Raw genomic sequence first — 115,343 nt, forward strand, 5'->3', positions numbered from 1 at the left:
TTACTCGAAATTTTTTCAATGCAATCTAACTTAAATTCTAAACTATACTTTGATAATCCCATAAATAAAAATGCCCCTAAAAAGTGTCTAACTTTTTGGGGGCAGTCCAAAATTGAACGAGTTTTTAATTAATTTATATGATTGTCCGTTATTTGTCATAATTGGAAAAATCTTTGAGTTCTTTGCTGAGTTAAACGCCCTTGCGAACTTAAAAACAGTTAGTATATAAAGAATCTTTGCGAGTCCTTTGCGTTAAAAAACAGTATGATTAATAGCGGATAATCAATTAATTTATTATTTCTTCAAACATTTCTCTAGAAACTGATCCTGTTCCCAAAGCAAATGAAGAATATTTTCTTTCGCGGCATATCCGTGAGCTTCTTTTGGCAGAAGAACCATTTTTACAGGAGCGCCGAGGTTTTTAAGCGCCTGAAAATATCTTTCCGTCTGCAAAGTGAACGTTCCGGGATTATTGTCTGCATCTCCATGAACCAATAACAGCGGCGTTTTCATTTTATCTGCATTCATGAAAGGTGACATCGTGTTATAAATTTCCGGAACATCCCAGTAATTTCTCTGTTCGCTCTGAAAACCAAAAGGCGTCAAAGTTCTGTTGTAAGCCCCGCTTCTTGCGATTCCGCATGCGAAAAGCTTGGAATGGGTTAAAAGATTTGCCGTCATAAACGCTCCATAAGAATGTCCTCCCACAGCAACTTTTTTCTTATCAATATAGCCTAACTGATCCACTGCGTTGATTGCCGCTTCTGCATTGGCAACCAATTGAGGAATAAATGTATCATTCGGTTCTGTTTTTCCTTCTCCGATAATCGGGAATGCGGCATCATCCAAAACAGCATATCCTTTCGTTGTCCAATATACAAAAGAACCGTAGTAAGGGAAAGTGAAATCGTTTGGATTCTGCGTATTCTGTCCTGCCGTGTTTTTATCTTTATATTCGGTAGGATAAGCCCAGATCAACAACGGTAATTTTTCAGTTTTTGCCTTTCTGTCGTAATTGGCAGGAAGATAAAGTGTTCCTGTAAGTGTAACGCCGTCGTTTCTTTTATACGTAATTACTTCTTTGTAGACATCTTTAATACTTTCAAAAGGATTCGCGAAATTGGTTACCGCTTCTGTCTTACTGGATTTAATGCTCTTTTTAAAATAATTCGGGTACTGACTGGAAGACTGCTGAATCGTAAGAACTTCTCCTTTGGCAGGATTTAAAATATCAATAATTTCTTCCTTGGAATCTTTAAGATTGGAAGTATACAGTCTTTTCTTTTTCATGGTTTTCACATCCATCTCATCAATGAAAGGATGTTGTCCGTCTTTCGTGAATCCGGCTCCGATGAGATAAGACTTTCCTCCTTTCATGTCGACAACGTATCTTCCGTACTGGTTTTTTGTGGTATTGAAATTTCCGGGATCGCTGTACACATCCTGATAATTTCTGTCGTCAATCACTTTAGATTCTCCGTTATTTAAATCAACCAGAAAAGATTTTGTATTTCTTGTATCGTACCACCCTTCGGAAACAATGGCGTAATGATCATTCGTCCAGCTTACATCAGAATATCTCTGCTTTGTTTTAAAGAAAGATTTCGGAGCATTGCTGAAAGGAGCTTCCCATGTGAAAATTTCATCTCTGAATTCTGCATTTTTATATTGATCTCCTCCGTCCAGAGCTTCTGCATATACCAAAGTTGCAGGCATATCGCTTCTCCATCCCATATCTCTTTTTCCGGTTCTTACGGAAGAGAATCCTTTAGGCATAATTTCGTTCAGAGGCGTTTCATTTACAACTTTTACTACATTTCCGTTCATGTCATACACCGTGGTTGTCATCGGAAATCTGCTTAGTGGAACAATGTAAGAAAACGGTTTTTTAATAGTTGTCGCCATCAGATAATTTCCGTCCGGCGAAAAGCTCAATCCGGAATACATATCCTGATCTTTTACTTTCTTTAAAGTTCCGTTCAGATCAACATTATAAATTTCTGCAGCGGTTAAGACTTCAAAATTCTTTTCATCCTGCGGATTTTTCAGAAGATCCTGATACGTTCTGTTCTGCGAAACTTTTCCATCTGCCGTAGAAACAATGGGACCTGTCGGAAGGTCTTTGCTTGAATCGATTAAAGCAGGTCTGTTTTGCGGAAGGGTTTTAATTAATAAATTCTGAGAATCTTTGTACCAGATATAAGGACTTCCCAAATTTGCATTTAAATTGTCTGAAGTTATTTTCTTTGCGGTAGCGGTTTCAAGGTCTATAATCCAAAGTTCTACTCCTTTATTGGTAGTATTGGTAAACGCCAGTTTTTTTTCGTCCGGAGAAAATGATGTATTGGCGATTTTTGGATTGGAAGGTAAATTTTTAACCTGAACTTCCGTTTTATCGTTCATTTTTCTCACTTTCAGGTTATTGGCATACGTTGCTGAACTGGAAATATTGGTTACCGGATTTATTCTTAATCCTCCGAGTTTCATTTCCTGCTGACTTAAATCTTCCAGTGTTTTGTAAGTAGGGCGATACGTGAAAACAATCCAATCTTTTTTACTGTTCATCAAAACACTTGGCGGTCTTTCATAATCAGCCAGTTTCAGTATTTCCGGTGACGGCTTTTGGTAGGTAATATTTTCCTGCGCTTCATAAAAATTAAGGAATGCAAGAAGGCATATGGTCAGTTTTATCTTCATAATAATTTCAATTTCCACGAAATTAATGAAAATTAGAGAATATACAATTCTATATTAAAACACTTTTATGGGATTTAATAAAATAATATTATCTTTAGTATTCATCAAATTCAGAATTATTATGAAAAATCTAAGAAAATTAGAGCGAAGAGAACTTCGCGCCATGAATGGCGGAAATGCGCCGCAATGTCCTTCAGGATACAAACCCTGCATGAAAATCGATGAAACGAGTGAACTTCCTAAATGGAGCTGCATCCCGTTCAACCTTCCCTGTAATCCTTAGAAACAAAAAAGAGCGATTGAAAACAACTGCTCTTTTTAATTTATATTGTAAAAATCATTACCAATCATTGGCTCTTTTCCTTTTCTCAATCATGTAATCGACTGAAAATTTTCCGACTCCGAAAACCATCAGTAAGAGATACACGGAAAGATAGATAAGACTCATTTCCCGCTTTTCAAAAGGATCTGCTCCATGAACAACGAAACCCGCAATAATCATGGCAAACATCAGAAATCCTAATGAAATTCTTGAAAATAGTCCTAAAATAAGGAGAATTGAACAGGCAAATTCTGCAAAAACCGTTAAACCTAAAGTTATCTGTGATCCTAATCCTAAAAAATCAAAAAAATCTGACTTACCTTCTAAAAGCATCTGAAGCTTCGGAAAACCGTGAGAGAGCATGGCAAAGCCAATGAAAACCCGCACAATTAGCAGCGCAATATCTTTTAAAACAGAATCTGAATTTGTTGTGTTCGAATAGTTCATTAAAAGCAATTTACATTTAAAGATAGTGAAAATTCTCTTAATAGAACGGCTTTTAGGTGGTTTTTAGTCTATCTGTACCCGAAATTTTTCAAATCTCTGTCGTTTTTTCTCCAGTCTTTTTTAACTTTAACAAAGAGATTCAGGTGAATTTTTTTATTGAAGAATTTTTCAAGATCCAGTCTGGATTCTGTCCCTACTTTTTTGATCGCTTCTCCTTTATGCCCGATGATAATTCCTTTCTGGGTATCTCTTTCCACGTAAATAATAGAATCGATGAAGATAATTCCTTCCTTTTCCTTGAACTGCTCCGTAACCACTTCCACAGAATATGGAATTTCTTTTTCGTAATTTAAAAGGATTTTCTCACGGATTGCTTCATTTACAAAGAATCTTTCAGGCTTGTCCGTATACTGATCTTTATCGTAGTAAGGCGGATTTTCCGGCAGTAAAGATTTAAGCTTTGGTAAAATAATGTCTGTATTAAAAGCATTTAATGCAGAAATAGGCAGAATCTCCGCTTTCGGGATTCTCTCATGCCATGTTTCTACCAGTTTTTCCAGACCTTCCTGATTGGTCTGGTCTACTTTATTCAGCAAAAGCAAAACAGGCACAGGAATTTTGTTCAGCTTATCAATCAGAAATTCCGAAGGTTCAGCTTTGTCGGTAACATCCACAATGAAAAGGAAAACATCGGCATCCTGCAAAGAATCCTTTACAAAATCCATCATTTTTTCCTGTAAACCGTATTTCGGATCCAGAACTCCGGGAGTATCTGAAAATACGATCTGTAAGTCTTCTTCGTTATAAATTCCGAAAATTCTGTGTCGTGTTGTCTGAGCCTTTTGGGTTACAATCGCCAGTTTCTCTCCCATCAGTTGATTCAACAAGGTAGATTTTCCGGCATTGGGCTTTCCGACTATATTTACAAATCCTGCTTTGTGCATAAAAATTATATTAGGATTTGCAAAGTTACTAAACTTAATCGGTCTTTGGAATTAATTGGAAACTTTTACCGATAAAAAAAGACTTTTCCGGTCTGAAAAAGTCTTTAATTTTTATTAGAATTTTGATTCTTTAAATTTTTGAAATTCGGAGTAACTGTAATCCGGACACGCCCCTGATTTTGAAGTGATAAATGCTCCTAAAGCAATTCCTTCCTTTATAATTTCTTCAGGCTCCTGATTCTGAATTCTTTTGGAAATAAAACCGGCAAGAAAAGAATCGCCGCTTCCCACTGTATCTGCAATGGTGATGGGAACGGCAGGAAAACTATAATTTTGATCTCCTACAAAATAACCCGCGCCTTTGCTTCCTTTGGTTAAAATAATTTCATTAACCTTAAATTCTTTCTGAATGAATAGAACACTTTCTTCTTCGTTTGTATATTCTTCACCCATAAATTCAAGGATCTTCTTCATTTCCGCTTTGTTCATCTTTATAATATCGGCTTTATTCAACAATATTTTAATGAATTCAAAATCAATGAAAGGCGGTCTGAAATTTACATCAAAAATTTTCAGTTTTGCCAATTCAAGCAGTTGAAGCAAGGTTTCTCTGGTCTTTTCATTTCTGGCAGAAAGACTTCCGAAGACAAAAGCTTCCGCATTGGCAACCAAATCCTGATGTTCAGGAAGAAAATCTATAAAATCCCATGCTACATTTTCAACGATTTCGTAGCTCGCTTCATTGTGTTCATCTATTTTAGCGATCACCGTACTCGTAGGATGAACTTCATCTACCTGAATAAAATCTGTGGTAATTCCCCAGCTTTTAATTTTTTCCGTTAATTTTTCTCCCAGTTCATCCTTGCCAATTTTGCTGAGCATTTTTACGTCAACGCCTATTTTATGAACATTATAGGCAACATTGAAAGGTGCACCTCCTGCTCTGGAACCTTCCGGGAAAATATCCCACAAAACTTCACCGAAACATACAATATAAGGCTTTTTTTCTGTCGTCATTACATCTTCTGTCATTATCATTTTTTATTATTTTACGGAGCTTCTTTCCATAAATTTAGCATGGAAGGTTACTCTTTTTCCGTTTGTTGTGTAATTATTAATCTGATTGTCTAGAAGTTTCACCGATTCTCTTGCCATATCATACAATGGCTGCTGTACAAATGAAACTTCCGTCGGGAAAAGATAATAGGCTTCGGTTTCATCGAACGCAACCAATGAAACCTGTTCCGGAACACTGATGTTATGATCGATCAGATATCTGAGACCTGCAATTCCCAGTTTATTACTTGAAAAATAAATGGCCGTTTTTTTGGAAAGATCCAGATTTTCCTGCATTTTCTGATGCACTTCTTCCGTAATATTATGAATTCCGATTAAAATTCTTTTCGCAGAAATATCAGATTTTGAAATTCTCTGGTCAAAACCATCCTGTCTGTCCAGCAAATGCGGTAGCTCTGTATCGTAACCTACATAAATAATTTCATCAAAGTCTTTTTTTACCAGATGATCGCAAATATGTTCTGAAATTTCTGAATTGTTGATCATTACGCCCGGAAGACTTACATTTTTAAGATAGCGGTCGATGGTTACAATCGGATATTCTTCCTGAATGAGTTTATTGATGGCTTCATCCGAATCCACAACCGGAGCGATAATCATTCCGTCGACCTGCTGTTCTGAGAAAAGCTCCGTTAATTTTTTAAATTTTTCAGGATTTTCATCACAGCTTCCGATCAGAAGTGTGTACCCCAACTTCATCGCTTCATCTTCAATATTTCTTGCAATGTTGGAATAAAAGTCATTCGAAATATCCGCAACAATAAGTCCGATAAGCTTGGTCTTATTCATTTTCAGACTTTTGGCAATTTTATTCGGGGTATAATTGATGCTTTTTGCTACGTCAAGAATTCTGGTTTTGGTCGCTTCACTAATTCTGCTTCCTTCTTTTTTATTGAGAACATAGGAAACCGTAGCTACAGAAACCTCTGCAATTCTCGCAATGTCTTTAATAGAAGCTCTTTTCATAATCTCTGACTTTTGTGCAAAAATATTTCATAACAAACATAAAAAACAATAGACGAATTTTTTGGCCATTTTGAAAATAATTGTAGATTGGCAGTTTTTCGAAACCGAAATAAGACAAAATTCAATACACTAAAAATCAACCAGTTAAAACTAATTTCAAATTTAAATTATTGGTATATTAATTCAATATTAATCAACTAAGACTTTCCGACTCCCGTTTTGGTTAAACGTTTTACCTTCTAAATTTAATTAATTTTTAATTTAAATCAAAACAGTGGAGAATAATTTTCTTGTTTTCTGTTGCTAAAACCAATATTTTAGACAAATTATCCAAGACTTATGGAAATTGATCAGATTCTCGACCGCATTTACTTACTTCCCGAAATCTCAAAAATAAAACTGAAACAATACATTACAGAAGTTTCTTATCCTAAGAATTTCTGTCTGATGGAAGCTGAAAGGGTAATTCCTTATATCTATTTGTTGAAAAAAGGAATTGTTCGTGCGTATGCATCTACAGAAGACAGAGACATCACATTCTGGTTCGGAATTGAAGGCGAACCTGTGGTTTCCATGAAAAGTTATGTGGAAAACAATCCCGGATACGAAAATATTGAACTGTTGGAAAACTGCGAATTCTATAAACTGGAAACAGAGAATCTTAAAAAATTATTCAACGAGGATATTCATATAGCGAATTGGGGAAGAAAATTTGCGGAAAGAGAACTTGTAAAAACTGAGGAGCTCATTATCTCAAGACAGTATAAAACGGCTCTTGAAAGATATAAAGATTTGGTAAAAAACAAACCTGACCTAATCAGAAGGGTTCAGCTTGGTCATATTGCTTCTTACTTAGGGATTTCACAAGTGAGCTTAAGTAGAATAAGAGCGGAGATTAAGCTGTAGTGTTTTTAGGGTTGGAGTGTTTGAGAATTTTAGCGTTTGTGAGTGTGAGGGTTGTAGGGTTGTAGGGTTTGGATAGATGAGAGATCTAATCTTTACGATAGATTTTTTAACAATTGTAAAATTTTATTCTTACCAAATTACCGAACTTTGCAGTTGAAAATGACAAAAAAATGAATTGGATCATCTTGATTATTGCAGGACTATTTGAAGTTGCTTTCGCTTCATGTCTGGGAAAAGTAAAGGAAACAAGCGGAACTACAATGTATTTTTGGTTTGCAGGTTTTCTGATCTCTTTAACAATAAGCATGCTTTTACTGATTAAAGCCACCCAAACCTTACCTATCGGAACCGCTTATGCAGTCTGGACAGGAATTGGAGCGGTAGGAACTGTTTTAATGGGAATTTTTTTCTTTAAAGATCCTGTAAGTTTCTGGAGAATTTTCTTTATTGTTACTTTAATTGGATCTGTGGTTGGACTAAAGGCTGTTTCCGCACATTAAAGATAAACTCATATTTAATAATCTTGTTAAATGCTTTATAGCAAAGCCGTTTTCATAATTTGGAAGCGGCTTTTTAATAAAGAAATGCTATCTTTGAGAAAATTTAAACCATGAAAAAAACTTTACTTCTTTTGTGTTGCGGCGGTCTTTTATTGGCTCAAAACACTTCCCAACTGTTCAATACCAACTGGTACATTTCCCAAATGATTATAGGAGGACAGACCATTGTTACTCCTACGATGGATCAGTCGCTAAATCCATCTTTATTTTTTGGTACACCTACCACTACTAATGGCAATTTTGCATCAAAATATTTTAATAGCATCGCATTGCCGCTTACATTCTCTACTGTAGATAATTCATTTACAAAGAATAGTTCTGCATGTACATTATTAGATTATTGGGGAGGAAATATGACCGCTGTACAAGGCTACGATCAGAATAACTGTGACTTTTATGGATATCCTCCTAATGGAAGTGTTTTTAACTATCAGATTGTTCCTAATGGTTCGGGAAAGACTCTCATCATTACGAATCCTTCTAATGGAAATAAAATTTATTATAACAGTTTCATTTTATCAACGAAAGAGAATAATCTTAAAACTACCATTTCTTTTCAAAATCCTGTAAAGGATAATTTAATTGTAATAAATCTGGAAAATGATCTTCCTGTAAAGATTTTCAATATGCTTGGACAAATGATGTATGAAGGTAAAACGTCTGACAAAAAAGTTAAAATTGACACTCAAAATTTTGAAAAAGGACAATATATTTTAATGATTGAAGGACAAAAACCTTTGAAGTTTATTAAAGAATAAATTGTTTGTTATCATTAATACAGCAAAAACGTCTTCGCAATGAAGACGTTTTTGTTATTTTTTATACACCAAAGGCAGAATTTCATTTTCTCTGAGTCCGTATTTTTTTATTTCCTCTTCGGTAAACTGTTTAGAATAGAAATTAATATCCGTTTCAAATCCAGCTTTTTGCAGTCGGTCAAAATAGTCCATTCCGTACCAGCGAACGTGATCATACTGTCCGAAATGCTTCTGACGTTCTTTCGGATCTTTGATCGTAAAATCTTCATACGTTTTTTCCAAAGAATTTTTCATCGGAACCTGAAGAATTCCCCAACCTCCCGGTCTTAAAACACGGTACAGTTCACTCATCGCTTTGGCATCATCTTCAATGTGTTCCAAAACGTGGTTGCAAAAAACAATATCAAAACTTTCATTCTCAAAAGGAAGATCGAGAATGTCTGCTTTTACATCTACAATCGGCGAAAAAAGATCGGCTGAAATGTAGTTTAAGTTTTTCATTCTCTTAAATTTTCTCAAGAATTCCTGTTCCGGAGCAATATGCAGAACTTTATAATTTTTAATGAAAAAATCGGTCTCATTTTGCAGATACAACCACATCTGGCGATGTCTTTCCAGACTTAAAGTTCCCGGCGACAAAGCGTTTTCGCGCTGACTTCCGTATCCGTAAGGAAGAAATTTCCGGTAAGATCTTCCGTCAATCGGATCAAAAAACGTATCGCCTTTAAAGAACTGATAGATAAGAGGTCGTGCCCAAATGCTCATTTTGATCAGCATCGGACGCGGAATTTTATTCAGTAAAAGTTTAGTGACTTTTTTCATTAAAAATCCAATTGGAACGCTTTTTCTTCATCGCTTACGATTCCTAAAGCGTCATAAATATACTGGAATGTTGAAAGCAACACCGGTTTTCCGTTAATTACCGCAACATCGTGTTCGAAGTGAGCAGAAGGCTGATTGTCTAACGTTGTCACCGTCCATCCATCATTATGAAACTTCACTTTTTCAGTTCCCAGATTAATCATCGGTTCGATTGCAATCGTTAATCCGTCTTTAATTACTTTTCCGCTTCCTTGTCTTCCATAATTCGGAACCTGTGGATCTTCATGCATTTGTCTTCCGACACCATGACCAACAAGTTCTCTTACAACACCATATCCTTCTTTTTCGCAGTGCGCCTGAATAGCGTGAGAAATATCTCCGATTCTTTTTCCTCGTACACACTGCTCAATTCCTTTATAAAGAGATTCTTTGGCTATTTTCAAAAGTTTTTTGGTCTCAGGCTTTACTTCTCCAATTTCAAAAGTATAGGCATGATCACCCACGAAACCGTTCAGAACAGCACCACAGTCTACAGAAAGTACGTCTCCTTCTTTAATTTCTTCTTTGCTTGGAAAACCGTGAACCACCTGTTCATTTGGAGAAATACATAAAGAGTACGGAAAACCTCCATATCCTAAAAATGCAGGTTCAGCACCGTGATCCTTTATGAAATCATGCGCTAGTTTATCCAAATATAAAGTGGTAATCCCTGGTTTGATTTCTTTCGCCAACATTCCTAATGTTCTTGAAACCAGACGGGCACTTTCTTTCATAAGACGTAGTTCGTCTATTGTCTTTAATTGAATCATTGTTTTAATTTACCAATGTATTAGTATATCCAATGTAACAATATCAATAATTGGTAAATTGCTACACCGTTAAATCGTTACATTTTAATTATTCTACCAGAATAATCCTTTTTTCTTTTCTTTTTTTAATTTTGAATAGGCTAAAACCTCTTTTCCTTCTACACGGAATTCTATTCTTTCCTGAATAATATTATAAATTTCGCCCCATCCCGGAAATCCTCCCAGATTCCTGTCGTCTATGAACCAGTCTGCATCCAATTTTCTGGATTGTGTTTCAGGATCGAAAACTTCTCCTTCAAAACTTGAATTGACTGCATAAAACTCAACGCCGTTTTCTTTGCAGAATTCTACTGCCTCGTCCAGTGTTTTTCCGTGTCTGTATGTCCACAGAATCAATCTGAAACCTTCCGCCTGAAGTCTTTTAAGTGTTTCGAAAGCAAAAATTTTCGCCTTGCCGATTCCCGGATATGCATCGTCCACAATGGTTCCATCGAAATCAACAGCAATTTTTTTATTATTCATCATTATATTTAAGATTTAGAATTGCAAAGATACAAAATAAAAAGAGTGCCAAAAATACTTAGCACTCTTACTTTATAATTTATCCAATTATAGAACTAACTTTTTACCCAACTGAACTGAAACTGAAGATCCGGCGTTGAAATTCTGTCTGTAATTTTCTGCAGCCTTGCAGGAAGTTTCATTAAATATTCCTGTGCTTTTTCAGCTTTTTCGTTTAGACCTTTTACGTGTTCAATCTTCCATTCATCCAGAAGGTCTTTCAGGATATTGATGTAATCCTGTCCTGTATATACCATGCATCTCTGTGCAGCATCCGAAAAATGTCCCCAAAGTTCTCCTGCTTTTTGTCCGGACTGTCTCATCATGTGAGCAGGCATTACGATTTTCTTACGCATCATATCTTCAAAAGCAAGAATCATTTCCGAAGGATCAATTTCTAAAATTTTTGCTACGAAATGTTTGTATGCTTTCGCGTGTCTCGCTTCATCTGCAGCAATTACACCGCACATTTTAGCCAATTTTCCGTTTCCGGACTGTTTTGCTAACGTTCCTACTCTTCTGTGGGAAATATTGGTTGCTGTTTCCTGAAAACTTGTGTATACGAAGTTTCTGTAAGGATCCATACTTGTTCCCAAATCGAAACCGTCATTAATAAGATATTGAGTAGTAACCTCAACTTCTCTCATGTTTACTCTTCCGCACAAATAAAGATATTTACTTAAAAGATCTCCGTGTCTGTTTTCTTCAGCAGTCCAGGCTCTCACCCAGTTTGCCCATCCGATTTCTTTCTGCTCCTGATCTACTCCTTCTACTCCCATTAACCAGGATTCGTATGAAGGCAAAGCTTCTTCTGTGATGCAGTCACCAATCAGGGTTACGAAAAGATCATAAGGCATTTCACGTGCAAAAGTCTGAATTTCGTCTAAATCATGTTTAAAATCTTCGCTCGAGGGATCCGGAAGATAATCAGAGGGTTGCCAGATTTTTTCAATTGGCGTTAAAAATTTATTCAGAAAAGAACCTACTTCCTTTTCCAAAATTCCCATTACTTCTTTCCTTACAAGCTTTTGATACATTTTTAGAATTTAGATTAAATTACAAATTTAAAGTTTTATTTATTATTTAGGACATAATATTTTGTTAATTATTTCTGATATTAATCATAAAAAATGCCGCTATATAAATAATAACGGCAATTTATCTTTAATATTTTTAAAACTTAAATAATATTTAAGAAACTAATGATCTCTGATATTTTAATGAAACCTCCAGTATTTATTCTAGTTCACTAAAATATCTCCGGTCATTACTTCAGGAATTTCTACTCCCATTACTTTCAGGATTGTAGGGGCAACGTCGCCTAGTTTTCCCGATTTAAGATTCCACGTATGGTCTTTATCCATCACAATAAAAGGAACCAGATTGGTAGAATGCTGTGTATTCGGCGTTCCGTCCGGATTAATCATCACGTCAGAATTTCCGTGGTCTGCTAAAATGAATACCGCATAACCATGCTCGTAAGCTGTGGTTGCTACTTTTTCAATGCATTTATCTACCGTTTCAGCTGCTTTTACCGCTGCTGAAAAAACTCCGGTGTGTCCTACCATATCTGTATTGGCAAAATTCAGACAGATAAAATCTGCAGTTTCATTTTCCAGCTCGGGAACGATCGCATTGGTGATGTCGAACGCTGACATTTCCGGTTTTAAATCGTAGGTAGGAACATCTTTAGGGCTTGGACAAAGCAGTCTTTTTTCGCCTGTAAATTCGGCTTCTCTTCCTCCTGAAAAGAAAAATGTAACGTGAGGATATTTTTCTGTTTCTGCGATTCGGATCTGTGTTTTATGGTTTCTTTCTAAAATTTCACCCATCGTTTCGTGTAACACTTCTTCGTCGAAAACAACATGAACGTTCTGGAAAGTTTTGTCATAATTCGTTAAAGTCACATAATAAAGCGGCAGTTTTCTCATGAAAAACTCCGGGAAATCTTTCTGAGAAAGTACTTCCGTAATTTCACGGCCTCTGTCTGTACGGAAATTGAAGCAGATGACCACATCATTATCAACAATTTTAGCAATAGGAACCACATTTCCTGTCTGTGTGGAATCGATCATGATAATAGGCTTGATAAATTCATCCGTTACACTATTATCATACGATTTCTGAATTGAAGCTAAAGCATCTGTAGATTGTTCTCCCACTCCTTCTACCATCGCATCATAAGCCAGTTTTACGCGCTCCCATCTTTTATCACGATCCATTGCGTAATATCTTCCGACCACGGTTGCCAGTTTTCCCACTGTTTTTTCCATGTGATCCTGAAGTTCTTCGATAAATCCTTTTCCTGAAAGCGGATCGCAGTCGCGTCCGTCTGTAAAGGCATGAACGAAAACATTTTCATTCAGTCCGAATTCGTGGGCTGCCGTTAAAAGACCTTTTAAGTGGTTGATATGTGAATGTACTCCCCCGTTGGAAACCAAACCGATGAAATGTACTTTTTTATTTTCTTTTTTAGCATAATCAAAAGCATCCTGAATCACTTTCTGCTGTCCTAAAGATCCGTTCTCAACCGCCATATTCAGTTTAACTAGATTCTGGTAAACCACTCTTCCAGCTCCCAGATTCATGTGTCCTACTTCAGAATTTCCCATCTGTCCTGCGGGAAGTCCAACAGCTAAACCACTCGCTTCGAGTGTTGTATGCGGAAAATTTTTAAGGCAGTTATCAATAAAAGGTGTGTTTGCTTTATCTATGGCTGAAACGTCAGGATTCATCCCCAGTCCCCATCCGTCAAGGATCGCTAATATTGCTTTTTTCGACATTTTGTATAAACTTTTGTATTACAAATTTATTTATTTTGAAATGAAATCAACAATTGACGGACTTAAATTTTGTTTAAAATATAATAAATACTGAAATCTTACAAAATTTTTTCTCTCGCGGATTTTTTAGATTTTTTTAAACGCAAAGGTTCACCAAGATTATTTTTGACTGCTATTCTTTAAAATAGAAAACTATAAACTTCCATCATCAAGTTTCACACTCCCAGCTTCTTAATTTTTAAACCAATTGTTTATTTTATATGATATTTTTTTTGATTTTGGCTTATCTAAAATAATATTGCTTCCTTTTTCAAAACCTTTTACATCGGCTTCCTGATCCCAAGTTCCTTTTGTAAATTTCAACTGCGCAGGGAAGTATAATTTTAACGTGAGTGTACGTTCGAAATCACTTTTTCTATTCATTTTTACGGATGAAGCGTTCCAGTTTCCTAATTCTTTCTGATTTCCAACAATATAGACCTCATCATTTTTATCGGGAACATTTACCGTAAAAGTAATTTCGGAAGGTTCTCCAGAAAATTCACTGAAAAAATCTTCATATTTTAAATTCTTTTCTTTTGCATATTGCTGAATGTAGGAATCCAGAAAACCACTTTCTTTTAAAAACAAAAGAGGATCCTCAATATTTAAAATGTCATGTACAGCTTTATGCTTGTCTGTCTGCTTATTAAAATACGCTTCACAAATTCTGTATCCAATCCAATATCCTAAATCATTAGGTCTGTCATCTTTTTTGGTAATTCCGTAAAACCAATCGTCGAAATCATTACTTTTATAGCGTGTCACAAATTCTTTACAGAGTTGATCCAGATGTGCTTCTCCATATTCAAAAGGTATGGTATTCATCTTTTCTCCTGAAACAAACTCTCCTATAAAATCCGCTCCACCTTCCGTAACTGCCTGTTTCAAAAGATTATTTCCTCCTTTATTATTTTGTTGAAAATGAATCATTTCATGAACGATAAGCGCAACAACACCATTCAGATTTTTGAATAATTCTGTTCCAATGGAAATTCCATCTGGTGAAGAGTTTCCTCCGGTTGTCATTCTTCCGTACACAAAATATACAGTCTGGAATTTCGCTTCCGGATACCAATATTTTAAAGCACTGTATGATGATTTTAACTTTTTATCAATTGAATTAATTGCTTTTAATGTATTTCTCGTCTGTAAATATTGTTCTTTATTTTTTTTCACTGTTGCATACAGAGAATCGGCGTTAATGATGCGGTATTTAATAAAGGATTGTACTCCGGGTGAACCTTTGTCGATATATTCTGTAAAAGGATTGGTTTTGGAAGTTTCCATTTTATCGAAAGCTTCCCAGAAGTTTTGAGCGTCTTTTATTTCTATGACAGCTTTCAGAGGATCTTCCGTTAGTTGAGCATTTGCGGTTCCGAAAACAAGTAAAAAAGTTGCAATAAAGTGCCTGGCTAATAGTTTCATATTTGGTGCAAATAAAATATTTTTTGTTATTAACGATCAAAAATAAAAAAATGTTGTCAATGATTTTATTTTTTGTTTATAAATCACAAATACATGAATTTTTTAAATATCTTCTAATTATGTTTTTAACATGCAATATTTTGATTTTTATAAAGTTTGGAGCTTTAAAAATATACTGAAATCGTTTAGTTTGTGATTTATAAATAGAAAAAGTAAATATTTTATTAATTTTGCTTTATGGATTTAAGAGATCAACTGAAAAACCTTTTTCCTGATCATGAAGAACAGGATTTTGAGATGCCTGAAGAACAGTTCAAGCAAAAAGAACCTTTGGTTTGCAAATTTGAAAAAAAAGGAAGAAACGGAAAGCCTGTAACAATTGTTGAAGGTTGGGAAGGAAGTGAGGAAGACCTGAAAAAAATCTCAAAAAAGATAAAAACTACACTGGGAATCGGCGGTTCTGAAAAGGATGGAACGATCATCATTCAAGGAGATAACCGTGATAAAATTATGGACATCCTTAAAGAAATGGGGTATAAAACGAAAAGAGTTGGCGGATAGCTTTTAATTTTAAATTCTTCAAACGCTATGACCGCGAAAGTTTTCTAATCTTACCTGAAAATATTTTCGTTCGCAATGGCGTTTCACTCAGCAAATGATAGCTGAGGCATTGCAAATTTTTACATTAGAATAATTTTTATTTTTTTTAAATAAATCTGTGTTTGTGGCATCATAGCTTTTAGCTTTTCAATGGTTGCTTTTTCCATTGGATGTCCTGTTAATATTAACGTTTTAAGATTTTTCAGTTGAGGAATGTTAATTAAATGAATTTTATGTTAAGTCGGAACTTATAACAACAAAAAAAGCCATATAAAATATATGACTTTTAATTGTATTCAATTGGGTTAGGTTTTTAAGACAGACTGTACCATTTTTTGAAAAGGCTGTCGTAATCTTTCTGGTCAGATTTTGTCTTAATCAACGCAGCAAGCTGTGACATCTGTGTTTCTGCATCTGCTTTTCGCTTGTTGTAAATTAAAAAGTCGCAGTAGTTCCACATATTGGTATAGTATGGTTTTATACTGATGCTTTTCTGATAATTTGCTTCCGCTGCTACAATATCTTTATTCATAAAATGACATGATGCTAACTGATCGTACAGAAAAGCTTCATCCTGCTGATCCCAGCTTTGGCTGAGCGCTTCATTATAAACATCAATCGCTTTCTGATATTCTCCTTTCATTAAAAATTTCCCGCCGCGGTTGATAAATTCATTGGTTCTGTTGCTGATATCCGGTCCGGAATTATCATCACTGTAAACAACACCAATTTCACCCGACATTGCAGCTTTTTTCAAAAACTCCGCCAGTTTCTCATCAGATTCTGTATTTTCAAAGAAATCATTGATTGGTTTCAGCAGATACTCCTCAATCTGAATCGTTCCCGTAGCTTCATTCAGTCGCTTGTATAATTTAGCGGTTAATTTATCGGCTTTAACGTTCATCTCGTTTAAAATTTCTGTTAAAAGATCTAAAACAGCTAACACATGAGTTCTGTATTCTAGGGTTACTTTATCTCCGAATGGAAGAACAAATGCCTCTCTTAATTCTTTTAAAGCGGCATTGTAATCGCCGTTAGTATAGAGTTTTCTGGCATTGATTAATCTTCCGGGAGCATTTTTTAAACTTTTACGGCTGGAAATTACCGTGTAAATAATAAGCACAGCAAGAATCGCTGCAAAAATGATAACGTACTTCATAAATTTAAGTTTTTAAGGTAAATAGTTTATAATCGTATTATTTTTAGCCTGAATAATCTGCTCTGCTATACAGATATTGATAAGACTAATTTTTATACTTTTTATATTATCGGCGCAATATAGTCATTTTAATAAAAGTTTACCCATAAATTTTATCAATGTGGTACTTAAACTGTTGGATATTTAATTTGTCATTATCTATTTTCTGCTTGTATCCGTAAGAGAATTTAAAAATGCAATAATCTGTTTTATTTCGGTTTGTGTTAAATTCAGCTTATCCTAAACCAGCGTCTGATTTTTCACTTGTAAGCCAAGATCTTTTCCTCCCCCCTTGTTGTAAAAATCCATAACTTCTTCCAGAGTATTAAAAGCATCGTTATGAAAATAAGGTTTCGGCAGAGCCGCATTTCCTACCGTTACTGTTTTGAAAGACTTTTCATAAATCCATGAATTTTCCTTTTTCACAGGACTGTTGATTCTTCCCTGATCTTCTGTCGAATGTTTTAAAATTTGTATTTTTTGCGAGATAATTAATTCCTTCCTTTAAAATGGCATCGGCTTTCTGAATATTATAATTTTTAAAGTAAGGATCATCATGAAGATATTTTTGCATCCCTGAAAAAGCATGAGCAGAAAAAGGATCGTAGCAAAGGGATAAAATCTCATGAAATTTTTTGCGCAAATCTATTAACAGCGCACAATTCGGACGTTACCACAATTTTAAATCTGAATTAAATAATGTTTACATCTCAGTTCGGGTATTTTTTATTAATTTTAAACCCCGAAATCAAATTCATCACTAAAAGTCAATTTCAAATATTGACATTCTAAAAATAATGATGAGGATATTGGGAGAGGATTTTTAAAGATTGGCGAAAATCAATCACAATTTTCAATTATTAAAACTATAAAAAACAAATTATGCTGAATAAACTTGCTGCTTCAGAACTTGTTCTGAACGAAGACGGAAGTGTTTATCACCTGAACCTTTTACCGGAAGATATTGCCGAAAAAATTATTCTTGTAGGCGATCCTGACCGTGTTGCAAAGGTTTCAAAATATTTTGACAAAGTAGAAGTTAAAAAGAATAAAAGAGAATTTTACACGCATACAGGAACGCTGAGAGGCGAAAGAATCACTGTAATGTCTACCGGAATCGGAACGGAGAATATTGACATTGTGATGAACGAGCTTGATGCACTGGTAAATATCGATCTTAAAAATAAAGAATTTAAAGCAGAACATTCTGCTTTACAGCTATTCAGAATGGGAACCTGCGGAAGTGTGAATCCAGAGGTTCAGGTAGACAATATGCTGGTTACACAAAATGTTGTAGGATTGGACGGCTTAATGCATTTTTATCAGGATTATGCGTTTGAAAATGAATTTTCCAGAAACTTTACAGAAAAGTTTCCTTACCCGAAAATCAAACCAATGCTTTATTTTGCAGACTGGGCGGAAGAATTGGGAGAATTATACAAAGACGCAAAATATCATGGGAATACCGCTACATTCCCCGGCTTCTATGCTCCACAGGGAAGACAATTACGTCTGAAAGCTGTTGATGATAGATTTCTAGAAACTCTGAACGATCTGGGTGTAACAAACTTCGAAATGGAAACTTCTGCGATTTATGCATTGTCTAAACTTTTAGGACATAAAGCCATTACTGTAAATAACGTGATTGCCAACAGAAGACGCGGAGAATTTTCTGCAGATCATCATGCTTCCGAGAAAAATCTTATCGAATGGGTATTGGAAAGAATCATTAAATAACGAAATAAATGACTCTGCTATTATAAATTTCAATACTGATAAAAGTAAAAGGATCTCGTTGATGAGATCCTTTCTTTATAACCATTAAAGAAAACTTCTGAAGATTTTTTCAATCTGTACGAAGTGACGCATTTTATTATTTAATTCTGTTAAAATTCATTAATCGTGACGTAGAAATGTGAAGAATACAAGCTTTCTGCATTTCCTGAAATATTGGTAAGATTAATTGTGATATTTGATGTGGAAGTCATTCTCGGGTTCGAAATAGAAAATGATGCATTTCCTGCAAAATCCGAAGCCGGAGTTACCACAATTGTCGCTCTGGTAGAGCTTGGAAGCATTGTCGCAGGAATAGCAATATCCATGGTTGTAGATTTTCCTGATGGCAGGTTATTAATAGAAACACTTGGCCAAACCTCAAAACTGATCTGGTTTTTGTTTACAGTTCCTTTACTTCCAAGCTTATATTGCCCGTTAACGTCTAATCTTGCTGTAGTATTCGGTGTACTTGTTCCTATTCCTACGTTTGCGCTGCTGTTTCCGATAGATATAGCGTTATACTGACTTGTTGTAGTGTTGTAACCAATTGCTGTAGAATTCTGCCCTATTGCAGAAGCTCCGGAACCTATTGCTGTGGAATTCTGTCCGTTTGTGACCGTATTGAATCCAACCGCAGTTTCACTGTTGGAATTTGTTTTCGCATTGTAACCTAATGCCACTGATTGAAATCCTGCCGCGAATGAATTGTTTCCCAATGCAGATGATTCGTTGGCTGTGGTTTTAGAGTTATATCCGATTGCCGTAGACTGAAATCCATCCGCTAAAGAATTATTCCCGATTGCTGTGGATTCGTTTTTATTGGTTTTGGCATTATAGCCGATTGCATTTGATTTGAACGCTGCTGCTGTTGCTTTGTTTCCTACTGCCAAACCGTCATTTGCCCCTACAGAAGCTTCATTTCCGATAGAAACTCCCTGATAAGCAGAACTTGAAGTTCCGATTGAAATACCATTCTGTCCGGCATTTGCCATTGGTCCTAAACTTACGGAATTGTCTACACCCAGTCTTCCCATTTTTACGGAATTAACTTTAAAAACAAGGTCATCGTAGGTATTGGTTCCTAAAGCAAGATTGGTATTTGCTCCTCCATTGTTTCCGCTGTTGGTTGCGGTATCATTCCAGCCGTCTCCTCCTCCGGGAATAATTGGATTGATCTGGCTTCCTGCAATAGAAAGCATATTCCATTTTGCATTATTCCAGTAGAAAAAGCCAGTCTCCACTAATCCGGCCTGTCCGTTATTCCATACAATAAGTCCATCAGCGGGAGAAACAATTGTGGTATTATCCGTATCGGAATTTAAGGCAACACTTGGAAATAGTACACCTTTGTTATTAGAATTAATTTCCAACATGGCAGAAGGCTTTGGTGAAGGGGTTCCTATCCCAACCTGAGCCTGTGAAAAATTAAAGCTTGCAAAAAATAAGCCTGTAAATAAGATTTTAAATTTCGAATGTCTCTGCATTTCTAGTTTTTGTTAAATAGCTATCAGTTTGATACCACAAATATAATAATTTTTAATAAAAAGCAAATATTTTTGACAATTCAGCAACTTAACACTAAATAGTGAATAATTACTACAAAAAGTGTCTTTTAATCACAGTTTATTGAAGATTAATATAGAATTTATTCTATAGAAAAAACCCTTTAAATAGTAGACAAATGAGGAATTCGATTTTTTTTGAATAGTAATTTATTTAAATATTTATCAAAAAAAAACATGTAATAATGAATAAAACATAATTTATCACTACGCATTGAAGACAAGCTTACCTAAACTTCGATGAATAAAAGGATTTATAGTATTTTTCAATGATTTCAGTTTATTATAATAGAAAATATAAATACATTTCATTCATAAAGCTAATGGTGATGATTTAGTTGAATATTAAAAAATTAATCTATATAAAATAATATGAATATCTAATATGCATTAAGTATTACTAAGTTTTTATTTATAGTATCATATTAATGACTTAAAGAACTTCATCTGAAAATGATCATATCGTATTTTCTGCACAAATTGAAGGTTAACAACAATAGCTTTTATATAAATGAAAGTTTATGAAAATTTTAACAATCAGAAAAAATTTTAGGAATGGTTCTTGTTCAATTATAATCACACAAACAAAATATCACATTATGAACAATTCGGAATACAACAAAGCAGAAAACGCAGTAGATAACACAAAAAACTCTTTAAAAGATGCTGCAGATAATGCAAAATGGAAAGTTGAAGATCTTGCAGACAGAGCAAAGGAATACATCAACGAAAAAAGAGCCAATGATGAGGAAGCAAGACATGAAGACTGGCTGGACAGAGTAAAAAATAATTTTGCTGATGCATGGGATGATGTTAAAGATAAAGCCAATGATGCATGGGAAAAAACAAAAGATGCAGCAGAAGATGTAAAAGCAGAATGGAACAAAAAAACGAATTAAAAATTTCAGTCATATAAATATTTTCAAGAAAAACGGAGTCTTTTTACAGAAGGCTCCGTTTTTTATTATGTACTAAACACAAATATTGCTACATTTGTATAATAATAAACATTAAAAAATTATGTCATACGGTTTACTTAAAGGCAAAAAGGGAATTATTTTTGGAGCCCTTAATGAACAATCGATCGCATGGAAAGTTGCAGAAAGATGTCATGAAGAAGGTGCTGAATTTATTTTGTCTAACGCTCCTATTGCTTTGAGAATGGGAGAACTTAACGGTTTAGCAGAGAAAACAGGATCTGAAGTAATTGGTGCAGATGCTACTTCTATTGAGGATCTTGAAAAACTTTTTGATGCTGCTGTTGCCAAATTCGGTAAAATCGATTTCATCCTTCACTCTATCGGAATGTCCATCAACGTAAGAAAAGGAAAGCATTATACAGAAATGAACTACGACTGGTTAGAGAAAGGCTGGGATATCTCTGCTGTTTCTTTCCACAAAGTAATGAGAGTGGCTTGGGAAAAAGACTGTATGAATGAATGGGGCAGTATTTTGGCGCTTACTTATATTGCAGCTCAGAGAACATTCCCGGATTATAATGATATGTCTGACAACAAAGCTTATCTTGAAAGCATTGCAAGAACTTTCGGAAACTACTGGGGTGAAAGAAAAGTTCGTGTAAATACAGTTTCTCAGTCTCCTACAATGACAACTGCCGGAAGCGGTGTGAAAGGTTTCGGAGGTTTTCTTGGATATGCAGAAGATATGTCTCCGCTAGGAAATGCTACAGCTCTTGAATGTGCAGATTACTGTGTAACGTTATTCTCTGATCTTACGAAAAAAGTAACGATGCAGAATCTTTTCCATGACGGAGGTTTCAGCAGTTCCGGAGTTACTCAGAGAGTGATCAGTAAATATGATGCTGAATAATCTAAAATTATTTAATCAGTATATTAAGCCGGAGCAAAATTGTTTCGGCTTTTTTATATTTTTAATTAAATATAAACATTCATAATGGATGAAACAATTGAAAAATTAAATCAATATCTATCAGTCTTAAGACCTGAATTTTATTCTCAATTGAATAATCCTCTCACGGATGAACAGATAGATACATTAGAAGATTACTATAAATTGCAAATTCCAACAGATTTGCGAATACTTTACAAATGGAAAAACGGACAAAATATGAATTGTTATGATTCTTTCGTAAACAATTCCATGTTTATTCCTTTAAATCAGGCTCTTTTTGATGCATCCGAATTAAATATGATGATCGGAACCGATTTCGAAATTGAAAACTGGTGAAATGAAAACTGGATTCCTATTTTTCAAAATGGCGGAGGAGACAGCATTTGTTATGATGTAAAAGGAATTTTTACCGGACAGAAAAATCAATTAATTGAATTCTGGCATGCTGATAATGACAGGAATATCATTTCCGGCAGCTTAGAATCTTTTCTTACTAAATTAATCGCTTTTTATGAAACTAAAGATAACATTGATTTTGATGAATTTTTTAGAATCAGAAATATTGACGGATATCCAAAAAGATTTATTGTTGAATAATATATAAAACAAAATCGGCGGCATCTTCGATGCCGCCGATTCTAAATAATAAAAATATAATATGAAGTCTATAAAATTACAGTCTGTATAGAATGTGCAGGAGCAGATAATTTTGCAGCCATACCTTCGATCCACAGATTTGTATCCATATCGTTATCCGTATCATTCATGATAACCGTTACCAACTGTCCGTTTTCATTCATGAAAGTGGTTGAAGTTAATGCAGCTCTGTTGGACGAAGTTCCGATTCTGACCGCTTTTGGTTTAATGAATTTCGAAACGTGCCCTACATAATAATATTCATAGGTATAATGAAGCTCTCCGGTTTTGGTATCTGCAATGATCGGTGCAAAACAGAAATTTCCAACATGGTTTGGTCCGCCTGTTTCATCCAGAAGAACATTCCAGTCTGTCCATAAAGCCGTTCCTTTATTGAAATCGTTGATCATATTTCTTCCGTATAATTCGCCTAAACTCACTTCATAAATTTTAGACATATCAAACTGCTCTTTGCAGCCTTCAGTAAAAGCTAAAAACTTATCCGGAAAAGCTCTTTGGGTTTCCGTCAGATTATCGAAAAGCTGGGTTTTGTTGTTCCATGTTTCATACCAGTGATAGCCGATTCCTGAAGCATATTTAGAAGTTTCAGGATCGCCGAGTGTTGTGGTTGCTCTCTGGTAAATCAAATCACGGTTATGATCCCAAATCATCACTTTTTTATCCTTGAAACCATTTTTCCAAAGAGTCGGACCTAAATTATTTTTAAGAAACTCCCCTTCTTCTTCCGCAGAATAAATACACGATTCCCACGTCTGCGTTGCCATCGGTTCATTCTGAATTGTCAGTCCCCAGACATTGATTCCTCTTTTTTCGTATTCTTTAATGAATTTAATATAATAATCTGCCCATGTCTGGTAAAATGCATTTTCCAGCCTCCCTCCTTTCAGCATACTTTTATTTGACTTCATCCAAGACGGAGGACTCCACGGTGAAAAATAAAAGGTAAAATCTTTTCCGATTGACTTTTGCGCTTCTTTAATCATCGGAATTTTATACTTTTCATCGTGCGAAACAGTAAAAGATTTCAACGAATTATCGTTGTCCTGAACATAGGTATAAGAATCGCTTGAGAAATCACACGAATTCATATTGGTACGCACAACAGTGTATCCCAAACCGTTTTTTCCGTAATAGGCTTCAATAATTTCTTTCTGCTTATCTTTCGGAAGTTTATAAAAAGTTTCTGCGGAAGCATCCGTAATTGCACCGCCGATTCCTATTAACTTCTGATATTTAAAGTCCGGATCTACAAAAATACAGGCATCCGTTTCTTTGGGCTGACCAAATTTCTCGAATTTTACCGTGCCTTTATCCACCATCTTTTCGTTGGTTTTGGAATTGGTAAGGAAAACTTTTGCCGTTTTACCTGCATTTTTCTTCCAATAGCTTTGCGCGTTGGCATTGAAAGTCAAACCGACAACCAAGCAACTTACAATTAATCTCTTCATTATTATCTTTTCTTATTTTTTATATTAAACCACCCCGTCTAAATTTTCTTTGAAAATTTATCCACCCCTCCAAAGGAGGGGAATTTTGGGTCCTATATTTTATTTATTCTGATAAATTCTTACGTAATCGATCTCATATTTCTGAGGAAAAATGGTATCATCAATTCCCTCTTTTCCACCCCAGAAACCTCCGACAGCAAGATTCAGTATGATGAAATATGGCTGATCAAAAGGCCATGCTTCATAGGTTTTTTCTTTGTTTTCATAGGTGAAAAATTTCTGATCATCAATATAAACATCAATTTTCTCCGGCGTCCAGTCTGCTTTGTATACATGAAACTTCTCACTCGCATCTTTCACAATCAAAGTATCCGTTTTTTGAGTTCCGATGATGTGGTTATACTTTTTGGTATGAACCGAAGCATGAATGTATCCCTGATTAAATCCTACATGTTCCATGATATCCAGTTCTCCGTCATCGGGCCATTTTTTCATGTTTTCGCTCATCATCCAGATCGCAGGCCATGTTCCGCGACCTTTTGGGAGTTTGGCACGAACCTCAACAGTCCCGTACTGAAAGGAAAATTTACCTCTCGTCAATAATCTTGCAGAAGTATATTTATTCTTTTCCCAGTTTTCTTTTCTGGCTTCAATGATTAAATTTCCGTTTTCAACTCTTGCATTTTCCGGACGGTTTTTTGTGTAAAACTGAGCTTCATTATTACCGTAACCGTCGCCTCCGACATCGTAATTCCATTTCGTAGAATCAGGCAATCCTTTATAATTAAATTCATCACTCCAGATTAACTTTCTGCTGGAATCTGGTTTGTTTGAAGCACAATGTACTGTTGAAAAAACGAGAGTTCCTCCGATGATGAAATGGAAAATATGTTGAAGGTTTATTTTCAAAGTTTAATGTTTTAGGTTTATATTTTAACGCAAAGATTTATTAATTACAAAATGTTCAGTGAGCAAAGATTGCGACCAATCACTGATGAAGCATTATGATAAACGTTAGCTTCATCAAATCAGCTTTGCTGATTCTTCTTTGCCTCCTTAAAATCAATAATTCGTTTTTTAATCTTTGCGTTAAAAATTCTAGATTAAGATTTAATTATTATTTAATTTATTATCAACACTTGTCATTCTGAGGAACGAGGAATCTATTTTAAATGTTGGTCATTTACCACTTTGCTTCATTCTGAATGACAACAATATGTTTAAAAGTTAATTTAATTATTTTCAAAGTTTGTCGTGCTGGAAGCATCTCTCTAAGTTATATGTAGATTCTTTCAGAATGACAAATGTTTTGTTTAATTAATATTTTTATAAAAAACGTTCATTCTTCTACCGCCAAAAGCGGGTTTTATCCCGCTCTTAGTAAGTAAAAAAGTAATATTATTTTAACCAATTAATTCTTTTTGTCTGAACATTTTTAGAATCGGTTCCCACCATGATGTCGAATTCTCCGCCTTCCCAGTCGTAATTAAGCTGGTCGTCATAAAATTTCAGATTTTCAGGAGTTAAACTGAAACTGATGGTTTTCGTTTCTCCTTTTTTAATGAAAACTTTCTGGAAGCCTTTCAGTTCCCTTACCGGTCTTACCACTTTTCCGAACAAATCTCTGATGTATAACTGCACCACTTCTTCCCCATCATAATTTCCACTGTTGGTAACATTTACGCTGATGTTTAATGTCTGATTTCCTTTAAGATTATTTGAGCTTAAATTCATATCAGAATATTTAAACTGCGTATAACTTAAACCGTAACCAAACGGAAATTTCGGATCATTATCAAGATCAATGTATGCTGAAACGTAATTTCTGTCGGTATTGTTTTTTGCAGGTCTTCCTGTATTGTAATGATTGTAGTAAACAGGAATCTGACCTTCCGTTCTCGGGAAAGTCATCGGAAGTTTTCCGCCCGGATTTACTGTTCCAAAAAGAACATCTGCAATAGAGTTTCCGGCTTCCGTTCCCAGCCACCAAGTGTACATGATTGCCGGAATATTGTCTGCTGCCCAATCAAAGACAAGAGGTCTTCCCGCGTTGATCATTAAAACAATCGGCTTTCCTGTTTTGGCAATTTCTTTCAAAAGATCTTCCTGAACTCCGGAAAAATGGATGTTGCTTCTGCTTTTTGCTTCACCGCTCATAGCATGACCTTCTCCTAAAGTCATGATCACGATATCTGCTTTTTTCGCTGTTTCCACCGCTTCCGCAAACATGGATCTATCCTGATCGTCAACATTTGCTCCTTTTGCATAAAGTAAAGTGGAATTCTTATCCAATTGATTTTTAATTCCGTCAAACTGAGTTACAATTCTTTGGTTATCATCTTTAAAAGCCACCGACCAAAATCCGTGGTTGGCAGAAGTTTCTTTTCCGAAAGGACCAATTAAAGCAACCGTTTTTACAGATCTTGAAAGAGGTAAAATGTTTTTCTCATTTTTAAGCAAAACGATGCTTTTTGAGCCAAATTCTCTTCCGAATTTTCTGTTTTCCTGATTGTTGGTCTGTTCCTGCTGTCTTTTTTCACTGCTGAACCGGTAAGGATCGTCAAACAACCCCATCTCGAATTTTTTAACCAAAATTCTTTTTGCGGCATCATCAATCAGCTTCGGATCTACTTTTCCTTCTTTAACCAGATTGGGAAGTTCTGCCATATAAGCGCGGCTTTCCATATCCATGTCGCTTCCTGCATTTATTGCTTTTTCCGCCGCTTCTTTATTGTCTTTTGCGTAACCGTGAGGAACCATTTCACCAATACTTCCCCAGTCTGAAACCACGAAACCTTTATAATTCCATTTCCCCTTTAATAAATCTCTTAAAATGTATTTGTTTGCCGTTGCCGGAATTCCGTTGATGTCATTAAAAGAGTTCATGAAAGTCGCCACTCCGGCTTCAGCCGCTGCTTTGAAAGGAGGAAGATAGGTTTCGTTCAATTGTCTCAAACTCATATCAACAGAGTTGTAATCTCTTCCGCCCACTGCTGCTCCATACGCTGCAAAATGCTTTGCACAAGCCATAATAGCATCCAGATTTCCAAGACCTTTTCCCTGAAAACCACGGATTCTGGCTAGACCGATCTGGGTTCCCAAATAGGTATCTTCCCCAGAACCTTCCATTACTCTTCCCCATCTCGGATCTCTTGCAATGTCGACCATCGGTGCAAACGTCCAGTGAATTCCATAAGCCGAAGCTTCTGTTGCTGCGATTCTTTCGGATTTTTCAATTAGTTTTAAATCCCAGCTCGCTGCCTGACCTAAATTTACAGGAAAGGTTGTTCGATATCCGTGAATGACATCCTGTCCGAATAATAAAGGAATTCTCAATCTCGATTTTAACGCTAATTCCTGAAATTTTCTGGTTTCTTCTGCTCCTGCCACATTGAGCATTGAACCTACTTTTCCCTGTTTTATTTCATTTAGAACACTTGCAGAATTGGAATTTTGCGGACCTGTTGCGTATTCAAATCCTGAATACTGAACAAGCTGTCCTACTTTTTCTTCTAACGTCATTTTCGACAAAAGTTCTGAAACTTTCTGATCAATTGTCTTTTGTGCGAATGTATTGATTCCAAATGCTGTAACTGCCAATAAGAAATAAACTCTCTTCATTTTAATCTAATTTTAATTATCTGTCCTTTTGAACTATTTTTCTTAACCTGAAGTTCAGGATAAATTTATTTAACAAAGAACAAAAAGTTTTCAATCATTACAAATTTTAACAGATATATTTGTCTTAAAAAATATAAGTCGCTGTAGAAATTCCCGGCATACTTACCGAAGCTGTCTTCTGATTATATTTTATGTTGAATGCTTTATCTGTAGAGTTGCTGTTCTGAACAATTAATACTGTTTTTCCTGCCGGAGTTTTAAAAGCTACCGTGGAAAGGTTATCTGATTGTGTAGAAGCAATTCTCTGGGAGTTTGCCGGAACAAATTTTGAAGCGTGGGCAATAATATAATAGGCAACATTTTTGTCGTAACCCGTACTTCCGTTTATGGTAATTGCCCCTTTGCATTGGGTACATCCTCCCGGTGTATGAGGTCCGAATGAAGCATCATTGGCTACATTCCATTCCAAAGCATTTTTGCTCCAGTTTCTCATGGAACCTATGATAACATTTTTCATGTGCCAGTCCAGATCTCCTGAAAAAGCACCTGTAGAACTGGTCCACTGTTCTGTAAAATAGACGTTTTTATTGGGGAATAGATTATGTACTGTTCCCAAAGCAGAAATATCTCCTGCATACAAATGGAAAGCCGATCCGTCAACATAAGGATTTGCCGCTGTATCATTTAAAACCGCTAAAGGATACGTCGGATTATCGCAATTGTGATCATAAGCAATGATCTTTGTATTAATATTGGCAGTCTGAAAAGCAGGACCTAAATTATTTTTAATAAAAGCTGCCTGATCTCCTGCCGACATATACATGCTTGGATTATTTCCCGGATGTAAAGGTTCGTTTTGCGGAGTTATGGCATCAATTTTAATTCCCTGAGTCTGCATTGCCTGGATGTATTTTACGAAATATTGCGCATACGCCGCATAATATTCAGGTTTTAAACTTCCCCCCATTGTGTTTCCGTTGTCTTTCATCCAGACAGGTGGCGACCAAGGTGTTGCTAAAATTTTAATATTCGGATTAATCATCAGAATATCTTTCAGCATCTGGATCAAAGCCTGATCTTTGGTTAAGCTGAATTGAGCAAGCGTAGGATCAGTCTGTCCGGTCGGCATATCGTCATACGAAAAAACTTCGCTGTTGAGATCCGAAGCCCCAATGCTGATTCTCAAATAACTTACCCCAATCCCTGAAGCGCTGAACAGATCATTTAACAATTCCTGTTTTTTTGTCGCACTCAGCTGATTGATTACCTGTACACTTCCTCCTGTAAGCGTATATCCGAATCCATCTATTGTCTGAAACATTTGTGAGCCGTCTACTTCAATGGTAGTTCCGGCTGCTGAAGTTCCTGAGAAATAAGAGGTTCCCTGCTGTTGTAGTTTCACGGTCTGATCTCCTTTCGTTAACCACACCTGTACCGGATCTCCGGAAGTATTTCCTCCGTTACCGCTGTTTCCGGAATTATCTGTATTATTGGATAAATCCGAAGAGGTACTGCTGCAGTTTAAAAAAGAAAGAAGCGCTACACCGCAAAGTGCAGCACTTCTAAGTACGAAACTATATGAATATTGTAATTTCATATCAATTTAATTGTGTGAAGATTATTGAATTCTGCGGAATTCAACCTTATCAATACTAAGGCTATTTACAGTGCCCCCTCCACATTTAATTTCCAAATAAACGGTTCCTGTTGTTGTAGCTGTATAAATTCCGCCATTCTTCGATCCGTTGCATCCGACAGACGAAACTTTTCCTTTGAATTTGCTTGTTCCACAACCATCCCAAGTGTTGATGTTTCTGTAAACTGTTCCCCCTACATCCTGTCCCGTCACCGGAGCCGTATTTAGAACATAAACCTCGAACCATGTATTCACTAACGGTGTATCAGAGGAAGCTACCATATCGATGGAATATTTCTGTCCTGCCACAACATTCACAGCCTGATAAATACCCTGCTGACTGCTTCCACTTGCAACAATTGTAGCTTTACCGTTAGCAAAAACCCATTGAGCCCCTGAAGCGCTGATTTTGTGAACAGACCATTTTGCAACTTCATCAGGTGTATCGAATCTTCCTCCCTGAATCATATTTCCGGAAATCGGGTCTGAAGTAGGGACAACAACAGTCTCACTGGCAGTTCCTCCGACAACTCCACCAATACCTACCGCCTGATGCTGAATAACATAAGTTCCCGCATCTGGAAGGAAAAGGTTTTCTTCTCCTTTCCCATTATTAAAACCATCGCCATCAATATCCCATCTTGAATTAATATAGTTGTTATAAATTCTTTTTAATAAATAATGGTTTTCCGATGTTTTAGTCACCTTAAAAGAAGCATCTAAAGCTCCCTGATCAATCGCATTTCCGTCAACCGTATCGGGGGTACAGCTTCCAAGAAATAAAATCGCAGAACTTACTAAAAGACTTTTATTTATATATTTAGTTATCATGTTTTTAATTGTATTTAATTAATATCCAGGATTTTGTTTAAGAATAGTTCCTGTAAGCTCTGTAAGAGGTATAGGCATGATTTCGTTTTTACCTGCTACAAAACCTTTTGAAGCTAGTTTTGCAGAAGCATCTCCCCATCTTACAAGATCAAAAAAACGATGTCCTTCTCCTGCTAATTCCCTTCTCCTTTCATCTTTAATAGCCTGTAAACTCACTGGTACCGGAGCTAACCCAACTCTTGCTCTTACAGCATCCAGTAAAGCCTGAGCTCTTGAACCTGTACCGTTAAGTGCTTCTGATTCCATTAGATAGGTATCTGCAAGTCTTATTAGAATATAATTCTGTCTGTAATTTAATTCTGAAGCACCCGGTAGATTTGTAACTTTATCTTTTGTAGGCATAAACTTATTAAAGAAATATCCTGTATCCATATATGCAGGAGAATAATCAGCTTTACTCTGTTGCTTCAGCAAGTTCATATTCAGTATTGTAGCATCTCTTCTAGGATCTGTCTGCATAAAGTTGTAAAGATCTGTTGTTATGACATTGAATGCCCATCCCGAAACAATATCAGGAGCATCCGCCGACTTTTTGTTATAAGATCTCGGTGCTGTCATAATGCAAATAGAGTTTCCTTCATCTTTTCCCTGCCCCCAAAAACTCCAATCTGAATTTGCTTTATTGGTATGCATTACTTCGATGATGGATTCTGTGCTGAATTTATAAGGATCATTAGCTTCAGTTATCGGCGCAGACTTAAATAGATCCGCATAATTCGCTACTAATTTATATCCGTACTGGCTGGTTCCGCCTGGTGTTCCGTTAACATCAGCAAACTGTGCTGCTGCTTCATTTTTTTTATTTTCGTAAAGATAAACCTTACCCAATAATGCTTTTGCAGCACCTTGGGTTAAACGTCCTTTCTGATCTCCTGAAACCGTCTTTGGCAGATTTGGAATTGCTTCAAGCAAATCTGTTTCTATTTGAGCATAAACGGCAGACGGAGCTACCTGCGGAACATTGAAAAGATCATCTGATGCTGTAAATGGTTTTAGAATTAAAGGTATATTTCTGAAAATACGTACCAGATCAAAATAGTATAACGCACGAAGAGCTTTTGCTTCTGCAATAAATCTGCTCTTTGTAGTCTCATTCATTACTGCATTCGGAGCTCTCAGAATCAGTGTATTTGCTCTTGCAATTCCCTGATAGTAATCACTCCAATAACTTGCAGGCATTGTATTCGGATTAATCTGAAAATTTGATGCCCCCTGAATTCCGGCTCCGTCTGTTGCACTCCCTCCTCCTGCGTAAAAATCATCAGAAGCTGCGTTATAGAAAGTTACCAGATTTTCAAAACCTCCTGCATATTTGCGCAAAGGATCATACGTACCTACAAGGGCGAAAAAACATTCCTGCTCATTTCTGAAAAAGTTTTCAGATAAAAATGTCCCCGGATTTGTCTTTTCTTCAAGATCAGCATCCGTACAAGATATATTCATTGCAGACAAACTTAAAAGTAAAGAAGCCGCAACAGTTATTTTTAAGAATTTATTTTTCATTATATTTTTTTTAGAAAGTTACATTAGCACCAAACATAAATGATCTTGCCTGCGGATAAAATGCTCTGTCAATTCCGAAAGAATCTCCTGCTGCGATCTCTGGATCATACCCTGTATATTTTGTAAAAGTAAAAAGATTTTCACCTGTTACATAAAGTCTTAGTTTACTAACTCCAAATTTTTGAGTTAAATCTGTAGGCAAGGTATATCCCACCTGTACAAGCTTAATACGGAAGTAATCTCCTTTCTGTAGATACCAGTTAGACATTCTTGAATAGTTTTTGTTAGGATCATCTCTTGTAACTCTTGGATTTACGTTTGTAGATCCTTCACCTGTCCATCTGTCTAAAATTTTTGTCTGATAATTGGCATCCAGCATATCAAGTCTTCTTAGTCCCTGAAATATTTTATGTCCTGCAGCTCCCTGTCCAAATACCATTAAATCCCAATTTTTATAGCTAAGATTCAATGTAGCTCCAAAATTAAATTTAGGTATTGAGCTTCCTAAATACACCTTATCATTATCATCAATTACCCCGTCTCCATTAGCATCCTGCCAGATAAAATCTCCCGGTTTTGCATTCGCCTGAAGCATTTGTCCGTTTGAATTTACATAGGAGTTAATCTGCGCCTGATTTTGAAATACTCCCAAGGTTTGGAAACCGTAGAAAGATTTATAAGGTTTACCTACAATTGTTCTTTGTACAGGACCCATCGATTGGAAGCCGCTTTCGTCTAGATATTTAGTTCCTGTTTCTAATGTAAGAACTTCATTTTCATTATATGCAAAGTTTGTATTTAATGAAAATGTAAAATCATTCCAGTTTTTCTTATATCCTAGTTCTACTTCCACACCGCGATTTTCCATATCTCCTACGTTAGCAATATAAGGAGCAGAAACTCCTACATACCCCGGAATTTTAATCGGTCGTAAAATATCAACTGTTTTTTTCTTGTAAAAATCCACCGATAAATTAAAGTTCGTAAACAATTTAAGATCAGCAGCAATATTTACCTGTCTCGTTGTTTCCCATTTAAGATCAGGATTCGCCAAAGAACCTGGCGCATAGCCTGTCATTACAGTATTATTTCCGTTGGTGTAGTTAAAGCCTGATAAAAAGAAGCTCGAAAATCTAAATGTTTCGATACCATCATTCCCCAGTGTTCCAAAACCTCCACGGAATTTTAAGCTGTTAACAACATTATTTTGTGGCCAGAAACTTTCATTATTAACGTTCCATCCCAAAGAGAAAGACGGGAAAAGACCCCAGTGATGATTTGGACCAAAAAGTGAAGAGCCATCATAACGTAATGTCCCCGTTAACAAATATCTATTATCATAATCATAAATAAGACGTCCAAAATAAGAAGCTTTATTCCATTCTACATTGTCCCATGCATTTGAAGTTCTGTTTTCTGAAGGTAAAGCAAAGTTAAATGAAGCGTCCTGATAGCTGCTTATTGGAAGATTTGTATGGGTAATTGTCTGCCCGTTTCCAATATTATAATCATAATATCCCGTTCCCAATAAAACATTAATATTATGCTTTCCGAATTTATTTTGATAGTTTAATGTGTTTTCTAAACTCCATTCAAATTTATTCTGTGAAGTGCGACTTAAGCTGTTATTTACCAGATTACTGTAAGTAGGACTCAAATAGAATAACGGAGTAAAACTCTGGCTTCCCCAATAAGCTTTTTTACCGTTTAAAGATGATTTAAATGTGAAATGATCTAAAAATCTAACTTCAGCATAAACATTTGCAATAAAATCGTCTGACCAATTAAAGTTTCCAAGTTGAGTGTATCTGAAAGCTTTCGGGTTAGACATCTCCTGATTTACATAGGGTGAAATTCCGTAAGGATTACCGTTTTCATCTCTTACAATGTACGGATTTGTATACATCGCCGGATCTACCATAGAAAAATTATTAACAACAACAGGAGTAATAGGATCAAGATTTACTGCTGAACTTAAAGGCCCGCCGAACTCACCATTAGAGTTAATCCCCTGGCTTTTCTGATGTGTATATCCAAATGTCTGTCCTAAAGTAAGCCAATCTGTAACTTTATGACTGGAATTAATTCTGGCTGTTAACCTTTTGTAGTAAGATATATCACTCATTACAATACCAGACTGATCATAATATCCAAAAGATCCGTAGAATAAAGACTTATCGTTTCCTCCCTGAACACTTACCTCATGATTTTGTCTCTCGCCTGTACTGAAAATCTGATCCTGCCAGTCTGTCCCTTTTCCAAATGCTGAAGGATTCTGAAATCTGACCTGTTTTCCGTCATTGGCAAAACCTTCATTAATAATTGTAGCATATTGTGTAGCGTCCAGAAGATCTAATTTTCTTGCAGCGTTACTTATACCGTAGAAACCATTATAAGTAAGATTCAGTCTTCCTCTTTTACCTTTTTTAGTAGAAACCAGAATTACCCCTCTTGCAGCAGAAACTCCGTAAATTGCAGAAGAAGCTCCATCTTTCAATACTTCAATACTTTCAATGTCGGACTGGTTTAGCCATCCGATTCCGTCTACCACAATCCCGTCAACAACCCAAAGCGGATCATTATTAGAGGAATAACTGGTAACCCCTCTTACTCTAATTGTTGCACTGGATCCCGGCTGGCCCGAGTTAGAAATTACATTTACACCAGCAGCTCTTCCTTGCAGAACCTGCTCCGGTTTTCCGGCTGGGATTGCCTCAATGTCGCTTGCTTTGATACTCGAGATGGCTCCCGTCACATTACTCTTTTTCTGAGTACCATAACCAATCATGACTACTTCCTCAATTTTCTGTTCTTTTGGAAGGGTGTCGTTCTTTGTGTTTTGGGCACTGAAATTTGCAGTGAAATACAGCACCGCAACCATGCCTAAACTTCTAGATATTCTTACATTCATATACAGTTAGTTTTTTAATTCTCAAATTGAGACAATAAAAATATATTTTTTTTTAATTATTTAACATTTTATTAATAACTATTTTAATATTTCCTGTATTTTTGGGCATTTGAAGGCATAAATTTTTCTTCAGAAACAGTAAAAATTTCAAAAAAACAGATAAAATCAATCCCCAAAATGACGACCAAGCTCTCGAAAATATCGCTTCCGCTTAAACTGACTTTTCTAATTTTCTCTATGGTGCTAAACTGCATGGGCATTGTAATTCTTCAGCTTTCGGAGGCAAAAATTACTTATGATAAGCTTGGCTTTTTAGAGTCTTTTAAGGATCTTCCCATTGCATTTATTTCACTTTTTGCCGTTAATTTTATCAGCAAAACCGGAACAAAAAAATCCCTGATTTCAGCTCTAACAATTGTTGGGATATGCTCTCTTATTTTGCCTTTCGTGGAAGTATTCTGGTTTTATAAATTATGGTTTGCCATCATCGGAGCTTGTTTTGCGATTGGGAAAATATGTGTATTCGGAATTATCCGGAACAATATTTCGGACGAAAAATCTTTAGCAAAAACTATGAACAGTGTAGAAGCGTCCTTCATGATCGGTGTTTTCGTTGTAAATATAGGTTTTGGATGGATTATTTCAAGCCGGTTTTCAGAATTCTGGAAATTCGGATTTTTATCCATCTCTGTATTATCGGCAATAACGATCTTTTTATTTTCAAAACTTCCTGTTTCGGAGCCTGAAAAGATGAAGAATGAAAATATTTTTAAAGAAGTTGCCGGAATTGCCAATCCTTTAATTATTATATTTTTAGGGGTAGTTTTTTCGATTGTTTTTATAGAGCAAAGCTTTAATTCGTGGCTGCCGTCTTTTTACAAGAATCATTTAAAAGTAAATTCTTTTTTTGCACTTCAGGCATCTTCGTTTTTAGCTCTGTTTTCTTATATTGGAAGAACAGTTACGGCTAATGTTATCCAGAGATTTTCTTTGACGAAATATTATATTCTGTGCTTATCATCCATTGTTATAGTGCTTTTAATCATTATCGGAATACAATTTTCAGGAATGGACGATTCTAAGATCCTGCTGTTTCTCTTCCCTGTTATCGGATTGTTTTTATCTCCGCTTTATCCTGTCATCAATTCTAAGATGATTGCCACAATCGATAAGTCGAAAGCCAATGTTTTCACCTCGCTGATTGTTATTTTTTCATCATTGGGAAGCTCTGTAAGTTCAATCATCATGTCGGTTTTATTCGGAAATCAGCTTCTGAATTACTATTCTGTGTATATTTTATCTGCTGTTATTCTGTTGTTTACAATTAGTTTAATTTATTTTAGATTTGCAGATAAAAAAATTTAGAAAATAATTTTATTTTTACTCCCATGAAAATCAAGAACGAAAAAAGCAAGGAAACACTTCAGGAACTTATTGATACAAAAGATTTTGTAGCACACGTATCTGTAGACTGCACGATATTTGGTTTTCATAACAATATCCTGAAGGTTTTACTCTTAAAATACCACGACCTCGATTTATGGTCTCTTCCCGGCGGTTTTGTCTTTAATGATGAAGATCTTCGCGAAGCGGCGGAACGTGTTTTATACGAAAGAACACATCTTCAGAATATTTTCCTGAAACAGTTTCATACTTTTGGAAGAATCGACAGGACGGAAAACAATGTTCACCAGATTTTGCTTAAAAACAAAGGCGTTGAAGTGCCTAAAGATCACTGGATCTTCCAGCGTTTTATTACAGTAGGATACTGCAGCCTGATTGACTTTTCGATGGCAAATACTTTTCCGGATGCTTTCAACGAAAGCTGCGAATGGTTTGAAGTTGATAAACTGCCCAAAATGGCATTTGACCACGACAGAATTATCGAAACCGGACTGGAATATCTCAGAATGAACATCAATACCGAAGTAGCGGCGAGTAATCTTCTTCCGGAAAAATTCACCATGAAAGATCTGCAATGTCTGTATGAAACGATTTTGGGTGAAAAATTCAGAAGAAATAATTTTCAGCGTAAAATTTTAAGTCTTAATATTTTAGACCGACTGGAAAAACTGTATGACGGTTCTGCCAATAAAGCTCCGTATTTGTACAAGTTTAAAACCAGAATCTACAATCCGACAAATCAGTACCCTATTTCCAACGAAGAAGAAAATTAAATTTTGATGTTTTGTATCTGGAATCTGCATTAAACATCTAAAAATCAACAGATAAAAGTCATTTAAAAAAAATTTCTCTGAAATAGTGAAAAGTCTTATTTTTAGGAAAATTAAAATATAATGTCATATTATTCCCTTACCAGCATTCCCGATTATTACGGGATCGATGCTTTACTTACTGAAGAACATAAACTTATCCGACAGTCTGTAAGAGACTGGGTAGAAAGTTTTGTGATGCCGCAGATTGATCATGCTGCCCAAAACCACACCGACATCCCGAATTTAATGAAGGAATTGGGACAAATCGGAGCTTTAGGACCTTATATTCCGGTTGAATACGGCGGTTCCGGACTGGATCAGATTTCTTACGGTCTGATTATGCAGGAGCTTGAAAGAGGGGATTCTGCGGTGCGTTCTGCTGCCTCTGTACAGAGTTCTCTGGTAATGTTCCCTATTAATGAATTCGGTTCAGAAGAACAGAAAAGAAAATACTTACCCAAACTAGCTGCCGGGGAAATGATCGGTTCTTTCGGTTTAACGGAGCCAAACCACGGTTCTGATCCGGGTTCTATGGAAACGCATTTTAAAGACATGGGAGATCATTATCTTCTGAATGGGGCTAAAATGTGGATCACCAACTCTCCTCTTTGCGATATTGCCGTAGTCTGGGCGAAAAATGAAGAAGGAAAAGTTCAGGGACTGATTGTTGAAAGAGGAATGGAAGGTTTTACAACACCTGAAACTCACAATAAATGGAGCTTAAGAGCTTCAAAAACAGGAGAACTGGTTTTTAATGATGTAAAAGTTCCAAAAGAAAATCTTCTTCCGGGAGTAACAGGACTAAAAGGACCTTTATCTTGTTTAAATTCAGCAAGATATGGTATTTCATGGGGGGTTATCGGAGCAGCTATTGATTGCTACTGTACTGCAGTTCAGTATTCTAAAGAAAGAAAACAGTTCGGAAAACCTATCGGATCTTACCAGTTGCAGCAGAAAAAATTAGCAGAATTTTTAACTGAAATCACTAAAGCTCAGTTGCTTTGCTTACAGTTAGGAAATCTTAAAAACGATCATAAAGCAACTCCTGCGCAGATTTCCATGGCAAAAAGAAATAATGTGAAAATGGCGATTGATATTGCCAGAGAATCCCGCCAGATTCTTGGAGGTATGGGAATTATGGGTGAATTCCCGATGATGCGCCACGCCGCAAACCTAGAATCTGTGATTACTTATGAAGGAACTCACGATGTTCATTTATTGATTACAGGTCTTGATATTACAGGAATTAACGCCTTCTAAGAGAGAAAATTTTGTAATAAATAATACACAGTCTGATCAGTTTCTGGTCAGACTTTTTTCTTTTTAAAAAAAAATGATATTCGCTGAATAATTATTGATATGATAAAATTACCGCTGTTTTATTTTAAAATTTTAATTTAAACATCAATAAAAATTGACAATAATGAAAAAATCAATTACTCTTTTTCTGGGACTTACAGCTTCCTTTTATTTTGCACAACAAGCCGGAGACGTTTTCAGTGTTGAACAAAAACTGGATCTTACGCCACAGGCGGTGGCAGGCTTTATTTCAAACAATCTTGGTGAACAGAATTCTCCGGATTTTATAAATTATCTCAACAGTTTTAATGTAGGTTTAAAAGCCTATAAAATAACGTATTATACAAAAAATGAGAAAAATAATCTTGTAAAAGCAACGGGACTTCTGATGTACCCGAAAGCGAATTACAAGCTTTCTACTGTAGTTTCGGATCACGGAACTACCGACAGCCGCCAAAATGTACCTTCTAATCTTAAAGGGGTTCTGTATGCAGGATTTGTAGTGGAGCTTTCTTATGTTCTCAACGGCTATATTTTAATGGCTCCCGATTATGTAGGGATGGGAAGCGGAGACGGAGTTCATCCGTATGTACACTATCCTACCGAAGCTTCAGCGACCATTGATTTTGTAACAGCAGCCAACAAAGTTCTTGCCCAGCAAAATGTGAAACGCTACGACGAGTATTTTTTAGCAGGTTATTCGCAGGGCGCTCATGCAGCAATGTCCACATTAAAGAAATTGAGCATTTCGAATCCTAACAATCTGAATTTCAAATATGCTTATATGGGAGACGGACCTTATGATTTTTCGGGCGTTACTTTACAGAAAGGCGTTCTGGAAAAAGATGTTTACCCCTTTACTTCTTTTATCGCCAATGTTGTTAATACCTGTAATAAAACAGGTTACCAAATGTACAACAGCAATATTTCGGAAGTAATCTCTTCAGAATATCTGGATCGCTACAATTATCATGTTATTCAGGATAATGGAGGTCTGCTTTGGGGACCTTTGGTATGGAGAACACTTTTTACCAATAATTTTGTAAATGATGTCACGAATAATCAGAATAACAAATTGAGACAATGTCTGAAATCAAATGACGTGTACGACTGGTATAACAAAACACCTATGACATTAGGACATTCTACGGTCGACCTTGCCATTCATCCGGAAAATACTTCTAAAACCATTGACGTTCAGAGAGGTTACTATTCGTGGTGGGATCTGAATAAATACAAACTGGAGGCATTTTATTGGGGACCTTTAGGACATATCGGAGGAATTGTGCCTTTTGTTCTGGCATCCAATGCCAAATTTAATACTTTAAGAAGCGGCGGACTTTTTAACGAATGGGCAATGCTGACTTCTAAACAGTCTCAAAATAGTCAATCCGGGATCAGTTCTATTTATCAATCACAGATAAAACCAGATCTTCAGAATATGGAACTTCTTGAAATCACAGATTTTAACAAAGAAAAAGCTGAACGAAAAACAGTGAGCAACAACAATTTAGCTTCCTTACAGGATGGAGTGTATTTATTAAAAGTCTCTGAAAATAATTCGGAAAAACTCATTCCGTACATTAAAAACAGTCCGGAAACTGTAGAAGAAAAGGATATTGTAAAATCTGAGATCAATAATATTCTGAATTTAAAAATCAATCAGGAAGAAATTTTGGCTGTCAATATTTTTGATGATAATAAAAATCTTATCAAGTCGGTTTCTCAGGAACAGTATATTAAAGACGGAGGAATAAATCTCAATACTATTGATTATCAAAATCTTACTTTGGAAATTATCACCCGTTTCTATAATTTACAGTTTAAAAAACAAATCAGTGAACTGAAAACGGAAGATACAGTTTCGGTTATTGCTCAGAATAATCAGATTATTGTAAAAGCTAAAAACGGTATTAAAAACATCAGTATTTACAATATTTCAGGAGATTTGATCCAGAATCAGGAAGTAAACAGTTCTCAATTCGAATCAAATACCATCAAAATGGGAGTTTATGTGGTTCAGGTAATTCAGAATGACGGAAAAACCTTCAATAAAAAAGTGAAATTATAGTAATTTTCTTCATACAATCCTTCAAAGAGTGCATCCGTTTCAGATGCACTCTTTTTATACAGAATAAGGTTTTATGTTTTCGATGAATGCAAGATCCGGATTCAGAATTTCTTCAATCAGGCTTTTAATGGATTTCATGGCATCATCAATATCTCCTTTTTCAAATTGAAGAGAAACAACGCCTTTTTTAGCTTCCGCAAAACTCCAGATTCCCGTCTCGATCGGAAGTCCCCAAAACTCGGGAAGATTTTGTACAACGTACTGATAAATGCACAACTGCAAAGCCTGTTTTCGGTCGCTGTTATGGAAATATTCGTCTACATTGGATTCGTCGATTTTTACGATAAGATTTTTGATCTTTGCCGTTTTATAATCGATAATTCTCAACGTTCCGTTCAGTCGGTCAATCCTGTCGATGAAACCGAAAAAAGAAACTTTGTCTTTTTCATCAAGATAAAAATCTACATTTTCAAAACGTTTTTCGATGTCTAAAATTTCCAGTACGTTTCCGCTTTTTATCAGCTCAAGATCATGATTCAAAATATTTTCAATCACTTTTTTAGCAATGGCTTTATGAATGAAATTCATTCCTTTTTCATAAAATTCCGGCTGATGTTTCAGCTTTTCAATAGCCACTTCTATATATTGATCTATTGCTTTAACTGATTCTTTTAAATCATTTTCTTTTAATATCTTACCTTTCAATACTTCATAAATTTCTTGAAGGGTATAATGCACCAGATTTCCGTAATTTTTTACAGACAGTTCTTCTTCGATTTCATCACTTTCGGAAGTATTTAAAATTTTGGAAAGGTAGAAATCGATCGGGTTATAAAGATAGCTTGTAAGGTGGGATGCGGAAACTTTTTCCTTCCATTTTTCCAGCCGCTGAAGAACAACTTCAGTTTTTGAAATTTCGATCGGCTGTGTAATAATCGGTTCGGAAGAATTTTCAATAATCAGATGTTCGATATTGTGAGAACTTTCCATTTCGATCTGGGTGATGAAACGGCTTTTCTCTCCCGTATTTACTCCGGAACTTAAGGCATTAAAAAGTAAATGTACATTTTTAGAATCCTGAATCAACCGGTAAAAATGATAGGCATAAATACTGTCGTTTTCCAAAAAAGTATGAAGATCAAAAAATCTTCTGATATCAAAAGGAATATAGGTATTCTGTGAATTTCCGAGCGGTAATTTCCCTTCGTTTACAGAAAGCATAATCACATTTTCGAAATTCAGGAGACGGGTTTCCAGAAGTCCCATAATCTGCAAACCTCTCAAAGGTTCCCCCTGAAAATCAATACTTTCTGAATTAATATGCTGATTAATCAAAATTTCCAGCGTTTCCATTTTAATTTCAAACTGATAAGGAGACAACTGGTTTTTGATAATTCTGAAAGCATTTTCGAAATGGGAAACGTTTTCGTACTGAATATCATCAATTTCCAGCCATTTGATCTGCTTGCAGAATTCAATTAAAGAATCTAAATAAACAGTCGTAGACTCTGCTTTTTTCAGTAAATTATAGTACGAAAGTTCATGCAACAATTCATGAAAAAGCTTTTTGGAAATGTAAACGATATTGCGTTCTTCAATTTTCGCTTTAAAATTATTGATCACCAATTCATCTTCAGCAGATTTCGGCAGCTCTTCCAGAATCGGGAAAATATCACGGTAATAATATGACGATTTGTTTTTCTCGAGTTGTTTCTGAAGATAGAAAAGCTGTTTTACGGCATTCGAAAAGGAAAGGTTTTTCAAAGGAAAACCCATGGTTATATTCAGATTAGGAACGCCGTGCATTACATCCAGACTTGCAGGAAGCAGATTTTCATCCAGCAAAACGACCGCAGTATCGGAGTATGTCTTATTTTCTATTTCTTTGAAGATTTCCGGTAAAATTTTCGTCTGGGTAATATTTCCCGAAACTTCGTAAACTTTTATGTTTTTGGGCTGATTAAAATCGTCTTCAATCCATTGAAAAAGACGGTGATCATCAAATTCTTTCCACGTTTTATGGTTTCTTAAAAACTTTCCGGCTTCCTGTCTTTCATCATCAAAATAATAATGATCTGCCTGAAAAAAACACTGTCCTTTGTCCCATTGCAGAAGACTTCTTACGAGCTTCTCTTCCGCCGGAGTAAAGGCATTGAAGCCGCAGAACACGAATTTTTCACTGGTATTTTTGGCAAATTCATCAATTTTTGCTTTTGCCGTTTCGTTGATCATCCCGGAAGTTGCCCAGTTTTTCTCCTTCAGTTTTTTCTTGAGAACCGGAAGAAAGACATTCATATTTTTCCAGAAATTAAGGAATTTTTTTCGCGGTCCTTCATCATCTTCTCCCAAATCCTGCGCCCATTCTTTAATCCGCTCTTCATCAAACATATACCGTAAAACGGCTTCATCGCTTTCTGAGAATTTCAGGATATCGTCCCAGTCTTTCTGCAAGGTAGGAAACCATTTCAGAAATTCTGCAAAATCATCATTCGGAATCAGATTTAAGCTTTTATACACATCAAAAGCGAAAAGCCAGAGTGCAATTCCCTGAATCTGCTGTTTGTCTGCAATTTTATCAATCAGTTCCTCAATCGTAAAAAAATTCGGCAGAAATCCGGAGTAATTATTTTCCTCAAGAATACGTCTGATGAAAACAATGGGACGTTTTCCGGGCAGAACAATATTAAATTCAGATAAATCGGAATTCTGGGTTAATAATTCACTGATGATTTTATTGAGGAATTTCAAGAGGTTTTATAGTTTTTGTAATTTTCCAGTTGTTCCGCAATAATACGGTTGTATTCTGCCTGCTTTTCCTCTACCATTCCGTTCCTTGTTTCGCCGTCATAAGTTTTCTGAAAATCCTGATATTCTTTAAGGATCGTATTGTAAATGGTTTTAAAATACCTGTCGAAATCGGCTCCGCTTTTAATCTTTTCCGAAACTTCTTTTCTCAGTTTTCGGGCAAAAACTTCAGCAACATCAAAATGTTTCTGCTCATGAAGCAGCACATAATCATTGATTCTTTTAACGTCTTTCCATGATTGGTATTCGTTAAAAATCGTCTGAATAGTAATTTTTACCGGAGCTTTCGGATTTGAAGATTTTACGTAGGAATACGTCCAGCCACAGTTGGTATACGCCACTACATTGTCTCCACGCTGGTTGTTGACTTGGCTTTTAAAATTGCTCCAATTCAATTTTTTTCCCTCTTCCCACTTTATTTTCTGACCGAATACAATATTGGAAATCAGAAAACAAGCTGCAAAAACTCCTTTCATTTATTTTTATTGAACTACTATTGTTTTGGTGATCCAGTTGTTGCCGCCATTCCAGAATTTAAAAGTATACGTACCAATCTGTTGCGGACTGAAATTGATCTGATTGGCAGAAGTGTACGTTTTTTCCGTACACGGTCCGTTCGTAATATATTTGTATGCCGTAACAGTTCGGGTTAAATTATCATTATGAATATAATCATACCCATAAAAACCCTGACAATGAGACGGATAAGTAGAATAAGTTTTAATACTCTGAACCGAAAAAACATCCATCGTATCGTTAACAATCCTTACACTGTCAATTTTGATTTTGTCAACAGATTCTATGGTATTATAGTCATCGTCATTGTTACAAGATGTAAAAAATAATCCTAAAACTAATGCAGAAAACCCAAAATGGAGAAACTTTTTCATAGTTACAAAATTTAGATTATTATTAAAAATATCAGAATTTATTCCTTAATGTAAAATTAAGAATTAAAATTACCTTTAGAAAGATACACTACTTTTTTTGTATCATAAAATTCTTCGTCAAAATAACTTTTCAGGCTGAAAATTTCACATTTCAGTCCGGCAAGCTCTTCAGCAAGATCCCCTCCTTTCAGATACAGAACGCCATTATGCTTTGTATTAAACTGTTCTTTCTCGAATTTACCTTTCAGCCATCTTAAAAATTCAGGCATCTGTGTTACGGCACGGCTTACTACAAAATGGAATTTTTCCTTTAATTTTTCAGCTCTTCCGTGGATTGCGGTTACGTTTTTTAATCCGGCTCCTTCTGCAACAGCATTTACCACCGTTATTTTCTTTCCGATAGAATCAATTAAAGTAAATTGAGTTTCGGGAAACAAAATTGCCAGAGGAATTCCGGGAAAACCACCACCTGTTCCAATATCCAAAACTCTTGTTCCGGGAGCAAATTCCATCACTTTTGCAATTCCCAAAGAATGTAAAATATGCTTTTCGTACAGAGATTCCATATCTTTTCTTGAGATCACATTGATTTTTTCGTTCCATTCGTGGTATAAAACCTCCAGTTTATTGAACTGATCAATCTGTGTCTCTGTAAGATCCGGAAAGTATTTTAGTAGTAACGTTGTAGACATGTAAATTATTATAAAAAGCAAAAATAAGTTTTTTATCAGCTTTATTCAAATTATCAAAACCAAGATTTATCTTTCTCAAATTTCTTTACTCTTCTTTTTCGATATAATTGTTGGTTCTTTTCTGTAATTTTGAAATTTTCTCATCCGGTTTTCCGGGATTGATGGATGACTGATTGATTCTTATTTCTACACAGATTCTGTTCATGAAGGAGCAAAACTATTTTTACTTTAAACAATTAACTGAATAAGTAATAAAACGCCAATGCAGACAAAAAAGCTGACTCCTGCTCTATTTTAACTTCTGAAGAAATACTTTTTATTATATTTGTTAAAATAGAAATAATTACATGGAGAAACTTTCAGATAGAGTACAAAGACTTGGTTACTCACAAACTTTTGTTATGTCGAATAAGGCTAGAGAAATGAAAGCCAGCGGAATAGATGTTATAAGCCTTACTTTAGGGGAACCCGATTTTGATGTTCCGGACAATATCAAACAGGCTGCTTTCGATGCCATTAACCAAAATTACAGTCACTACTCTCCTGTTCCCGGATTTTTAGAACTTCGTGAAGCAATTGCTCACAAATTAAAAAGAGATAATAATTTAGAATATAAACCAACGCAGATCTGCGTTTCCAACGGTGCAAAACAGGCGATTTTAAACGTTCTGGCTGCTCTTCTTAACGATGGAGATGAAGTAATTCTTCCGAATCCGTATTGGGTAAGTTATGATGAAATGGTAAAAATGATGGGCGGAGTTTCTGTGATGCTTCCGACTTCGTATGTAACCGATTTTAAAATTACAGCAGAACAGCTCGAAGAAGCCATTACAGATAAAACAAAGGCTGTCCTTTTCAGCTCACCGTGCAACCCTTCAGGCGGATATTACACGTATGATGAATTGAAATCTCTGGCAAAAGTGATTGCCAAATATCCTCATGTAACGGTAATTTCAGACGAAATCTACGAATTCATCAACTATGAAACGAAAACAACTTCGATTGCTCAGTTTCCAGAAGTTTATGAACAGACTGCCGTTATCAACGGAATGTCTAAAGCGTTCGCGATGACAGGATGGAGAATCGGATATTCTGCGTGTCCGGAATGGCTGGCTAAAGCGTGCGAAAAAATTCAGGGACAAATGACGAGCGGAGCAAATACAATGGCTCAGAGAGCTTCTATCACCGCTTTACAGACCGATCCTTCGGAGTATAAATATATGATTGATGCTTTCAAAAAAAGAAGGGATCTGGTTTATGATTTAATTAAAGAAATCCCAGGTTTTAAAGTGGTTTTGCCTAAAGCAGCGTTTTATTTCTTCCCGGATGTATCACATTACATCGGAAAAACATTAGACGGAACAGAAATTAAAGATTCTGATGATTTTGCGATGTTCCTTCTTGAAAATGCTCATGTAGGATGTGTTGGCGGAGTTTCTTTCGGAAGTCCTGAATGCATCAGATTTTCTTATGCTGCTTCGGAGGAAGATTTAAAAGAAGCTATGAGAAGAATTAAAGATTTACTGGATAAATTTAACTAAGAGTGATTTAAGTATTTTTTAAATAATAAGTCTGTTTAAACTTTTATTTAACCGCAAAAGCCACAAAAGATGAACTAAACTTTTATTTAAAGTTGATCATTATACATAAAAAAGTTCACAATAGTTTTAAAATCTTTGATTTTTATTCTTTTGAGCGCTTTAATTATTATAGAAATTCACTTTAACATTAGCTTTTGCGACTTTGTGGTTAATCCTGAAATAATTTAAACAATTTTAATAATCAAACATATTCCAACATCAATTAACATGAATTTTTTAAAAAGAATCACCATTGTAACCAGTATTGCAGCAGCAAGTTACTGCGGATACGCTTACGGACAGGATTTCCAGTGGAAAGAAGCACAGTCGAATGGCTACACCTATAAATATGTAACCAACGACCCTACCTCAGCAAGATATTATACGCTGAAAAACGGATTAACCGTTATTCTGAGCCCAACGAAGAAAGATCCAAGAATCCAGACTTTTATTGCAACGAAAGCAGGAAGCAAAACGGATCCGGCGGATCATACAGGTTTAGCACATTATCTGGAGCATATGCTTTTTAAAGGGACAGATCAATTCGGATCAAAAGACTGGGCAAAAGAAAAGCCGCTTCTTGACCAGATTGATGCTCTTTACGAAAAATATAATTCCACAACGGACGAAGCAAAGAGAAAGGAAATTTATAAAGAAATCGATAAAGTTTCGGGAGAAGCAGCGAAATATGCCATTGCGAACGAATACGACAAAATGATGTCGGGAATGGGCGCAGACGGAACCAACGCATTTACATCATACGAACAGACGGTTTACACGGAAGATATTCCTGCGAATGTAACGGATAAATTTCTAGCATTACAGGCAGAACGTTTCAGACAGCCGATTTTAAGACTTTTCCATACGGAGTTAGAAGCGGTTTACGAAGAAAAAAACAGAGGTCTGGATAATGACGGCAGAAAGGTTCTGGAATCTATGTTTGCCGCGATGTTCCCGAATAACAATTACGGAAAGCAAACGACCATCGGAACGATTGAACACCTGAAAAATCCTTCACTAAAAGCGATCAGAGAATACTATAACAATTATTACGTTCCGAATAATATGGGGATCATCATGTCGGGAGATTTTAATCCTGATGAAATGATTGGTAAGATCGACAAAGCTTTTTCTTATATGAAAAACAAACCGGTTCCGGCATACAATCCGGGACAGGAAAGTCCGATTATGGCTCCGATTACCCGAGAAGTTTACGGCCCGAATCCTGAAAACATCATGATCGGATTCCGTTTTCCGGGTGCTACGACAAAGGATGCTAGAATGCTGAATTTTATCGGAAGTATGCTTACCAACGGACAGGCGGGATTAATTGATCTTGATCTTGTTAAAAAGCAGAAATTACTGAGCGCTTATGCTTTTCCGTATGTTCTGAAAGATTATTCGGCGCTTTTGTTACAGGGAAATCCTACGGAAGGACAGTCTTTGGATGATGTGAAGAATTTATTGCTTCAGGAAATCGATAAGCTAAGAAAGGGAGAATTTTCTGATGATCTGATCCAGTCGATCGTGAATAATGAGAAGAAAAATGTGATCCAGAAGTATGAAAAATACAATTCCAGAGCAGAATCTCTGATGGATGAATTTACTTCCGAAGTCGATCACAAAACTCAGCTTCAGTATATTGAAGAAATTTCAAAGCTTACTAAAAAAGATATTATGGATTTCGCATCTAAATATCTTAAAGACAACAATTACATTGCGGTTTACAAAAGAAAAGGAGAAGACAAAAATATCGTAAAAGTAGACAAACCTACGATTACTCCGGTTTCCGTAAACAGAGAAGACCAGTCGCCGTTCCTGAAAAAGATCGACGAAATGCCGGAAGCTCCGATTTCTCCGGTATGGCTGAATTTTGAAAAAGATATTGCCAAAAGCAAAGTAAAATCGGTGGATGTACTTTCTGTAAAAAATACGGATAATGATCTTTTCAGATTATATTATTATTTCGATGCCGGAAAATGGAATAATAAAATTCTTCCTTTAGCAGCAGAATATCTGCAATATTTAGGAACAAAAAATAAATCTTCGGAAGACATCAGTAAAGAATTTTACAAACTGGCTTCAAGTTTCAATGTAAGCGCAGGAAATGAAGAAACCTACGTAACACTGGAAGGTCTGAATGAAAATTTTGATAAAACTGCGGCTCTGTTCGAAGATTTAATTAAAAACTGTGTGGCAGATCAGAAAGCGTTGGATTCCTATAAAGTGAGGTTGAAAAAATCAAGAGCCAATGCGAAACAGAATAAAGGCTCTATCATGAGCGGATTGAGAAGCTATGCACAGTATGGTCCGCAAAACCCATTCAATAATGTATTGAGCGATGCGGAACTGGATGCCTTAAAAGCAGAAGATTTAGTGAATGTATTGCATGATTTATTCAACTTTAAGCATAAAATTCTTCATTACGGTCCGAAATCAGCCAACGAAGTAGCTTCTTCTTTAACGCAGATCCATAAAGTTCCTGCTTCGCTGAAAGAGATGCCGAAGTCTAAAACATTTACCCAGATTCCTACGGATAAGAATAAAGTGTTGTTTGCCCATTACGATATGGTTCAGGCAGAAATTTTCTGGGTAAGAAACAGCGATCCTTACAATGTAAGCATTACTCCGACTGTAAATTTATTCAATAATTATTTCGGCGGCGGAATGGGTTCTGTGGTTTTCCAGACCATCAGAGAGTCAAAAGCTCTGGCTTATTCTACCTACTCTTACTTCGCGCTTCCGGGCAAAAAAGAGGATAAAGATATGATTATGGCTTATGTGGGAACTCAGGCAGATAAATTCAATGAATCTACCACAGCCATGAATGAGCTTCTGACAACGCTTCCGAAATCTGATCAGTTATTTGAAACGGCAAAAAGCGGACTGAAGAAAACCATTGCCTCCGAAAGAATTACGCAGGACGGAATTATCTTTACATATCTGAGAGCCCAAAAGCTTGGAAATAATACAGATATCCGAAAAAATACTTACGAGCAAGCTCCAAAACTGACGTTTGCAGACATCAACAGTTTCCACGACAAGGAAATGAAAGGTAAAAGCTACACCTACTGTCTCGTTGCTTCGCAGGATAAAGTAAGTGAAGCCGATATGCAAAAACTTGGTGAAGTGAAGAAATTGAATTTGACTGAGATTTTTGGTTATTAATAATGAAAAAGCCCTGAAATTCGGGGCTTTTTTATTGATAATCAATCCTGCGATTCAGTTCTATGGGGTTATTATTTTCCCTTATTTGCTTTTTAAGCTGTTTTGTCATCTTATTAAGATCCGTCGGGATAAGATTTCCTTTTTCATCTCCGGACTGTATTTTTATGTTTCTGGCTTTCAATTCTGCAAAAGGATCTGCATAATAATCGGATTGAATTTTCTGAAAATCTTCCCAACTTATGGTCGTTCCTTTCTTTGAGAAAAACAGATTATCCTTTTCCAGTTTTTTAATCTTTATTAAATTAAAACTATAGTTTTCCTGATCGTCCGAAATGTTGACAATAATTCCGGGAAGACCATTAAAAATATATGGACCTTCAGGAATAGGAATACTTTGCGTAAACCATGCGATCCAACTTCTTCCGCCGTACTCTACTGTTGCTTTCTGGCATTCAAAATCATCTATTTTCTTTTTGTCGGCTAAGATTTTCCAGTTCAAATTTTCATCTATTTTTATGAAATATTTGTCATTAAAAAAGCTCATGAAAATAACCTTTTGGATATTGGCTGTTTCAAGATTTTTCACAACATAAATCTGAGAATTAAAAACCGGGCTTCTGCCTAAACCAAGTCCCGTTCTTTGTATCATGGAGTCGGAAACCCTTTCGCGCTCGCAACGAAAAGCAGATTCCTTTTCAAAAACATCCAAGTAATAAGTTTCGGTAGTAAAGTCGGGTTTATTGGGATTAGGCTTAAATTTAAGATCATAAACAAAAGTCATTTTTTGAGACAGCATCATTGCTGAAAGTATGCATCCCAAAATAAGGAATACTTTTTTTATGAATAATTTTAAAATCATGGTATTTAAATTTACAGCTAAATTAAGATTTATTAAAATTTCATCTATCAGGAAATATGGCTAAATCATAAAAAACATCCTATTCAAAGTTTTTTTTCTTTCTATCAAACCAAAAATAATTATAGATTTTATTTATCAAAATCAAATTGTTCGATAGACGAAATGTTTCTATATTTGCACCAGAAAATTTAAAATAAAAAAACAGGAAAATTATGTCTTTAGTAGGAAAAAAATTCCCGAATGTAACAGTAGATGCAATGTCTGAAATGGGTGATGATCTTAGAATCAACATCTTCCAGGAAGCTACAGAAAACCAACAAAAAGTTCTTTTGTTCTGGTACCCGAAAGATTTCACTTTTGTTTGCCCGACTGAGCTTCACGCTTTTCAGGAAGCTTTACCTGAATTTGAAAAAAGAAACACTAAAGTAATCGGTGCTTCTTGCGATACCAACGAAGTACACTTCGCATGGTTAAATGTTTCAAAAGATAATGGTGGTATTGAAGGGGTTACTTACCCACTTTTAGCAGATACTCACAGACAGTTGGCTAATATTTTAGGAATTGTAGATCAGGATTTCGAATACAATGACGAAGGTGAAGAAGTTTTCACAGGTTCTAACGTTACGTACAGAGCAACTTACCTTATCGACGAGACCGGAAAAATTTTCCATGAGTCTGTAAACGATATGCCTCTTGGTAGAAACGTAAAAGAATATTTAAGATTAATCGACGCATATACGCACGTACAGAAGCACGGTGAAGTTTGCCCTGCAAACTGGGAAGAAGGAAAAGAAGCGATGAAAGCAGACAGAACTTCTACGGCGGAGTATTTAGCGAAAAACTAAGATAATGTGCTAATTTGAAAATGAGATAATTTGAAAATTGATCACATTGATTATTTAAGAATTATCTCATTTTCTATTTTTCAGCATTTTCAAATTAATAAATTTTCAAATTAAAATTATGTATACAGAATTAACAGAAGATACGCTTCAGAATATTGTAAGCGAAAATGAAAAGGTTGTAGTACAGTACGGTGCAACATGGTGCGGAAACTGCAGAATCATGAAGCCGAAATTCAAAAAACTGGCATCGGAGAACGAAAGCATTCCTTTCCTTTACGTAGATGCAGAAAAATTACCGGAAAGCAGAAAATTGGCAACAGTGGATAATCTTCCGACTTTTGCAATCTTCAGAAATGGTGAGTTGGTGAATCAGGTACAGTCTAATCAGGCAGAAAGTTTAATTAATTTATTCAACGAATTGTAATCATGAAGTTACCGATCATCAGACAGTTTTATCAGAACCAGACTCCTGAAAATCTTGAAAAAACGTTAGAAGTTTTAGAAAGCTTCACAGAATTCAGAGGAACTACCGAAGAAGATATGAACGTTGCAGGAGAATTGATTACGAATATCTGCGGAGCTCTGGAAGTTCACGCCAACGTACAGAACGGAATGAGCGAGAAAGATGCTTTAAATTCTTTTGCTCAGAAGGTTTTAGGATCGATTGACAGATAGTGTTTAAACACGAATTTCACGAATATTTTTAAAAACTGTGTCATTTGTGCTAAAATTAGTGCCGTTTGTGTTTTAGCTTAAACACGAATTTCACAAATATTCTTTCACAAATAAACACGAATATTTTTAAAAATTGTGTCACTTGTGTTTAGATCAAACCAAAAATAAAATCCCGATGAAAAGACATCAGGATTTTTTGGGTTTATAAAATTTCTCTTATTGAATTAGCTTCTTCTGCTCATTAAAATTCTCAAAATATACCAGAACAAAAGCATAATAGAAGCAAAAAGCTGTAAAGAAGCTCCAACATACTGATCTGTCGTGTAAGAATCTTTCAGTTTGCTTGTCTGATACAAAATCGTTGCAGAAGCCAGAATTACCATTCCTACCGAAAACCAAAGTCCAAGATCGAATCCGAAAATCATTCCGCCAACGATTAATCCCAGAGAAATAAATCCTCCGATTACAATAATATTTCTAAGGAAAGAAAAATCTCTTTTCGAAGTAAACGCTACAAAAGAGATCCCTGCAAACATCGCGATGGTTAACATTGCTGCCTGATAAATAATCGATCCACCAACATTCACTACTGCAATGTAGATCATCGGCATAAAAATTAACGCTTCAAGCAAAATATAAAATCCAAGTCCCATATACTGAACCGATCTGCTTTGCGAAAGAGACCATTTATTCGCTAATACAGAAGCCAGCCAGAATACTCCGATAATTAACAGCCAGGTAAATTTCCCCTGAAACATTAATCCGATAACTTCCGGCGGAACGGTTTTTAACAATACGGTTTCTACTCCAATAAAAGCAAGAATCGCCAAAGCAACGTGCAAATACGTCTTTTTATAAAATTCCGCCTTTTCCACTTCTTTGGCATGTGCCACTAAAACATCTGTCATCATAGTTTTTTATTTTTTAATATGTTATTCTAATCTTTTCATAGGTTTTATTCCTATAATTTTTCCGCTATCCTCAAAAAGAACGGTGATCATTTCTTTGGGTGGGGAAACGTCTTCTTTATATTTAAACTGAACCATCGGATATTGACTTCCATCATTTACCAACTGAAACCCCGTCATAAAAATATCAATCTGCTTATCAAAATGAATGTTTTCGGCTAAAGTTTTAAGCATATCATCCGTTGTGGAACCAGCAATTTTTTCTGAAAGTAAATCTCTTGCTCCTGCAAAATCAGAAGCTTTAAGCTTTTCAATAAATTTTAGAAATTCAATCGTATATAAACTTACCTTCTCTTTTCCTAACGCATTTCCATCATCTCCTTTTCGCTCATTTTTTACATACAATCTAATTTTATGTCCGGGAACTGTAGCCATCATTCCTTGTCTTTCATAATATTCCGAAAGATCAATATAGGCAAAGATATTTATACTGTCTTTAATCTTCCATTCATCACTTCGATGGAGTCCTTCTTTGGAATTAAGGAGATTGAGATTATTCAAATTTCCTTTCTGATGGCTTTTGCCATATTTTTTCGAAACCTCACTGATAAGCTCTTCATATTTCTTTATCATGGCTTTATTAAAGCTGATCGGTTTCTTCACATTTTCGCCTTTATCAAAATTGTAAACATCCCATTCATAAAGAATTTCCGCAATAACAGAATCGGTTTTATAGGCTTTATAAAATACACGAAGATTTGGGATTTCCTTTTCTTTTCTTTCAAAAATAACAGGCTGAAGAACGGGCTCGAAAGAAATATACTCTTCATCTGTCTTAACAATTTTGCTTCCTAACTTGTTTTCCAACTGAATAAAATCATTCAGTTTTTTCCCTTGAATATCAGTCTGAATTATATTTTGAGAATAACAAAACTGACTGATCAGGAAAATCCCTAACATTTTAATTTTCATCGTGTTTTATCAAAAATTCCCTAAATTATTTCATCATTTTATACGGTTTAATTCCCATAATCTTTCCGTCTGTTTCAAAAACTGCCGTAATCACCTCTTTCGGTTCAGCGGCTTTATCATCAGAATATTTATACTGAATCATTGGCAGACTGCTTCCGTCAATTAAGGGTTTATAACTGGCTTTTATAATCTGAAAAGTTTTGTCGGTCTTAATATCTGCGGCAAGCTTCTGGTAGACAACATCTGTTACCATGGTTTTGGCTTTTTCGGATAAAAGTTCATCCATGGCTTTTCGGTCAGAAACCTTCAGTGCAGCGATAAATTTCAGAAATTTTCCGTTGTAGAGTTCAATCTCCTCCTTGCTAAGACTTAAAGAGGGTTTTACATCGGTGGTTACATTTGTGTTTGTGTTCTTTTTTGTTTCCGGTTTCACATTTTTTGTCTTTTGTGAAAGAAAAAACGGTGCCGACAAAACGGAAAGAACTAAAAGTATTTTTTTCATTATGTTTAAACTGTTTCAATAAACAATAAACGGAATACACGATTCTGTATTGCTTATCACTTATATATTATCTGCTGTAATCCGGCATTACTCCTAAGATTTTACCGTCATTTTCAAAAACCACGGTAACCAGATCTCTTGGAGGAGAAAGCGTGTCGTCTTTATATTTATACTGAATCGTTGGATAAGTTTCATTATCCAGCAGTTTTTGGTAGCCGGATTTATACACTTCAAATGTACGTTCAAAGCTTATTCCGCCAGATAATTTCTGAATAACATTGTCTGAAACAATACTTTTCACCTTATCTGAAATCAGAGTATTGACGGCTTCTTTATCCGATTTTTTCAATGCATCCACAAATTTCAGAAAATACGGATGATAAAAGTCGATTTTATCTTTACTCAATTCCGAAGTAAGCTCTATTTTCCTGCTTTCAACAACTTTTATTTTGCTTTCCTGCGAAAAACCCGCCTGAAAAGCCAAAGCCGCAACAATCAGAAGTATTTTTTTCATAATAAAATGATTTGCAGACAGCAAGATACAAAGAATTATATTACGGATAAAAATTTCATCGTATCTACATTATCCGCATACGTATTCAACCCCGGATGTTGAGCTTCTCCTAATTTGATGGAATCCAAACCAAGCTCATCTTTCGCCACCACACACTGAATATTTTCTTCGTTTTCCGCGATAAAACTTTTCACTTCATCCAGAGAAGAATATCTGCTGAAATTGATGACAGAAAGCGGACTGAATAATTTCTCATCCTCCTTCAGCATCACAAAATTATTATCCCAGAATTTATCCTGATTTAAAAGATAAACGGCTCTGTTGTAATCATAATTATTGGCATATTTATTATGATTGATGATCTCCTGAAAATCCAGAAAACTTTCAAATAATCTGTCGAGAACAAAATCCTGAGGAATAAAAAGCCGGGTTACATTTCTGCATCCCAAACCGAAATAACGGAAAATATCTTCCGCCAGAAGTTTAAGCTCCTCTTCCGTTTCATCCCCTTTTAAAACCGCAATGGAAGTCCTGTTTTTTCTGATGATATTCAGGTGGTTTTTAAAATAATATTCAAGATATCTTGCTGTATTGTTGCTTCCTGTAGCAATTACCGCATCAAAATTCTCCAGTTTTTCTACAAACTCAAACGAGACATTTCCTTCCGAAAATTCATTCCATTTCTTTAATAAAAACGGAATCATGTATTTATCTTTTGAAGAAAGCTTAATCACCGGAATATGATTGCTCAGCACCACAGAAATTACATCGTGAAAACCCACCAAAGGAATATTTCCTGCAAGAATAAGCCCTACTCTTTTCGTAGTCTTTGAGATCTGATATTCTTTCAGCCAGTCGGTAATATTTTCTTCCGTAAGAAGATCCGTCCACTGTTTCAAAGCAAACTTCTGGTTTTCAATGGTAAACCATGGATTTTCAATTTCAGATCGTTTCAGTAACAATTCAAAGTCTGAATCGTTATCGTTATAATCCTCCTGATTTTTATTTAAAAAGTCTTTTATATATTGGCTTAGTCTCGTAAGTCCTAAAACTTGATTTTCGGTATTCATAATTGCTTTAAAATTGGGGAATATTTTGTAATTTTGTGCAAATTTAAAAAAAATTAGCGATGGCTATTAAAATAACTGATGAATGCATTAACTGCGGAGCCTGTGAACCGGAATGTCCAAACAATGCAATTTATGAAGGAGCAGTAGACTGGAAAGCTTCAGAAGGTACAGAACTGAAAGGTACCGTAACATTACCATCAGGTCTTACAGTGGATGCAGATGCACCGCAGGAACCTGTAAGTGATGATGTTTATTTCATTGTAACAGATAAATGTACGGAATGTAAAGGATTCCATGAGGAACCACAGTGTGCAGCCGTTTGTCCGGTAGACTGCTGTGTTCCGGATGAAGATCATGTAGAATCTGAAGAAGCACTGCTTAATAAGAAAGCATTCTTACACGGAGAATAAAAAACTGCCGTCTCATCAATCATGAGGCGGTTTTTTATATACAAAAATTCAGAACAATTCAATAAGAAACTATAAATGAAGCTGTAAGAAGAAATTTTTACAGGAAATCCCAAAAAATAATAATATGAGCAAAAAGCACAACTTTAGCGCAGGACCATGCATTTTACCACAGGAAGTTTTCGAAAAATCTGCACAGGCAATTTTAGATTTCAACGGAATCGGACTTTCTCTTCTTGAAATTTCGCACAGAAGCAAAGATTTCGTAGCGGTAATGGATGAAGCACGCGCTATCGTAAAAAGACTGATGAATTTAGGAGATGATTACGAAGTTCTGTATTTAGGAGGCGGTGCAAGTCTGCAGTTCGCCATGGTTCCTTACAACCTGATGAAAGTAGGCGGAAAAGCAGCTTATCTGGACACCGGAACTTGGGCGGCAGGAGCTATTAAAGAAGCTAAAAAAGTAGGAACAGTAGACGTTGTAGGATCTTCAAAAGAAGAAAATTACTCTTTCATTCCAAAAGATTACACCGTAGGTTCAGAATATGATTATTTCCACTGCACTTCCAATAATACGATCTACGGAACTCAGATGAAGTCTTTCCCTGAAGTAGATACTTTAATGGTTTGCGACATGAGTTCTGATATTTTCTCAAGACAATTAGATTTTTCAAAATTTGATTTAATCTATGCCGGAGCTCAGAAAAATATGGGACCTGCAGGAGTAACTTTGGTGGTCATTAAAAAAGAAATTTTAGGAAAAACAGGAAGAGAAAATATGTTCTCTATTCTGGATTATGCTCAGCATATTTCTAAAGAATCCATGTACAACACACCGCCGGTTTTCCCTGTTTACGCTTCTTTATTAACGTTACAGCATCTGGAAAATAATGGTGGAATTGCCGCAGCAGAAGCCAGAAACGAAGCAAAAGCAAAACTGCTATACGATGAGATCGACAGCAATCCTTTATTTGAAACATTCTGCGTAAAAGAAGACCGTTCTTTAATGAATGTATCTTTCAAAATTACAGACGAGAGCAAAAAAGAAGAATTTGATGCGGCATGGAAAGCTGCGGGAATCAGCGGACTGAACGGACACAGAAGTCTGGGAGGTTACAGAGCAAGTTTGTACAATGCTTTACCGATTGAAAGCGTACAGGTTTTAGTAGATGTTATGAAATCCATAAAATAATATAAATTATTAAATTTCAAATACTTAACAAATATTTAATGTTATTTTAAATTTTCTTAATTTGCGAGACTGTTTAAATTTTGAACCATTAAATATTTAAGTCAAAATAAAACCATGAAAGTTTTAGCCAACGACGGAATTTCGAAAGCAGGAGAACAGGCACTTAAAGATGCCGGAATTGAGGTTCTGGACAACAGAGTTGCACAGGATCACGTCATCAGTTTCATCAACGAGAATAACGTGGATGTTCTTTTGGTAAGAAGCGCTACCAAAGTAAGACAGGATCTCATTGATGCCTGTCCTAGTCTTAAAATTATCGGAAGAGGCGGAATCGGGATGGATAATATCGACGTGGAATACGCTATTGATAAAGGAATCTACATCATCAATACGCCGACTGCATCCTCAAAATCGGTTGCAGAATTGGTGTTTGCACATTTCTTTTCACTGGCAAGATTTCTACATGAATCCAACAGGTTAATGCCTTTGGAAGGAGAAACCCACTTCAACGCCATGAAAAAATCCTTCTCGAAAGCATACGAACTTTCAGGAAAAACATTGGGTGTTATCGGCTTTGGAAGTATCGGACAGGAAGTTGTAAAAATAGGAATTTCTCTGGGTATGAAAGTGAAAGTTCTTACCAGAAAGCCTAAAACCAAAGTCCTTTCACTGGAATTTTTCGACGGACAGTCTGTTAATTTCGAAATTACTTCCACCAATGATATGGATGAATTCTTAAAAGATACAGACTTCATCAGTCTCAATACGCCGAAAACAAACGAATATATCATAGACACGCCACAGTTTGAAAAAATGAAAGACGGAGTCTACATTGTAAATACTGCAAGAGGAGGTGTAATGAATGAAGTTTCCCTGATAGACTTCATTGAATCCGGAAAAGTTGCCGGAGCCGCACTGGATGTTTTTGAAAAGGAACCCACTCCGGAAGTGCTTCTGCTGATGAATCCTTCGCTTTCCCTTTCTCCGCACGTAGGCGGAAATACCGTGGATGCACAGGAAAAAATCGGACTTGAGCTTGCAGAACAGATTATTAAGATTAAAGAAACTATAAACTAAAATATGCCAATTTTTAAACCTTTTCGTGGAATAAGACCTCATAAAGACTATGAGAGCACCTTCCCTACTCATCCTCTGGACAATTTTACGCAGGAAGAGATCGCGGAAAAAGCTCAGGTGGAAGACACTTACATTAACATGATAAAACCTTATGTCGTAAGTAAATCCAAAGATATCGACAGGAATTTAAGGAAGATCCGGTCGACTTTTGAAGAATTGATGGAAGAGAAAAAACTCGTTCAGGACAATTCTGCGTACTATCTTTATGAACAGATTTATCCCAACAAACAGGTTTTCAGAGGGCTTCTCGGTTTGGCGAGCATCGAAGATTTCTGGAACGGAAAAATCAAGAGACACGAAAGTACCATTCCGCAGAAAAAGGAAAAACTGGCTCATTATCTTGAAAAAGTAAATCTTCAGGCAGAACCTGTACTTCTTACCTATCCTGCGAATTCGAAGATCGAACTGCTGATGAACCATGAGGAGAAAAACGTTCCTATTTTCAATCATGTAGATACCAAAGGAATCCGTCATAAAATCTGGAGAATCGATAACCGTTTAAAACTGCAGCAGTTTAAGGAAGTGATCGATCAGATCGATTCTTTTTACATTGCAGACGGACACCACAGAATTGGTTCCACTGCGCTGAATGCCAAACATCAGAAAGAAAAAAACAAAAGGCATAACGGGACGGAACATTACAATTTCGTGTACAGCTTTATCGTTTCCAACCAGTCGATTAAAATCCACGATTACAACAGAATCTTAACCGATCTTAACGGTCTTTCGAACGAAGAATTTTTAAAGGAACTGGAAAAATACTTCCTGATCCACGAAAAAGGAGAAACGGCATATTTTCCTTCACAGAAATTCCACATTTCGATGTATATGGACGGTAAATTTTACTCCCTTCACGTAAAGCACGACCTGCGTTCTCAGGAAATGTCTCTGGATAATCTGGATCATCATCTTTTAGACAAATACATCTTTAAAGATATTTTAAAAATTGAAGATCCCGACAGCTCGGAGAAAATTTCTTACGTAAAAGGAACATCAAGCATTGAAGGAATCAACCAGCTTAAAGAAAAAGTAGACAACGGAGAAGGTAAAGCAGGATTCGGGATCTACCCTGTAAGTTTTAATGATATGATTAAAATTTCTGATCTGAAACTCAGCATGCCTCCGAAATGCACTTTTATTGAACCTAAATTGGTTACCGCACTATTAATGTACGATATGAAACCTTAATCAGTTAACTTTATTCAATATAATTCTTTCGATGAACGCTAAGATTGCAAAGAGGTAATTAAAATTTTGAAATATATTCCGTTCGCAAAGACAATTCGTTCAGCAAATGACGCCTTTGCTGAGTTAAACGCCCTTGCGAACGGACAATTAAAGTTATACATAAAAAATCCTCGCGTTCATTGCATTAAAAATAATTAACTGCGGGTTTCTTAATCCGAATTTAGATTAAATTACTATTTTTTCCCTACTTTTATCTGCGGAAAAGAAAAGGTAAATAAAAAATGAAAAAAATATTCATTATCATTCCACTCTTTTTGGGTGGATTTTTATTTTCTCAAAAAAAACCTCTTAAAAAGCCGGTTAAGAAAACTGCTGTCGGCGAAAAATTCAATTATCATGATGAATTTAAAAAGATTTCCGATGAGATCATGACCAACGGAACGGCATACGAAAATCTGGGACAGCTTACCAAAGGCATCGGTCCGCGTTTCAGCGCAACGCCGGGTTACATGAGAGCGGTAGACTGGGCAGAAAAAAAGCTTAAGGAAATCGGGATCGATATGATCTGGAAAATGGAAGCCAAAGCTCCGGTCTGGATCAGAGGAAAAGAATCTCTGCAGATAAAAACCGCCAGTGGAGACTGGAAAAACATCAGAATGCTTTCTTTCGGAAATTCTGAAGGAACGGGCGGAAAAGATCTTACCGGAGAAATTGTCTTAATCAATTCCGCTTCAGACCTTAATGCCATGTCTGTCGGACAGCTCAAAGATAAAATCGTTTTTGTGAATCTTCCGATGGATCCGAAGATCATCAATACCAGCGATTCTTATTTAATCACTGCAAAATCCAAACTTATTTCCGCTTCTGTCATTGCTAAAACCGGAGCGAAAGCATTAATTATAAGATCATTAACCACGGCTTCAGACGATACGCCACACGCAAAAATGGTGTATTACGAACCGGATGATAAAATAAGAATTCCCGCTTTATCCATCGGAGTAAAATCGGCTGATGAACTGGAAAAATTATTAAAAAGCCAGAAAGTTACCGCTAAACTGAATATGACTGCCCAATCCAAAGGCGATACCACCAATCCAAATATCATTGCTGAAATTCAGGGTAAAAAAGATTCTAAGGTAATTGTTTTGGGTGCGCAGCTCGACTCATGGGATTTCGGAGAAGGAGCAATTGATGACGGAACCGGAGTCGCGCAGTGTATTGAAGTTTTAAGAACATTCAAAGCTTTAGGTCTTGAAAATAACCATACGATACGTGTTGTTTTCTATGCAAACAGTGAAAATGGCGGACAGGGACGAGAAATGTATGCAGCGTACGTGAAGAAGAAAGATGAAAAGCACATTTTTGCACTGGGAACTGATGCAGGAGGCTATTCTCCGAGAGGATTTTCTTTAGATATGTCTCCGCAGAGAAGAAAACAGATCTTCGAATGGAAAAATTATTTCCTTCCTTACGGCGTTTACGATTTTGACCAGACAGAAGCCATTCAGGATATTTCTCCTTTAAAGAAAATGGATATTCCTTTGGCTGAGCTTGTGGTAGATACACAAAGATATTTTGATTATCATCATTCCGAACAGGATACTTTTGATAAAGTGAACAAAAGAGAGCTTCTTCTCGGTGCGGTAGCGATGACGCAAATGATTTTTATGATTGATAAAAACTGGTAAATGAAAAAGATATTAGGAACAACTTTAACGCTTCTGGGCTTGGCGGTTTTTGGTCAGGCAAAAGAAGACTCCATACAATTTGCAAAAATTTCTACGGAAATATTAAATAAAGGAAAAGCATACAACGAACTGAGAGAATTAACCAAAAATATCGGTCATCGTCTCAGTGGTTCAGCATCCTACGAAAAAGCGGTAACATGGGCAGAACAGAAGCTTCGTGATGCAGGAGCCGACAAAGTCTGGCTTCAGGAAGTAATGGTTCCGGTGTGGGTTCGCGGAAAAGAATCTTTACACATTAAAACCTCCAACGGAAAATGGAAAAGCTTAAAAATGCTTTCTCTGGGAAATTCTGAAGGAACAGGCGGAAAAGATATTTCAGGAGAAATTATCATGGTAAGATCCATGGAAGAATATGATAAACTTTCGCCGGAGCAGGTGAAGGATAAAATTGTGTTCTTCAATTATCCTTTCAGCCAGACGTATATAGAAACTTTCAGAGGATATGGTGATGCCGCAAAATACAGATCTACCGCTGCATCATTAACAGCTAAAAAAGGTGGAAAATTTGCGATCATCCGTTCTCTTTCCTCTGCTTTTGATGATGTTCCGCATACAGGTTCCATGCGTTATCAGGATGATAAAAAAATTCCTGCTGTTGCGGTCGGAAGCACGACGGCGGATGAACTGGCAGAACTTTTAAAATCACAGAAAATTACCGCCAAACTCAACTCCAACTGCGGCATGAAGGGAGAAAAACTCTCTCACTCTGTGATCGGAGAAATTACCGGAAAGAAAGATAAAAGCGTAATTGTTGTCGGCGGACATCTGGATTCGTGGGACGTGGGTGAAGGCGCCCATGACGACGGTTCCGGAATTGTACAGAGCATTGAAGTTCTGAGGACTTTTAAAAATTTAGGCATTCAGAATAATCACACCATCCGTGTCGTTTGTTTTGCCAATGAAGAAAACGGCGTAAAAGGCGGCGTTATGTACGGTAAAACTGTGAAAGAAAACAATGAAAAGCATCTTTTTGCCATAGAAACGGATGCCGGAGGATTTACCCCGAGAGGAATTTCCCTCGATATGGATAACGAAAAAAGAAAGCAGATCCAGAGTTGGGCAGACCTGTTTTTACCTTACGGAATTTATGATTTTAAAAATACCTATTCCGGAACAGATCTTTACCCGCTTCACGATTTAGGAATTCCGACAGCGGAACTGGTTCCCGATTCTCAGCGGTATTTCGACATCCACCACACGGAAGAAGATACTTTTGAAAAAGTAAACCGAAGGGAACTTCTGCTCGGAGCAAGTACTCTGACGCAAATTATTTATATGATTGATAAGAACTGGTAAAATATCATACACAACCGCTCTTTAAAGGGCGGTTTTTTGTTTAAAATTCTGATGAAGAGACTCTTCGACAGGCTCAGAGTGACACTGCGAATACTAACTGTGTTATTTAAACAATGAAAGATTGTTTTTAGTAAAATCTTTAACGCTACATTGTCATCCTGAAAGAATTTCAACAATACATTGAAAACTTTATTCAGATGCTTTCAGCATGACATACTGTAAATAAATCATCCTCCAATTGTTCTGAAAATTATTTTTTTTGGTTTCTCGCAGATTGTGCAGATTACGCAGATTTTTTTCAATGTAAAATTGTTTGTGCTTTCTAAAATGTTTTTACAGCTTTTTTGTCATCCTGAAAGGATCTAAACAATGATTTAAAATAACAGAGATCAATAAATAAAACATTCAGAAACGAGCTCTTCGACAAGCTCAGAATGACACCGCGAATACTAACTGTATTATCTTAGCAATGAGTAATTGTTAAAGGCTATTTTAACATATAAAATTATTAACAATCCTATGTCATTCTGACGAAGGAAGAATCTGAAAATATACGGTCTTACTAAATGATGACAGAGACTCTTCGACAGGCTCAGAGTGACACTGCGAATACTAACTGTAATATCTTAACAATGAAGAATTGTTTTTAGTAAAACCTTTAACGTTACATTATCATCCTGAAAGGATCTCAACGATCTATTGAAAATTTTGTTTAAATGCTTTCAGCATGACATACCGTAAATAAATCATCCTCCAAATGTTCTAAAAGTTATTTTATTTTTTGGTTTCTCGCTGATTGAGCAGATTATGCAGATTTTTAACTTAATCATCTGTTAAATTTGCAGAATCTGCGGGAGATAATAATAATTCATACAGCTTGTCATCCTGAAAAGGATCAAACCAAATTATAACGATTGTTCAGCGATGAACAAATCCTACGAAAAAGAGACTCTTCGACAAGCTCAGAGTGACAACGCGAATACTAACTGTGTTATTTAAACAATAAAAAATTGTTTTTAGCAAACCTTTAACGCTACATTGTCATCCTAAAAGAATTTCAACAATACATTAAAAACTTTGTTTAGATGCTTTCAGCATGACATATCGTAAATAAATCATCCTCCAAATGTTCTAAAAGTTATTTTATTTTTTGGTTTCTCGCAGATTGTGCAGATTGCGCAGATTTTTTTCAATTTAAAATTGTTTATACTTTCTCCTATACATTTACATCATTTTGTCATCCTGAAAGGATCTAAACAATGATTTAAAATAACAGAGATCAATAAATAAAACATTCAGAAACGAGCTCTTCGACAAGCTCAGAGTGACAACGCGAATACTAACTGTATTATCTTAGCAATGAGTAATTGTTAAAGGCTATTTTAACGTATAAAATTATTAACAATCCTATGTCATTCTGACGAAGGAAGAATCTGAAAATATACGATCTTACTAAATGATGACAGAGACTCTTCGACAGGCTCAGAGTGACACTGCGAATACTAACTGTAATATCTTAACAATGAAGAATTGTTTTTAGTAAAACATTTAACGTTACATTGTCATCCTGAAAGGATCTCAACGATACATTAAAAACTTTGTTTAAAATGCTCTCAGCATGACAAAAAATCAATCTATATATGTACAGAATAATAACTGTTATCTGTTTTGTACAGGCATTATAAGAATTTTTATATTTTTGATAAAACTCTTTGAAAGAGAGCATGGCAAAAAAAATAAAACAGCACAGGAGAATAAAAAAAGCTGCCGGAAAGTTTACACAAAAAACACAAAATTCAGGATTGCATTATCGGAAACTTCCGAAAGTCTCATCCTCTTCGGGTTCTCTCTGTCGGAATTTCCGACGACCCGAAACTGTTTTGGTTTGTGCCGCCGGAGATCTCCGAAAGCTTACTTTGATAGTGGTTTGCCCTGCCGGAATTTCCGACGATAAGAACCTCTTACAGTTTGCCGTCGGAAATTTCTGAAGATAGAGAAAAAAAATATCCGCAGACTCAGTACGATACTGATCCTCTGTGGCAGATATAATAATAAAATATAACGCACATGAAAAAACTAATTTCGATGGATGCCACAAAACTGCATCATGCCGAATTCGGGCAGCTTATCATCCGTTTCTATGAAGATTTTGCAGCTTCTGCCCTGAATGCAGAAACAGACCCTGATTTTAAAAGAATGTACGATGCCATACAGGCACAGATTCCTACGTATAACAGCGCACTCGATCAGATACGTGCCAGTGAAGAATCTAAAAAGATCGCTGAACTGGACGATATTCGTGATGCCGACATGCAGGCGCTGAGAGATGCCATAAAACCGTACAGAAACGCTAAAACAGAAACTGAAAAGAATGCCTATGCTTTCGTAAAAATTCTTCTGGATCAGTATAAAAATGTGCAGGACGATTCTTACGAAGAAGAAACCATCCGCCTGAATACAATGCTGGAAAAGCTGCTTTCTTCAGAATACAGCGCAGCGGTTTCAGCTTTGGGGCTGGTAAAATTCATCAATCATCTGGCAGAATCCAATACAGATTTTAATGATCTTTTTTCGCACCGTTCTTTTAAAACTTTCCAGAAACAGACATATGATGTCAAGATGCTGAGACAGACGCTGACTATAGATTACAAACAGATGTGCAATTACATCGCAACGTTAGCCGATGTGAAGCAGGATATTTTTTATCAGAGTGTTCTGGCGATTATTAATAACGGAAGGAATTATTTTGCCAATATTGTTTTGGCAAGAAGACAGGGAAAAAAGAATAATGATCCTAAAACAGATTAATCTTAAAACCGCTCTTTCAAAGGGCGGTTTTTTAATGAGAACATTTTAAAACAGAAACTCTTCGACGGGTTCAGAGTGACACCGCGAATGCTATATGCAACATTTTAAAACAATGAAAAATTGTTTCGTTATTTTCTTTGGTAACATCATTAACACAAATCGTGTCATTCTGATTGAAATTTTACGAAGCATTATGGAAAGAAGAATCTTTTGAAATGATCTCCCACAGATTGTGCAGATTGCGCAGATTTTTTTTTCAATTTAAAATTGTTTGTACTTTCTAAAATGCCTTTACATCACTTTGTCATCCTGAAAGGATCTAAACAAATTATAAAAATTATTCAGCAATGAACAAATCCTACGAAAAAGAGACTCTTCGACAAGCTCAGAGTTACATCGCGAATGCTTAATGCGATATTTAAAACAATGAAAAATTGTTTAGTTATTTTCTTTGGTAACATCATTAATACAATCGTGTCATTCTGATTGAAATTTTGCGAAGCATTATGGAAAGAAGAATCTTTTTGAATGATCTCCCGCAGATTATGCAGATTACGCAGATTTTTTTTCAATGTAAAATTGTTTATACTTTCTAAAATGTCTTTACATCATTTTGTCATCCTGAAAATGATTTAAAATAACAGAGATCAATAAATAAAACATTCAGAAATAAGCTCTTCGACAAGCTCAGAGTGACAACGCGAATACTAACTGTGTTATTTAAACAATGAAAGATTGTTTTTAGCAAAACCTTTAACGCTACATTGTCATCCTAAAAGAATTTCAACAATACATTAAAAACTTTGTTCAGATGCTTTCAGCATGACATACTGTAAATAAATCATCCTCCAATTGTTCTGAAAGTTATTTTATTGTTGGGTTTCTCGCTGATTGCGCAGATTGCGCAGATTTTTAACTTAATCATCTGCTCAATTTGCAAAATCTGCGGGAGATAATCATCATTCATGCAGCTTGTCATCCTGAAAAGATCTAACCATATTATAATGATTATTCAGCGATGAACAAATCCTTAGGAAAAAGAGACTCTTCGACAAGCTCAGAGTGACATCGCGAATGCTTAATGCGATATTTAAAACAATGAAAAATCGTTTGTCCTTTCTCAAATGTCTTTACAACTTTTTGTCATCCTGAAAAGATCTGACCAAATTATAATGATTATTCAGCTATGAAAAAGTTCTTAGGAAGAATAGACTCTTCGACAGGCTCAGAGTGACACCGCGAATACTACATGCAATATTTTAAAACAATGAATAATTGTTAAACATTTTCATCCATTGAAGCAGTTTAAAATAAATTTTATTCCGTGTCTCAACTCTCAAAAAATTATCCTACTTTTAGCCCTTAAAATAATAAACATGAAGAAACTCATTTTTGCATTCTGCATGATCCTTGTATGCAGCAGCCAGATCGTAATGGCACAATCTAAAGCCAAAACAAAAGTACAGACTACGAATTCCAAGGAATCCATCTTAAAAGCAATGTATAAAGACATTTCTGAAAGCATGGTAAAAGAAGGAACTCCCAAAGAAAAGGCTGAAAAATTTGCAGACTGTCTTACTAAAGATCTTGGTGCAAAATTAACTACTGACGAGCTTAAAATGCTTGACAAGCTGAATACGATGAAAGACAAAAAAGAAAAGGAAGAACTTGCGAAAAAAGCAGAAAAAATGGGGATCAGAAAGAAAATGGAAACCGTAGGTGTTAACTGTGGATCAATCCTGAAATAGTGACAATTCCCAACAATCCATAAGATTCTTATTCACTAAAAAACAGACGGTACAAATGAATGTACCGTCTGTTTTTATATTTCACTAAGCTGATTTCTACACAAACTCATTCGTGTCGGCTTTATATTTTTTGTTGAATAAACCTGCCTGTTCCAGCTTTTTCAGATGGGCTTTCAGTCCGTTGATTCTTGTCGGATAGTGGGTGTTTCCTATCGTACACAGATTCTGGAATGCTTTTTCGTGACTGTCGGTGTCCAGCGCATAACTGATCCTGTCATACGTTCCTCTTCCCTGATGCAGAATATCGCAGATCATAAAGCATACTTTTGCAGGATAACCGTTCAGATTAAGCCTTTTGCTGTACTTTTTCATGTTTTCTTTGTACAGACTGATCGACTGTTCTACCTGTACTCTTCTGTGATTCGGGTCGTTGGTCGCCCAATGGATAAATCTTGCCGAACAGATGAGTTCCTGCTGTTCCACTTCATTAGTGGTAGGATTCAGATATTCCATCAGCTTTTGGGAGCTGCTGTCGTTCTCAAGCTGTGAGGTCGCTCCTGTATCATTTTTATAATAGATTCTGTCATCGACCAGGCGAAGTCTCGGGAAATAGTCTGAAGCATTTTCCAAAGCCAGCAACTTTCTGAAAAATCTTACAAAATCTCCGTTCGGAACGTGTGCCGCAAACTGCATAAAACCGAATGTAAAGTACGCTCTGTCATAGGTATTGAGACAGAGAAAAGAGCCCTGACTTTCCACTTTCGCGGTAGCCTCGATAAAGTATGCCCAAAAACCAAATTCGTTCACATAATCGGCGGCATTGTACACCAGATTATTAGAAACCGAAACATTGTAAAGTCCGAATCTTTCCTCATACTTCGTTTTGTATGCCACAAAAAACTCAGGTTCTGTAAGACCGGTCAGCTTTGCATAATACGCGGTTTTTCCTGTGGAAGTAACTGCTGAACGGATTTTAAAATCGTAAGCCATAGTTAAAAGTTTTAAATTTAGTGTACTGCTAAGGTAACACTTCACTTTTATTTACGGAATAGCTATTTCGGGTGATTTATTTACGGTATGTCATGCTGAAAGCATCTAAACAAAATTTTTAATGTATCGTTGAGATCCTTTCAGGATGACAATGTAGCGTTAAAGGTTTTACTAAAAACAATCTTTCATTGTTAAGATATTACAATTAGTATTCGCGGTGTCACTCTGAGCCTTTCGAAGAGTCTCTATCATCGTTTAATACAACTGTGTATTTTCAGATTCTTCCTTCGTCAGAATGACATAGGATTGTTTATAATTTTATACCTTAAAACCACCTTTATCAATTATTCATTGTTAAGATATTACAGTTAGTATTCGCGGTGTCACTCTGAGCTTGCCGAAGAGCTTCTTTCTGAATGTTTTATTTATTGATCTCTGTTCTTTTAAGTCATTATTTAGATCCTTCAGGATGACAAGCTGCATGATTATTATCTCTCGCAGATTTTGCAAATTTAGCAGATGATTAAGTAGAAAAAATCCGCAAGATCTGCACAATCTGCGGGAGATCATTCAAAAAGATTCTTCTTTCCATAATGCTTCGCAAAATTTCAATCAGAATGACAAGCGACCGTTAAAGATGTTGGCAGACAAAAGAATTGTTAACAATTATTAATTGTTTTGTCTTTCGTTTATTATTCGCGGTGTCACTCTGAGCCTGTCGAGGAGTCTTTTATAAAAAATCAGACTGTGTTTATCTGGAATTCTTCTTCAGAATGAAAGAAAACCATTCATTACTATTCTAAATCACCATTAATTTCCCTGATTAAATCTTCCATTTCACCTCTGAAATCATCCTCAAAAACCAATGGTCTGTTGTCTGACTGAATCATACTTTTTATTTTTTCGCAGATGTCTATGAGTTTTCCGATTAAAGAGTTCTTTTCGGGTGATGAGATTTTCCCCATTTTCAAAACGTTGGAGAAATAATACTGTACTCCGTCGAGAACAATACGCCGCTCTTTAGGATATCTCGTCTGATAAAGCGCACTTTCAAACAATTGTTGCAGTATTTTATAGGAATCTGGTGACAGTTTTCTTTGATATTCTAAAATTCTTTCTTCTTCGTTACCTTCCGAAAGGCGGATCGTACGTTCTGCAATTTTATAAACGATGCGGTAGTTTTCGATTCCTTTTTTTCGTTCTACAAACAGTATTCTTTCGGTATCGAAAGAGGGAATTTCCAGAAAATACAGTTCTGCACATACGTCTCCCATGAGTGCATTCATGATTTTCACAAAACTGCCGAGACTTTTATGGCTCGAACTGCTTCCGCAAGGTTCAAGATGGTTTCTTTCTAACATGGTTTTTAGATTGAGCGGAAATTGGGGAGTGAGTTTTTCATGGGGTGGTTTTTGGGAAAATAAGGAGTTTTTGCGAAATAAAAAAACCATCTAAAAAAACGGTTTTTAAAATATTACTCTTTCACTGTTCTTTTTTGAAACTCTAAAATTAATTTATTTAATCGACTAATAGCTTGTAGCTGTTCTAGTGTTTTATATTCTTTAATAAATTCTTTTGAAATTTTAATTTTTAAAGATTCTAATTTTTGTTTATCGTTTTTAATTTTTTCGTTCTGATTTTTAAGCTGAATTATTACCGCTTCATTAGTATTCAAAGTTAAATTTACTTGTAGTTCTTTTTCCATAAATTCTTTAAAAAAATTTATTGGATATAAATCTTCTATAGTAGAATTATCGGGAAGATCATTATTTAAATCTTTAATTGTAAAAACATTCGTCTCATTATAGCTATCTTTATAATTTTCAAGTATCTTTTTCTTATTATCTTTTCCTTCTTTATCAGCATCAAAAATAATTATTGGTTCTAGATTTTCATTACTTAATAAACTTGCGAAGCCTGGAACTTTACTTGCACCTCCAGCAGATTTAATTGCAAAATTTTTGTAATTATATTGATTGAAACAATAATTAAATAAAAACTTATCATCTCCACCTTCGACAATTATAATTTTTTCAGGTAATAATTCTTTATATAAATTTAATCCAAATGCATTTTTCAAAACTGAATCTTCTCTAAAATTCGTATTTTCATCAACCTGCTCAATTTTTGTTTCTCCTTGTCTCTTTGTTACCATGTAATGCCTTCGCGGAGTATTAACATCAATTAAATAAGGACTATGTGTTGAAACTAATACAATATTATTTTTTCCTATTTTTAGAAGTTCATCTCTCATATATGATATTCCGGAAGGATGTAAATGGACTTCAGGCTCGTCAATTAAAATAATATTATTTTTTAGAGTAGCTGCTTCATTTAAGGTAGACAAAGAAAGAATTAATGATATAAATTGCTTAAATCCATCACTTCTCTGATCCATTGAAAAGTATGAGTATTTTTTATCCTTATCTTCAACAAAAACATTACAAATAGTTCCATTAATAGAAATTTTAATTTTGATCTTATGTTCAATCCAAATCTTATTTATATACTTTGTAATAGCATCAGAAATTTTATCCTGAAACTCTTCTCTTTTCGCTTCTGATATTAGTATTTTTTCAATCAAATTATAAATATCATCTTTGTTTTATTTTCCATAAATACTAAATATATTTTTTAATGGAATTGATATGTCAGGATTGTTTTTAAATTCATTCAGATCTATAGGAGTGCTTATTAAATATTCAGGTTTGGATTTCCATAATTGAATTTTAGGAAATTCTTCTCCTATCTTTCTTATAATTATTCGTTTCAATACATTTTCGACATCAATTCTAGTAGATCTTCGATTGGCTACTTCTGCCGTATGTAATCTTCTAATGTTATTTTCATTAATAGGTACTCCGTTTGAATCAATATCTCTATAAGCTATGACATAATAATCGTTTAAATCAATATTCTTGATCTCAAAATCAAGCTTATCTATAATATTTAGCGCTTCTTTTCTGTTTGATGAATAAGTTTTTGAAAAGCTTTTTATTAATATATTTTTTGATAAAGGAGCATCAATATTTTTTGAATTAATTATGAATTTAGATGCTTCTTCAATATTAATATTATATTTTATTATTAGTTTTAATTCTAGATCATCATCTTGAGCTTCTTTATTACAATATTCTTCGTAATTTATTGAACTAAAAGAATCATTTATAAAATTTATAGCCTCAAGAAAAGCTGATTTTCCGCTCTCATTTAATCCAACAAAAATCCCTGTGCTACTAGAGTCAATACTAATGTTTTTAAAATCAAAAGTATAGTCTTTGATACTTTTAAAATTAATAATTCTAATAGAATCTATTTCTAACATATTATTTTTTTATTATAAAGCTATAAATATAATATTCCAAAACTTTACGGAAAACCGTATTTTCCCTGAATTTTCAACAAAAAAACCACCCTTTCGGATGGTTTTCAATAAATAAAATCAAAAATTTTAAATTTTATCCAAAATCTTCTTCGGCAACACTTTTACCAATTGAGATTTGTATTCATTTTCGAGGATCACAAACTTCCAGTATTTTTTGTCTTTGGAAACCGCACAGGCTTTCATATTGGCGTTGATTATGTAAGAATTTTCCTTCGCAGCATACTGTACATTGTTTTTGCCGTATTTCTGAATCAGCATCGCTTGGATTTTCTTCTTCATGTCTTCATTCAGGGAACCGACATTGCATTTCAGCTTGAGAAAGTAATTGACGATGGAGAAATATTCTTTATCAATCTGTTCCGGCTTTGCAATATTCCCAAACTTAAAATCCTGAATTTCAATCTTCATAAAAGGATTGTTGTAGGTAATGTTCAGAATCTGCGTCATCTGATCTTTCGGAATCACCGTGAAAAATTTCGGATAAATACAGTTCACCGACTGATCGATTTTCTTTGTTTTAATCGTATTCACAAAATACGACAGTGATTGTTTAATGGCTGCATCTTCCGGATTTGCCTTCGTCTGAGCAAAAGACATCAATGACAGGAACATGAACAGAAACAGGAATGATTTGGCTTTCATAATTTTAAATAGACAGTTGTTACGATTTTCAAAGAAGACGATTACTTCTTCTTTCCTTAAATCTGTCGCAGAAGTCCGGCGAATCGTTACAAACAAACGGCAACGAAAAAAGCCATCCTTTCGGACGGCTTTCAGAATATTGTAAGATTCAGATTATTTTACTTTTACAAGCTCAACATCGAAGATTAACCATGCGTTTGGCGGAATTACTCCTCCTGCTCCTCTTTCTCCGTAACCCATTGCCGGCGGAATCAGTAAAGTAGCGGTTTCACCTTCTTTTAACAAAAGGATTCCTTCGTCCCAGCCTTTAATCACTCTTCCCATCCCGATAGGAATTTCAATCGGCTCATTTCTCTTGAAAGAAGAATCGAATTCCGATCCGTCTACCAGTTTTCCTGCATAGTGTACAGAAACGTTATCACCCGCTTTCGGAGCTTTTCCTTCTGTTGTTTTCGTGATTTTATAGTAAAGACCGGATTCTGTTTTCTGCATTCCTGCTTTCAGATCTTCAACCATTTTCTCCTGATTGGCTTTGAATTCAGCTTCTTTTTTAGCTTTTTCAGCTTCTTCTTTTGCTAAAAACGCTTTGTTGTTTTCTGCAATTTTAGCTTTTCCTTCTGTAAACGTTTTTGCTGCATCGTAGTTTTTGTATTCGTCTCCTTTGCTGAAAACAGAAACTTTTTCCAAAACGATGTCAGTTTTAGGCTTATCCTGCGATCCTTTTTCTACATTCGCAATCGCATCGATTACATCCTCTCCTTTTACCACTTTCCCGAAAATCGTGTGTCTTCCGTCTAACCAAGGTGTAGCCACTTCCGTGATGAAGAACTGAGAACCATTCGTATTCGGACCCGAATTCGCCATAGAAAGCACTCCTTTTCCGGTATGCTTAAGATCGTTTCTTTCGTCCTCGAATTTATATCCCGGATCTCCCATTCCAGTTCCCTGAGGATCTCCCCCCTGAATCATGAAATCTTTAATCACTCTGTGGAAAATCGTTCCGTCATAATAAGGAACGCCTTTCGCTTTCGCTTTGTTATCGATTTTTCCTTCTGCAAGACCAATAAAATTAGCCACAGTTACCGGTGCTTTTTTATCCTCGAATTTTACGATCAAATTACCCTTTGTCGTCTGAAGATTCGCATAAAGTCCGTCATTAAGACCTTCGTAAGTTTCTTTGTCTACGTTCATTTTTTTATAAATTGGTGTACAACTCATCAGCGAAACACTTGCCGCCGCCAGAATTATATTCTTGTTAAACAATTTCATGGATTATAATGCTTTTAATTTTATGATTAGTGGGATGTCGTTATCTATTTTCTTCTCATCTCCGTACGTTCCATACGCCAGTGCAGACGGAACCAGAAGCGTAACTTCCTCACCGTCGTGTATAAAACGCAAAGCATCTTCTACCGCCTTCAGTTCATCAAAATGACCGAATTTGGCATCTCTTCTTGTGATTGGCTGATCGTAGATTTTCGTCTGGTCGAAGTCGTACAGGTCGTAAGAATAAGAAATCAGCGTATTGTCCTGTCTTCTCTGCCTTTGGTCAAAACCTTCCGTATTCGTCCAGTAATTAAGCTGCGTAGGATAAAATTTTACCGGCTGATTGCCAATCCATTCCTGAATATGGTATCTTTCCTGTGCATTCAGGTTTTTCATCCTGTTTTTGGAAACATCCAGATCGTTCTTGCTGAGAACGCCGCCAACGGGAGGATGAGTCTGCGCATTTTTGCTGCAGCTCAGTAAACCCAATATCGATATGAAGAGTATTTTTTTCATAAACTTTTGCGAAAATACACATTTCGGGAATCAATTACAAAACTTCAGGAACTTATTGAATTAAAAATTATCACAATTTTACGGTCTTCTTGAATGCGAAACAGTCGAAGGATTTTCACCTTAAATTTCTGTTTTTTGAAAGGAATTGTATTTTTCAGGAGCTTTATCGCGCTTTCCGCACTCGCTATTTCTTTAGTTTACGGCGCGGCTTCGCCGCGCCGTAAACTAAAAAAAATGAGCTCAGACAATTGCTCCAATCCCGGCTAGGATTGCAGACGTTTCTTACAACACCCTAAACAAGTACAGCTTGTTATTTTATTCAAATCTTTAACGAGTCATGTCATTCTGATTGAAATTTTGCAAAGTAATATGGAATGAAGAATCTTTCGAATAATCTCCCGCAGATTGTGCAGATTGTGCAGATTTTTTTTCAATGTAAAATTGTTATGCTTTCTCAAATCCATTGACAGCGTTTTTGTCATCCTGAAAAGGATTTCAACGATACATTAAAAACTTTATTCAGATGCTTTCAGCATGACAAACCTAATGTAAATAATTTAGCAGATGGTGCGGATTTTTTTCAACGTAGAATTGTTTATACTTTCTCAATCCATTGACAGCGTTTTAGTCATCCTGAAAAGGATTTCAACGATACATTGAAAACTTTCTTAGATGCTTTCAGCATGACAAACATACTGTAAATAAATCCCCTTCAACTATTCTGAAAGTTATTTTACTTTTTGATTTCTGGCAGATTGTTCGGATTTATTCTACTTAATCATCTGCTAAATTTGCAAAATCTTCGAGAAATAGTAATCATCATTCAGTTTGTCATCCTGAAAGGATCTAAACACAGGACTTTTAAAGAACAAAAATCTATAAATAAATGGCTCGAAAAAAGCTCTTCGACAGGCTCAGAGTGACACCGCGAATACTAAACGAAAGACAAAACAATGAATAATTGTCAACAATTCTTTTTATCTCCCAAAATCTTTAATGGTCGCTTGTCATTCTGATTGAAATTTTGCGAAGCATTATGGAGTGAAGAATCTTTTGAATTATCTCCCGCAGATTTTGCAGATTACGCAGATTTTTTTCAATGTAAAATTGTTATCCTTTCTCAATCCATTGACAGCAATTTTGTCATCCTGAAAAGGATTTCAACCATACATTGAAAACTTTCTTTAGATGCTTTCAGCATGACATACTGTAAATAATTTAGCAGATTGTGCGGATTTATTCTAATTCATCATCTGCGAAATTTGCATAATCTGCGAGAGATAATCATCATGCAGCTTGTCATCCTGAAAGGATCTAAACACAGAACTTTAAAAAACAACAATTTATAAATAAAAGGCTCGAAAAAAACTCTTCGACAGGCTCAGAGTGACACCGCGAATACTAAACGAAAAACAAAACAATGAATAATTGTCAACAATTCTTTTTATCTCCCAAAATCTTTAACAATCCCATGTCATTCTGATTGAAATTTTGCGAAGCATTATGGAGTGAAGAATCTTTTGAATTATCTCCCGCAGATTTTGCAGATTACGCGGATTTTTTCAATGTAAAATTGTTATGCTTTCTCAAATCTATTTACAGTAGAATTGTCATCCTGAAAGGATCTAGGCAAAGTATATAATACATTAAACAATAAATAAAAAATTCGAACTAAAAAACTCTTCGGCAGGAGTGACACCGCGAATACCAACTGTAATACTTTTTACTATTACAATTCCAAATATAATCTTTGTGTAAAAAATAAACCATTAAGATTTAGATTTAAGAAATTAAGCTTCATTAAGAAAAATCAAATTGATTTTAATTTTAAACGCTTTATTTAAAGTTATAAAAATGATATTAAAACTCTTAAAATCTGAAATCTATCTAAACGTTAAAATTTAAAACAAAAAGCCGGAAAAAATTTCCGGCTTTTCAATATCTAACATTTAAAAAATTAAACTGTTTCCAATACGTGATCCACTAAAACTCTCCATCCGAAAGGATCGTCTGAAAGGTTTGTCTGAAGATTCACAAGATCGTTTTTCAAAGTAACTGCGAAGCTTTCTTCGTCTGATAATCTTGGCAATTCAAGCTTTTCTCCTTTGTAGCCTAAAGCCTGGAAAACGGTAGTAACCACTGCTGTTCCCACTCCCCAAACTTCTTTTAAAGTTCCGTTTTTCTGAGCTTCTATAACATCCAGAACTTTAATAGGTTCTACTTTTACTTCAATTCCTCTCTTTTTAGCCAACTGGATGAAGCTGTCTCTTGTAACTCCGTCAAGGATTTTTTCTGAAGTCGGAGGTGTATAAATGGTATCGTTGATTCTTACGAAAACGTTCATCGTACCACTTTCTTCGAAATATTCATGAGTAGCGTCATCAGTCCAGATAATCTGCTCATACCCTTCTTCAATTGCCAACTGAGTCGGGTAAAAAGAAGCCGCATAGTTTCCGGCAGCTTTAGCAGAACCTACTCCACCGCTTGCCGCTCTTGAATAGTGGTCTGAAATTTTTACAGAAACAGGTTCTGTATAATACATCTTTGCAGGAGTTGCAACGATCGCGAACATATATTTATTGGCAACTCTCGCCTTCAATGCTTCTTCTGTAGCGAAAATCAATGGTCTGATGTACAAAGACATACCTTCTCCGGAAGGAATCCATTCTCTGTCGATATCCACCAATGCTTTCAGTCCGTCCAAAAACATTTCTTCCGTTATTTCCGGCATGGCAAGACGTTTTGCCGACTTATTGATACGTTCAAAATTCTTTTCGGGCCTGAAAAGGAAAACCTGTCCGTCTTTGTCTTTATAGGCTTTCATGCCTTCAAAACAAGCCTGTCCGTAATTTACACCCATCATTGCCGGTGTAAATGCCAAAGGACCATAAGGAACCAATTTTACATCACCCCATTTTCCGTTTTCGTACTCACAGATGATCATATGATCGATAAAAGTATTTCCGAATGAAAAATTGTTTGGGTCGAATGTAGAAATTCGGGAGTTTTCAGTTTTTTGAATTATCATTTCTAAAATTTTTTATGAGGTTCTACAAATTTAACATAATTTTCTAAATATAAAAATTTTAGAGTAAATTTGTAAAAAAATAGCTTGAAAAGAGAAATTAAGACCACAAACGACGGCAGCAAAACACTGTTTATCATTGATTTAAATGAAAACTATCATTCACACCATGGTGCATTACAGGAAGCCGAACACGTGTTTATCAAAAATGGATTAAATCTGATAAATGATTACGAAATTAATATTTTAGAACTCGGTTTTGGAACAGGTTTGAATGTTTTGGTAACAATTAATGAATATTTAAAAACTGACAAAAATCATATCATCAACTATTTTACCCTTGAAAAATACCCCATAAGTGAATCGGAAATTAACGATTTAGCCTATTTTGAGCTTTTCGATAACCCCGAATTCAAAAATATTTATCAAAAAATTCATCTGGCAGAATGGGAAAAGTCAGAAGAAATCATTAGTGGTTTCAACTTAAAAAAGATAGAATGTGATTTTTTTGATCTGAAGAATATCGATTTACCAGCAATAAATCTGGTATATTACGATTGTTTCGGAGCAAGAGTACAGCCCGATCTCTGGGAAAAGCCTCTTTTTGAAATGGTTTCGGATAAAATGGCTGTTAACGGATTATTAACAACCTACTCTTCGAAAGGAAGCGTGAGAAGAATTCTTCAGGAACTGAATTTTAACGTTGAAAAAAAGCAGGGACCTCCGGGAAAAAGAGAGATGATTAATGCGGTGAAGTTGTAAGGAAGGGAGAAAGAAGATGGAAGCTTGAGGCTGGAAGATGGAGGTTTTATTACTTGATGTTTTATAGTCTTTAAAGTTTTGAATGTATACCTTATTATATATTGAAGTTTTTTTAATTCATCCTAAAAGTTTGTCATTTCGGAGAAATCTAAATATCTCATTCGACAAAAGACTGGAAAAATTTGCTTCCTGATACATTTGAGTATGTAAATCTAAGGTTAAAAAAATTAAAATAAGCCGTAAACTTCCAGATCCTGTCTTCGGGCATCCGACAAATTTTCCCTAAATTAGCTTTAACAAATTATTATATATGATAGATAAGATCAACATTAGAGTTTACGCCTGTGCGGTAAAAGATAAAAAAGTCCTTACTTTATTTGAAGAATACGCAGGTGAACCTTTAATGAAATTTCCGGGTGGCGGACTGGAGTTTGGAGAAGGATTAATAGATTGTCTGCATCGAGAATTCGATGAAGAGCTGAATGTAAAAATAGAAGTTGTGGAACATTTTTATACGCAGGAAGATTTTCTGGTTTCGCGTTTCAGAGAAAATGAACAGCTTCTTACCATATATTATATTGTAAACATCATTAACGAAGGCGATTTCCTGATTCTTGATCCCTGCATCGAAAAAACAGAATGGATTGAGATCGACAGACCGGAAAATCCGTTTCCGTTGCCCATCGACAAAATTGTTTTTGATAAATTAAAAGAAAAATTCCTGTAAGATCGTTACAGGAATTTTTTATGATCGATATTATTTGTAGACTTTAAAACTGCTCGCTCCGGAATAAGGCTGAAGATAACCTGAATTCCAATTAGATTGAAGCAGGGATTCCAGATATTCGTCTGTTCTATTTTTGTGCGGATCGTAGGGGTCTTTAAGATCAATATCTGCCATTTTTCCTTTTACATTCCACCAGAAAGCACTCCATCCTCCTCTTAATTCTTTAATGATTTCGTAGACATTTTTTCCGGTTGCTCTGTTCATCAGTTTGGCAAAAACCTGTCCTTCTGTTGTCGTAAGATCACGAAGCTGTTTTTCGTACTGATCGGCAAGAATATTCTGTCGGTCTCTGATGTATTTTCGCTTTGCCTTACTGTCCATATTCGTCATTTCCCCCTGAATATCTCTGTATTGCTGTAAAGCAGTTAAAAATAACGGATATACTCTGTAAAGCTTTTTATTTAAGAAATAATAATAGTTTCGATCTAGCTGATTATTGAATTTCGGTTTATTCAGCAAAACCAGCTCATCCATTACCACGACGGTTTCCCCATTGATTTCATAGATTCTTGCTTTCTGCCTTTCATCATAGAAATATTTATTGCCGAATTCATCTGTTTTCAAAAGTTCTGCAGGGTACTGACTTAAAGGTTTCGCAATGATGGAATCCTTCTGAGCCGAAATACTGACTCCAAAAAAGAAGAGAAAAAGACAAATAATCTTACTAAAATTCATTATTTTTACGCGTATTAGAACAAAAATTGAACGCAAAAATCATTCCTTTTTATGAAATTTGAAAAGAAATCTTTAAAATTTTTAGAGAAATATTTAAACACTTCATCTCCGACTGGATACGAACATGAGGGACAAAAAGTATGGATGGACTACATTAAGCCTTATGTAGACAAAATTGAAGTGGATCATTATGGAACCTGCTACGGAATCATTAATCCTGAAGCGGAATTTAAAGTAGTGATTGAAGCGCATGCAGATGAAATTTCTTGGTATGTAAATTATATTACAGACGACGGATTGATCTACGTGATCCGAAACGGAGGTTCTGATCAGACAATCGCTCCGTCCAAAGTGGTTCATATTCACGGTGAAAACGGAATTGTAAAAGGCGTTTTCGGATGGCCTGCAATCCACACAAGAGTCAACCAGAATGAGCCTACTCCAAAAATTGAAAATATCTTCATCGATTGCGGGGCAACTTCCAAAAAAGAAGTGGAAGAAATGGGAATTTATGTAGGATGCATGATTACCTATCCCGATGAATTCTTCGAAATGAATGACCGCTATTTCGTTTGCCGAGCTTTAGACAACAGAATCGGTGGTTTTATGATTGCTGAAGTGGCAAGACTTTTAAAGGAAAATAAAAAAACAATTCCGTTCGGATTATACATTACCAATTCCGTTCAGGAAGAAGTAGGTTTGTATGGAGCAGATATGATTGCAGATACTATCAAACCTAATATTGCGATCGTGACAGACGTTACGCACGATACCACCACTCCGATGATCGAAAAGAAAAAAGAAGGCGACCAGAAATGTGGAGACGGACCGGTAGTTTTCTTCGCACCAAGCATTCATCACACCATCAGAGAATTAATTATCGACACCGCAAAAACAAAGAAAATTCCTTTCCAGAGAGCAGCAGCGAGCCGCGCTACGGGAACAGACACCGACGCTTTCGCGCATTCTAACGGCGGCGTTCCGAGTGCATTAATTTCTTTACCTTTGCGTTATATGCATACCACAGTGGAAATGGTTTCCAAAGAAGACGTAGGAAATGTAATCCAACTGATCTACGAAACACTTCTGAGAATTCAGCCGGAAATGAAACTGAAGTATCATTAACAGAAGTTAAAAGAGACAAGTTAAAAGTAAAAAGTAAAAATGAAAACGAAGCTTATTGCTCCATCCCTTTTATCCGCAGACTTCGGGAACCTGCAAAGAGACATCGAAATGCTGAACAATTCTCAGGCAGACTGGTTTCACGTAGATGTAATGGACGGAAGATTTGTTCCGAATATTTCGTTCGGATTTCCGGTAATGAAAACCGTTCAGCAGCACGCCAAAAAATTTGTAGATGTGCATCTGATGATTGTAGAGCCTGAAAAATATGTGGAAGAATTCATTAATCACGGAGCAGATCTTGTATCGGTGCATTACGAAGCGTGTACTCACCTTCACAGAACGATTCATCATATTCAGAGTCTGGGTGCAAAAGCCGGTGTTGTGCTAAATCCTTCCACTCCGGTTCTGATGCTGGAAGATATTATTGCAGACGTAGATCTTGTTTTGCTGATGAGTGTAAATCCGGGATTCGGAGGGCAGAAATTCATCGAAAACACTTACAAGAAGATTGCGGAAACGAAAGACTTAATTTTAAGCAACAATTCGACAGCATTAATTGAAATTGACGGTGGTGTAAATATCGACAACGCCTCTAAGCTTTTCGAAGCCGGAGCCGATGTTTTGGTTGCAGGAAATGCAGTTTTCTCAGCAGAAAATCCGGAAAGAACGATCGAATTACTGAAAATTTAATTTCATTTCAATACAAACAAAAAGGCAACTCCGTTGAGTTGCCTTTCTTCTTAATGAAAATCTGAGCCTTTAATGGTTATTAGTTTTGAAGAGTTTAATGCTTAAATTTTCCTTCTCTAATGCTGATGTAAAGATGGCAATAAATGAGGACAAAAACATCCGTAAAAACACGGAATTTTAATCTCGGTATTTTTACTTAACCCCGAAGAACAGGAAGGTTTAAATCATTCAATAATAAATACAGGAGCTCTATGAAGTTCTTTTTAAGTATTTTTAGATCACAAAAAGAAAAAATGAAAGGGAAATTAATCGGCATATTGTCTTTAGGTCTGGTTTTATCTTCAGGAAAATATCCTGCACAGAATCAGCTACAGGAAAATCAAAAAATGGAATGGTTTCAGGATGCCAAACTCGGAATATTTATTCATTGGGGAATTTATTCTGTAAACGGAATTCCGGAATCATGGGCTTTTTTCAATAATTACATCAGTCATGAAAATTACATGAAACAGCTCAATGGTTTTTCGGCTGCAAAATATAAACCTGATGAATGGGTAAAACTGATTAAAAATTCCGGCGCAAAATATGCCGTGATTACCACAAAACATCATGATGGTGTTGCCCTTTGGGATTCAAAAGCTGAAAAATCGACTACCATTCCTAGAAATTCATTAGCCAAAAAAGATGTGCTTTCTCCGTTTATCTCTGTGTTAAAAAATTCCGGACTGAAAACCGGACTTTACTATTCCCTTCCCGACTGGAGCCATCCTTATTACGACATCAATACCCGGACAAAAAAACGTTACGAAATTAAAAATGATCCGAAACGCTGGGAAAATTTTGTCACCTATTATCAGAATCAATTAAATGAACTTTCTTCACAATTGAAACCTGATCTTCTGTGGTTCGACGGAGATTGGGAACACTCATCAGAAGAATGGCGTGCTACGGAAACACTGGAAAATCTGAAAAAATTCAATCCGGACATTATCGTTAATTCCAGACTGAAAAATCATGGGGACTACGAAACTCCGGAACAGGGAATTCCTGTAGTAAAGCCTCAAAGCAATTACTGGGAACTTTGCTACACCATGAATGATTCATGGGGATTTCAGCCCTTCGACAATCATTATAAAACTCCGAATATGATCGTAAGAACTTTGGCGGACGTGATTAATATGGGTGGAAATCTACTGTTGGATATCGCTCCGAAAGAAGACGGAACCATTCCGGAACAGCAGGTTGAAATTTTAAAGAACTTAGAAAGATGGACAACAAAAAATTCCGAAGCCATTTATGGAACAACACGAGGTTTGCCATTCGACAATTATAAAGGAAAATCTGCATTTTCTAAAGACCGGAAAAAAATATTTCTCTACCTTGAAGAAGCCAAAGACTTTGTAAAAATATACGGTTTAATGACCAATATTATTTCTGCCAGAATTCTTGGAGACGATAAAGCGAAGATTGATATTAAAAGTAACGGTAATGGAGATTTCACTTTCAATTTTTCCCATGTAAAATTTGATCAGGACGTAACCGTTGTTGAAATATCAATTGACGAACCTATGATCAGAGTACAAAATGATAAGCCTAATTTATCTCTTTCTGAAACTTTAGAAAATAAAAATACGAAAATGACAGTCTATGAAATTGCAGAACAGCTTCATTCGGGAAACAACATCTTCAAAAATTCAGGTTTAACAGAGGACGGAATGGAAATGAAACTTCCCAAAACCGGCAAAACCAATCCCGAAATTCTAAACTGGATCAGCAAACACGCAGAAGCACTTTATGAAACCGAAAAAGGGCTTCCAGAAGGTCATTTTTCAGGAAACTCTGTACTTTCCAAAGACAGACAGACCCTTTATCTTTTTGTGGAAGGAATTCCGACCGGACCGATCGCTTTAAAAGGTATTAAAAACGAAATTGCCCGAATCCGTATCGTGGGTGAAGGAACTTTATTAAGCCATGAAATATACAATAAGCTTTACTGGAGTGAGGTTCCGGGAATTATTTATATTGATGTACCCAAAGAGAAACTGGATAGAAACCTAACTGTTATTGCCGTTCTTCTTGATCAACCGCTCGAATTATACCGTGAAAAAGTTGGCGCAATTGAAAGTAATCTGTAAAAAACAAAATCCGAAGAAAGTTTCTCCGGATTTTTTATTTTGAAAATGATTTTTCTTAGAAAATTTCTCTTCCTGAAAAATGGAATTTTGCTTCGATAAGAGCGTTTTCGTCAGAGTCAGAACCGTGAACAGCGTTTTCTCCGATGCTTCTTGCAAACATTTTTCTGATTGTTCCTTCTGCAGCTTCCGCAGGATTAGTAGAACCGATTAAAGTTCTGAAATCTTCTACCGCATTGTCTTTCTCAAGAACAGCAGCAACAATAGGTCCAGAGCTCATGAAATCTACCAATTCTCCGTAGAATGGTCTTTCAGCGTGAACTTCATAGAATTTTTTTGCATCTGCAACAGTAAGTTGAGTCAATTTCATTGCTTTGATTTTGAAACCACCTTCTGCGATCTTTCCTAATATAGCACCGATATGTCCGTCCGCAACTGCATCAGGCTTAATCATAGTGAATGTAATGTTAGACATAAATGTATATTTTTTTAATGGCGCAAAAATACAAAAAATTCTTTTGATTTTAATTTTAAAATATTTTTAACATAAAAATAACATTTGTTAAGGTTTTGTGAACGAAACTTTGGCACAGTAATTGTTTATTTTATTGTGATTCTCATGTTTAATTTGAGTTTTCATGGTTATTAGTTTTTACCCAGCTTCGGCTGGGTTTTTTATTGACTGTAATTCCCCAAAAACTACGCCTAACTTCCGGTATCTAAAAGAATTAAACGTTTATTTAAATTTTAAATTCCAAATATTAAACTTTGTTCATCCAGAATTTGGAATTTAATGCAGGGTTAAAATAGTTCGAAACTTATTCTGTGAGTAAAAAATTTTTGCACAAGAGAAATTGAAATTCATTATTAAAACTCCTGATTGTCCTTCATTAATCATAATGCTTAATTTTATGCATAGATTCACAAAGGTTCAGTAAAGATGACACAGCCTGAACGGATGCGAACGAAGTTCAAAGAATCTAATTTTTTTTTAATGATGATAAGTCGCGGACAACCATTTTAAAACTAAGTTTGTTTAAACTAGTTTTAAATTTAACCGCAAAAGAGACAAAGGACTTTATTGGATTTATTTAAAGTATTTCAAAAGTCTGCAAAGAGAAAAAATCTTTGATTTTTTTAACTTATGTGCCCTTTCTTTCCATTTAAATAGTAAACTTAAACAACTTAAGTGTTACAATCTTTTGCTTCTTTTGCGGTAAAAAAGTTTAGACAAGTTACTTTAATAATGGAGAAATTTCCGAAAAATAGAAATTATTTTTGAGAAGCTTCTTCCGCCTCTTCCATTAATTTAATATAGGTAGAATATCTTGAATGCTGAATTTCTCCGGTTTTCAGACCATCGATTACCGCGCATTTCGGTTCGTTGATATGAAGACAGTTGTGGTATTTGCATTCTTCTCTTTTTTTGAAAATCTCCGGAAAATAATGCTGAACCTCTTCTTTTTCGATGTCGATCATGGCAAATTCACGCACTCCGGGAGTGTCGATAACATTTCCGCCAAAATCCCAGAAATGCATCTGCGCAAAGGTGGTCGTATGTTTTCCTTTTAAATGCGTATCGGAAATTTCAGAAGTTTTCAGGTTAAGTCCCGGTTGCAAAGCATTCACCAGAGTAGACTTTCCACAGCCTGAATGTCCGAAGAAAACTGACGTTTTGTCTTTCAGCAATTCCTGCAGCTTTTCCAGATTTAATTTTGAATAGGAAGAAATTTCCAGAGCATCATAGCCGATTTCATTGTAAAGAAACTCAATATCCTTTACAATTTCAATTTCTTCTTCATGCAGAACATCAATTTTATTGAATAAAATCAAGGGAGTAATATTGTATGCTTCGCAACACGCCAGAAAACGGTCTAGAAATCCAAGTGAAGTTTCGGGATGTTTTAAAGTGAAAATAAAGCAGGCAAGATCAATATTTGAAGCGATGATGTGTGCTTCTTTTGAAAGGTTTACAGATTTTCGGATGAGATAATTCCTGCGGGGCTCGATCTTTGTAATCCACGCAATGTCATCCTGTTCCAGCTGAAATTCTACAAAATCTCCTACAGCAAGCGGATTGGTAAGTCTTGTTTTAATCAATTTAAATTTTCCGCGAATTCTTGCTTCGAAGATTTTCCCGGTTTCCATTTCCAAAACCTGATACCAGCTTCCTGTAGATTTAATGATTTTTCCTTTCATACTGTAAGATGCTGCAAATATAGGAAATTTAGTTTGAGTGTTTTAAAGTTTTAGAGTAAGAGCGTTTTATACATGGTATAGAATTGCTATTCAATCAACAACTCACAAACGCTCCTACTCTGTCACTCTAAAATTCAAAATCCAGATTATCTGTTAATCATAATGCTGTTCTGAACTTCGATAGACTCTTCATGAATGGCTTTGAATACTTTTTCGATAAATTCTTTCGTCATTCCGGTCTCAACAGCCTTCTGAGTGGCATATTCCGTAATTTCTTTCCAACGTTCCGGCTGGAAAATCGCGATATCGTTTTCTTTTTTAAGCTTTCCGATCTTTTCAGAAATTTTCATTCTCTGCGCAAGCATTTCAATCAGTTGAAAATCTATATCAGAAATTAACGTTCTGTGTCTTCCCATTTCTCCTTCAAATCCTGCCAATCCGGAATTTCTCACTTTTAAATTTCCTATTAATTCAGCCAGAACTTCCGGTGTAATCTGCTGTGCGGCATCACTCCAAGCTGCATCCGGATTGCTGTGTGTTTCTATAATGGCGCCTTGGTAACCTACGTTTAAAGCTTCCTGCGTAATATCTGCCAAACCTGTTCTGTTTCCGCAGATGTGCGAAGGATCGATCAGCATCGGAATATTCGGGAACTGACTTTTAAAATCCAGAGCAATCTGCCAGTTCGGATTGTTTCTGTATTTTGTTTTCTGATACGTAGAAAATCCTCTGTGAATAACGCCTAAATTGGTAATTCCCTGACCTAAAAGTCTTTCCAAAGCTCCGATCCACAAAGCAAGATCCGGATTTACAGGATTTTTTACCAACACGGTTTTGTCTGTTCCTCTCAATGCCTGTGCAATTTCCTGAACTGTAAAAGGATTTACCGTAGAACGCGCCCCGATCCAAAGAATGTCTACATCCGCTTCCAAAGCTGCAAAAACGTGGTGTGCATTGGCAACTTCCGTCGCTGTTTTGAAACCGTATTCTTCCTTCACTTTTTTCAGCCAGTTCAGACCGATTACTCCTACTCCTTCAAATCCGTTCGGTTTTGTACGCGGCTTCCAGATTCCTGCACGGAAAACCGGAACATTGGCATTGGTTTCCCTGATTCTTTTTGCTATTTCCAGCATCTGTGCTTCACTTTCCGCACTGCACGGTCCTGCAATCATCATTGGCTGCTGGAATTCATTAATCCACTCGTTTTTTAAGTCTTTTAAATTCATATTTTTAATTTTACTATTATCATTATTGTTCATATCCAAACACAAAAAAGTATTATAAAATTACTTTATAATTCTTTCTAAAAAAAGCCGTTAAATTTTGTTTAAGGAATCAGGAAATAAGAAGAAATCTATAATCCTGTAGATTTTTTTGAAAGAAATTTATACTAGCAGTACCAATAATAAAATCGATAATACGTTCTGAAATTTCTAAAATACGGAAAAGAAAAGCCAAATTGCCCGCTAAAGAATTCAGCAGGAGCAAATACAGATTGATATGACTTTATTAATTTTTCCAAAATAAACTATCTATTTCTAGATTTTCGGTTTATATTTTAACTGAAAAACTGATGTCTTGTTTTTCAATTGTCTGACAAATATATAAATTTTATTTAAAAAAGAGTTTTAAGTACCATATTTTTTTTCAGATAAAAATTACAATACTTTTATTGAGCATTATTTTGCAGAAAGCAGGCATTGAAATATAATATTGATTATCCGTTATCAATCATAATGCCTGATTTTAACGCTAAGCACACAAAGATTTTTTATAAACAAACTGTTTTTAAGGTTCGCAGAGGCGTTAAAACTTAACCAAGATCGCAGAGGTTTTTATTCTGACAAATTACGGACAATCAGAAATATAATTATGTTAAATCAAATTTCATCAGATCATCCAGATCCTTCAAAAGTGGATTTAATTTAACAAATTTCTCGAATTTTTTTCTTGGAGTCATTACTTCTACTTTCAGGTTTTCGGCATCTCTTTTATAGATAACCTGAATGGAGTGATTGTGAACTTTTGTTTTAAAATGGTTAAAAAACTCACGGCTTACTTTATCAAACTCAGCTTTTGCAGAATCGGAAGGAAATAAAACGGTAATTTCATTTTCTCCGGATTTTATCATTTTGAAAGATTTAATGGCATTGAAAATAATGGCGTCTTTTCTCTGGAGCTGCTTGAGCTGTAAATTCCATTCTGCCTGAAGATCTGTTTCGGTAAAATGATTTTGTGGAAGCTGTTCTGTTTTGGGTACTGCTTTTTCTTCCACAACAGTTGTTTGTTCTTTGTTTAAAAAAGAGTTGATGCTGAACCCTGAAGAAATTCCGGGTCTGGATAAAGGTTTTGAAGTTTTTTTGATCTCTGCAGCAACAGGAAGTTCCGGATCTTCAGAGGATTGCTCCTGTTTAGGTTTCTGTTCCTGAGTTTCCGTAGGTTTTACGGGAATTTTGACTTCCTGCTTCTCACTGAGAAACGGAGCCAGAATTATAAACTTTTTTTTTTAGCAACGTCTGAATTAGCCGTCAAAGAAGCCAATTGCATTAATGCAATTTCTACCGTAAGTCTTGGATTTTTAGAATTCTTATAATTGATGTCTGCATGATTGCAAATTTCAATAGCATCAATAAGCTGTTGTGGATTCCATTTCTGGGCCTGTTCAACAAACTTGGATTTGGTCTGTTCTCCTACTTCTATCAGATCAATGGTTGAAGCATTCTGAGCCATCATCAGGTCTCTGAAATGACTTCCCAATCCTGCAATGAAAATATGAGGATCAAATCCTTTTTTCACAATTTCGTTAAATGCGGAAAGAACTTCGGGAATTTTATTTTCTTTGGCTAAATCTACAATTTTTAAGTACTGATCGTAGTCCAGAATATTTAAAACTTCTGCAGCTTTTGCCAAAGTAATATTCTTCTGGGAAAAAGTAGAGAGCCTGTCGAAGATGGAAAGTGCATCTCTTAAAGCACCGTCTGCTTTCTGGGCAATAAGATACAACGCATCATCTTCATATTGAATATTCTCTTTCTGAGCGATATTCCTAAGATGTCCCTGAATGTCTTCAATTACGATTCTTTTAAAATCATAGATTTGACAGCGGGATAAGATCGTAGGAATAATTTTATGCTTTTCTGTAGTTGCTAAGATGAAAATAGCATGAGCAGGCGGTTCCTCAAGTGTTTTAAGGAAAGCGTTGAAGGCTGCCGAAGACAGCATATGAACCTCATCGATAATATACACTTTGTATTTACCAACCTGAGGCGCAAAACGTACCTGATCGATCAATTCTCTGATATCATCCACAGAGTTGTTCGATGCGGCATCCAGTTCATAAATGTTATAGGCAAAACCGTCCTCCGAAACTGATCCGTCCTTTTCATTGATCTTCCTTGCCAGAATTCTGGCACAGGTTGTTTTCCCTACTCCTCTCGGACCACAGAACAGTAATGCCTGAGCCAATTGATTTTCTTCAATAGCGTGTTCTAAAGTATCCGTAATATGAGACTGCCCAACAACAGTATCAAACTGCTGTGGGCGATATTTTCGTGCAGATACGATAAAATTTTCCATTGGCCAAAAATAAGAAATATTGTTGTAACTTAAAAATGAAATTCTTTTAAATTACGTTTAAAATAACTCTGTTCTGACAATAGTAAACTTTTCTCATATTATCTTTCTTCGTAAGCAAAATCGATGATCTCTGTGATTGCTTTTTCGATTTCTTTTCTGCCTTCGTCACTTTTTAAGTCTATTCCGCAGAATACACTTGCATTGTGTGCCGTGTAAAGATTAAGATAATAGGCTCCGGAAACCAGAAGTGCTGCAATGGCACGATATCTTACCGCTTTATCCTTAAAGTGCGGATCTACGATGTTCGTGAAAAGCATTTCTCCCATTTCTTCTCTTTCATCTGCTACTTTTTTCAGGATCGGCTTACTTTCTGATAATCCCCAAAGAATAATTTTCTGAAGTTCTTTATTTTTCTTGATATGCTCAAACTGATTCAGGATGGCAACTTTAGAAAGTTCTTTTCCTCCATCAGAAAAATCCACATGAATATTATCCTGGTTCATTTTGCTCCAGTAATCCTGAGATCTGATATATTCATCAATAAGTTTTTCGGTACTTCCGAAATATTCGTAAATTAATTTTTTATCAAATCCTGCCACTGCTGCTATTTTACTCACCTTCAACCCTGAATACCCTTTGGTTCTCAGAATTTTACCAACAGCAGCAAGCAATTTTTGCTTTGTTTTTTCTTTGTCCCTTATAGGACCTTGTACAACTTTTCTTGGCATTTGTTATCTATTTTTTTGCAATATGCAACTTTTTATTGATATCCGCAAAGGCATTGAGGGTTTTATCAAGATGTTCTTTATCATGTGTTGCCGTTACACTCATCCTGATACGGGCATCTTTTCTGGCTACAGCAGGGTAAATAATAGGATTTGTATACACTCCGTGTTCAAGAAGCATTCTTCCTACATCGCCTGTAATGTGCGGATCTCCTATTTTTACGGGAACAACCGCGGAACACGTAGTCCCGGTATCCAGCCCCAGATCATTCAGTCCTTTTTTGAAGTAATTGATATTTTCCCATAGTTTTTCTCTCCAGTGGGGCTCTTCATCAATAAGCTCTATGGCTTTTACAATTCCTGTAGCTGTGGAAGGAGGCGTTGTAGCCGAAAATATCTGCTGTCTGGACTGGAATCTTATAAAATTGGTAAGGCTTTTATTGGCGATTACATATCCTCCAAGGTTACCGAATGTTTTACTGAAAGTTCCCGTAATAATATCTATTTTATCCAGCAATCCTGTATCTTCAATTGTACCTCTTCCTGTTTTCCCTAAAATACCTACTCCGTGAACATCATCAACCATGAGATAGGCGTTATATTTTTTTACTAATTTATAAATTTCTTCAATAGGTGCAGTGTCTCCATCCTGAGAATATACACCGTCTATTACCACAAGCTTTGTACGAAATTGTTTTTCCGATGTTTTTAAAATCTGTTCCAGAGCCTCCAGATTATTATGCGGAAATGTTTTTCTGTTGGTAAGAATACATCCTTCGTATACACTTGCATGGACCGCCATATCTACAATCGCAATGTCTTCTTTCTGTAACAGGATTTGTAAAGTTGCACTGTTTGTTGTGTATCCTGTTGTAAAAATTACGGCTTCATCCTGAGAACGTCCAAAAAAGGAAGCAATTTTAGCCTCCAAATCGTTGTGGTAAGAGTAATACCCTCCGATAAGCGGTGTTGCAGCCGTACCGGTTCCGTATTTTTCCACTCCTTCTATAGCCGCCTGCTTTACTTTAGGGTGTTGTGTAAACCCTAAGTAATCACTTGTAACGAAGCTCACAAACTCTCTGGTTACGTTGTGAGTTCCTACGTTCATTACAGAACTGCAACCTGTGTTATTCTGCAATCTGTAGTGATGACGCCCGTTTGATTTCATGTATTCCAGAAAGTCATAGTAAATGTCTGCACGCTCCATCATATCGAAGCCCGGAATATTTTCGAAATCCTTAAAAGTCGCTGTTGAAAAGTTAATATCCATCCTTAATTTTGTTAGCTGTTTAATGTTAAAACAAATATAGTATTATTTTAAAAACAAATAAATTAATTTCCTACAAAAATTTATTATGTATAAAATATTTTTATTAAATAATCTTAAAAAAATTTAATATTCATAAAATAAATTAAATATTAACAAAAAAGTAATAAAATAAAAAAATATATAACCGCTTAGGAATTAAGCAATTAACATCTTGGGTGTTTAACGATGATTTGGTGTTGATGATTTATAATTTTTCCGGCTTAATATCATTGAAAATCAGAAATATAAAAAAGTACAAAATCCTTTATGCGGAATTCCATTCATGCCTTTCTTAACATTATCCTTTAGAATGTACTGTCCGTAATCATTAAGCTAAATTGTTATATTCTCTTTGGGCAAAAACTGTTACTAAAAAATCTCATTCATTAAAAGCAATTTCACCTTCAATGGAATTATAACAAATATAAATATTTTATTTAAGAAAATTTAAGATTTAAAAAATATTATTTTAACAGATAATACAAGAAATCAGCAACAATAATTCAGTTATTCTTTATTAATCATAATATCCGAAGCTTTTAAATCTTTATTGCTGTGATTTTAATTGTGTATAAATACCTAATTAAGCACGAAGCTACATTTTTATTCAAATGTTTTTAAATGATAACAGTCAATAATAAACTCTGTAAAATATTACATCTGTTGAATATTTTGTTACAAATTTTCAATACATTTAGTCAGATTATAAAAATTGGTTGGATATTTGAAGTATAAGATTAACAGCCAAACATCGTTTTCACCAATTCACTTAAAGTAATTATTATGATTATTCAGTACTCTTTTCTTACAGACTACATCATACGGATGATGAGAAAATCATTTACAATACCCGTCAATTAATTTCCAATTATCATTTTAACGTGTTATTAACTATTGTAAACTTAAGCTTTTACCATCATGATTTTTGAAGAGAACCATTCTGTATTACAGGATAATCATAACCTTTCGTATGTAAAAAATGTAATCAACTTTCACGGAGACAAATCTTTCATTCTTAACTCTTTACAGAAAATAAAGAATAATACAATCTGTAAAATTAAGAGAAAAACCATTAATAAACTGATTAAAGAATATACTCGTCATCTTAATCAGTATATTGAGAATGAAGATATTAACTCCAAACCTGAGAATTATGAACTTTCGCCTGTTTATGCACGACAGTCGTATGAAAAAGTGATAAAAGAAGATGAATATCTGCAGAAAGTATTAACCTTTCTAATGAATCAGTGAAAGTCTTTCTTCCTCCAGATCGATCTTTACAAGATGTCTTCGGATAAGATCTTCATCAAAATGCTGTTTTTTGTCATAGTTTTGCTCAATCAGCCATATTCTTTGTGCATTAAGAACATCAAGATAAGCATCTTTAATTTCGGAAGATAGTTTAATATCAGATTCTTTTTCCACTTTACCTTTCCACTTTTCATGTATCTGTTGTAAAAACATACTTTTTTGCAACAGTTCACCATGATTTTGCCTAAGATGCTCTAAAGTCATTTTTGCCATTTCACGACGGATTAATTCTTCAGCCTCATCTTCAGGAAGATGATCGTTGTAGGAAGGGATTTCCATCTTTCTGATAAGGTAAGGAAGTGTAAGTCCCTGAACCAGCAATGTCGTTAAAATAACAATAAAAGTGATGAATAAAATTAAGTTTCGCTGAGGAAAATCCGGACCGTTATGATACAGTTTTACCGGAATAGAAAGTGCCGCAGCTAAAGACACTACTCCTCTCATTCCTGTCCATCCCAAGAGAATCGGAGCTTTAAATCCCGGACTTCGGTTATCGGCAACCGTGATGAAGTTTCTTGCAATTAAAGTGACCACTACCGCTCCGTAAGCCGACAGAATTCTTACCACGATCAAAACCGCAGTTACAAGCAATCCGTATCCTACCGCAGCGTAAATACTTACTTCTCCCAATCCTGAAGTAATTTCCGGAAGATCCAGACCAATGAGGATAAAAACCAAACCATTAAGTACAAAGGACAGACTTTCCCAGACATTCAGTCCGCGCAAACGTGATGAAGTACTGAGAAAATTATGACGGTTATTGGAAAGCAGCAAACCACCGCTTACGACAGCCAAAACTCCTGAACTGTGTGCTTCTTCTGCGGCGATATACATTAAATAGGGCGCAACAATGGTGAGAATGGTATCCATATTGGCATCCGTAGGAAGAAGTTTATGCCCTTTCATGAAAAGCCAGCCAATGATTAACCCGATTCCGATTCCGCCAATCAGCATCCATGAAAAACTGAAAACCGCATCCTGCCAGATAAACTGTCCGGTTGCAACGGCAATCATCGCAAAACGGAAAATAATTAAGGAAGACGCGTCATTCAGCAAACTTTCTCCTTCCAGAATAGAGGACAGCCTTTTCTGAACTTTTACAAATTTAAGAATCGCTCCTGCGCTTACTGCATCGGGTGGCGAAACAATTCCCCCTAAAAGAAATCCTAAAGCAAGAGAAAATCCGGGAATAAAATGATTGGCAACAAAGGCTACTGTAGTTGCAGTAAGAAAAACTACAACAAAAGCAAAACTTCCTATAATTCTACGCCATTTCCAGAGTTCCTTCCAGGAAATTGCCCATGCCGCTTCATAAAGCAACGGAGGAAGAAAGATAATAAAAATAAGTTCTGGATCTATTCTGATGATGGGAACATTGGGAATAAAACTGATTAACAGTCCCGCTATAACCAGCAGAACAGGATAAGCAACCCTGATCTTGTTAGCAATCATGATAATAAAGACAATAGCAAGAATCAGTGAGAGATAAAAAGGAAAGTTTTCAATCATTTTAAATTTTTTCAGAATTAAAGATACATATTATAGTGAAAAACTGCCGTAAAAATTTAACCGGAAAAATGTTGAGTTAATTTAAAAATTCAATTAAAAATCAATTAAAAAGACATTTTAAAGATTTAAAAAATTTCATCAAATTAGCAGATCAAAATAACTCCATAATTTTTTTGCTTGATTTTTTAAGCACATCATGAATATTCCAAGGAAAGCAGACAGGAAAAGCAGACGGTTCTACTACATAAAACTGTGTATATTTTTATCGGGACTTTCGGTATTTGCGCAGCTTTATCTTTTTCAGCCGTTATTACCGATGGTTGCAGAGCATTTCCACACAACAGTTGGCGACAGTTCCCTGCTTGTTTCTTCCTCAACAATCGGAATGGCTTTAGGGCTTTTCTTTTTTGCGTTCCGCGCAGACAGTTTTTCGCGAAAGAAACTGATGGTTTTTTCTTTGATGGCATCGGCAGTTTTAACCATCATTTCAACATGGATTCCGAGTTTAAGGCTGCTCATCATCATTGGAATGGTAAAAGGTTTTGTCATTTCAGGAGTTTCTTCTGTGGCTCTGGCTTATCTTACGGAGGAGGTTGAAATTTCTGTGGTGGCTTTGGCAATCAGCATGTATCTCAGCGGAAACACAATTGGAGGAATGAGCGGAAGGATTTTGGCAACTCTTCTTGCCGGAGAATTCGGCTGGAGAAATGCTGTTTTGATGATCGGGATTCAAAGTCTGATTTTGGGGCTGGTATTTTGGAAACATTTTCCGGATTCAAAATTTTTCAAACCTCAGAAAACAGATTATCATCTGAAAATAAAGCAGATGAAAAGACTGATCCGTGATTCTTATATGCTCCGACTGTATTTTATCGCTGCTTTGCTGATGGGAACTTTTGTAAGCATTTATAATTATATGACATTCCGATTGGAATCTGATCCGTTTTCTTTGGGCCATGTTTTTATTGCTTTTATTTTTCTGATGTACACTTTTGGTGTTTTGGGAACCATGATAACCAGCAGATTATCCGTAAGATTTGAAAAGAAATACATTCTGAAAGGTGCAATTTTCTTTTTGTTAACCGGACTTATTCTTCTTTTTTCAGAAAATATCTATGTTGTAGTATTTGGACTAGGTTTATTTACGTTATGCTTTTTTGCTGCTCATACCATGGCAAGTCAGATGACAGCGTTGCATGCAAAAGAAGGAAAATCTTCAGCAACTTCTATTTACTGGCTTTTCTATTATTTCGGATCCAGTTTTTTAGGAAGCGGAACAGGATATCTGCTCCACTCTACTTCATGGAATGTTTTTATTGCTACATTAATTTTGGTGATTATCATCGCATTTGCCTTAACTATTGAATATAAGTCTTTGAAAACTGAATAATTACATTTTTTTTGATTTAACATAACATACCACATAAGTACCACAAATTTAACTTTTATAAATATTGTTTAAATCTTTTTAAATCATATAAAGTACTACATATCAATAATTTAAACAAAAATCACCATTTATAATTAACAATAGTTTAATTTATATTCAAAACATAAGGCATAGTATTTGCAAAACTACTTATACAAGAGCATTCACTAACCTTGGAATAATAACATAAACACCCACAAAATATTATGAACGTTGCAGATTTAAAAATTAAAAATCTAGTGGAATATAAAAATCAGATCTATACGATTACTGAAATATTCCAGAATGATGAAAAAGATTATTTTGTACAGATTGAAAATGATTTCCATAGCTTTTCTGTTCCGGCAAAATCAATCAAGCCTATTCAGATTACCGAAGAGTGGCTGGAAAAATTCGGGTTTTCAAGAACATACAGCTCAGAACAGCGCATTCGTTACGAGAGACCTGAAACTTTCATAAAATATGATTTTGATCTTGATTCCAGAAAGATTGTTGAAGGTCTGAAAATCTACGGAAATTCTATTAAATGCAAGTACATCCATGAATTTCAGAACATTTTCTCTTGTCTTTTCGGCAAAGAGCCCACTTCCATAAGTTATGGACTGATGCACACCGAATCTTAATAATATATACTTTCATTAAAAACCACAACTCTCGGGTTGTGGTTTTGTTTTTATTCCTCTTCCAATACTTCTTCCAAAGCTACAGGATCTGCTTCTTCCTGATATTGCTCCCACTCTTTCTCAAGCTGTTTATTGGTCTTCATTTCCTCTTCAAGTTTTAGTGTTTCGCGATATTGTCTGGCTTCTGCGGTAAGAGTCCATTTGCAGATAATTCCGGTATCTTCCAGATAATTTTTAATATCGTTAATTCCAAGTCTGAAGAATTCTTTCCGCGGATTGATTTTATTAAGCTGATTTTTTAAAAACTTTTTGTGAAGCTGTCTTTCCAAAGCCGGAGCATCATCAGAATAAATCATGGCGTGAACATCAAATTCAAACGGAACACTTGCGTCTCCAAGCTCACGAACACGATCCAGAGGTTCCAAACGTCTCGTCATTCCGATTTTATAAACATCTTCTCCAAATGATCCTACATTTGAAATAATATAAACATTTCCGGAACGCGTTTGCTGAGCCATAGAAATTGCTCTTTGATTTTTTTCTTCCGCAACTAATAATTTACCCTGAAGTTCTTCAAGTTTCTGCTGGAACATCATTCTTTGCTCTTCATTGGCTTTTGCAACCTGAGATTCTGCTTTTTCAATCAGTCTTTTCAACGTTAATTCTTCTTTTGCAGCATCTTTTATGGCTTTTTCATACTCTCTTCTTGCTTTTTCTTCTTCCCGCATCTGTTCCCTGATCTGCCTTTGCTCTTCCTGTTCCTGCCATTTAAGTTCCTGAGCAATAACCGCCCATTTCAGTTCTTCAAGACGGGCTTCGTGGTATTCAACCGAAATTCTGGCTTTTCTGAAGGCTTCTCCGTTGAAATTAACCAACTGAAAAGCATCATCTATTTTCTGTTTCAGAATTCCGTAATTGTCTTTTTTTACCGAATTTAAAATTGTTTCCACTTTTCCGTTATAAGCATCAATAACAAAATCTATGGCAATATTTCTTCTGAATTCATCCATATATTCGCAGATTCCGGCTTGTCGGCTTGTGATCATTAATTTGTTATTCTGTCGAAGCTTTTTAAGATTTTCTCCGGCTTCTTTGTGGCTGAATTCTTCAGCAAGATCATCCAGCAAAGTATAAGAAGGCACAATGTATTCGTTTCCGTAGCCTTTTATTACATTTTTCATTGCTTTTATTCTGTCGGCAATTTCATTCGCTTCGCGCAAACTTCTGTAAGCATCTCCACCAATGGCAAGTGCTTTGCCTTCAGCAGTATCGATAATTCTTTTGGATTCTCTTACTGCATTTTCATACAATAATTCAACTTCTCTGGTTCTTTTTTCAACAAGTTCCTTCGCCATTCTTCTCGACTCTTTCGCCTGAAGCTGCGCGTTATCCAGCTCCGCCTGTGCTCTTTCTTTTAATTTCAAACTGTCTCTTTCTGCTCTTTTCAGAAGATACTCGCATTCTACCTGAACATTAATAATATCCTGATATTTGCTTAAAGCATCATTTTGATTTTTCAATTGAATATTCTTTTCGTCTACCGAACGTTTCTCGATCTGCAGATTAGAAAAATCGGCTCTTAATCTCTGGATTTTGTCCTGTAAAGATCTTTTGTCTGAATTGAGGTTTGAAATCTCGGCTCTGAGCTGATTGATTTCCTTGTTGAGATTTGCAATTTGAGCTTCTTTCTCAGAAACCTGTTTTTTATTTTTACCTGATTTACTGAATGCAACAATCAGCAGAACCGATAAAATAATAATGAGTAAAATTTCCATATAATTAAAGTTTTTATTTGATGATTAGATTGAACAATAATACGCTTTTGGAACATCTGTTGATTATGGTTTCCCATAAGATCATAAAAAAAATTCGGCTTCAAATCTTCGATTTGAAGCCGAACACACCATCTAAAAAAAATATTATGCCTCTGCATATTCCCATACTCCGGAAACGGAAAGTAATTCCAGCCCCGGTTGTTTTTCGCCATAACTGAAAATTACGATGTATTTTGCAGCGCAAGATTCGCAGTCTGTTCCAAAATACAACGTTGGTAAATTATGAACTGTAAATTCTCCGGCATGAAGCATATTCTTTTGCGTCTCTTTTATCATTGAATTCTTAAGTAAATCATTGATAGATAAAATTTTATTTTCATGATAAAGCTGAAAAACAGGAAACCCTGATTCGTAAGGAGTAATGTTCACCAGATTTTCATGAGTACAGTTGCAGCAGATGAATTTCAGTTCCGCAGACGGACTGATTTCATTATTGATAAACGTATCTTTCGAAACAACTGCTTTCTTTACGATCTGTATTTTCTTCGTTATTGCGTACATTTTCAGTTAAATTTATTGAATCACCATTCCAACCGCTGAAGGATAATTTCCGCTCGGACTTTTCTTTATCGTTATCTTAATATAACCTTCCTGCGCAAGCTTATTCCATGTTTTTGTATATCCGGTTGAAGGATCCAGAGGAATTTTCCACATCGTCTGTTTCCCTTTTCCAACCTGCCCGAACCACGGAATAATGTCTGCCGTTTGTCCCTTGAAAGGTAGCAAATTATTCAAAACTTCTATTTCATAATAGAAATCATAGGTATTTTCCGGTTTGTTAAGGGCGCGTTGAGCGAAAGTGTAAACGTAGCCATTGATGATCGGACTGGTAAAATTTCCACCCAAAGTCGGCGCTCCGGTTCCGCTGTATGTTCCGATTGCCCCGCTGTAGCGGTCATATTTTTGTCCGGCTGTGAAATCTGTATTGTCCACAATATTATACCCTCCGTTTGCAGGCGGCCATCCTCCGTTAAGGTTATTCGCTTTAAAAACAGATTCCAGTTCGCTCCATTTTCCCTGCTTGTATAAATCGTAAATCTGATTTCTTAACGTCTGATTTACTGTATTCGAAGGATCATAAGTTGCAGCGAGTTCATCGGCATTTTTATAAAATACCGTGGTTACTTCACTGGACGCATTTTCATCTTCTATGGTGGAAGAACTGCACGCGACAGAAAACAGTACAACCGACAGAAACGAAATGTAATTGAGTAGTTTTTTCATGTTTATGAATTTCAATAATGATTAATTTTAAAATGTTAAAGCAAAAACAGCCTCACAGATTGTTATGAGGCTGTCATTACTAATTTAATTTCATATCCCAACCTCTTACATCCTTTTTTTCCAAAACACTGAATCGCTCCAGCGTTGTTCTTTCTGATAAAAAAATGTTTTCGTCGTGAGATAATTATGATATATTGTATTAATGTTTTCCTGATAGTTAATAAAAGTATTTTCGTGCCCTGAATCTGCATCAATAATCGCTTTTGCAGCATGACAGGCGGAACTTATGGCAAAACCGATCCCCATGGATGAAATAGGATCAAATGAAGCGGCTGCATCCCCCACCGCCAGAAAATTTTTGCTTGAACGGATGTCTGCAATCTGAGAAAATGCATTTTTCACCCAGGGTTTTCCTTCGGAAGCCGCTTTTGATATTTTATGCTGAATGTGTTTTGTTTTTGATAATAACCTGCTCCAGTTTTCGGTATTTTCAAGCTTTTTTTCTTTGATAATCTGTGCATCCGAAAAGAAAGTTAAAGTCACCTTATGATTCGGCAGAGAAGCACAATACCACCACCCATCTTCAATTGATTCTATCATGATGTTCTGCTCAATGGTCTGAGATTCATCAAAGTAAAAAAATCTTCCGATCGCGGCAAGTTCGTCATACCGTTTTGACTGAACTCCGATTTTCCGGCATACACTTCCCATTCTTCCGGTTGCATCAATCAGATAATCTGCTTTTATCGTGAAATTTCCTTTGGTTTCATGTTTTACATCTACCGTCCATTGATTGTTTTCATCCTGATGGAAAGACAGGCATTTTGTTCTCGGAAAAATAATCCCTCCTTTTTCTGATACAGTTTCCAGAAGCAGATAATCGAATTCTTCCCGATTCAGCTGAAAACTCTCGGTTTCTGTATTGAAAATAGAATCACGAACCATCAGTCTTTCGCTTCCCCAAGCTGCGGTACTGCTGTGTCCCCGGATAAAATTATTCTGATGTAAAGCTGTCTTATCGATTCCCATGTACTGAAGAAGATCAAAAATGCTTGAGTTTACCTGTTCACCAATTTTTACAGATTCCAGACCGGTTTCTTCTACAATAACTACTTTCAGGTCAGAATATTTAAGCAGACTTAAAGCGGCGGAAGTCCCTGCTGGACCTCCACCGACAATTAATACATTAGTTTCTAACAAGTTTTGCATTTTATCTTCTGTTTCGCGTTCCGGAACGAGGTAACGGCATACGGTCTGCTGCAACAGCAATCTCTTTAAATCCTACCTCTTCCAGATGTTCCATCATCATTCTTCCTTTTTCACTTCTTTCGGTAACCACCTGCGTTTTCTTTTCGATGTAGAAAACCGGAATTGTGGTTTCATCATCCTCTTCGTTTCCGCTGATCTCACTTACAGGAACATTTTCATATGTAAATATTTCATTATTTCTTTCAGTTTCCACAAAGAATGGGAAACCTGCGCTGTGAGAATTTTTATCCCTGATAAATCCTAGCGCGTACCAGTACTGAACCATCTGCGTAAAACTGTTGATTCCGCGTGCGTAGTTCATCTGCTGTCCTGCCGGAACATTGGTAGCCGACTGACCTTCAGCGGTAAATTCACCTACCAAAACATCCCATGGACTTTGAGGCGGCCACCAGTAAGAATAATACGTTGGAGGAAGCGGTGCAGGTGGAGAACCCGCTTTATTCACAGACGGATCTGTAAAATTAATCAGCTGAATCGTACACTGGAAGAAATCCGCCTGCCATGGGCAAGCCATTCTTTTGGTAAGATCTCCCGGTTCACAGCCTCCGCCTTCACATTCGTCGCGAGACGACGTTAAACCTTGTGCTGCATATTGCTGTTCGTTTCCGTACTGTAAAATTCTGTATGGATTTGCATAAATAATAGGATTCTGTAAATTCCATGTTACTTCAATTCCCGGACACATTGGAAGTCCTACACAATTTCCTACACTTGCCGCATCCATAGCATTTATAGGATATGGTTCGTAATTCGGATCGCTTACAAAATTTCCGTCTGCCCATTGCTGCATAAGGAAAAGCTGTGTTTCATCCAAAGCCATGAATTTCATGATATTAATATTGCTCACCGAGTTGCTTCCTGAATTTAAAGGCATCATCGGGAAAATATCGGTTCCGTTTTCTTTCAGAAGCTGTTCCTGTGGTAAATGAGGCGGAACCGGCGGCTGAGCATCATTTTGTCTGAAGTATGAAAAATAATTCTGTCTGTTCTGGCGGTTTGCCTCAGAATTGTCTGTAAAATCAAAAATATTGCTGGTAAAAGCCATCATCGACTGTACATTCGCAACCCATTGATATTTACTGATTCTGTTGATAATCGGTAAAATATCTCTCTGAAAATTTGCCTGAAAGTCTGGATTATAATTTCCGTTGCTGTACATCTCAGGAACCAGATTGAAATTTCTTACCCCGACATCGAACATCGTGTCGCTTAAATTTGAAATATTAACAATTTCCGGAGCGAAATCCGGTGAACCGATAATTACCCACGCTGTAAGTGAAACCGAAGGCGTTCCGTCATTAAAATTTACCGTACAGTAAACCGGTCCGTCCGAAATATCGTCATGCCATGTACTGGAACCTCCATAACTTGTTAGGGGCAGATCTCCGCCCGCGTGACCAAAACCTCCCAAAACAACCAGTCTTCCTGAATTATCTGTAAGAAGATCTCCCAACGTAACCACCGGAACTCCGTATGAAACTTCCTGTGGAGGATATTGTGCAGGATAGCCCGAAGGAACATTATCTTTATCAAATCCTATCGAACTCTGTTTTCCGGAAATGGTTCTTGGTCCCGGATCTACGATTAAAGTCTGTCTGTCATTCTGTGGCACATCGGGATTTCTGAAAGGAATTTTCTGATTCTGATAACTGTTTTCCTGCCCGTATAAAAGATTCCCTTGCAATTCGCTGTATTGATACCACGCTGCTTTTTTGTTTGCTAAATGAACTGTCCATTCAATAGAAGCAACATTCGGAGTGTCTAAAGTGATTTCTTCTCCTGTGTCTGAAAGGATTTTAAACGGTTGTCCCTGTCTTTTAATAAGACCTGCAGCATCTTTGAAGGATGTAATAGGACCTAAGGAATTCCCGTTGTTGTCGGAGTCAAAAGGAAGACCACCGATAGTGTCCGGAGACAGACAAATTGCAGTTGTGCTATTCCCTAATCGGGCAACACCTACTGATGGATGAATTGATAGATTCATGGTTTAATTATTTAGTTTTCCCTACTCTGTTATTGGCTTTTCGGTTCCGCCTTTTATAAATGGTTGTTCAGTTTTGTTTAAAATATCACTCCTAAAACGAGCAATTATTTCGATGATAAATTTAAAATATTTTTCTCATATATTGGTGAAATTATTATAAATAAATTGAAAACTTTAAATTAACAACAATCATAAACACTTTAATGCTATTAATTAGACGTTTAATAAGCAAAAAAAACCTTCAGAGATAAAATCTGAAGGCTTAAATTATTACAAATGAAAGTTTTAATTGATATTTAAATAGTCTTTAATTACTTTCAGAACTCCAAAATGATCATTAGATCCGGCTTCAAAACTTGCCGCTTTTTTTACCAGAGGATGTGCATTCTGCATCGCATAAGAGTACTTTGAATTTTCAAGCATCTGAATATCATTCATATAATCTCCAAAAGCCATGGTTTCCTGCGGAGTAATATTTAAAGTTTTCTGTAATTTTTCCAGCGCAACCCCTTTATTAATATTCCTGTTCATGATATCCAGCCAATACTGACCTGAAACCACCACTTCAAGATCATAATTTTCAAATTCCTTCAGCACAGGATAAACGTTTAATTCCGAACCGCCGGAATGATACACTGCAACTTTAAAAATACTGTCGTCTATTTCCTGCGTAAGATCTTCCCTTCTTTCATTATCTGTATAAAACTGGGAGACATAATCAATAAAATCCTGATTATCGGTTTCAAAGTATGCTTTTTTCTTGCCGGACAATACAGCTGTAGCGCCGGGAATCGTCCTGATTGCTGTGATAATTTCCGTAATGTATTTTGGATCAAGCTGATCTGCAAAAAGCTCTTCATTTTTGTAAATGACATACCCTCCGTTTTCAGCGATGAAAGCCATTTCACTTTCTATCTCACCAAAATATTTGGTAATTCCGAACATCTGCCTTCCGCTTGCAGGAACAAATAAAATATTTCTCTTTTTCAGCTCTTCATATATTTTCGGAAATTCCGGACTTACTTCATGGGAAGAATTCAGGAACGTTCCGTCCATATCCGTTACAATCATTTTAATATCTTTCATAAAATATTTTATGCTAATTCTAATTTATCTTACAAAGATATTGCTATTGTTTTAATTCGGAGGATCTCAATTTTAATAAATAGTTAAGAGAAAATGATGTTAATAAAATATGACGGATAAAAACGATTATTTTAAAATAATCTTCAAAACAAAACATTTACTTTTGAAAGATTCTAAATAAATAATATTTATTCTATTCAATGTGAAAAATATATAACTTTATAGACGAAAATTAGATAACCCAATTTACCTGATAAATAAAATTATCTAAAAATAAAAACTAAAACTTTAACCATAATTCAACGAGATGATTATCAACAAAATCCTCAACGTCGACGATTACTATTACGACGTGTTCATGGCGATTTCAGAATCCCTCACCGGATTTTCCGTGAACGAGCTGCAATCTACAGGTTTAGCCGAGATTTATTACAAGTACATTCTCAACCAGATTGAAACTGCCACTTTTATTGAATTTCTGAATATTTCTAAAAATGTTCTGGAAAATTCTGTAAGTCAGGATCAACTGAAAAATGCGATCACCGCAGAAATTATTGCCAATCCTGCGACTCAGGAAATTGCCCAGAGTGTAATAACGCTTTGGTATATGGGAACCTGGGAAGGCGCTTACGTAAACGACAGATCTTACAAAGAAGGTCTCGTATGGACGGTAATGCATGCGCATCCGCCGGGAGCAAAACAGCCGGGCTTTAAATCTTGGGAAACAAAACCTGTAAACAGCAACTCATGAATCAGACAGAAAAACCTCAGCAAAAGAAAGATGTAATCATCGTAGGAACAGGAATCGCCGGATCTTTGATTGCCAAACTTTTAACAGATCACGTTTTTGATACCGATGCAAAAAAAATGATCCACCGTTCCGAAACGGACGACTCCAAAACGTATAAAGAACTATCGATTCTAATGTATGAAGCGGGGCTTGAAGCCGGAATAGAACTCGATTCAGCCACTTCAATGGTTACTTACAACGATTACATCCGTAAGTTTTACATAGAAGAAGCCAAAGTTCCGAATTCACCGTATCCGAATCTGAAACAGGCTCCCTCTCCGAATGTTCTGGATATAGAGCCGATTGTTCCGCCGTTTCCGGATAAAAAAGGTTATCTGGTACAGTTCGGTCCGATGCCTTTTGCAAGTGATGCCATTCGTGTAGGAGGCGGAACTACACTTCACTGGCTCGGAACTACCCCAAGAATGCTTCCGAACGATTTCCGACTGAAGGAACAATACGGCAGAGCCATGGACTGGCCAATTGATTATGAGACATTAAAGCCTTATTATGAAATGGCGGAATTTGAGATCGGTGTTTCCGGAAACGTTGCAGCGCAGGAATATCCTATTAAGGAAAGCATGGAAGAATATTACGGTAAAAATTATGTTTTTCCGATGGAAGAAATTCCGCAGAGTTATATGGATCATCAGATTATTAACGGATTGGCAGGAACTTCGGTTCAGCTCAACTTTGAAGAATATCCGATAATGCTTGTTCCGTCTCCGCAGGGAAGAAATTCTACCCCGAATATTGCTTACGGAACATCCAAAATAGTGAAAGCTGAAGCTTCTGAATCCGGATATACTTTAACTTTAAAAAATATTGAAAGCGAAGAATACAAAGCTTTAGGAGCCGTATGGAATCCTTATATGGGAGAACGTTGTGAAGGAAATGCATCCTGCGTTCCGATCTGTCCCGTTCAGGCAAAATACAACGCTCTGAAAACGCTGAAAAAAGCTTTATATAAAGTTAATAAAAACCATAATCTTCAGAGAAATCACAATATTCAGGTTCAGGCACAAAGCGTGGTGTACAAACTGAGTGTAGATGTGGCAGATCAGGAAAAAATCTCTAAAGTTCACATCCGAAGATATATTTCAAGAGAGAAAACAGAGTTTGTAGAAGAAGTTATCGATACGAACGAAACGATCGTTATTCTTGCTGCCAATGCTTTTGAAAATCCGAAAATTCTTTTAAATTCAAAATACACTGTTTTTGAAAACGGACAAAATATTGAAAAAACCGTTGCCAACAGAAGCGATCAGGTAGGAAGAAACCTGATGGATCATATGGTAATGCTTACTTGGGGATTATTTCCGGATCCTGTTTATTCTTACAGAGGTCCCGGTTCCACCACCAATATTTCGTCTTTCCGAGACGGAAATTTCAGAAGCGAATTTTCTGCATGGATCTCTCCTCTAGACAACTGGGGATGGAGCTGGCCGGCTTTTTCTCCGGGATCAGACCTTTCAGAATTTTTAAATGACGGACTTTTCGGAGAAGAACTGAAAGACGCATTAACACACAGACTTTCCAGACAGGTGCTTTTCCATTTTGAGATCGAGCAGCTTCCGAATCCTGATAATCGTGTAACTATTAACGACCAATATCTCGATGTATTGGGAATTCCGCGTCCTGTTATTAATTACGGACTTACAGAATACGAAATGAGAGCAATGGAACAGGCAAAATTAGCTTCCGACCAAATGTTTGCAAGACTGGGTATTGAAGATTTCACCAAATACAATGCGACAGACAATAATACTTTTGTATACAATAATGTAAGATATTCTTATAACGGAGCCGGACATATTGTAGGAACCCACAGAATGGGCGAAAATCCGGACGATTCTGTAACGAACAGCTATTGCAAATCGTGGGATCATCCGAATCTATACATTGTAGGAGCCGGAAATATGACAACTTTGGGAACTTCCAACCCTACTCTTACCTTATCCGCATTCACCATCCGTTCCGTAGAATCTATTCTGAAAGATCTGGAAAACATATTAAAATAGAAAACATGAGACAAAGACTAATCAATAAAACAGAACCTCAGGAAAACAGCAGTCTTCTAAGAAGTTCTTCAGAAAAAAATACCATCGTAGACGAAGCCATTTCTTTGCAGTCGTTATTATTCGACAATACAAACAGCAAAGAAAACTGGATTGAAGGAATAAAATACCACAGTAAAAATGTAACCAATCTTTTGCTTAACAACCAGATTGATGCGTTTAACGAATATCTTAGATCACAATTTGGCGGTGAAGTTCCGGAAATTAATCCGACCGCAGATTTCTCCGGAGAAAAGGCGTTTCAGGTAAAAAAAGGATTGGAGAATCTGGATTACCGTCCGATTTTACAGGATTTGCTTCAGACTGCGATTTTAATCGAACATTCCACAATTCCTCCGTATTTAACGGCTTTATATTCTATTAAAGACGGAACGAATATTCTTCCTTCACAGATCATCCGAAGTGTAGCGGTAGAAGAAATGCTTCACATGATTATGGTTTGTAACGTGATGAATGCAGTGAGCATTCAGCCTTCGGTAAACAGACCGCAGAATTATCCTAATTACCCGATGAAACTGCCATTGAATGTGGATTTCTACGTAGGTCTGGAAACATTCTCATCCAACAGTATTGCAACCTTTATTGCCATTGAAAGCCCAAGTAATCCTTTGGTAAAAGCACCGAAATATGATTATGAAGCACAACCGGAAGCCATGCTTTCAAGAGGTGCCGTTCAGGAAAATAATTTATGGACCTTGGAAAACATGAAGGATTTCATCATGAAAAACGTTCATACGATTGGAGAATATTATGATGTAGTGTTCTTTTACATTGTTGTATTCCAGATTATTGCCTATTATAAAGCAAACGGAAAACTACCGCAGACTTTTGAAGAATTAAATAAAGGCGGAATTTTTACCGGAGATCCCGCGAAACAGATCCGTCCGGAACAATACTACGGAAGCGGCGGAAAACTCCATCCTGTTGATGCATTAGAAGGTGTTATACTTGTTTTTCAGGAAATTAAGGGACAAGGAGAAGGTGCGGATGATTCTATTTTTGATGTAGATCCTTCACAGTTTGAGGAAGGTGCAGAATTAGCACATTATTTCAGATTTAAGGAAATTTTCCATGAACATTTTTATTTAGGCGGAGATTATAGACCGTTCACCGACGAAAACGGAATGATGCCTGTAACCACTCCACCGGTTGGAAAACCGCTTCCCGTAGACTGGAGTGCAGCTTATCCAATGAAACCGAATCCTAAAATGTCAGATTACCAGTCGAATCCTCAGTTATTCGAGCAGGGAAAACAATTTAATATTACGTATAAAAAGTTATTGGATGCAATTCAGGCTGCCGTAGAAGGACATTCTGAAGAACTGGCAAAATCCATCATGTATATGTATGCATTGAAAGAGCAGGCAATCGGATTGATGAGCCAGCCATTGACTTCCCAATACAATGCAGGACCAACTTTTGAGTATCCTTCTAACTAAAAAATAAAACTAAAGCCCGTTTTCAATAATGGGCTTTAGAATAAATTTAATAACCAATTTACCATGAGCAATCAATTACCGCCAATTCCCGAAGGATTCGGACTTCCCTTCTATTACGCAACACTTTATAACTTCGAAGTTGCTTTTCTTGTAGACCGGGAAAAAGTTTTAAAATATCTTGAAAATACAGGACTAACGGCTTCAGATTTTAACGGAAAAGCTATTGTAAGTTTTAATTTTCAGAACTATACAGGTCAGTTTCCAAACGGAGCAAGCACAACTCAGGAAATAGAATTAAATATTGTCTGCTATCCTGAATCTCAAAAAGATACCGTGGCTTTTGTAACAGCAGAAGAATATCTTAGAGGTGAAGAACAAACGAAATTAATGGGACACAAACGCGTTTATGTTCCCTGCGATGCCGACATGGCAATAAAGGCAGGAATAGAACTTTTCGGAGAGCCGAAATTCAAAACAACTTTCACTATTAATATTCCTTCCCTCAATGTTCCGGGACAAAATACATGGACAGTAACCTGCAATGATCCTGAAAACAGTGAAGAAACCATTTTCACCTGCAAGGCGGATGTCGCAGATCTCATTCCTGAAATGTCAGCTTTTTCGCCCATTACGGAATACGGGCAAAATGAAGGAAAACTGATCGGATGCCGATGGAATATTCTGCAGCCCACGAATTTATATTTCCTTAACGAAGATGAAAGTAGAAAAAGAGTAAGCATGGAATATGGAAACTCCGAACATCCGATGAAAAAAGATATGGAAATTCTTATTGGAGATACTCCGGCTTTCGCGGTAAGAACCAGCATGTCGGCTCCGGCAGCCATTCAGACAAGAGCATATTATATTTAATTAAACTAAAACTTAACCATAAAACCCATCATTATGAATTTAGAAAGTAAAGTAAGAGGCTTAACTTTGGGAGCACAGGTTCTCCCGTTACATAAAGTTGAATCATCAGATTTGGGAGCTCTGGCTCCTCTTGTCGGCGTTTGGGAAAACATCCAGATTCCTGGAAGCGAGGCTTCTTCGGGCTGGAACACGATTTCCGTACCGGGACAGGATACGGGCTGTCTTTGAGGTGATCCCTTACACAGAAACTTTAACCTTTAATCCGGTAGTCGTACAGGCAGGAAACAGAGGTCCTGTTGTAAAAGGACAGCAGGTAGAACAGCTAATTTTCGGATTATTGTATGAACAACAGATTGTAAGTGCATGCGAAACGAGTTTCTGTAACGACAGGGGTTTTCCTAAAGGTTCAACCATACACGTAGAAACAGGTTTGTTTTTAAACATTGGGCAGCCGAACGGAGGTTACACCATTGCAAGAATGTCGACGATTCCTCACGGTAATTCTTTATTAGCTTTAGGAAGTTCTTTTGATACAGAAAATCCGGGAACAAGCTTTTTTGATCCCGCTTCATCCATTCCTACGATGCTGAACGGAGGACCAATTACTCAACTGGGATATTCGGATGCCATCATTGGAAATCCTCAGTTTGCGGAATTTAATCAGGTAAATCCAAACGCTTTTCTTCAGTCTACTCTGGAAAGTCTGGTAGGTTCTACAGGAGGAGTAACCAACATGACGGTAATCGAGATGTCTACAAGCACTCCGGACGCTAATGGCGGAATTTTAAATATTCCTTTCATCCAGACGAATGTAAATGCGACCAAAATGGATGCTACCTTCTGGATTGAAGATATTACGGACAGTGACGGAAACGCGGATCAGATTCTTCAGTATTCCCAGACCATCAATCTTGTATTTCCGGCTACCGGTTCTGCACAGCCGATTAACTGGCCTCACGTAACAGTTAATACGATGAGAAAAAGACAGGAAACACAGATGCAGTTCAAAAGTATGGACGAAAATGAAGCTTTTGATCCTACAGCTGGTCTTACTCCAAGCTAAATTTAAATTTTGCGATTTCATAAAAAACCTCCGGAGAAATCTGGAGGTTTTATTTTACTTTATGACATTTTAGAGATTAAATCGTTAATCCATGTGTATTCTTAACCTGAGCCATCACAAAAGTGCTGTGTGTGCTTCCGATAGACGGAACGGCACCGAGAATATTAAAAACAAAGTTCTGATATTGCTTCATATCTTTCACGTAGACTTTAAGCAGAAAATCAAAATCACCGGAAATACTGTAACATTCTGCCACTTCTTCGATTTCCATAATTTCTCTTTCAAATTCTACCGCCAGATAACTGTCGTTGCTTTTTAATTTCAACTGGCAATATACCGTAAATCCTAAATTGAGTTTTTCAGCATCCAGAATAGCCGCATATTTTTTTACATACCCTTCCTGTTCCAGTCGTTTTACACGTTCGAAAACCGGCGAAGGAGAAAGATTAACCTCTTTTGCCAGTTCTTTCACTGTTAATTTCGCATCACTTTGGAGTAATCTGAGCAGCTGCAAATCTTTATTATCGAGATGATCCATAGAATATTATTCTTTTATAGGTTATTATTATCCCAAATATAAAGAATTATATTCTACATTATTATAATTTTTAAGTTTATTTTACTTAATTATTTAATATTGATTATTGTTTTATTCTAAATGCCTACTTTTACTAAAATCAAACACCAGTCATGCAGGTAATACTGTTTCAAGAAAAATCATACGACATACAAGTAAAAGGGAATATTTTATAGTGAGATCACTCTAATTGCGGGGTGGTCTCCTTTTTATATGCTTTTATTTTCCGATACGTCCAATAAATATACATTTTATCTGGATATCATTATAAAAATATTTCAATTAAAAATATACGTTTTTAGTTAAAATAATCTTAGGGACTACAGTTGTACAATTCGTGCAACTGTTTTTGTTTTTAAAAAATCTGCACTGTAAATCTATCTCAGATCCTGGTTTCGAAATTATTAAAATAATTACGATACATAATATATACTATTTTTTTTTACTTAAAAGAATATTATTCTATGAATAATTAATTTTAATTAACATTAAAGTAATTTTCACTTTTTACTATTAAAATTAAAGATTAATTTACTTATTTATTCCAATATTATCAAAAACACATCTATAAGAGGTAAATTTATACGAAAATTACAATCCAATCACTATTTAATTATTTACAATAAATATTTTCATAATTAAATATAAAAAATCAATACACAAAAATGAAATGAAGTTATCTCTGTAATGATTATTCACAGATTATATAAACTTTTAGCGTATGAAAAAAAGCTATTCTTTTTTGTTATTTATTTTATTTTCATTTCCTAATCTATTTTTTTCCCAAACATATCAGCTAACAGGAAATCCCGTTAATACAACAGGATGGACAATGGTAGCGCCAACCTCTGTAAATACAGACTTTATCCAGCTGACTCCGGATGCTAATTACCAATCAGGCTCTATCCGGCTGAATCAGCCCATTAATCTTAAGTATTGTGACAAATGGAGAATAGAATTTGATTTCAGAATGGATTCTAACCAAACGGCGAACGGAGACGGTATTGCTTTCTGGTATCTTGCCAATCCTCCGGTTGCCAGTGTATTAGGTTCAGGTCTTGGTGTTTCATTGAACGCAGTAGGATTTGTGGTAGGATTCGATACTTATAACAATACCACCACTGCTGTAATGAGTAAGGTTCACGTCGGTTACGGACAGATCGTTAACACAACAGACACCAACAATGTTGAGTTTTTTAATGTTCCCGGAAGTTCTTTTCATTCTCCGGATATGAATACCACACTTCCGTTTCAGGGAACCATTTACAAACATGTAGAAGTAACAGCACAGGTAGATCCGGCTGCTCCGGCAAACTGGATCGTGAAAATAACCATCAACGGAAATTTAATCTGCAACCAGTCTTTTGCACCTTCCGGAACTGCTGCTGCAATGACGGTTGGATATTTTGGTTTTTCTGCTTCTACAGGTGGAAACAGATCCAGGCATTCCATTAAAAACGTAAAGGTTTTTGTAGACAAAATTCCTTTGCTGCAGGGAGCCATTACGAAAAATATATGTCCGGATCTTACCGGAATGGCAACCGTAGATTTAACTTCTTTAAATTCTCAGCTTACCACCAATCCGAATAACTATACTTTTGCTTATTATACCGGAGGTTCTCCCATCACCAATCCTGCCCAATTTCAATACAGTACAGACACCAATGTATCGGTAGTAATTAAAGATCCTTCACAGGTTCTTTGCGACAACAACGATGCTACAATTGCTTTAAAAGTTGCTCCTACCGTTACCACTACTGATGCTTCGCTTCGAACCTGCTTTCTGGAAAATAATCCGGCAACAGGATTATTCAACTTAACAACGGCTTCTGTCATTAGCACACCTGGGATTATTAAAAATTATTATCCTTCTTTAACCGACGCTGAAAATCAGACCAATGAAATTTCAGATCCTGTAAATTATATTGCCCCTAATGGAGTTGTATTCATAAGAGTAAGCAATTCTTTCGGCTGTTATGACATCGCAAAGGTGACTCTTGAAGTAATTCCACCAGTATTTTCTAATGTTCTGGAAGATAAAATCATCTGTATGGGAGATAAAACCACCCTGGATGCAGGGTCTGGATTCACCAGTTATTTATGGAGTACAGGTGCAACAACTCAGTCGATCAGCAATGTGGGAGTGGGAACATACTGGGTAAAACTTAAAACAGGACAATGCGTTGCTTTACAGCAAGTAAAAGTATATGCATCGGAACAGCCTGTGATTGCAAGTATTGACATCAGTAATAATGAAGTGACGGTTCATGCAATCGGCGGTACGATTCCTTATCAGTATTCATTGGACGGAATCAAATGGCAGGATTCTAATCAGTTTAAAAATATACCAAGAGGTGACATTAAAATTTTTGTAAAAGACGCCTATAACTGTGATCCTATTACCGTAAGTGTATTGGTTCCTAATCTAATCAATGTAATAACGCCTAACGGAGATGGTGTGAATGATTTCATAGATTATTCTGCACTCGCCGGAAAACAAAATCTTGTTTTCAATATTTTCGACAGATATGGTGCACAGATTCATAAAGCGGACAAGTCTAATAAATATAAGTGGGACGGGACTATAAATGGGAGAAAAATATCTACCGGAAACTACTGGTATTCCGTATCATGGAATGAAAATGATAAGAAAAATACTCCTGTAAAATATTCGGGATGGATTCTTGTAAAAAACCGTGACTAAACAATTTCAAACAAATAATACCTTATAATTTTTTAGCATGAATTTAAAATTACTTTCAGGGGCTGTGTATGCGGGTGCTGTTTTGGCAGCTTCTACTGCAGCAGCTCAAAATTTCCAGCCAATGCTTATTTCTTCGGGGCTTAATTCCGATGTTATTGCAAACGGAGTCGGATCTTCCGCAACAACTACCTCAACCGATGTAGACGGCGTTTCATTCGCTTTTGTATCAAGAGATTTTCAGCTTACTTCTTCCAGTACTCCCCTTACTTACGGTTTACCGAATGACGGCATCGTTAACAGTGTAGTTTCCACAACTCCGGGATTATCTTATAAATTAGCCAGTTACAGTGCAAACAATTCTCTGAAATTGGCTAATCAGAACGATTCCGGAACAATAACTTTTTCAACACCGACAGCAGCATTTAAATTATATATGCTCGCAACCAGCGGAAGCGGTGCTTCTACCGTTACGGTAACCGTTAATTTTACAGATAATACTTCACAAACCTTTACAGGAGTTGCCGTTTCAGACTGGTATAACGGAACCGGATTCGCAATACAGGGATTCGGAAGAATCAACAGAGCAAACGACACTCTGGAATCAGGAAGCGGAACTAATCCGAGATTGTACCAGACATTGCTGACGTTAGATGCAGCCAATCAGACAAAACCTATCCAAAGCATTACGATTACCAAAACATCAACCGCACAGGGCTATACCAATGTTTTTGCATTTTCGGCAGATGCCTACTCCACTTGTGCGCCTCCGACACTGAATGCGACAGGAACACTTACAGCAAATTCCGCAGCAGTTTCATGGACACCTGCAACGGGAACTACCGCTACAACGTACGATATTTACTACAGTACAACCAATACAACACCGGCTTTGGGAGCAACCGCCAATCTTACGGGAATTTCGGGAACCTCAACTACAATTCCGGGACTAAATCCCAATACCACCTATTATTATTGGGTAAGAGCAAACTGCAGCGGTGCAGCAAGTCAGAGCGCGTGGTCTTTTTCAGGCACATTCAAAACATTATGCGGAGCCATGACTTCCATGTTTGAAGATTTTGAATCTTATACAACAGGAAATATCGTACCGGATTGCTGGGCAAGAATTATTGATACCAACGGAAGCCAGACGATCACAACGACAACACCGGCTTCGGGTGTAAGAAATATTTACCAGTATAGCTCAACGACTCAAAATCCAACAACTGTTGTTCTTCCTCAATTCAGCAATATCAATGCAGGAACACACTGGTTAAGATTAAAAGCAAGAGTAAGCACTGCGACAGGAACGCTGAATGTAGGATATGTAACTGATCCTGCAAACAGCTCAACATTTGTATTGTTACAGGCTTTAAGCATCAGCAATACCACTTATGGCTCAACAAGCGAATATTCTGTGATCGTTCCTTCCTCTGTTCCTTCCAATGCAAGATTGGCGATCAGAAATACGGCAGACGGAAAATCTTACTATTACGATGATGTATACTGGGAACCTCTTCCGTCATGTTTTGCTCCTTCTGCATTAATTTCGTCTAATGTTTTGGCAAACAGCACAGGAATTTCATGGACGGCTCCGGCTTCAGCTCCGGCAGCAGGATATGAATACTATTATTCTACAGGCAGCACGGCACCAACGGCAGCAACTACTGCATCGGGAACCAGTACAGCCACTTCAACAACCATCAACGGACTTTCTCCGGCTACAACTTACAACATCTGGATAAGATCTGCATGCAGCAGTTCAAATAAAAGTACCTGGTGGGGACCTATTTCGGTTACAACGGCATGTGCCACATTATCTGCGCCGTTTTCTCAGACTTTTGATAATGCAACCGTACCGAACTGCTGGACGAATACCAATCCAGGAAGTACAACAGCGAATCTTTTATGGAAATTTTCAGGTAGCGCCGATTATGGAGCCAACCTTGCCAATAATGGAAGAGCTGCAGGAACTTATGCGTGGGTAGACGCGAGTTCTCCGTACAGCGGAGCGGGAGCCAATACAGTACAACTGGTCACCCCTTCAATAAATTTAACTGGATTAACATCTCCTTATATTTCTTTTGAATGGTTTAAAAATCACTCTACCTCTACAAGTACTACAGTAAGCCCTTCAACGTATGACAATAACAAACTTATCGTAGAAGTAAACAGCGGAAGCGGATGGGTTTCTTTGTGGAGCGACACTTCTAATTCCAACCAGTGGAGATCTGTAGGAATTCCTTTGCCATCCTCTTATAACGGTACCACTATTCAGGTGAGATTTACGGTAGATAAAAATGTAAACGGGAACGGTTATTTTTATGATGATGTATTGCTGGACAATGTTGAGGTAAAACAGAATCC

General features: G+C 36.1%; 100 protein-coding genes (1 of these 100 running past the window's edge). 44 read left to right on the plus strand and 56 right to left on the minus strand.

All coding sequences use genetic code 11. From position 1 onward, the window contains the following. Window positions 1-294: 294 nt before the first annotated feature. A complete protein-coding gene (locus WFH39_RS16890; RefSeq protein ID WP_336690731.1) occupies window positions 295-2,697 on the minus strand; it encodes an alpha/beta hydrolase family protein in 2,403 nt (800 codons plus the stop codon). 121 nt (window positions 2,698-2,818) lie between these two features. Here WFH39_RS16890 and WFH39_RS16895 point away from each other — a divergent pair, with 121 nt between their 5' ends. Further along, on the plus strand, window positions 2,819-2,980 hold the full coding sequence (locus WFH39_RS16895; RefSeq protein ID WP_336690732.1) for a hypothetical protein: 162 nt from the start codon (window positions 2,819-2,821) through the stop codon (window positions 2,978-2,980). A 57-nt stretch (window positions 2,981-3,037) separates the two neighbouring features. Here WFH39_RS16895 and WFH39_RS16900 read toward each other — a convergent pair whose 3' ends face one another. The 4 genes from WFH39_RS16900 to WFH39_RS16915 all read right to left on the minus strand — a co-directional run bounded on the left by WFH39_RS16900 (window position 3,038) and on the right by WFH39_RS16915 (window position 6,453). Further along, on the minus strand, window positions 3,038-3,466 hold the full coding sequence (locus WFH39_RS16900) for a DoxX family protein (protein ID WP_336690733.1): 429 nt from the start codon (window positions 3,464-3,466) through the stop codon (window positions 3,038-3,040). A gap of 68 nt (window positions 3,467-3,534) precedes the next feature. Further along, window positions 3,535-4,410 carry a GTPase Era gene (gene era, locus WFH39_RS16905; RefSeq protein ID WP_076390359.1) on the minus strand — a complete coding sequence of 292 codons (876 nt, stop codon included), beginning with the start codon at window positions 4,408-4,410 and terminating at the stop codon, window positions 3,535-3,537. A 114-nt stretch (window positions 4,411-4,524) separates the two neighbouring features. Beyond that, window positions 4,525-5,448 carry a carbohydrate kinase family protein gene (locus WFH39_RS16910; RefSeq protein WP_336690734.1) on the minus strand — a complete coding sequence of 308 codons (924 nt, stop codon included), beginning with the start codon at window positions 5,446-5,448 and terminating at the stop codon, window positions 4,525-4,527. A gap of 6 nt (window positions 5,449-5,454) precedes the next feature. Continuing rightward, window positions 5,455-6,453: a LacI family DNA-binding transcriptional regulator gene (locus WFH39_RS16915; protein ID WP_273141446.1), complete on the minus strand. Its 999-nt coding sequence runs from the start codon at window positions 6,451-6,453 to the stop codon at window positions 5,455-5,457. 339 nt (window positions 6,454-6,792) lie between these two features. Here WFH39_RS16915 and WFH39_RS16920 point away from each other — a divergent pair, with 339 nt between their 5' ends. The 3 genes from WFH39_RS16920 (at window position 6,793) to WFH39_RS16930 (ending at window position 8,677) form a co-directional block, all read left to right on the plus strand. Next, the gene (locus WFH39_RS16920; RefSeq protein ID WP_336690735.1) at window positions 6,793-7,359 is read left to right on the plus strand and encodes a Crp/Fnr family transcriptional regulator; all 567 of its coding nucleotides are present in this window, start codon (window positions 6,793-6,795) and stop codon (window positions 7,357-7,359) included. 170 nt (window positions 7,360-7,529) lie between these two features. Then, on the plus strand, window positions 7,530-7,859 hold the full coding sequence (locus tag WFH39_RS16925) for a DMT family transporter (RefSeq protein WP_214589631.1): 330 nt from the start codon (window positions 7,530-7,532) through the stop codon (window positions 7,857-7,859). 110 nt (window positions 7,860-7,969) lie between these two features. Then, complete coding sequence (locus tag WFH39_RS16930) at window positions 7,970-8,677, plus strand: T9SS type A sorting domain-containing protein (RefSeq protein WP_336690736.1); 708 nt, start codon at window positions 7,970-7,972, stop codon at window positions 8,675-8,677. Between the two features lie 54 nt (window positions 8,678-8,731). Here WFH39_RS16930 and WFH39_RS16935 read toward each other — a convergent pair whose 3' ends face one another. The 6 genes from WFH39_RS16935 to WFH39_RS16960 form a co-directional block, all read right to left on the minus strand. Next, window positions 8,732-9,499: a class I SAM-dependent methyltransferase gene (locus WFH39_RS16935; RefSeq protein WP_336690737.1), complete on the minus strand. Its 768-nt coding sequence runs from the start codon at window positions 9,497-9,499 to the stop codon at window positions 8,732-8,734. Beyond that, a complete protein-coding gene (gene map / locus WFH39_RS16940) occupies window positions 9,499-10,308 on the minus strand; it encodes a type I methionyl aminopeptidase (RefSeq protein ID WP_076390365.1) in 810 nt (269 codons plus the stop codon). The genes WFH39_RS16935 and map overlap by 1 nt, the downstream gene beginning before the upstream one ends. A 93-nt stretch (window positions 10,309-10,401) precedes the next feature. Next, window positions 10,402-10,833 carry a BT0820 family HAD-type phosphatase gene (locus tag WFH39_RS16945; protein ID WP_214589627.1) on the minus strand — a complete coding sequence of 144 codons (432 nt, stop codon included), beginning with the start codon at window positions 10,831-10,833 and terminating at the stop codon, window positions 10,402-10,404. A gap of 92 nt (window positions 10,834-10,925) precedes the next feature. Further along, complete coding sequence (locus WFH39_RS16950; protein WP_235130905.1) at window positions 10,926-11,906, minus strand: acyl-ACP desaturase; 981 nt, start codon at window positions 11,904-11,906, stop codon at window positions 10,926-10,928. A 204-nt stretch (window positions 11,907-12,110) separates the two neighbouring features. Continuing rightward, a complete protein-coding gene (gpmI, locus tag WFH39_RS16955) occupies window positions 12,111-13,652 on the minus strand; it encodes a 2,3-bisphosphoglycerate-independent phosphoglycerate mutase (protein WP_336690738.1) in 1,542 nt (513 codons plus the stop codon). Window positions 13,653-13,883: 231 nt separating this feature from the next. Next, the gene (locus WFH39_RS16960) at window positions 13,884-15,119 is read right to left on the minus strand and encodes a DUF2268 domain-containing putative Zn-dependent protease (RefSeq protein ID WP_336690739.1); all 1,236 of its coding nucleotides are present in this window, start codon (window positions 15,117-15,119) and stop codon (window positions 13,884-13,886) included. A gap of 237 nt (window positions 15,120-15,356) precedes the next feature. On the opposite strand from WFH39_RS16960, the gene WFH39_RS16965 reads away from it, so the two are divergent. Beyond that, entirely contained in the window at window positions 15,357-15,680 is a 324-nt protein-coding gene (locus tag WFH39_RS16965) for a translation initiation factor (RefSeq protein ID WP_336690740.1), read from the plus strand. 352 nt (window positions 15,681-16,032) lie between these two features. Here the strand turns inward: WFH39_RS16965 and WFH39_RS16970 are convergent, their stop codons facing one another. The 3 genes from WFH39_RS16970 to WFH39_RS16980 all read right to left on the minus strand — a co-directional run bounded on the left by WFH39_RS16970 (window position 16,033) and on the right by WFH39_RS16980 (window position 17,560). Further along, complete coding sequence (locus tag WFH39_RS16970; RefSeq protein ID WP_336690741.1) at window positions 16,033-16,878, minus strand: hypothetical protein; 846 nt, start codon at window positions 16,876-16,878, stop codon at window positions 16,033-16,035. 279 nt (window positions 16,879-17,157) lie between these two features. Then, window positions 17,158-17,343 (minus strand): hypothetical protein, encoded by a 186-nt coding sequence (locus tag WFH39_RS16975; protein ID WP_336690742.1) that lies wholly within the window; start codon window positions 17,341-17,343, stop codon window positions 17,158-17,160. Continuing rightward, on the minus strand, window positions 17,315-17,560 hold the full coding sequence (locus WFH39_RS16980) for a hypothetical protein (protein ID WP_336690743.1): 246 nt from the start codon (window positions 17,558-17,560) through the stop codon (window positions 17,315-17,317). Before WFH39_RS16980 ends, WFH39_RS16975 begins: the two co-directional genes overlap by 29 nt. Before the next feature lie 239 nt (window positions 17,561-17,799). Between WFH39_RS16980 and WFH39_RS16985 the strand changes: the two genes are divergently transcribed. Next, window positions 17,800-18,654, plus strand: coding sequence for a nucleoside phosphorylase (locus WFH39_RS16985; protein ID WP_336690744.1), 855 nt, complete (start codon window positions 17,800-17,802; stop codon window positions 18,652-18,654). Window positions 18,655-18,803: 149 nt separating this feature from the next. On the opposite strand, the gene WFH39_RS16990 is transcribed toward WFH39_RS16985, so the two are convergent. Continuing rightward, on the minus strand, window positions 18,804-20,177 hold the full coding sequence (locus WFH39_RS16990; RefSeq protein ID WP_336690745.1) for a hypothetical protein: 1,374 nt from the start codon (window positions 20,175-20,177) through the stop codon (window positions 18,804-18,806). 677 nt (window positions 20,178-20,854) lie between these two features. Here WFH39_RS16990 and WFH39_RS16995 point away from each other — a divergent pair. From WFH39_RS16995 to WFH39_RS21240, 4 genes are all read left to right on the plus strand, one after another. Then, window positions 20,855-21,154, plus strand: coding sequence for a hypothetical protein (locus WFH39_RS16995; protein WP_336690746.1), 300 nt, complete (start codon window positions 20,855-20,857; stop codon window positions 21,152-21,154). 121 nt (window positions 21,155-21,275) lie between these two features. After that, window positions 21,276-22,085, plus strand: a complete 810-nt coding sequence (locus WFH39_RS17000) for an enoyl-ACP reductase FabI (protein WP_062670284.1) — start codon at window positions 21,276-21,278, stop codon at window positions 22,083-22,085. Between the two features lie 84 nt (window positions 22,086-22,169). Continuing rightward, window positions 22,170-22,463, plus strand: coding sequence for an SMI1/KNR4 family protein (locus WFH39_RS17005; RefSeq protein ID WP_336690747.1), 294 nt, complete (start codon window positions 22,170-22,172; stop codon window positions 22,461-22,463). A gap of 12 nt (window positions 22,464-22,475) precedes the next feature. Then, on the plus strand, window positions 22,476-22,724 hold the full coding sequence (locus tag WFH39_RS21240) for a hypothetical protein (protein ID WP_442891757.1): 249 nt from the start codon (window positions 22,476-22,478) through the stop codon (window positions 22,722-22,724). Window positions 22,725-22,792: 68 nt separating this feature from the next. Here WFH39_RS21240 and WFH39_RS17010 read toward each other — a convergent pair whose 3' ends face one another. The 7 genes from WFH39_RS17010 to WFH39_RS17040 all read right to left on the minus strand — a co-directional run bounded on the left by WFH39_RS17010 (window position 22,793) and on the right by WFH39_RS17040 (window position 34,794). Beyond that, window positions 22,793-24,232, minus strand: coding sequence for a glycoside hydrolase family 30 protein (locus tag WFH39_RS17010; protein ID WP_336690748.1), 1,440 nt, complete (start codon window positions 24,230-24,232; stop codon window positions 22,793-22,795). A gap of 99 nt (window positions 24,233-24,331) precedes the next feature. After that, window positions 24,332-25,141, minus strand: coding sequence for a glycoside hydrolase family 16 protein (locus tag WFH39_RS17015; protein ID WP_336690749.1), 810 nt, complete (start codon window positions 25,139-25,141; stop codon window positions 24,332-24,334). 489 nt (window positions 25,142-25,630) lie between these two features. Then, window positions 25,631-27,853, minus strand: a complete 2,223-nt coding sequence (gene bglX, locus WFH39_RS17020; RefSeq protein ID WP_336690750.1) for a beta-glucosidase BglX — start codon at window positions 27,851-27,853, stop codon at window positions 25,631-25,633. A gap of 124 nt (window positions 27,854-27,977) precedes the next feature. Further along, window positions 27,978-29,450, minus strand: coding sequence for a glycoside hydrolase family 30 protein (locus WFH39_RS17025; protein WP_336690751.1), 1,473 nt, complete (start codon window positions 29,448-29,450; stop codon window positions 27,978-27,980). A gap of 21 nt (window positions 29,451-29,471) precedes the next feature. Next, window positions 29,472-30,320, minus strand: coding sequence for a hypothetical protein (locus WFH39_RS17030; protein WP_336690752.1), 849 nt, complete (start codon window positions 30,318-30,320; stop codon window positions 29,472-29,474). 18 nt (window positions 30,321-30,338) lie between these two features. Further along, on the minus strand, window positions 30,339-31,883 hold the full coding sequence (locus WFH39_RS17035; protein ID WP_336690753.1) for a RagB/SusD family nutrient uptake outer membrane protein: 1,545 nt from the start codon (window positions 31,881-31,883) through the stop codon (window positions 30,339-30,341). 10 nt (window positions 31,884-31,893) lie between these two features. Then, window positions 31,894-34,794, minus strand: a complete 2,901-nt coding sequence (locus WFH39_RS17040) for a SusC/RagA family TonB-linked outer membrane protein (RefSeq protein ID WP_336690754.1) — start codon at window positions 34,792-34,794, stop codon at window positions 31,894-31,896. A gap of 177 nt (window positions 34,795-34,971) precedes the next feature. Between WFH39_RS17040 and WFH39_RS17045 the strand changes: the two genes are divergently transcribed. The 4 genes from WFH39_RS17045 to WFH39_RS17060 all read left to right on the plus strand — a co-directional run bounded on the left by WFH39_RS17045 (window position 34,972) and on the right by WFH39_RS17060 (window position 40,380). Continuing rightward, a complete protein-coding gene (locus WFH39_RS17045; protein WP_336690755.1) occupies window positions 34,972-36,159 on the plus strand; it encodes an MFS transporter in 1,188 nt (395 codons plus the stop codon). A gap of 23 nt (window positions 36,160-36,182) precedes the next feature. After that, a complete protein-coding gene (locus tag WFH39_RS17050) occupies window positions 36,183-36,971 on the plus strand; it encodes an NUDIX hydrolase (protein ID WP_185204411.1) in 789 nt (262 codons plus the stop codon). Window positions 36,972-37,091: 120 nt separating this feature from the next. After that, window positions 37,092-38,270, plus strand: a complete 1,179-nt coding sequence (locus WFH39_RS17055; protein WP_087709898.1) for an acyl-CoA dehydrogenase family protein — start codon at window positions 37,092-37,094, stop codon at window positions 38,268-38,270. A gap of 163 nt (window positions 38,271-38,433) precedes the next feature. Continuing rightward, window positions 38,434-40,380, plus strand: coding sequence for a T9SS type A sorting domain-containing protein (locus WFH39_RS17060; protein ID WP_336690756.1), 1,947 nt, complete (start codon window positions 38,434-38,436; stop codon window positions 40,378-40,380). 54 nt (window positions 40,381-40,434) lie between these two features. Here WFH39_RS17060 and WFH39_RS17065 read toward each other — a convergent pair whose 3' ends face one another. From WFH39_RS17065 to rsmG, 4 genes are read right to left on the minus strand one after another with little or no spacing between them, the layout of a single operon-like run. Next, a complete protein-coding gene (locus tag WFH39_RS17065) occupies window positions 40,435-43,128 on the minus strand; it encodes a PD-(D/E)XK nuclease family protein (protein WP_336690757.1) in 2,694 nt (897 codons plus the stop codon). Then, window positions 43,125-43,661, minus strand: a complete 537-nt coding sequence (locus WFH39_RS17070) for a DUF922 domain-containing protein (protein WP_273079536.1) — start codon at window positions 43,659-43,661, stop codon at window positions 43,125-43,127. Before WFH39_RS17070 ends, WFH39_RS17065 begins: the two co-directional genes overlap by 4 nt. Window positions 43,662-43,667: 6 nt before the next feature. Then, complete coding sequence (locus WFH39_RS17075; protein ID WP_336690758.1) at window positions 43,668-44,075, minus strand: hypothetical protein; 408 nt, start codon at window positions 44,073-44,075, stop codon at window positions 43,668-43,670. 56 nt (window positions 44,076-44,131) lie between these two features. Beyond that, complete coding sequence (gene rsmG / locus WFH39_RS17080) at window positions 44,132-44,767, minus strand: 16S rRNA (guanine(527)-N(7))-methyltransferase RsmG (RefSeq protein ID WP_256039379.1); 636 nt, start codon at window positions 44,765-44,767, stop codon at window positions 44,132-44,134. Between the two features lie 347 nt (window positions 44,768-45,114). Between rsmG and WFH39_RS17085 the strand changes: the two genes are divergently transcribed. Then, window positions 45,115-46,308: a pyridoxal phosphate-dependent aminotransferase gene (locus tag WFH39_RS17085; RefSeq protein ID WP_076390392.1), complete on the plus strand. Its 1,194-nt coding sequence runs from the start codon at window positions 45,115-45,117 to the stop codon at window positions 46,306-46,308. 267 nt (window positions 46,309-46,575) lie between these two features. Continuing rightward, window positions 46,576-49,515 carry a M16 family metallopeptidase gene (locus WFH39_RS17090; protein WP_336690759.1) on the plus strand — a complete coding sequence of 980 codons (2,940 nt, stop codon included), beginning with the start codon at window positions 46,576-46,578 and terminating at the stop codon, window positions 49,513-49,515. Window positions 49,516-49,546: 31 nt separating this feature from the next. Here WFH39_RS17090 and WFH39_RS17095 read toward each other — a convergent pair whose 3' ends face one another. Further along, window positions 49,547-50,374 (minus strand): GLPGLI family protein, encoded by an 828-nt coding sequence (locus WFH39_RS17095; RefSeq protein WP_336690760.1) that lies wholly within the window; start codon window positions 50,372-50,374, stop codon window positions 49,547-49,549. Window positions 50,375-50,586: 212 nt separating this feature from the next. On the opposite strand from WFH39_RS17095, the gene WFH39_RS17100 reads away from it, so the two are divergent. The 3 genes from WFH39_RS17100 (at window position 50,587) to WFH39_RS17110 (ending at window position 51,894) form a co-directional block, all read left to right on the plus strand. Beyond that, window positions 50,587-51,219 (plus strand): peroxiredoxin, encoded by a 633-nt coding sequence (locus WFH39_RS17100; protein ID WP_076390398.1) that lies wholly within the window; start codon window positions 50,587-50,589, stop codon window positions 51,217-51,219. A gap of 118 nt (window positions 51,220-51,337) precedes the next feature. Then, on the plus strand, window positions 51,338-51,643 hold the full coding sequence (locus WFH39_RS17105) for a thioredoxin family protein (protein ID WP_108410035.1): 306 nt from the start codon (window positions 51,338-51,340) through the stop codon (window positions 51,641-51,643). 2 nt (window positions 51,644-51,645) lie between these two features. Next, window positions 51,646-51,894 carry a DUF6952 family protein gene (locus WFH39_RS17110; RefSeq protein ID WP_087709871.1) on the plus strand — a complete coding sequence of 83 codons (249 nt, stop codon included), beginning with the start codon at window positions 51,646-51,648 and terminating at the stop codon, window positions 51,892-51,894. Between the two features lie 224 nt (window positions 51,895-52,118). Here WFH39_RS17110 and WFH39_RS17115 read toward each other — a convergent pair whose 3' ends face one another. The 5 genes from WFH39_RS17115 to WFH39_RS17135 all read right to left on the minus strand — a co-directional run bounded on the left by WFH39_RS17115 (window position 52,119) and on the right by WFH39_RS17135 (window position 55,860). Further along, window positions 52,119-52,805: a Bax inhibitor-1/YccA family protein gene (locus tag WFH39_RS17115; protein ID WP_256039369.1), complete on the minus strand. Its 687-nt coding sequence runs from the start codon at window positions 52,803-52,805 to the stop codon at window positions 52,119-52,121. Window positions 52,806-52,826: 21 nt separating this feature from the next. Continuing rightward, the gene (locus WFH39_RS17120; protein ID WP_336690761.1) at window positions 52,827-53,774 is read right to left on the minus strand and encodes a hypothetical protein; all 948 of its coding nucleotides are present in this window, start codon (window positions 53,772-53,774) and stop codon (window positions 52,827-52,829) included. 25 nt (window positions 53,775-53,799) lie between these two features. Beyond that, complete coding sequence (locus WFH39_RS17125) at window positions 53,800-54,276, minus strand: peptidylprolyl isomerase (RefSeq protein WP_336690762.1); 477 nt, start codon at window positions 54,274-54,276, stop codon at window positions 53,800-53,802. A 67-nt stretch (window positions 54,277-54,343) separates the two neighbouring features. Beyond that, a complete protein-coding gene (locus WFH39_RS17130) occupies window positions 54,344-54,790 on the minus strand; it encodes a peptidylprolyl isomerase (RefSeq protein ID WP_336690763.1) in 447 nt (148 codons plus the stop codon). Window positions 54,791-54,825: 35 nt separating this feature from the next. Then, the gene (locus WFH39_RS17135; protein ID WP_336690764.1) at window positions 54,826-55,860 is read right to left on the minus strand and encodes an acyl-CoA reductase; all 1,035 of its coding nucleotides are present in this window, start codon (window positions 55,858-55,860) and stop codon (window positions 54,826-54,828) included. A 59-nt stretch (window positions 55,861-55,919) separates the two neighbouring features. Here WFH39_RS17135 and WFH39_RS17140 point away from each other — a divergent pair, with 59 nt between their 5' ends. The 9 genes from WFH39_RS17140 (at window position 55,920) to WFH39_RS17180 (ending at window position 67,384) form a co-directional block, all read left to right on the plus strand. Next, window positions 55,920-56,270, plus strand: a complete 351-nt coding sequence (locus WFH39_RS17140; RefSeq protein WP_034682968.1) for a 4Fe-4S binding protein — start codon at window positions 55,920-55,922, stop codon at window positions 56,268-56,270. A 124-nt stretch (window positions 56,271-56,394) separates the two neighbouring features. Then, complete coding sequence (gene serC, locus WFH39_RS17145) at window positions 56,395-57,459, plus strand: 3-phosphoserine/phosphohydroxythreonine transaminase (protein ID WP_214589598.1); 1,065 nt, start codon at window positions 56,395-56,397, stop codon at window positions 57,457-57,459. A 114-nt stretch (window positions 57,460-57,573) separates the two neighbouring features. Continuing rightward, window positions 57,574-58,536 carry a D-2-hydroxyacid dehydrogenase gene (locus WFH39_RS17150; RefSeq protein ID WP_336690765.1) on the plus strand — a complete coding sequence of 321 codons (963 nt, stop codon included), beginning with the start codon at window positions 57,574-57,576 and terminating at the stop codon, window positions 58,534-58,536. A gap of 3 nt (window positions 58,537-58,539) precedes the next feature. Next, a complete protein-coding gene (locus WFH39_RS17155; RefSeq protein ID WP_108410250.1) occupies window positions 58,540-59,784 on the plus strand; it encodes a DUF1015 domain-containing protein in 1,245 nt (414 codons plus the stop codon). Window positions 59,785-60,065: 281 nt separating this feature from the next. Further along, window positions 60,066-61,472: a M20/M25/M40 family metallo-hydrolase gene (locus WFH39_RS17160; protein WP_336690766.1), complete on the plus strand. Its 1,407-nt coding sequence runs from the start codon at window positions 60,066-60,068 to the stop codon at window positions 61,470-61,472. Continuing rightward, window positions 61,473-62,828: a M28 family peptidase gene (locus WFH39_RS17165; protein ID WP_336690767.1), complete on the plus strand. Its 1,356-nt coding sequence runs from the start codon at window positions 61,473-61,475 to the stop codon at window positions 62,826-62,828. A gap of 1,724 nt (window positions 62,829-64,552) precedes the next feature. After that, on the plus strand, window positions 64,553-64,816 hold the full coding sequence (locus WFH39_RS17170) for a hypothetical protein (RefSeq protein ID WP_336690768.1): 264 nt from the start codon (window positions 64,553-64,555) through the stop codon (window positions 64,814-64,816). A gap of 79 nt (window positions 64,817-64,895) precedes the next feature. Then, a complete protein-coding gene (locus WFH39_RS17175) occupies window positions 64,896-65,636 on the plus strand; it encodes a DUF6261 family protein (RefSeq protein ID WP_336690769.1) in 741 nt (246 codons plus the stop codon). A gap of 1,376 nt (window positions 65,637-67,012) precedes the next feature. After that, window positions 67,013-67,384 carry a hypothetical protein gene (locus WFH39_RS17180; RefSeq protein WP_214589594.1) on the plus strand — a complete coding sequence of 124 codons (372 nt, stop codon included), beginning with the start codon at window positions 67,013-67,015 and terminating at the stop codon, window positions 67,382-67,384. 96 nt (window positions 67,385-67,480) lie between these two features. Here the strand turns inward: WFH39_RS17180 and WFH39_RS17185 are convergent, their stop codons facing one another. The 8 genes from WFH39_RS17185 to WFH39_RS17220 all read right to left on the minus strand — a co-directional run bounded on the left by WFH39_RS17185 (window position 67,481) and on the right by WFH39_RS17220 (window position 77,211). Then, the gene (locus tag WFH39_RS17185; RefSeq protein ID WP_336690770.1) at window positions 67,481-68,374 is read right to left on the minus strand and encodes a hypothetical protein; all 894 of its coding nucleotides are present in this window, start codon (window positions 68,372-68,374) and stop codon (window positions 67,481-67,483) included. A 794-nt stretch (window positions 68,375-69,168) separates the two neighbouring features. Then, window positions 69,169-69,735 (minus strand): hypothetical protein, encoded by a 567-nt coding sequence (locus WFH39_RS17190; protein ID WP_336690771.1) that lies wholly within the window; start codon window positions 69,733-69,735, stop codon window positions 69,169-69,171. Between the two features lie 113 nt (window positions 69,736-69,848). Further along, entirely contained in the window at window positions 69,849-70,958 is a 1,110-nt protein-coding gene (locus tag WFH39_RS17195) for an ATP-dependent nuclease (RefSeq protein ID WP_336690772.1), read from the minus strand. Between the two features lie 21 nt (window positions 70,959-70,979). After that, window positions 70,980-71,699, minus strand: a complete 720-nt coding sequence (locus tag WFH39_RS17200) for an AAA family ATPase (RefSeq protein WP_336690773.1) — start codon at window positions 71,697-71,699, stop codon at window positions 70,980-70,982. A gap of 126 nt (window positions 71,700-71,825) precedes the next feature. Next, window positions 71,826-72,401, minus strand: a complete 576-nt coding sequence (locus WFH39_RS17205) for a hypothetical protein (protein ID WP_336690774.1) — start codon at window positions 72,399-72,401, stop codon at window positions 71,826-71,828. A 153-nt stretch (window positions 72,402-72,554) separates the two neighbouring features. After that, window positions 72,555-73,592, minus strand: a complete 1,038-nt coding sequence (locus tag WFH39_RS17210; RefSeq protein ID WP_336690803.1) for a peptidylprolyl isomerase — start codon at window positions 73,590-73,592, stop codon at window positions 72,555-72,557. A gap of 81 nt (window positions 73,593-73,673) precedes the next feature. Beyond that, window positions 73,674-74,183, minus strand: a complete 510-nt coding sequence (locus WFH39_RS17215) for an FKBP-type peptidyl-prolyl cis-trans isomerase (protein ID WP_336690775.1) — start codon at window positions 74,181-74,183, stop codon at window positions 73,674-73,676. A 1,957-nt stretch (window positions 74,184-76,140) separates the two neighbouring features. After that, a complete protein-coding gene (locus WFH39_RS17220; protein ID WP_214589588.1) occupies window positions 76,141-77,211 on the minus strand; it encodes a branched-chain amino acid aminotransferase in 1,071 nt (356 codons plus the stop codon). An 84-nt stretch (window positions 77,212-77,295) separates the two neighbouring features. On the opposite strand from WFH39_RS17220, the gene mnmD reads away from it, so the two are divergent. Then, window positions 77,296-77,970: a tRNA (5-methylaminomethyl-2-thiouridine)(34)-methyltransferase MnmD gene (mnmD, locus tag WFH39_RS17225; RefSeq protein WP_336690776.1), complete on the plus strand. Its 675-nt coding sequence runs from the start codon at window positions 77,296-77,298 to the stop codon at window positions 77,968-77,970. Between the two features lie 310 nt (window positions 77,971-78,280). Beyond that, entirely contained in the window at window positions 78,281-78,697 is a 417-nt protein-coding gene (locus WFH39_RS17230; protein ID WP_336690777.1) for an NUDIX domain-containing protein, read from the plus strand. 30 nt (window positions 78,698-78,727) lie between these two features. Here the strand turns inward: WFH39_RS17230 and WFH39_RS17235 are convergent, their stop codons facing one another. Beyond that, window positions 78,728-79,432, minus strand: a complete 705-nt coding sequence (locus WFH39_RS17235; protein ID WP_214589586.1) for a DUF4294 domain-containing protein — start codon at window positions 79,430-79,432, stop codon at window positions 78,728-78,730. Between the two features lie 51 nt (window positions 79,433-79,483). Between WFH39_RS17235 and chrP the strand changes: the two genes are divergently transcribed. From chrP to WFH39_RS17250, 3 genes are all read left to right on the plus strand, one after another. Further along, complete coding sequence (gene chrP, locus WFH39_RS17240) at window positions 79,484-80,557, plus strand: chryseobasin maturation metalloprotease ChrP (protein WP_336690778.1); 1,074 nt, start codon at window positions 79,484-79,486, stop codon at window positions 80,555-80,557. 39 nt (window positions 80,558-80,596) lie between these two features. Beyond that, window positions 80,597-81,247, plus strand: coding sequence for a ribulose-phosphate 3-epimerase (gene rpe, locus WFH39_RS17245; RefSeq protein WP_076390423.1), 651 nt, complete (start codon window positions 80,597-80,599; stop codon window positions 81,245-81,247). Window positions 81,248-81,540: 293 nt separating this feature from the next. Then, window positions 81,541-83,382: an alpha-L-fucosidase gene (locus tag WFH39_RS17250; RefSeq protein WP_336690779.1), complete on the plus strand. Its 1,842-nt coding sequence runs from the start codon at window positions 81,541-81,543 to the stop codon at window positions 83,380-83,382. A 55-nt stretch (window positions 83,383-83,437) separates the two neighbouring features. Here WFH39_RS17250 and WFH39_RS17255 read toward each other — a convergent pair whose 3' ends face one another. The 7 genes from WFH39_RS17255 to WFH39_RS17285 form a co-directional block, all read right to left on the minus strand. Beyond that, window positions 83,438-83,854: a nucleoside-diphosphate kinase gene (locus WFH39_RS17255; protein ID WP_076390425.1), complete on the minus strand. Its 417-nt coding sequence runs from the start codon at window positions 83,852-83,854 to the stop codon at window positions 83,438-83,440. A 797-nt stretch (window positions 83,855-84,651) separates the two neighbouring features. Further along, the gene (rsgA, locus tag WFH39_RS17260; protein WP_336690780.1) at window positions 84,652-85,578 is read right to left on the minus strand and encodes a ribosome small subunit-dependent GTPase A; all 927 of its coding nucleotides are present in this window, start codon (window positions 85,576-85,578) and stop codon (window positions 84,652-84,654) included. A 146-nt stretch (window positions 85,579-85,724) separates the two neighbouring features. Continuing rightward, a complete protein-coding gene (locus WFH39_RS17265; protein ID WP_288460825.1) occupies window positions 85,725-86,804 on the minus strand; it encodes a chorismate mutase in 1,080 nt (359 codons plus the stop codon). 644 nt (window positions 86,805-87,448) lie between these two features. After that, the gene (locus WFH39_RS17270; protein WP_336690781.1) at window positions 87,449-87,853 is read right to left on the minus strand and encodes a hypothetical protein; all 405 of its coding nucleotides are present in this window, start codon (window positions 87,851-87,853) and stop codon (window positions 87,449-87,451) included. A gap of 215 nt (window positions 87,854-88,068) precedes the next feature. Beyond that, window positions 88,069-89,154 carry a DNA polymerase III subunit gamma/tau gene (gene dnaX / locus WFH39_RS17275; protein WP_290261647.1) on the minus strand — a complete coding sequence of 362 codons (1,086 nt, stop codon included), beginning with the start codon at window positions 89,152-89,154 and terminating at the stop codon, window positions 88,069-88,071. A gap of 98 nt (window positions 89,155-89,252) precedes the next feature. Next, on the minus strand, window positions 89,253-89,882 hold the full coding sequence (locus tag WFH39_RS17280; protein ID WP_214589582.1) for a TetR/AcrR family transcriptional regulator: 630 nt from the start codon (window positions 89,880-89,882) through the stop codon (window positions 89,253-89,255). A 7-nt stretch (window positions 89,883-89,889) separates the two neighbouring features. Then, window positions 89,890-91,149, minus strand: a complete 1,260-nt coding sequence (locus WFH39_RS17285; RefSeq protein WP_336690782.1) for an aminotransferase class I/II-fold pyridoxal phosphate-dependent enzyme — start codon at window positions 91,147-91,149, stop codon at window positions 89,890-89,892. A gap of 957 nt (window positions 91,150-92,106) precedes the next feature. Between WFH39_RS17285 and WFH39_RS17290 the strand changes: the two genes are divergently transcribed. Then, complete coding sequence (locus WFH39_RS17290; RefSeq protein ID WP_235130952.1) at window positions 92,107-92,439, plus strand: hypothetical protein; 333 nt, start codon at window positions 92,107-92,109, stop codon at window positions 92,437-92,439. Here WFH39_RS17290 and WFH39_RS17295 read toward each other — a convergent pair. Next, entirely contained in the window at window positions 92,425-94,008 is a 1,584-nt protein-coding gene (locus WFH39_RS17295) for a Na+/H+ antiporter (RefSeq protein ID WP_336690783.1), read from the minus strand. The genes WFH39_RS17290 and WFH39_RS17295 overlap by 15 nt on opposite strands. Window positions 94,009-94,204: 196 nt before the next feature. Between WFH39_RS17295 and WFH39_RS17300 the strand changes: the two genes are divergently transcribed. Then, a complete protein-coding gene (locus WFH39_RS17300; RefSeq protein WP_336690784.1) occupies window positions 94,205-95,398 on the plus strand; it encodes an MFS transporter in 1,194 nt (397 codons plus the stop codon). 245 nt (window positions 95,399-95,643) lie between these two features. Further along, the gene (locus WFH39_RS17305) at window positions 95,644-96,060 is read left to right on the plus strand and encodes a hypothetical protein (protein ID WP_235130955.1); all 417 of its coding nucleotides are present in this window, start codon (window positions 95,644-95,646) and stop codon (window positions 96,058-96,060) included. 50 nt (window positions 96,061-96,110) lie between these two features. Here the strand turns inward: WFH39_RS17305 and WFH39_RS17310 are convergent, their stop codons facing one another. From WFH39_RS17310 to WFH39_RS17335, 6 genes are all read right to left on the minus strand, one after another. After that, entirely contained in the window at window positions 96,111-97,835 is a 1,725-nt protein-coding gene (locus tag WFH39_RS17310; RefSeq protein WP_336690785.1) for a DUF4041 domain-containing protein, read from the minus strand. 144 nt (window positions 97,836-97,979) lie between these two features. Then, entirely contained in the window at window positions 97,980-98,396 is a 417-nt protein-coding gene (locus tag WFH39_RS17315) for a hypothetical protein (RefSeq protein ID WP_336690786.1), read from the minus strand. Window positions 98,397-98,408: 12 nt separating this feature from the next. Next, entirely contained in the window at window positions 98,409-99,119 is a 711-nt protein-coding gene (locus tag WFH39_RS17320; RefSeq protein ID WP_336690787.1) for a hypothetical protein, read from the minus strand. A gap of 105 nt (window positions 99,120-99,224) precedes the next feature. After that, entirely contained in the window at window positions 99,225-100,328 is a 1,104-nt protein-coding gene (gene lodB / locus WFH39_RS17325; protein ID WP_336690788.1) for a lysine-epsilon-oxidase maturase LodB, read from the minus strand. Between the two features lies 1 nt (window position 100,329). Beyond that, a complete protein-coding gene (lodA, locus tag WFH39_RS17330) occupies window positions 100,330-102,372 on the minus strand; it encodes a CTQ-dependent lysine 6-oxidase LodA (RefSeq protein WP_336690789.1) in 2,043 nt (680 codons plus the stop codon). 285 nt (window positions 102,373-102,657) lie between these two features. Further along, window positions 102,658-103,458: a Cof-type HAD-IIB family hydrolase gene (locus tag WFH39_RS17335; protein WP_336690790.1), complete on the minus strand. Its 801-nt coding sequence runs from the start codon at window positions 103,456-103,458 to the stop codon at window positions 102,658-102,660. Window positions 103,459-103,765: 307 nt separating this feature from the next. Between WFH39_RS17335 and WFH39_RS17340 the strand changes: the two genes are divergently transcribed. The 6 genes from WFH39_RS17340 to WFH39_RS17365 all read left to right on the plus strand — a co-directional run bounded on the left by WFH39_RS17340 (window position 103,766) and on the right by WFH39_RS17365 (window position 109,698). Beyond that, the gene (locus WFH39_RS17340; protein WP_235130962.1) at window positions 103,766-104,209 is read left to right on the plus strand and encodes a hypothetical protein; all 444 of its coding nucleotides are present in this window, start codon (window positions 103,766-103,768) and stop codon (window positions 104,207-104,209) included. Beyond that, window positions 104,206-106,269: a GMC family oxidoreductase gene (locus tag WFH39_RS17345; RefSeq protein ID WP_336690791.1), complete on the plus strand. Its 2,064-nt coding sequence runs from the start codon at window positions 104,206-104,208 to the stop codon at window positions 106,267-106,269. The genes WFH39_RS17340 and WFH39_RS17345 overlap by 4 nt, the downstream gene beginning before the upstream one ends. 5 nt (window positions 106,270-106,274) lie before the next feature. Continuing rightward, window positions 106,275-107,765: a ferritin-like domain-containing protein gene (locus tag WFH39_RS17350; RefSeq protein ID WP_336690792.1), complete on the plus strand. Its 1,491-nt coding sequence runs from the start codon at window positions 106,275-106,277 to the stop codon at window positions 107,763-107,765. Between the two features lie 63 nt (window positions 107,766-107,828). Further along, the gene (locus WFH39_RS17355; protein WP_336690793.1) at window positions 107,829-108,635 is read left to right on the plus strand and encodes a hypothetical protein; all 807 of its coding nucleotides are present in this window, start codon (window positions 107,829-107,831) and stop codon (window positions 108,633-108,635) included. Between the two features lie 33 nt (window positions 108,636-108,668). Then, a complete protein-coding gene (locus tag WFH39_RS17360) occupies window positions 108,669-108,863 on the plus strand; it encodes a hypothetical protein (protein ID WP_336690794.1) in 195 nt (64 codons plus the stop codon). Window position 108,864: 1 nt separating this feature from the next. Further along, on the plus strand, window positions 108,865-109,698 hold the full coding sequence (locus tag WFH39_RS17365; protein WP_336690795.1) for a heme-binding protein: 834 nt from the start codon (window positions 108,865-108,867) through the stop codon (window positions 109,696-109,698). Window positions 109,699-109,774: 76 nt separating this feature from the next. Here WFH39_RS17365 and WFH39_RS17370 read toward each other — a convergent pair whose 3' ends face one another. Next, a complete protein-coding gene (locus tag WFH39_RS17370) occupies window positions 109,775-110,236 on the minus strand; it encodes an Lrp/AsnC family transcriptional regulator (protein WP_214589565.1) in 462 nt (153 codons plus the stop codon). Between the two features lie 760 nt (window positions 110,237-110,996). Here WFH39_RS17370 and WFH39_RS17375 point away from each other — a divergent pair. Continuing rightward, a complete protein-coding gene (locus WFH39_RS17375) occupies window positions 110,997-112,979 on the plus strand; it encodes a T9SS type B sorting domain-containing protein (RefSeq protein WP_336690796.1) in 1,983 nt (660 codons plus the stop codon). 37 nt (window positions 112,980-113,016) lie between these two features. Next, window positions 113,017-115,343, plus strand: partial view of a fibronectin type III domain-containing protein gene (locus tag WFH39_RS17380; protein WP_336690797.1) — the 5' portion only. 259 nt of this gene lie beyond the right edge of the window; the window shows 2,327 of its 2,586 coding nt (coding positions 1-2,327); the start codon lies at window positions 113,017-113,019; its stop codon lies beyond the right edge, outside the window.

Origin of the sequence: Chryseobacterium sp. MMO-72 (assembly GCF_037146035.1) — a bacterium.
GTDB lineage: Bacteria > Bacteroidota > Bacteroidia > Flavobacteriales > Weeksellaceae > Chryseobacterium > Chryseobacterium indicum.

Coding starts and splice junctions, on each gene's coding strand:
- WFH39_RS16890 (WP_336690731.1), bottom strand. CDS start 2,697: ATGAAGATAAAACTGACCATATGCCTTCTTGCATTCCTTAATTTTTAT.
- WFH39_RS16895 (WP_336690732.1), top strand. CDS start 2,819: ATGAAAAATCTAAGAAAATTAGAGCGAAGAGAACTTCGCGCCATGAAT.
- WFH39_RS16900 (WP_336690733.1), bottom strand. CDS start 3,466: ATGAACTATTCGAACACAACAAATTCAGATTCTGTTTTAAAAGATATT.
- era (WP_076390359.1), bottom strand. CDS start 4,410: ATGCACAAAGCAGGATTTGTAAATATAGTCGGAAAGCCCAATGCCGGA.
- WFH39_RS16910 (WP_336690734.1), bottom strand. CDS start 5,448: ATGATAATGACAGAAGATGTAATGACGACAGAAAAAAAGCCTTATATT.
- WFH39_RS16915 (WP_273141446.1), bottom strand. CDS start 6,453: ATGAAAAGAGCTTCTATTAAAGACATTGCGAGAATTGCAGAGGTTTCT.
- WFH39_RS16920 (WP_336690735.1), top strand. CDS start 6,793: ATGGAAATTGATCAGATTCTCGACCGCATTTACTTACTTCCCGAAATC.
- WFH39_RS16925 (WP_214589631.1), top strand. CDS start 7,530: ATGAATTGGATCATCTTGATTATTGCAGGACTATTTGAAGTTGCTTTC.
- WFH39_RS16930 (WP_336690736.1), top strand. CDS start 7,970: ATGAAAAAAACTTTACTTCTTTTGTGTTGCGGCGGTCTTTTATTGGCT.
- WFH39_RS16935 (WP_336690737.1), bottom strand. CDS start 9,499: ATGAAAAAAGTCACTAAACTTTTACTGAATAAAATTCCGCGTCCGATG.
- map (WP_076390365.1), bottom strand. CDS start 10,308: ATGATTCAATTAAAGACAATAGACGAACTACGTCTTATGAAAGAAAGT.
- WFH39_RS16945 (WP_214589627.1), bottom strand. CDS start 10,833: ATGATGAATAATAAAAAAATTGCTGTTGATTTCGATGGAACCATTGTG.
- WFH39_RS16950 (WP_235130905.1), bottom strand. CDS start 11,906: ATGTATCAAAAGCTTGTAAGGAAAGAAGTAATGGGAATTTTGGAAAAG.
- gpmI (WP_336690738.1), bottom strand. CDS start 13,652: ATGTCGAAAAAAGCAATATTAGCGATCCTTGACGGATGGGGACTGGGG.
- WFH39_RS16960 (WP_336690739.1), bottom strand. CDS start 15,119: ATGAAACTATTAGCCAGGCACTTTATTGCAACTTTTTTACTTGTTTTC.
- WFH39_RS16965 (WP_336690740.1), top strand. CDS start 15,357: ATGGATTTAAGAGATCAACTGAAAAACCTTTTTCCTGATCATGAAGAA.
- WFH39_RS16970 (WP_336690741.1), bottom strand. CDS start 16,878: ATGAAGTACGTTATCATTTTTGCAGCGATTCTTGCTGTGCTTATTATT.
- WFH39_RS16985 (WP_336690744.1), top strand. CDS start 17,800: ATGCTGAATAAACTTGCTGCTTCAGAACTTGTTCTGAACGAAGACGGA.
- WFH39_RS16990 (WP_336690745.1), bottom strand. CDS start 20,177: ATGCAGAGACATTCGAAATTTAAAATCTTATTTACAGGCTTATTTTTT.
- WFH39_RS16995 (WP_336690746.1), top strand. CDS start 20,855: ATGAACAATTCGGAATACAACAAAGCAGAAAACGCAGTAGATAACACA.
- WFH39_RS17000 (WP_062670284.1), top strand. CDS start 21,276: ATGTCATACGGTTTACTTAAAGGCAAAAAGGGAATTATTTTTGGAGCC.
- WFH39_RS17005 (WP_336690747.1), top strand. CDS start 22,170: ATGGATGAAACAATTGAAAAATTAAATCAATATCTATCAGTCTTAAGA.
- WFH39_RS17010 (WP_336690748.1), bottom strand. CDS start 24,232: ATGAAGAGATTAATTGTAAGTTGCTTGGTTGTCGGTTTGACTTTCAAT.
- bglX (WP_336690750.1), bottom strand. CDS start 27,853: ATGAAGAGAGTTTATTTCTTATTGGCAGTTACAGCATTTGGAATCAAT.
- WFH39_RS17025 (WP_336690751.1), bottom strand. CDS start 29,450: ATGAAATTACAATATTCATATAGTTTCGTACTTAGAAGTGCTGCACTT.
- WFH39_RS17030 (WP_336690752.1), bottom strand. CDS start 30,320: ATGATAACTAAATATATAAATAAAAGTCTTTTAGTAAGTTCTGCGATT.
- WFH39_RS17035 (WP_336690753.1), bottom strand. CDS start 31,883: ATGAAAAATAAATTCTTAAAAATAACTGTTGCGGCTTCTTTACTTTTA.
- WFH39_RS17040 (WP_336690754.1), bottom strand. CDS start 34,794: ATGAATGTAAGAATATCTAGAAGTTTAGGCATGGTTGCGGTGCTGTAT.
- WFH39_RS17045 (WP_336690755.1), top strand. CDS start 34,972: ATGACGACCAAGCTCTCGAAAATATCGCTTCCGCTTAAACTGACTTTT.
- WFH39_RS17050 (WP_185204411.1), top strand. CDS start 36,183: ATGAAAATCAAGAACGAAAAAAGCAAGGAAACACTTCAGGAACTTATT.
- WFH39_RS17055 (WP_087709898.1), top strand. CDS start 37,092: ATGTCATATTATTCCCTTACCAGCATTCCCGATTATTACGGGATCGAT.
- WFH39_RS17060 (WP_336690756.1), top strand. CDS start 38,434: ATGAAAAAATCAATTACTCTTTTTCTGGGACTTACAGCTTCCTTTTAT.
- WFH39_RS17070 (WP_273079536.1), bottom strand. CDS start 43,661: ATGAAAGGAGTTTTTGCAGCTTGTTTTCTGATTTCCAATATTGTATTC.
- WFH39_RS17075 (WP_336690758.1), bottom strand. CDS start 44,075: ATGAAAAAGTTTCTCCATTTTGGGTTTTCTGCATTAGTTTTAGGATTA.
- rsmG (WP_256039379.1), bottom strand. CDS start 44,767: ATGTCTACAACGTTACTACTAAAATACTTTCCGGATCTTACAGAGACA.
- WFH39_RS17085 (WP_076390392.1), top strand. CDS start 45,115: ATGGAGAAACTTTCAGATAGAGTACAAAGACTTGGTTACTCACAAACT.
- WFH39_RS17090 (WP_336690759.1), top strand. CDS start 46,576: ATGAATTTTTTAAAAAGAATCACCATTGTAACCAGTATTGCAGCAGCA.
- WFH39_RS17095 (WP_336690760.1), bottom strand. CDS start 50,374: ATGATTTTAAAATTATTCATAAAAAAAGTATTCCTTATTTTGGGATGC.
- WFH39_RS17100 (WP_076390398.1), top strand. CDS start 50,587: ATGTCTTTAGTAGGAAAAAAATTCCCGAATGTAACAGTAGATGCAATG.
- WFH39_RS17105 (WP_108410035.1), top strand. CDS start 51,338: ATGTATACAGAATTAACAGAAGATACGCTTCAGAATATTGTAAGCGAA.
- WFH39_RS17110 (WP_087709871.1), top strand. CDS start 51,646: ATGAAGTTACCGATCATCAGACAGTTTTATCAGAACCAGACTCCTGAA.
- WFH39_RS17115 (WP_256039369.1), bottom strand. CDS start 52,805: ATGATGACAGATGTTTTAGTGGCACATGCCAAAGAAGTGGAAAAGGCG.
- WFH39_RS17120 (WP_336690761.1), bottom strand. CDS start 53,774: ATGAAAATTAAAATGTTAGGGATTTTCCTGATCAGTCAGTTTTGTTAT.
- WFH39_RS17125 (WP_336690762.1), bottom strand. CDS start 54,276: ATGAAAAAAATACTTTTAGTTCTTTCCGTTTTGTCGGCACCGTTTTTT.
- WFH39_RS17130 (WP_336690763.1), bottom strand. CDS start 54,790: ATGAAAAAAATACTTCTGATTGTTGCGGCTTTGGCTTTTCAGGCGGGT.
- WFH39_RS17135 (WP_336690764.1), bottom strand. CDS start 55,860: ATGAATACCGAAAATCAAGTTTTAGGACTTACGAGACTAAGCCAATAT.
- WFH39_RS17140 (WP_034682968.1), top strand. CDS start 55,920: ATGGCTATTAAAATAACTGATGAATGCATTAACTGCGGAGCCTGTGAA.
- serC (WP_214589598.1), top strand. CDS start 56,395: ATGAGCAAAAAGCACAACTTTAGCGCAGGACCATGCATTTTACCACAG.
- WFH39_RS17150 (WP_336690765.1), top strand. CDS start 57,574: ATGAAAGTTTTAGCCAACGACGGAATTTCGAAAGCAGGAGAACAGGCA.
- WFH39_RS17155 (WP_108410250.1), top strand. CDS start 58,540: ATGCCAATTTTTAAACCTTTTCGTGGAATAAGACCTCATAAAGACTAT.
- WFH39_RS17160 (WP_336690766.1), top strand. CDS start 60,066: ATGAAAAAAATATTCATTATCATTCCACTCTTTTTGGGTGGATTTTTA.
- WFH39_RS17165 (WP_336690767.1), top strand. CDS start 61,473: ATGAAAAAGATATTAGGAACAACTTTAACGCTTCTGGGCTTGGCGGTT.
- WFH39_RS17170 (WP_336690768.1), top strand. CDS start 64,553: ATGGCAAAAAAAATAAAACAGCACAGGAGAATAAAAAAAGCTGCCGGA.
- WFH39_RS17175 (WP_336690769.1), top strand. CDS start 64,896: ATGAAAAAACTAATTTCGATGGATGCCACAAAACTGCATCATGCCGAA.
- WFH39_RS17180 (WP_214589594.1), top strand. CDS start 67,013: ATGAAGAAACTCATTTTTGCATTCTGCATGATCCTTGTATGCAGCAGC.
- WFH39_RS17185 (WP_336690770.1), bottom strand. CDS start 68,374: ATGGCTTACGATTTTAAAATCCGTTCAGCAGTTACTTCCACAGGAAAA.
- WFH39_RS17190 (WP_336690771.1), bottom strand. CDS start 69,735: ATGTTAGAAAGAAACCATCTTGAACCTTGCGGAAGCAGTTCGAGCCAT.
- WFH39_RS17200 (WP_336690773.1), bottom strand. CDS start 71,699: ATGTTAGAAATAGATTCTATTAGAATTATTAATTTTAAAAGTATCAAA.
- WFH39_RS17205 (WP_336690774.1), bottom strand. CDS start 72,401: ATGAAAGCCAAATCATTCCTGTTTCTGTTCATGTTCCTGTCATTGATG.
- WFH39_RS17210 (WP_336690803.1), bottom strand. CDS start 73,592: ATGAACGTAGACAAAGAAACTTACGAAGGTCTTAATGACGGACTTTAT.
- WFH39_RS17215 (WP_336690775.1), bottom strand. CDS start 74,183: ATGAAAAAAATACTCTTCATATCGATATTGGGTTTACTGAGCTGCAGC.
- WFH39_RS17220 (WP_214589588.1), bottom strand. CDS start 77,211: ATGATAATTCAAAAAACTGAAAACTCCCGAATTTCTACATTCGACCCA.
- WFH39_RS17230 (WP_336690777.1), top strand. CDS start 78,281: ATGATAGATAAGATCAACATTAGAGTTTACGCCTGTGCGGTAAAAGAT.
- WFH39_RS17235 (WP_214589586.1), bottom strand. CDS start 79,432: ATGAATTTTAGTAAGATTATTTGTCTTTTTCTCTTCTTTTTTGGAGTC.
- chrP (WP_336690778.1), top strand. CDS start 79,484: ATGAAATTTGAAAAGAAATCTTTAAAATTTTTAGAGAAATATTTAAAC.
- rpe (WP_076390423.1), top strand. CDS start 80,597: ATGAAAACGAAGCTTATTGCTCCATCCCTTTTATCCGCAGACTTCGGG.
- WFH39_RS17250 (WP_336690779.1), top strand. CDS start 81,541: ATGAAAGGGAAATTAATCGGCATATTGTCTTTAGGTCTGGTTTTATCT.
- WFH39_RS17255 (WP_076390425.1), bottom strand. CDS start 83,854: ATGTCTAACATTACATTCACTATGATTAAGCCTGATGCAGTTGCGGAC.
- rsgA (WP_336690780.1), bottom strand. CDS start 85,578: ATGAAAGGAAAAATCATTAAATCTACAGGAAGCTGGTATCAGGTTTTG.
- WFH39_RS17265 (WP_288460825.1), bottom strand. CDS start 86,804: ATGAATTTAAAAGACTTAAAAAACGAGTGGATTAATGAATTCCAGCAG.
- dnaX (WP_290261647.1), bottom strand. CDS start 89,154: ATGGAAAATTTTATCGTATCTGCACGAAAATATCGCCCACAGCAGTTT.
- WFH39_RS17280 (WP_214589582.1), bottom strand. CDS start 89,882: ATGCCAAGAAAAGTTGTACAAGGTCCTATAAGGGACAAAGAAAAAACA.
- WFH39_RS17285 (WP_336690782.1), bottom strand. CDS start 91,149: ATGGATATTAACTTTTCAACAGCGACTTTTAAGGATTTCGAAAATATT.
- WFH39_RS17290 (WP_235130952.1), top strand. CDS start 92,107: ATGATTTTTGAAGAGAACCATTCTGTATTACAGGATAATCATAACCTT.
- WFH39_RS17295 (WP_336690783.1), bottom strand. CDS start 94,008: ATGATTGAAAACTTTCCTTTTTATCTCTCACTGATTCTTGCTATTGTC.
- WFH39_RS17300 (WP_336690784.1), top strand. CDS start 94,205: ATGAATATTCCAAGGAAAGCAGACAGGAAAAGCAGACGGTTCTACTAC.
- WFH39_RS17305 (WP_235130955.1), top strand. CDS start 95,644: ATGAACGTTGCAGATTTAAAAATTAAAAATCTAGTGGAATATAAAAAT.
- WFH39_RS17310 (WP_336690785.1), bottom strand. CDS start 97,835: ATGGAAATTTTACTCATTATTATTTTATCGGTTCTGCTGATTGTTGCA.
- WFH39_RS17315 (WP_336690786.1), bottom strand. CDS start 98,396: ATGTACGCAATAACGAAGAAAATACAGATCGTAAAGAAAGCAGTTGTT.
- WFH39_RS17320 (WP_336690787.1), bottom strand. CDS start 99,119: ATGAAAAAACTACTCAATTACATTTCGTTTCTGTCGGTTGTACTGTTT.
- lodB (WP_336690788.1), bottom strand. CDS start 100,328: ATGCAAAACTTGTTAGAAACTAATGTATTAATTGTCGGTGGAGGTCCA.
- lodA (WP_336690789.1), bottom strand. CDS start 102,372: ATGAATCTATCAATTCATCCATCAGTAGGTGTTGCCCGATTAGGGAAT.
- WFH39_RS17335 (WP_336690790.1), bottom strand. CDS start 103,458: ATGAAAGATATTAAAATGATTGTAACGGATATGGACGGAACGTTCCTG.
- WFH39_RS17340 (WP_235130962.1), top strand. CDS start 103,766: ATGATTATCAACAAAATCCTCAACGTCGACGATTACTATTACGACGTG.
- WFH39_RS17345 (WP_336690791.1), top strand. CDS start 104,206: ATGAATCAGACAGAAAAACCTCAGCAAAAGAAAGATGTAATCATCGTA.
- WFH39_RS17350 (WP_336690792.1), top strand. CDS start 106,275: ATGAGACAAAGACTAATCAATAAAACAGAACCTCAGGAAAACAGCAGT.
- WFH39_RS17355 (WP_336690793.1), top strand. CDS start 107,829: ATGAGCAATCAATTACCGCCAATTCCCGAAGGATTCGGACTTCCCTTC.
- WFH39_RS17360 (WP_336690794.1), top strand. CDS start 108,669: ATGAATTTAGAAAGTAAAGTAAGAGGCTTAACTTTGGGAGCACAGGTT.
- WFH39_RS17370 (WP_214589565.1), bottom strand. CDS start 110,236: ATGGATCATCTCGATAATAAAGATTTGCAGCTGCTCAGATTACTCCAA.
- WFH39_RS17375 (WP_336690796.1), top strand. CDS start 110,997: ATGAAAAAAAGCTATTCTTTTTTGTTATTTATTTTATTTTCATTTCCT.